106 protein-coding genes, 2 tRNA genes and 1 riboswitch (1 of these 109 only partly in view) are annotated in these 112,995 nt (G+C 72.4%); of the genes, 57 read left to right on the forward strand and 51 right to left on the reverse strand.

All coding sequences use genetic code 11. From position 1 onward, the window contains the following. On the reverse strand, positions 1–453 hold a 453-nt coding region (locus ABZU69_RS22805; protein WP_354966364.1), incomplete at its 3' end, for a transposase family protein. Positions 454–833: 380 nt separating this feature from the next. Here ABZU69_RS22805 and ABZU69_RS22810 point away from each other — a divergent pair. Further along, entirely contained in the window at positions 834–1,178 is a 345-nt protein-coding gene (locus ABZU69_RS22810) for a hypothetical protein (protein ID WP_354966365.1), read from the forward strand. A 258-nt stretch (positions 1,179–1,436) separates the two neighbouring features. Here the strand turns inward: ABZU69_RS22810 and ABZU69_RS22815 are convergent, their stop codons facing one another. The 3 genes from ABZU69_RS22815 to ABZU69_RS22825 all read right to left on the reverse strand — a co-directional run bounded on the left by ABZU69_RS22815 (position 1,437) and on the right by ABZU69_RS22825 (position 7,490). Continuing rightward, positions 1,437–2,225 carry an SDR family oxidoreductase gene (locus ABZU69_RS22815; RefSeq protein ID WP_354966366.1) on the reverse strand — a complete coding sequence of 263 codons (789 nt, stop codon included), beginning with the start codon at positions 2,223–2,225 and terminating at the stop codon, positions 1,437–1,439. Between the two features lie 50 nt (positions 2,226–2,275). Next, positions 2,276–2,851 (reverse strand): TetR/AcrR family transcriptional regulator, encoded by a 576-nt coding sequence (locus tag ABZU69_RS22820; RefSeq protein ID WP_354966367.1) that lies wholly within the window; start codon positions 2,849–2,851, stop codon positions 2,276–2,278. A 199-nt stretch (positions 2,852–3,050) separates the two neighbouring features. Continuing rightward, positions 3,051–7,490, reverse strand: a complete 4,440-nt coding sequence (locus ABZU69_RS22825) for a cation-translocating P-type ATPase (RefSeq protein ID WP_354966567.1) — start codon at positions 7,488–7,490, stop codon at positions 3,051–3,053. Positions 7,491–7,707: 217 nt separating this feature from the next. Here ABZU69_RS22825 and ABZU69_RS22830 point away from each other — a divergent pair, with 217 nt between their 5' ends. The 6 genes from ABZU69_RS22830 to ABZU69_RS22855 all read left to right on the forward strand — a co-directional run bounded on the left by ABZU69_RS22830 (position 7,708) and on the right by ABZU69_RS22855 (position 11,976). Then, positions 7,708–7,968 carry a hypothetical protein gene (locus ABZU69_RS22830; protein WP_354966368.1) on the forward strand — a complete coding sequence of 87 codons (261 nt, stop codon included), beginning with the start codon at positions 7,708–7,710 and terminating at the stop codon, positions 7,966–7,968. A gap of 113 nt (positions 7,969–8,081) precedes the next feature. Further along, positions 8,082–9,461 (forward strand): MFS transporter, encoded by a 1,380-nt coding sequence (locus tag ABZU69_RS22835; RefSeq protein ID WP_354966369.1) that lies wholly within the window; start codon positions 8,082–8,084, stop codon positions 9,459–9,461. Positions 9,462–9,512: 51 nt separating this feature from the next. Beyond that, positions 9,513–10,166 carry a GAP family protein gene (locus tag ABZU69_RS22840; RefSeq protein WP_354966370.1) on the forward strand — a complete coding sequence of 218 codons (654 nt, stop codon included), beginning with the start codon at positions 9,513–9,515 and terminating at the stop codon, positions 10,164–10,166. Positions 10,167–10,298: 132 nt separating this feature from the next. Then, complete coding sequence (locus ABZU69_RS22845) at positions 10,299–11,081, forward strand: NAD(P)H-binding protein (protein WP_354966371.1); 783 nt, start codon at positions 10,299–10,301, stop codon at positions 11,079–11,081. A gap of 37 nt (positions 11,082–11,118) precedes the next feature. Next, on the forward strand, positions 11,119–11,313 hold the full coding sequence (locus ABZU69_RS22850; protein WP_354966372.1) for a hypothetical protein: 195 nt from the start codon (positions 11,119–11,121) through the stop codon (positions 11,311–11,313). A gap of 114 nt (positions 11,314–11,427) precedes the next feature. After that, entirely contained in the window at positions 11,428–11,976 is a 549-nt protein-coding gene (locus ABZU69_RS22855; protein WP_354966373.1) for a YbaK/EbsC family protein, read from the forward strand. Between the two features lie 79 nt (positions 11,977–12,055). Here ABZU69_RS22855 and ABZU69_RS22860 read toward each other — a convergent pair whose 3' ends face one another. The 5 genes from ABZU69_RS22860 to ABZU69_RS22880 form a co-directional block, all read right to left on the reverse strand. Then, on the reverse strand, positions 12,056–12,697 hold the full coding sequence (locus ABZU69_RS22860; RefSeq protein ID WP_354966374.1) for a DsbA family oxidoreductase: 642 nt from the start codon (positions 12,695–12,697) through the stop codon (positions 12,056–12,058). Between the two features lie 20 nt (positions 12,698–12,717). Then, the gene (locus ABZU69_RS22865) at positions 12,718–13,146 is read right to left on the reverse strand and encodes a SufE family protein (RefSeq protein ID WP_089018370.1); all 429 of its coding nucleotides are present in this window, start codon (positions 13,144–13,146) and stop codon (positions 12,718–12,720) included. Between the two features lie 67 nt (positions 13,147–13,213). Further along, positions 13,214–13,639, reverse strand: a complete 426-nt coding sequence (locus ABZU69_RS22870) for a CBS domain-containing protein (protein ID WP_354966375.1) — start codon at positions 13,637–13,639, stop codon at positions 13,214–13,216. Positions 13,640–13,696: 57 nt separating this feature from the next. Next, positions 13,697–15,466 (reverse strand): proline--tRNA ligase, encoded by a 1,770-nt coding sequence (locus ABZU69_RS22875; RefSeq protein ID WP_354966376.1) that lies wholly within the window; start codon positions 15,464–15,466, stop codon positions 13,697–13,699. 155 nt (positions 15,467–15,621) lie between these two features. Next, on the reverse strand, positions 15,622–15,762 hold the full coding sequence (locus tag ABZU69_RS22880) for a DUF397 domain-containing protein (RefSeq protein WP_354966377.1): 141 nt from the start codon (positions 15,760–15,762) through the stop codon (positions 15,622–15,624). Between the two features lie 84 nt (positions 15,763–15,846). On the opposite strand from ABZU69_RS22880, the gene ABZU69_RS22885 reads away from it, so the two are divergent. From ABZU69_RS22885 to ABZU69_RS22895, 3 genes are all read left to right on the forward strand, one after another. Further along, positions 15,847–16,614: an SGNH/GDSL hydrolase family protein gene (locus ABZU69_RS22885; protein ID WP_354966378.1), complete on the forward strand. Its 768-nt coding sequence runs from the start codon at positions 15,847–15,849 to the stop codon at positions 16,612–16,614. A gap of 2 nt (positions 16,615–16,616) precedes the next feature. Next, complete coding sequence (locus tag ABZU69_RS22890) at positions 16,617–17,063, forward strand: hypothetical protein (RefSeq protein ID WP_354966379.1); 447 nt, start codon at positions 16,617–16,619, stop codon at positions 17,061–17,063. Positions 17,064–17,136: 73 nt separating this feature from the next. Next, positions 17,137–18,039 carry a sulfurtransferase gene (locus ABZU69_RS22895; protein WP_354966380.1) on the forward strand — a complete coding sequence of 301 codons (903 nt, stop codon included), beginning with the start codon at positions 17,137–17,139 and terminating at the stop codon, positions 18,037–18,039. 49 nt (positions 18,040–18,088) lie between these two features. Here the strand turns inward: ABZU69_RS22895 and ABZU69_RS22900 are convergent, their stop codons facing one another. From ABZU69_RS22900 to ABZU69_RS22910, 3 genes are all read right to left on the reverse strand, one after another. Next, entirely contained in the window at positions 18,089–19,270 is a 1,182-nt protein-coding gene (locus tag ABZU69_RS22900; RefSeq protein ID WP_354966381.1) for a hypothetical protein, read from the reverse strand. Next, positions 19,267–19,824, reverse strand: coding sequence for a SigE family RNA polymerase sigma factor (locus ABZU69_RS22905; RefSeq protein ID WP_354966382.1), 558 nt, complete (start codon positions 19,822–19,824; stop codon positions 19,267–19,269). The genes ABZU69_RS22900 and ABZU69_RS22905 overlap by 4 nt, the downstream gene beginning before the upstream one ends. A gap of 69 nt (positions 19,825–19,893) precedes the next feature. Next, positions 19,894–20,475, reverse strand: coding sequence for a TetR family transcriptional regulator (locus tag ABZU69_RS22910; RefSeq protein WP_354966383.1), 582 nt, complete (start codon positions 20,473–20,475; stop codon positions 19,894–19,896). Positions 20,476–20,582: 107 nt separating this feature from the next. On the opposite strand from ABZU69_RS22910, the gene ABZU69_RS22915 reads away from it, so the two are divergent. Then, positions 20,583–21,740 (forward strand): FAD-dependent oxidoreductase, encoded by a 1,158-nt coding sequence (locus ABZU69_RS22915; RefSeq protein ID WP_354966384.1) that lies wholly within the window; start codon positions 20,583–20,585, stop codon positions 21,738–21,740. On the opposite strand, the gene ABZU69_RS22920 is transcribed toward ABZU69_RS22915, so the two are convergent. After that, a complete protein-coding gene (locus ABZU69_RS22920) occupies positions 21,737–22,930 on the reverse strand; it encodes an MFS transporter (protein WP_354966385.1) in 1,194 nt (397 codons plus the stop codon). The genes ABZU69_RS22915 and ABZU69_RS22920 overlap by 4 nt on opposite strands. A gap of 119 nt (positions 22,931–23,049) precedes the next feature. On the opposite strand from ABZU69_RS22920, the gene ABZU69_RS22925 reads away from it, so the two are divergent. The 5 genes from ABZU69_RS22925 (at position 23,050) to ABZU69_RS22945 (ending at position 30,942) form a co-directional block, all read left to right on the forward strand. Further along, positions 23,050–24,837 carry an HSP90 family protein gene (locus tag ABZU69_RS22925; protein WP_354966386.1) on the forward strand — a complete coding sequence of 596 codons (1,788 nt, stop codon included), beginning with the start codon at positions 23,050–23,052 and terminating at the stop codon, positions 24,835–24,837. Positions 24,838–24,839: 2 nt separating this feature from the next. Then, a complete protein-coding gene (locus ABZU69_RS22930) occupies positions 24,840–27,731 on the forward strand; it encodes a hypothetical protein (RefSeq protein ID WP_354966387.1) in 2,892 nt (963 codons plus the stop codon). Positions 27,732–27,802: 71 nt separating this feature from the next. Then, entirely contained in the window at positions 27,803–28,402 is a 600-nt protein-coding gene (locus ABZU69_RS22935) for a TetR/AcrR family transcriptional regulator (RefSeq protein ID WP_074315637.1), read from the forward strand. A 72-nt stretch (positions 28,403–28,474) separates the two neighbouring features. After that, on the forward strand, positions 28,475–29,812 hold the full coding sequence (locus tag ABZU69_RS22940; RefSeq protein WP_354966388.1) for a biotin carboxylase N-terminal domain-containing protein: 1,338 nt from the start codon (positions 28,475–28,477) through the stop codon (positions 29,810–29,812). A 218-nt stretch (positions 29,813–30,030) separates the two neighbouring features. Then, positions 30,031–30,942, forward strand: a complete 912-nt coding sequence (locus tag ABZU69_RS22945; protein WP_354966568.1) for a hydroxymethylglutaryl-CoA lyase — start codon at positions 30,031–30,033, stop codon at positions 30,940–30,942. A 60-nt stretch (positions 30,943–31,002) separates the two neighbouring features. Here ABZU69_RS22945 and ABZU69_RS22950 read toward each other — a convergent pair whose 3' ends face one another. Continuing rightward, positions 31,003–31,578, reverse strand: coding sequence for a snapalysin family zinc-dependent metalloprotease (locus tag ABZU69_RS22950; RefSeq protein WP_354966389.1), 576 nt, complete (start codon positions 31,576–31,578; stop codon positions 31,003–31,005). A gap of 188 nt (positions 31,579–31,766) precedes the next feature. Here ABZU69_RS22950 and ABZU69_RS22955 point away from each other — a divergent pair, with 188 nt between their 5' ends. The 3 genes from ABZU69_RS22955 (at position 31,767) to ABZU69_RS22965 (ending at position 37,358) form a co-directional block, all read left to right on the forward strand. Further along, positions 31,767–33,299, forward strand: a complete 1,533-nt coding sequence (locus tag ABZU69_RS22955) for an acyl-CoA carboxylase subunit beta (RefSeq protein ID WP_354966390.1) — start codon at positions 31,767–31,769, stop codon at positions 33,297–33,299. A gap of 76 nt (positions 33,300–33,375) precedes the next feature. Then, the gene (locus tag ABZU69_RS22960) at positions 33,376–34,524 is read left to right on the forward strand and encodes an acyl-CoA dehydrogenase family protein (protein WP_354966391.1); all 1,149 of its coding nucleotides are present in this window, start codon (positions 33,376–33,378) and stop codon (positions 34,522–34,524) included. Positions 34,525–34,664: 140 nt separating this feature from the next. Next, positions 34,665–37,358 carry a helix-turn-helix domain-containing protein gene (locus ABZU69_RS22965; RefSeq protein ID WP_354966392.1) on the forward strand — a complete coding sequence of 898 codons (2,694 nt, stop codon included), beginning with the start codon at positions 34,665–34,667 and terminating at the stop codon, positions 37,356–37,358. A gap of 304 nt (positions 37,359–37,662) precedes the next feature. Here ABZU69_RS22965 and ABZU69_RS22970 read toward each other — a convergent pair whose 3' ends face one another. After that, on the reverse strand, positions 37,663–38,181 hold the full coding sequence (locus tag ABZU69_RS22970) for a MarR family transcriptional regulator (protein ID WP_354966393.1): 519 nt from the start codon (positions 38,179–38,181) through the stop codon (positions 37,663–37,665). A gap of 99 nt (positions 38,182–38,280) precedes the next feature. On the opposite strand from ABZU69_RS22970, the gene ABZU69_RS22975 reads away from it, so the two are divergent. Then, positions 38,281–38,862, forward strand: coding sequence for a YceI family protein (locus ABZU69_RS22975; RefSeq protein WP_354966394.1), 582 nt, complete (start codon positions 38,281–38,283; stop codon positions 38,860–38,862). A 295-nt stretch (positions 38,863–39,157) separates the two neighbouring features. After that, entirely contained in the window at positions 39,158–40,636 is a 1,479-nt protein-coding gene (locus tag ABZU69_RS22980; RefSeq protein ID WP_354966395.1) for a glutamate--cysteine ligase, read from the forward strand. Positions 40,637–40,688: 52 nt separating this feature from the next. Here ABZU69_RS22980 and ABZU69_RS22985 read toward each other — a convergent pair whose 3' ends face one another. Next, positions 40,689–42,098, reverse strand: coding sequence for a hypothetical protein (locus ABZU69_RS22985; RefSeq protein ID WP_354966396.1), 1,410 nt, complete (start codon positions 42,096–42,098; stop codon positions 40,689–40,691). Positions 42,099–42,220: 122 nt separating this feature from the next. On the opposite strand from ABZU69_RS22985, the gene ABZU69_RS22990 reads away from it, so the two are divergent. Next, positions 42,221–42,919, forward strand: a complete 699-nt coding sequence (locus ABZU69_RS22990; protein ID WP_354966397.1) for a PASTA domain-containing protein — start codon at positions 42,221–42,223, stop codon at positions 42,917–42,919. A gap of 106 nt (positions 42,920–43,025) precedes the next feature. Continuing rightward, on the forward strand, positions 43,026–43,829 hold the full coding sequence (locus ABZU69_RS22995) for a PASTA domain-containing protein (protein ID WP_354966398.1): 804 nt from the start codon (positions 43,026–43,028) through the stop codon (positions 43,827–43,829). A 7-nt stretch (positions 43,830–43,836) separates the two neighbouring features. Here the strand turns inward: ABZU69_RS22995 and ABZU69_RS23000 are convergent, their stop codons facing one another. Together ABZU69_RS23000 and ABZU69_RS23005 are read right to left on the reverse strand one after the other, a co-directional pair. Then, positions 43,837–44,280: a hypothetical protein gene (locus ABZU69_RS23000; RefSeq protein WP_354966399.1), complete on the reverse strand. Its 444-nt coding sequence runs from the start codon at positions 44,278–44,280 to the stop codon at positions 43,837–43,839. 98 nt (positions 44,281–44,378) lie between these two features. Next, a complete protein-coding gene (locus ABZU69_RS23005) occupies positions 44,379–44,663 on the reverse strand; it encodes a hypothetical protein (RefSeq protein ID WP_354966400.1) in 285 nt (94 codons plus the stop codon). 626 nt (positions 44,664–45,289) lie between these two features. Between ABZU69_RS23005 and ABZU69_RS23010 the strand changes: the two genes are divergently transcribed. The 3 genes from ABZU69_RS23010 (at position 45,290) to ABZU69_RS23020 (ending at position 46,980) form a co-directional block, all read left to right on the forward strand. Then, positions 45,290–46,171 carry a helix-turn-helix transcriptional regulator gene (locus ABZU69_RS23010; RefSeq protein ID WP_354966401.1) on the forward strand — a complete coding sequence of 294 codons (882 nt, stop codon included), beginning with the start codon at positions 45,290–45,292 and terminating at the stop codon, positions 46,169–46,171. Beyond that, complete coding sequence (locus ABZU69_RS23015) at positions 46,141–46,362, forward strand: DUF397 domain-containing protein (RefSeq protein ID WP_354966402.1); 222 nt, start codon at positions 46,141–46,143, stop codon at positions 46,360–46,362. Before ABZU69_RS23010 ends, ABZU69_RS23015 begins: the two co-directional genes overlap by 31 nt. A 216-nt stretch (positions 46,363–46,578) precedes the next feature. Continuing rightward, positions 46,579–46,980: a hypothetical protein gene (locus tag ABZU69_RS23020; RefSeq protein ID WP_354966403.1), complete on the forward strand. Its 402-nt coding sequence runs from the start codon at positions 46,579–46,581 to the stop codon at positions 46,978–46,980. Here ABZU69_RS23020 and ABZU69_RS23025 read toward each other — a convergent pair. After that, positions 46,948–47,547 (reverse strand): hypothetical protein, encoded by a 600-nt coding sequence (locus ABZU69_RS23025; protein ID WP_354966404.1) that lies wholly within the window; start codon positions 47,545–47,547, stop codon positions 46,948–46,950. The genes ABZU69_RS23020 and ABZU69_RS23025 overlap by 33 nt on opposite strands. A 213-nt stretch (positions 47,548–47,760) precedes the next feature. On the opposite strand from ABZU69_RS23025, the gene ABZU69_RS23030 reads away from it, so the two are divergent. Then, positions 47,761–49,632, forward strand: coding sequence for a S8 family serine peptidase (locus ABZU69_RS23030; protein WP_354966405.1), 1,872 nt, complete (start codon positions 47,761–47,763; stop codon positions 49,630–49,632). A 66-nt stretch (positions 49,633–49,698) separates the two neighbouring features. On the opposite strand, the gene ABZU69_RS23035 is transcribed toward ABZU69_RS23030, so the two are convergent. The 3 genes from ABZU69_RS23035 to ABZU69_RS23045 form a co-directional block, all read right to left on the reverse strand. After that, positions 49,699–50,505 (reverse strand): WecB/TagA/CpsF family glycosyltransferase, encoded by an 807-nt coding sequence (locus ABZU69_RS23035; RefSeq protein WP_354966406.1) that lies wholly within the window; start codon positions 50,503–50,505, stop codon positions 49,699–49,701. Further along, positions 50,502–51,617: an NAD-dependent epimerase/dehydratase family protein gene (locus ABZU69_RS23040; protein WP_354966407.1), complete on the reverse strand. Its 1,116-nt coding sequence runs from the start codon at positions 51,615–51,617 to the stop codon at positions 50,502–50,504. Before ABZU69_RS23040 ends, ABZU69_RS23035 begins: the two co-directional genes overlap by 4 nt. A 65-nt stretch (positions 51,618–51,682) precedes the next feature. Then, positions 51,683–51,768: transfer RNA gene (locus ABZU69_RS23045), tRNA-Leu, on the reverse strand. 207 nt (positions 51,769–51,975) lie between these two features. On the opposite strand from ABZU69_RS23045, the gene ABZU69_RS23050 reads away from it, so the two are divergent. From ABZU69_RS23050 to ABZU69_RS23085, 8 genes are read left to right on the forward strand one after another with little or no spacing between them, the layout of a single operon-like run. Continuing rightward, positions 51,976–52,764, forward strand: coding sequence for a DUF3662 and FHA domain-containing protein (locus ABZU69_RS23050; protein WP_074315673.1), 789 nt, complete (start codon positions 51,976–51,978; stop codon positions 52,762–52,764). Positions 52,765–52,770: 6 nt separating this feature from the next. Further along, positions 52,771–53,256, forward strand: a complete 486-nt coding sequence (locus ABZU69_RS23055; protein ID WP_088959602.1) for an FHA domain-containing protein — start codon at positions 52,771–52,773, stop codon at positions 53,254–53,256. Continuing rightward, positions 53,253–54,731: a PP2C family serine/threonine-protein phosphatase gene (locus ABZU69_RS23060; protein ID WP_354966408.1), complete on the forward strand. Its 1,479-nt coding sequence runs from the start codon at positions 53,253–53,255 to the stop codon at positions 54,729–54,731. Before ABZU69_RS23055 ends, ABZU69_RS23060 begins: the two co-directional genes overlap by 4 nt. Positions 54,732–54,761: 30 nt before the next feature. After that, positions 54,762–56,252 (forward strand): FtsW/RodA/SpoVE family cell cycle protein, encoded by a 1,491-nt coding sequence (locus tag ABZU69_RS23065; protein WP_354966409.1) that lies wholly within the window; start codon positions 54,762–54,764, stop codon positions 56,250–56,252. Continuing rightward, positions 56,249–57,754: a penicillin-binding protein 2 gene (locus ABZU69_RS23070; RefSeq protein ID WP_354966410.1), complete on the forward strand. Its 1,506-nt coding sequence runs from the start codon at positions 56,249–56,251 to the stop codon at positions 57,752–57,754. The genes ABZU69_RS23065 and ABZU69_RS23070 overlap by 4 nt, the downstream gene beginning before the upstream one ends. A gap of 1 nt (position 57,755) precedes the next feature. Beyond that, on the forward strand, positions 57,756–59,171 hold the full coding sequence (locus tag ABZU69_RS23075; protein ID WP_354966411.1) for a protein kinase: 1,416 nt from the start codon (positions 57,756–57,758) through the stop codon (positions 59,169–59,171). Then, on the forward strand, positions 59,168–60,997 hold the full coding sequence (gene pknB, locus ABZU69_RS23080) for a Stk1 family PASTA domain-containing Ser/Thr kinase (protein WP_354966412.1): 1,830 nt from the start codon (positions 59,168–59,170) through the stop codon (positions 60,995–60,997). Before ABZU69_RS23075 ends, pknB begins: the two co-directional genes overlap by 4 nt. A gap of 31 nt (positions 60,998–61,028) precedes the next feature. After that, positions 61,029–61,733: an ElyC/SanA/YdcF family protein gene (locus ABZU69_RS23085; RefSeq protein WP_354966413.1), complete on the forward strand. Its 705-nt coding sequence runs from the start codon at positions 61,029–61,031 to the stop codon at positions 61,731–61,733. Positions 61,734–61,763: 30 nt separating this feature from the next. On the opposite strand, the gene ABZU69_RS23090 is transcribed toward ABZU69_RS23085, so the two are convergent. The 4 genes from ABZU69_RS23090 to ABZU69_RS23105 are packed head-to-tail and all read right to left on the reverse strand — an operon-like array spanning position 61,764 to position 65,035. Further along, on the reverse strand, positions 61,764–62,414 hold the full coding sequence (locus ABZU69_RS23090; protein ID WP_354966414.1) for an aminodeoxychorismate/anthranilate synthase component II: 651 nt from the start codon (positions 62,412–62,414) through the stop codon (positions 61,764–61,766). A 2-nt stretch (positions 62,415–62,416) separates the two neighbouring features. Continuing rightward, entirely contained in the window at positions 62,417–62,701 is a 285-nt protein-coding gene (locus ABZU69_RS23095) for a hypothetical protein (RefSeq protein WP_354966415.1), read from the reverse strand. Positions 62,702–62,705: 4 nt separating this feature from the next. Continuing rightward, the gene (locus tag ABZU69_RS23100) at positions 62,706–64,235 is read right to left on the reverse strand and encodes a class E sortase (RefSeq protein ID WP_354966416.1); all 1,530 of its coding nucleotides are present in this window, start codon (positions 64,233–64,235) and stop codon (positions 62,706–62,708) included. Then, the gene (locus ABZU69_RS23105) at positions 64,232–65,035 is read right to left on the reverse strand and encodes a DUF881 domain-containing protein (protein ID WP_354966417.1); all 804 of its coding nucleotides are present in this window, start codon (positions 65,033–65,035) and stop codon (positions 64,232–64,234) included. Before ABZU69_RS23105 ends, ABZU69_RS23100 begins: the two co-directional genes overlap by 4 nt. 221 nt (positions 65,036–65,256) lie before the next feature. On the opposite strand from ABZU69_RS23105, the gene ABZU69_RS23110 reads away from it, so the two are divergent. The 5 genes from ABZU69_RS23110 (at position 65,257) to ABZU69_RS23130 (ending at position 71,593) form a co-directional block, all read left to right on the forward strand. Continuing rightward, on the forward strand, positions 65,257–65,520 hold the full coding sequence (locus ABZU69_RS23110) for a cell division protein CrgA (RefSeq protein ID WP_354966418.1): 264 nt from the start codon (positions 65,257–65,259) through the stop codon (positions 65,518–65,520). Positions 65,521–65,811: 291 nt separating this feature from the next. Continuing rightward, the gene (locus ABZU69_RS23115; protein WP_354966419.1) at positions 65,812–68,010 is read left to right on the forward strand and encodes a (Fe-S)-binding protein; all 2,199 of its coding nucleotides are present in this window, start codon (positions 65,812–65,814) and stop codon (positions 68,008–68,010) included. Between the two features lie 94 nt (positions 68,011–68,104). Beyond that, positions 68,105–69,418, forward strand: coding sequence for a hemolysin family protein (locus tag ABZU69_RS23120; protein ID WP_354966569.1), 1,314 nt, complete (start codon positions 68,105–68,107; stop codon positions 69,416–69,418). Further along, on the forward strand, positions 69,411–70,412 hold the full coding sequence (locus ABZU69_RS23125) for a hemolysin family protein (protein WP_354966420.1): 1,002 nt from the start codon (positions 69,411–69,413) through the stop codon (positions 70,410–70,412). The genes ABZU69_RS23120 and ABZU69_RS23125 overlap by 8 nt, the downstream gene beginning before the upstream one ends. 182 nt (positions 70,413–70,594) lie before the next feature. Beyond that, positions 70,595–71,593: an NlpC/P60 family protein gene (locus tag ABZU69_RS23130; protein ID WP_354966421.1), complete on the forward strand. Its 999-nt coding sequence runs from the start codon at positions 70,595–70,597 to the stop codon at positions 71,591–71,593. Between the two features lie 64 nt (positions 71,594–71,657). Here ABZU69_RS23130 and ABZU69_RS23135 read toward each other — a convergent pair whose 3' ends face one another. Both ABZU69_RS23135 and ABZU69_RS23140 read right to left on the reverse strand, forming a co-directional pair. Then, complete coding sequence (locus tag ABZU69_RS23135; RefSeq protein WP_354966422.1) at positions 71,658–73,112, reverse strand: peptidoglycan recognition family protein; 1,455 nt, start codon at positions 73,110–73,112, stop codon at positions 71,658–71,660. Between the two features lie 48 nt (positions 73,113–73,160). Next, positions 73,161–73,640: a hypothetical protein gene (locus ABZU69_RS23140; RefSeq protein ID WP_354966423.1), complete on the reverse strand. Its 480-nt coding sequence runs from the start codon at positions 73,638–73,640 to the stop codon at positions 73,161–73,163. Between the two features lie 230 nt (positions 73,641–73,870). Next, positions 73,871–74,006, forward strand: a riboswitch (cyclic di-AMP (ydaO/yuaA leader). Between the two features lie 12 nt (positions 74,007–74,018). On the opposite strand from ABZU69_RS23140, the gene ABZU69_RS23145 reads away from it, so the two are divergent. Continuing rightward, positions 74,019–75,059, forward strand: a complete 1,041-nt coding sequence (locus tag ABZU69_RS23145; RefSeq protein WP_354966424.1) for an NlpC/P60 family protein — start codon at positions 74,019–74,021, stop codon at positions 75,057–75,059. Positions 75,060–75,145: 86 nt separating this feature from the next. Here the strand turns inward: ABZU69_RS23145 and dcd are convergent, their stop codons facing one another. Next, positions 75,146–75,724, reverse strand: a complete 579-nt coding sequence (gene dcd, locus ABZU69_RS23150; protein ID WP_089018323.1) for a dCTP deaminase — start codon at positions 75,722–75,724, stop codon at positions 75,146–75,148. A gap of 99 nt (positions 75,725–75,823) precedes the next feature. Between dcd and ABZU69_RS23155 the strand changes: the two genes are divergently transcribed. Continuing rightward, entirely contained in the window at positions 75,824–76,381 is a 558-nt protein-coding gene (locus ABZU69_RS23155) for a pyridoxamine 5'-phosphate oxidase family protein (protein WP_354966425.1), read from the forward strand. A gap of 78 nt (positions 76,382–76,459) precedes the next feature. On the opposite strand, the gene ABZU69_RS23160 is transcribed toward ABZU69_RS23155, so the two are convergent. Further along, positions 76,460–77,443, reverse strand: coding sequence for a zinc metalloprotease (locus ABZU69_RS23160; RefSeq protein WP_354966426.1), 984 nt, complete (start codon positions 77,441–77,443; stop codon positions 76,460–76,462). 247 nt (positions 77,444–77,690) lie between these two features. Here ABZU69_RS23160 and ABZU69_RS23165 point away from each other — a divergent pair. Beyond that, positions 77,691–77,764: transfer RNA gene (locus ABZU69_RS23165), tRNA-Gly, on the forward strand. Positions 77,765–77,883: 119 nt separating this feature from the next. Here ABZU69_RS23165 and ABZU69_RS23170 read toward each other — a convergent pair. Both ABZU69_RS23170 and ABZU69_RS23175 read right to left on the reverse strand, forming a co-directional pair. Continuing rightward, positions 77,884–78,618 (reverse strand): alpha/beta hydrolase, encoded by a 735-nt coding sequence (locus ABZU69_RS23170; protein ID WP_354966427.1) that lies wholly within the window; start codon positions 78,616–78,618, stop codon positions 77,884–77,886. Between the two features lie 199 nt (positions 78,619–78,817). Continuing rightward, complete coding sequence (locus ABZU69_RS23175) at positions 78,818–79,522, reverse strand: VOC family protein (protein WP_354966428.1); 705 nt, start codon at positions 79,520–79,522, stop codon at positions 78,818–78,820. A gap of 182 nt (positions 79,523–79,704) precedes the next feature. On the opposite strand from ABZU69_RS23175, the gene ABZU69_RS23180 reads away from it, so the two are divergent. Further along, positions 79,705–80,094, forward strand: coding sequence for a hypothetical protein (locus ABZU69_RS23180; RefSeq protein ID WP_354966429.1), 390 nt, complete (start codon positions 79,705–79,707; stop codon positions 80,092–80,094). Positions 80,095–80,145: 51 nt separating this feature from the next. Next, entirely contained in the window at positions 80,146–80,703 is a 558-nt protein-coding gene (locus ABZU69_RS23185; protein ID WP_354966430.1) for a DUF3592 domain-containing protein, read from the forward strand. A gap of 139 nt (positions 80,704–80,842) precedes the next feature. On the opposite strand, the gene ABZU69_RS23190 is transcribed toward ABZU69_RS23185, so the two are convergent. From ABZU69_RS23190 to ABZU69_RS23205, 4 genes are all read right to left on the reverse strand, one after another. Next, on the reverse strand, positions 80,843–81,487 hold the full coding sequence (locus ABZU69_RS23190) for a dihydrofolate reductase family protein (RefSeq protein WP_354966431.1): 645 nt from the start codon (positions 81,485–81,487) through the stop codon (positions 80,843–80,845). 45 nt (positions 81,488–81,532) lie between these two features. Then, positions 81,533–82,237 carry a dihydrofolate reductase family protein gene (locus tag ABZU69_RS23195; RefSeq protein ID WP_354966432.1) on the reverse strand — a complete coding sequence of 235 codons (705 nt, stop codon included), beginning with the start codon at positions 82,235–82,237 and terminating at the stop codon, positions 81,533–81,535. A gap of 116 nt (positions 82,238–82,353) precedes the next feature. Further along, positions 82,354–82,785: a hypothetical protein gene (locus ABZU69_RS23200; protein WP_354966433.1), complete on the reverse strand. Its 432-nt coding sequence runs from the start codon at positions 82,783–82,785 to the stop codon at positions 82,354–82,356. A gap of 34 nt (positions 82,786–82,819) precedes the next feature. Further along, positions 82,820–83,014: a hypothetical protein gene (locus tag ABZU69_RS23205; RefSeq protein ID WP_354966434.1), complete on the reverse strand. Its 195-nt coding sequence runs from the start codon at positions 83,012–83,014 to the stop codon at positions 82,820–82,822. Between the two features lie 56 nt (positions 83,015–83,070). On the opposite strand from ABZU69_RS23205, the gene ABZU69_RS23210 reads away from it, so the two are divergent. Beyond that, the gene (locus ABZU69_RS23210) at positions 83,071–83,949 is read left to right on the forward strand and encodes an LLM class flavin-dependent oxidoreductase (RefSeq protein WP_354966435.1); all 879 of its coding nucleotides are present in this window, start codon (positions 83,071–83,073) and stop codon (positions 83,947–83,949) included. A gap of 25 nt (positions 83,950–83,974) precedes the next feature. Here ABZU69_RS23210 and ABZU69_RS23215 read toward each other — a convergent pair whose 3' ends face one another. From ABZU69_RS23215 to ABZU69_RS23225, 3 genes are read right to left on the reverse strand one after another with little or no spacing between them, the layout of a single operon-like run. Continuing rightward, on the reverse strand, positions 83,975–84,406 hold the full coding sequence (locus tag ABZU69_RS23215; protein WP_354966436.1) for an ASCH domain-containing protein: 432 nt from the start codon (positions 84,404–84,406) through the stop codon (positions 83,975–83,977). A 57-nt stretch (positions 84,407–84,463) separates the two neighbouring features. Further along, a complete protein-coding gene (locus ABZU69_RS23220) occupies positions 84,464–85,537 on the reverse strand; it encodes a questin oxidase family protein (protein ID WP_354966437.1) in 1,074 nt (357 codons plus the stop codon). Positions 85,538–85,570: 33 nt separating this feature from the next. Then, positions 85,571–86,122: a phosphoribosyltransferase family protein gene (locus tag ABZU69_RS23225; RefSeq protein WP_354966438.1), complete on the reverse strand. Its 552-nt coding sequence runs from the start codon at positions 86,120–86,122 to the stop codon at positions 85,571–85,573. Between the two features lie 187 nt (positions 86,123–86,309). On the opposite strand from ABZU69_RS23225, the gene ABZU69_RS23230 reads away from it, so the two are divergent. From ABZU69_RS23230 to ABZU69_RS23245, 4 genes are all read left to right on the forward strand, one after another. Next, complete coding sequence (locus ABZU69_RS23230; protein WP_354966439.1) at positions 86,310–86,933, forward strand: septal ring lytic transglycosylase RlpA family protein; 624 nt, start codon at positions 86,310–86,312, stop codon at positions 86,931–86,933. Positions 86,934–87,034: 101 nt separating this feature from the next. Then, positions 87,035–88,162 (forward strand): PP2C family protein-serine/threonine phosphatase, encoded by a 1,128-nt coding sequence (locus ABZU69_RS23235; RefSeq protein WP_354966440.1) that lies wholly within the window; start codon positions 87,035–87,037, stop codon positions 88,160–88,162. A 137-nt stretch (positions 88,163–88,299) separates the two neighbouring features. Further along, positions 88,300–90,156 carry an acyl-CoA dehydrogenase gene (locus tag ABZU69_RS23240; RefSeq protein ID WP_354966570.1) on the forward strand — a complete coding sequence of 619 codons (1,857 nt, stop codon included), beginning with the start codon at positions 88,300–88,302 and terminating at the stop codon, positions 90,154–90,156. Between the two features lie 191 nt (positions 90,157–90,347). Then, on the forward strand, positions 90,348–90,617 hold the full coding sequence (locus ABZU69_RS23245; protein ID WP_074315731.1) for a DUF6458 family protein: 270 nt from the start codon (positions 90,348–90,350) through the stop codon (positions 90,615–90,617). 42 nt (positions 90,618–90,659) lie between these two features. Here ABZU69_RS23245 and ABZU69_RS23250 read toward each other — a convergent pair whose 3' ends face one another. Further along, positions 90,660–91,199 carry a histidine phosphatase family protein gene (locus ABZU69_RS23250; RefSeq protein ID WP_354966441.1) on the reverse strand — a complete coding sequence of 180 codons (540 nt, stop codon included), beginning with the start codon at positions 91,197–91,199 and terminating at the stop codon, positions 90,660–90,662. A gap of 112 nt (positions 91,200–91,311) precedes the next feature. Between ABZU69_RS23250 and ABZU69_RS23255 the strand changes: the two genes are divergently transcribed. After that, entirely contained in the window at positions 91,312–91,599 is a 288-nt protein-coding gene (locus ABZU69_RS23255; RefSeq protein WP_354966442.1) for a DUF6458 family protein, read from the forward strand. A 70-nt stretch (positions 91,600–91,669) separates the two neighbouring features. Here ABZU69_RS23255 and ABZU69_RS23260 read toward each other — a convergent pair whose 3' ends face one another. Beyond that, positions 91,670–92,347, reverse strand: coding sequence for a hemolysin III family protein (locus ABZU69_RS23260; RefSeq protein ID WP_354966443.1), 678 nt, complete (start codon positions 92,345–92,347; stop codon positions 91,670–91,672). A 106-nt stretch (positions 92,348–92,453) separates the two neighbouring features. On the opposite strand from ABZU69_RS23260, the gene ABZU69_RS23265 reads away from it, so the two are divergent. Genes ABZU69_RS23265 through ABZU69_RS23275 form a run of 3 tightly spaced genes read left to right on the forward strand, consistent with a single transcriptional unit; the run spans position 92,454 to position 94,712 of the window. Next, on the forward strand, positions 92,454–93,119 hold the full coding sequence (locus tag ABZU69_RS23265) for an allophanate hydrolase subunit 1 (RefSeq protein ID WP_354966571.1): 666 nt from the start codon (positions 92,454–92,456) through the stop codon (positions 93,117–93,119). Beyond that, positions 93,116–93,979 carry a biotin-dependent carboxyltransferase family protein gene (locus ABZU69_RS23270; protein ID WP_354966444.1) on the forward strand — a complete coding sequence of 288 codons (864 nt, stop codon included), beginning with the start codon at positions 93,116–93,118 and terminating at the stop codon, positions 93,977–93,979. The genes ABZU69_RS23265 and ABZU69_RS23270 overlap by 4 nt, the downstream gene beginning before the upstream one ends. Further along, the gene (locus ABZU69_RS23275) at positions 93,963–94,712 is read left to right on the forward strand and encodes a 5-oxoprolinase subunit PxpA (protein WP_354966445.1); all 750 of its coding nucleotides are present in this window, start codon (positions 93,963–93,965) and stop codon (positions 94,710–94,712) included. The genes ABZU69_RS23270 and ABZU69_RS23275 overlap by 17 nt, the downstream gene beginning before the upstream one ends. A gap of 54 nt (positions 94,713–94,766) precedes the next feature. On the opposite strand, the gene ABZU69_RS23280 is transcribed toward ABZU69_RS23275, so the two are convergent. From ABZU69_RS23280 to ABZU69_RS23310, 7 genes are all read right to left on the reverse strand, one after another. Next, positions 94,767–96,599: an NHL domain-containing thioredoxin family protein gene (locus ABZU69_RS23280; protein WP_354966446.1), complete on the reverse strand. Its 1,833-nt coding sequence runs from the start codon at positions 96,597–96,599 to the stop codon at positions 94,767–94,769. A gap of 140 nt (positions 96,600–96,739) precedes the next feature. After that, positions 96,740–99,475 carry a hypothetical protein gene (locus ABZU69_RS23285; protein WP_354966447.1) on the reverse strand — a complete coding sequence of 912 codons (2,736 nt, stop codon included), beginning with the start codon at positions 99,473–99,475 and terminating at the stop codon, positions 96,740–96,742. A 337-nt stretch (positions 99,476–99,812) separates the two neighbouring features. Next, on the reverse strand, positions 99,813–99,950 hold the full coding sequence (locus tag ABZU69_RS23290; protein WP_199723474.1) for a hypothetical protein: 138 nt from the start codon (positions 99,948–99,950) through the stop codon (positions 99,813–99,815). A 218-nt stretch (positions 99,951–100,168) separates the two neighbouring features. Next, the gene (locus tag ABZU69_RS23295) at positions 100,169–101,623 is read right to left on the reverse strand and encodes a dihydrolipoamide acetyltransferase family protein (protein WP_354966572.1); all 1,455 of its coding nucleotides are present in this window, start codon (positions 101,621–101,623) and stop codon (positions 100,169–100,171) included. Between the two features lie 5 nt (positions 101,624–101,628). Continuing rightward, complete coding sequence (locus ABZU69_RS23300; protein ID WP_354966448.1) at positions 101,629–102,618, reverse strand: alpha-ketoacid dehydrogenase subunit beta; 990 nt, start codon at positions 102,616–102,618, stop codon at positions 101,629–101,631. After that, on the reverse strand, positions 102,618–103,793 hold the full coding sequence (pdhA, locus tag ABZU69_RS23305) for a pyruvate dehydrogenase (acetyl-transferring) E1 component subunit alpha (protein WP_354966449.1): 1,176 nt from the start codon (positions 103,791–103,793) through the stop codon (positions 102,618–102,620). Before pdhA ends, ABZU69_RS23300 begins: the two co-directional genes overlap by 1 nt. Before the next feature lie 644 nt (positions 103,794–104,437). Next, a complete protein-coding gene (locus tag ABZU69_RS23310) occupies positions 104,438–105,094 on the reverse strand; it encodes a hypothetical protein (protein WP_354966450.1) in 657 nt (218 codons plus the stop codon). 96 nt (positions 105,095–105,190) lie between these two features. Here ABZU69_RS23310 and ABZU69_RS23315 point away from each other — a divergent pair, with 96 nt between their 5' ends. Beyond that, complete coding sequence (locus tag ABZU69_RS23315; RefSeq protein ID WP_354966451.1) at positions 105,191–105,814, forward strand: phosphoesterase PA-phosphatase; 624 nt, start codon at positions 105,191–105,193, stop codon at positions 105,812–105,814. 80 nt (positions 105,815–105,894) lie between these two features. On the opposite strand, the gene ABZU69_RS23320 is transcribed toward ABZU69_RS23315, so the two are convergent. From ABZU69_RS23320 to ABZU69_RS23330, 3 genes are read right to left on the reverse strand one after another with little or no spacing between them, the layout of a single operon-like run. Beyond that, positions 105,895–107,118: a hypothetical protein gene (locus tag ABZU69_RS23320; RefSeq protein ID WP_354966452.1), complete on the reverse strand. Its 1,224-nt coding sequence runs from the start codon at positions 107,116–107,118 to the stop codon at positions 105,895–105,897. 57 nt (positions 107,119–107,175) lie between these two features. Continuing rightward, positions 107,176–108,861, reverse strand: coding sequence for a GTPase (locus ABZU69_RS23325; protein ID WP_354966453.1), 1,686 nt, complete (start codon positions 108,859–108,861; stop codon positions 107,176–107,178). After that, entirely contained in the window at positions 108,858–110,696 is a 1,839-nt protein-coding gene (locus ABZU69_RS23330; protein ID WP_354966454.1) for an ABC transporter, read from the reverse strand. The genes ABZU69_RS23325 and ABZU69_RS23330 overlap by 4 nt, the downstream gene beginning before the upstream one ends. A 220-nt stretch (positions 110,697–110,916) precedes the next feature. On the opposite strand from ABZU69_RS23330, the gene dnaK reads away from it, so the two are divergent. Both dnaK and grpE read left to right on the forward strand, forming a co-directional pair. After that, positions 110,917–112,785, forward strand: a complete 1,869-nt coding sequence (gene dnaK, locus ABZU69_RS23335) for a molecular chaperone DnaK (protein ID WP_354966455.1) — start codon at positions 110,917–110,919, stop codon at positions 112,783–112,785. A 48-nt stretch (positions 112,786–112,833) separates the two neighbouring features. After that, positions 112,834–112,995: the 5' portion of a nucleotide exchange factor GrpE gene (gene grpE, locus ABZU69_RS23340; protein WP_354966456.1), read on the forward strand. The gene runs 603 nt beyond the window's last position; only the first 162 of its 765 coding nucleotides appear in the window; the start codon lies at positions 112,834–112,836; its stop codon lies off the right edge, out of view.

The raw sequence follows: 112,995 nt of genomic DNA on the forward strand, positions 1-112,995 counted from the left end.
GTGGTGCCCGAGGTACGCCACCACGTCGGCGAGGGTGCGTAGCCGGACACCGTCATGCACCCTGCAACCACGCTCGGCCAGCAACGGCCGCACCTGCGCGACGCTGCGCGTGATCGTCGAGCGATGCACCCCGAACCACGCCGCCACCACATCGTGGGTCAACCCGTGCCGCAGATGCACCAGCGTGGCCACCAGCCGATCCGGGAACCCGAACCGGTACCTCGCGCCGGCGCCTATGCGGCGACGACGCGCTCGCGCAGCGAGCCGGTCACGATGCTGGGCTTGCCACCGCGGCGCCAGCTCCGCGACCAAGCCCTCAATCACCTGCCGGGACAGCCCTGTCATCCGACGATCCGTCATGATCGCAGCACCAACCATGGCACGATCATCGATGCTCAAGCATCTACAACCGTGCACGAGGTCGTTAAAGATCACCGGGCACAGATCCGGCACAACCGCGAGTGAAAGCGGGTACAAAACGTCGAGAGAAGGCGAGGATCGCGGCCCGGGTCAGAGCGACGACCTGTCCGATTCCGACTGAACTCGACAGCGCTAGCGGGTTAGGGGTTCGAGTCCCCTGGGCTCCACCAGCACTTTCCTTGGTTGATCTCGGGTCCCGATCACAGCCAAGCGGTCACGCCGTCCCTTCCTCGCCCAGCACCCGATCGATGCCGAGGCAGCGTGACGAGCCCGCGCGGGCAGGACGTGCCCGTAGGTGTCGGCCGTCATCCGGATCGTGGAGCGCCCGAGCAGTTCCATGACGCGCCGCACAAGGCGACGGCTGTCCATATGCCCGAGGCCGGCAGCTGTGTGCCGCCGCTACCGTGACGCCCGTGACGACCTACGAGGCGGGCGCAACGGCCGTGGACATCCTGCTCGCCAGCGCCGCTGTCGCCGTGGTCGGGCGTGCTGCCTGGGTGGTCATCAGCAGCCGACGTGCGTCAACGGTTCGGCTGTTCGGGCGGACAGTGCATCACCCCCTGCTGTGGGCCGCAGGGGCAGCGTGCATGGGGTTCTACGCTCTGCTGGGGCTGGGAAACCTCACGGAGGTCACGCCCAGCACCTGGCGCACTCCGAGCCGGTGGATCAGTGCTGTGCTGTTACTGGCCGCGTTGGCTCTAATGGTCACCTACGGGGTCCTTGAATCTCGCGCCAGGCGTCGGATTGGTCGTGAGTAGCAATTTGGGCCGTGACGAGCGCCAGCGTGGCCGTCCGTCGGCGATGTCAGGGCGCTCGGCTGCCGCGCCGCTCCGCGGCTTGCCGCCGGGTACACAAACGTCCAGGCGCGCGGAGAGCCCGCGGCACGGGGTTCGAGTCCCCTGGGCTCCACCAGCACTTTCCTCGGTTGATCTCAAACCCGGTCACGGCACCTTCCGCGGCGCCAGGCAGCGCGCGCTGCCTGACCGCGATGTCCACGTCCTGAGGGACAGCCGTGGTTACAGGGTCTTGACCTGGCCGCCATCGAGGATGAATTCGGAACCGGTGGTGTTGGCGGAGCGGGCGGAGGCAAGGAACAGCACCAGGTCGGCCACCTCGCCGGCCTCGGTGACCCTGCCGGTGCTGATCGCCATGCTCTGCGGCACGACCTCGTCGAGCGCCTGCTGGGCGGTGACACCCGCGCTGGCGGCGACGGCGTGGGCGAAACCGTCGGGCCCGGTCCAGAACGGGGTCCGCACCGGGCCGGGCGAGACGGCATTGACCCGGACACCGCGCGGTGCGAACTCCTCCGACAGGGTCTTGGTCAGGTTGGCGACAGCCGCCTTCGCCGCCGAATAATCGACCACCATCGGGAACGGCAGCCGGGCGTTGATGCTGCTGATGTTGACGATCGTTCCGCCGTTGTCCAGCAGGGCGGGCAGGGCCGCCCTGCTCGTGCGTACGGCGCTGAAGAACGTCACGTCGAACACGCGTGCCCACTCGGCGTCGTCGACGTCGAGGAATCCTGACCGGACGCTGCCGGCACCAACGTTGTTGACCAGCACATCCAGTCGCCCGTACGTCGACAGCGCGGCGTCGACGAGCCGCTGCGGGGTATCCGCGTCGGTGATGTCGGCCAGCACCACGGTGGCCCCGCGCGCAGCCTGGGCGTCGAGCTCCGGCGTGCTCGTGCGGCTGCTCGCCACCACGTGCGCACCCTCGTCGAGCAATGCCGCCACGGTGGTGAGACCGATGCCCCTGCTTGCGCCGGTGACGATGGCGACCTTGCCCTGCAGTTCGAGATTCATTACCACTCCTGATTGTTGACTGATCTGTTCCTAATTCGGGCAGCAAAAAGTCAGTCGAGGGCGCCCAAAGCGACCTCCACGGCGTTGTCGAGGAACGCTCGATCCGCGCGGGCCTTACCCATCACCCGGAGACCCTGCAGGAACGTGGTCAGGAACTGGGCCAGCTCCTGCGGTTTCTTGTCCGCCGCGATCTCACCGCGGACCCGCGCCCGCTCCAACGCCCCGGCCAGGGCCGACTCGATCTGACCCATCGTGCGCGAAACCTGCTGCACCGTTTCCGGATGCGCCGAGCGCTCCGTGGTCGCGTTGACCAGCAGGCAGCCCAGCTCCGGATCGGCCAGGTCGGTCTCCACCAGCTCCAGGAGCACCGCCCGGAGCGCAGGACGCACCTGCTCCGCCCGGTCCAACACCTCGATCAGCCCCGCCGCGTGGCGCTGGCAGTAACGGCGAAGCGCCAGCGCGTAGAGCTGCTCCTTGGATCCGAACGCCTTGTACAGGCTGCCGCGGGCGATTCCGAGGCCCTCCACGAGATCCTCCGTCGAGGTCGCCTCAAACCCCTGACGCCAGAACAACTCCATCGCACGGTTCACCGCCGTGTCGATGTCGAACGTCCTTGGCCTGCCCATGCGACAACCATAGAGGTAGGGAACTGATCAGTCCACAACTGTGGGGCAGTCACCCGTGGCGGCGTTCGGCGACATCGGTCAGACCATTGAGTGGATGCTGAATGCCGGTGCCTGCTGCGGTCGGTTGTCGCCGCCCGTCCACAAGGTGCGCCAGGTGTGAGCGGAAGACCCCCGTGGTCGGGCACGGTCAGCCCTCGGATCAGCTCGCCCCACCGTGGTCGGGTCGGGCCTGCGGCAGGTGCTCCACCAGCTTGGTGAGCGCGCCATTGGCGAAGGTGGCACCGAGCGCGGACCCGGCCCCGATGGTCCAGCCGACCGGTCCGAGCGGGGTGCAGCCGAAGAACTGGCTCACCCCCGGCGTTTGCACCACCACGACCAGCACCCCCAGCGACGCCGCCGTGGACGCCAGCACCGCCGGGCTGGTGCCGCCGGCCAGGATCGTCTGGCCGAGCTGGGTGCCGACCAGGGAGACCAGCGCGACGGTGCCGGCCCGCTGACGGCGGCCGGTGTACCGGGCCAACGTCCAGCCGGCGGTCGCGCCCAGCGTGGTGGCCGCCGCGCGCAGCCCGATCTCCCTGGTGAGCGTCTCTCCGAGCGAGGCGTCCGGGCCCTCCCGGAGCAGGCCGTCAGTGCGGTCCGCCGCGGGCGGGCGGATCGCGATGGCGAGCGCCGGCGCCAGGTCGGTGAGGAGGTTGACCAGCAGCAACTGCCGTCCGGTGAGCGCGGAGCGGCCGGTCGCCGCGGCGGTGAGCACGCTGAACGCGATCTCGCCGAGGTTGCCGCCGACCAGGATGCTGAGCGCGTGCCGCACCGACGACCACATCGCCCGCCCCTCGACCAGGGTGGCGATGATGGTCTCCAGTCGGTCGTCGGTGACCACCAGGTCGGCGGCGGCCCGGGCCGCCGGGGTGCCCCGCTGGCCGAGGGCGATCCCGACGTCGGCCAGCCGGATCGCCGGAGCGTCGTTGGCGCCGTCACCGGTCATCGCCACGGTCCGCCCGCACTTCTGCAACGCCTGGATGATCCGCACCTTGTGCGCCGGGGTGCAGCGGGCCACCACGTCGGTGTTGGCCAACCGCTCGGCGAGCGTCTCGTCGTCCAACTGGTCGAGTTCGCCCGCGGTGACCACCCGCTGCTCGTCGTGCTCACTGATGGTGGCGGCGATGGCCTCGGCGGTGGCCGGATGGTCCCCCGTGATCATGATGGTGTGTACGCCGGCCTGCCGGATCCGGCGTACCGCCGGGGCGGCGCTCTCCCGGACCCCGTCCGCGAGGGCGAGGAAACCCACGAAGGTCAGGGCCCGGACGTCCCCGTCGGTGACCTTCGGGTCGTCCACCTCGCACTCGGCGACGGCCAGGATCCGATGCCCGGCCCCGGCCTGGTCGGCCAGCATCCGTTGCAGCTCCGCCCGGCCGGCGTCGTCCAGCGGCTCCTGGTGGCCATCGCTGCGCCGGGCCGAGCAGCGCGGCAGCACCGTCTCCGGTGCCCCCTTGACGCTCAACAGCAGGTGACCGTCGGTCTCCCCGATGCTCGCGTGGTAGCCGCGCGACGGCTCGAACGGCAGCCCGCCCGCCGCCCGCCACCCTGCGGCGCCGGTCTGCTCCACCACCCCGGCCACCGTGGCGCCCCGCCGGACCGCACGGTCGGTCTGGAGCGCCAACTCCTCCGGATCGGCTGCGGCGGGAGTGGCCCGCAGCGCCGCAGCCAGCGTCAACCGGAGGCGATCGTCCAGCCGGTCCACCGCCGCGTACCGGTCACCGACGCCGTCGCCGACCCCGGCGAGCAGCAACTGACCCTCGGTGAGGGTGCCGGTCTTGTCGAAGCAGAGCACATCCACCCGACCCAACGCCTCGATGGTGCGCGGGTTGCGAACCAGCGCCCCGTGCTCGGCCAGCCGCCGGGCGGCGGCCAGCTGCGCCGCGCTGACCAGAAACGGCAGCCCCTCCGGCACCGACGCCACGGCGAGGTTCGCGGCGGTCGCCGCCGTTTCGGCCAGTGGTACGCCCCGGAGCAGGCCAGCGCCGGCCACCGCCACCGCCGAGCCGGCGGCCAACGGGATGGCGGCGCTGGTCAACGAGCTCAGGCGGGCCTCCACCCCGCTGGTCGGTGGCGCCTGCCGGACCAGCGCCAGGCTGCGCCCGGCCTCGGTGTCGGTGCCGATGGCCACCACCACGGCGGTGCCGTGTCCGGCGGCGACGGTGGTGCCTTCGTACAGCATCGAGTGCCGGTCGGCGACGGCGGCGGCGACCACCGGCCGGTCGGTCTTGGCGACCGGCAGCGACTCGCCGGTCAGCGACGACTCGTCCGCCTCCAGCCCCACCGATTCGAGCACCCGACAGTCGGCGGGCACCGAGTCACCCGGCTCGACGGTGATGACGTCCCCGAGGACCAGGTCCTCTGCGGCGACCACCCGCTCGGCGCCGTCGCGGAGGACCCGGGCGGTCACCGCCGAACGGGACAGCAGCTCGGCCAGCGACCGTTCGGTGTTTCGCTCATGCACCGCCCCGATCAGGGCGGACCCGCCGACCACGCCGCCCACCAGCGCGGCATCGACCAGCGAGCCGAACGACGCGGAGAGCACCGCGCCGGCCGCCAGCACCGGGGTGAGCGGGTTCGCGAGCTCGTCCACGAAGGCACGCAGCAGACCACCGCTTTCGGATGCGTGGTCGCCGCTCGGGCCCTGCCCGTCCTGTCGGCGCTGCGCCTCAGCGCTGTCCAGCCCGTCCGGTCCGGTGCCGAGCCGGCCGAACACGGCGCCGACCGGCATCAGGTGCCAGGCGGTCGCCACCGGCGCCGGAGTGTCCGACCGGTCCGGCAGCCGCCGGGCCCGCCAGACGCCGTGCGCGAAGGCCAGCCCGGCCGCGCCGTTCACGGCGCCTATCGACCGGCCGGGCAAATGGGTCGGGGCGGCGGTGAACGCGCCGAGCGCCCCGAGACCGGTGCCGGCCATGGCCAGTCGAACGTTCTGTTCGGTCATGCGCCGGGCCACCCCGGTCGCCTCCACCATCAGCGCCACCGTCCGGAGGTCCGCGCCGACCAGCAGGTGCGCGCCCCACGGCGGCAGCTCCTCCGGAGCCGACACCCCGAGGCCGCAGTCGGACGCGCCCAGCGCCGACCGGTCCCCGGACACCAGCATCACCACCGCCCCGTCGCGCTGCAACGCACGTACCGAGTCGGTCAACTGGTCCCCGCCGGGCAGCATCGTGTCGGCGAAGCCGTACCGCTGCTCGTCACCGCCGGCCACGACCAGCCGCAGGCCGGCCTGCCGGGCCGCGGCCGGCAGGCTGTCGACACCCGGCGCGGGCTCCGGTTCGACCCGGAGCAGTGCGGCGAGCCGGTCGCCATGGGCCAGGCCGAGCAGCTGACCACCGGCCGCCCGCAGCCGGTCGCCGTCGGGCGTGTCGTCAGGATCGCTGGGGGGCAGTTGGTCCAGTGGCCCGAGCCGCCAGCCGTCCGCCGCCCGTGAGCCGGCCGGATCAGCCGGGTCGAACAACGCGAACGCCCGCTCGGCCACCTGCTCGACGTCCACGTCCCGCGCCGGGGCCAGGTCGGCCAGCACACCCCGGTCCGAGCCGAGCACCGCGGCGTCCAACACCAGCGTGTCGATCCGGTCGAGCTCGCGCAGCACGCTGCGGTCCATCGCGATCACGCCGCGCCGGGCCAGGATCCGGCCGAGCTGAGCGGCGTACCCCTCGCGTCCACTGCCGGGGGCCTTGGGCAACGCGGACAGGCCCAGCGCGGCGGCCCGTTTGGGGCCGGCGAAGGGCATCGCGGCAGCGGCAGCCGCCGCGCCGGCGGCCAGCATCCGGCTGATGTACCGCTCGACCGGGCCGTCCGGCTTGGGCCGGGGGCGTTCGACCACCGGCCACCGGGCGGTGGCGCGTTCCGGGTCGCCGGTCAGCCGTGGCTCGGCCCGTTCCCACGCGGCGAGCTGCGCCCGCGCCTCGCCCCACTGCACGATGCGTTGAGCGCCGTCCAGGACTATCCCGGCCCAGCCTCCGGCCAGGCCCTGCACCACCGCTTCGGCGAGCGGAAAGAGGATGTCGGCGCGCGGATCGGCGCGTAGGCCCCGGGCGGCGAATGCATGCAGCTTGGGTTGCAGGTCCACCGCGGTGAGCAACCCGGCCACCTCGGCGGGCACCGGCGTGAACGGCAGGATCCGGGTGGCCGCCGAGATGGTCAGGCCCAACGCGTCCGAGGCGAGCGCACCGAGGGTGCGGGGAGTTCGGGGCCCCTCCTCCGGTGGGTGCGGCGGCGGGATCTCCGGGTCGGGCTCGTGGTCACAGGTCTTCTCGACCCGGGCGATCGTGGCGATCAGGTCCGGCAGCTTCGGCTCGGGTGCCCGCACGGCCACCACCACCCGGCCGGACGGCGCGTTGACCCGGGCCCAGGCGACCCCCGGCATTCGCTCCAGCGCGCCCTCCACCTGCCGGGCCAGCCGGTCACCGCCGTCCTGGCAGACACCGTGCACCTCGATGTGGTGCCGGCCGGGCCGGGACCAGACCCGACGCCGGGTCAGGCCGGCCGTCCGGGCCAGCCGGGTCGCGGCCGAGCCCACGGTCCGGGACGCCTCGCCGACCAGATTCGGCAGGCCGAAGGACGGCAGGAGGCGGCCGACGGCCCGGCCCGCCGCCGTCATCGAGGCGTACGACTGGACGGACGCCGGCCCGACTCCCCGTAGCTGCTGCTCCCACCCACGCCCATCGTCGCCCTCCCGCCGCCTCGCGTCCGGCGGCCTGGCTTCCCGGCCTGCCATCCGTTATGCCCCGCGAGCAGCGGAACTTTCCGCAGGCGGCGGCGCATGGACGGGGTGGGCGGTGGAATCCGGCGAACGTCAACGGATACGGGGAGGCCGAATGAGCACGCTGACGCGACACCTCAACGGCGCGCAGGAGAACGTCCGGACGTACGGCCGGCGGGTGGAGGTGCCGATGCTGGGTCAGGTGGCGGTGCCGCCGCCGGACCGGATCGCGTACTACGCCGGGCTCGGGGTGCTCGCCGCACTCCAGGTCATTGAATGGCCGCTGGCCCTGGTGATCACCGCCGGCCACCTCCTGTCGGACCAGCACTTCTCGGGACTGGTACGAGGCGTCGGGGAGGCGCTGGAGAACGCTTGACGAGAGCCGGGTCACACCGGTTGACCTGAATCCGGGTTGAGGTCGCAGGCTGGGCGCATGCCGCGCACACCTCTGGGGACCCGCCCGCCCGACGCCCGCTCGGCGGGTGCTCGGTGACCGCCACCGTCGTACCGGCCCCGCCGGGGCTGTTCGCGCCCCGGCTGCGCGCGATGACGGTGGGCAGTGTCGCGCTGATCTCGCTGCTCGCGTTCGAGGCGCTGGCGGTCGGTACGGCGATGCCGACCGTCGCCCGCAGCCTGGACGGGCTGGCGCTGTACGGCATCGCCTTCGGCGGCCCGTTCGCCGCGGGTGTGCTGGCCATGGTGGTCTCCGGTATCTGGTGCGACTCGCGTGGGCCTCGGGGGCCGATGTGGCACGGCGTCGCCTGGTTCGTGGTCGGACTGCTGATCGCCGGGACCGCCCCCGTGATGGGTGCGCTGGTCGTCGGCCGGGTGGTGCAGGGGTTCGGCTCCGGGCTGCTCTCGGTGGCGCTCTACGTGATCGTCGGGCACGCGTACCCGGAGGAGCTGCACCGGCGGATCTTCGCCGCGTTCGCGGCGGCGTGGGTCGTACCGTCGCTGGTCGGGCCGGCGCTGGCGGGCTTGATCGTCGAGTACCTGGGCTGGCGGTGGGTCTTCCTGGCGGTGCCGGCGGTGGCGGTGCCGGCCGTGCTGTTGATCCATCCCGGCCTGCGGTCGCTGGACCGGACTGTGCCGACCCGGCCGGCGGCGGGCGCGGCGGCCCGCGTCGGCTGGGCGTGCGGGGCGGCGGTGAGCGCCGCACTGCTGCACATCGGGGGACAGCAGCGCGGTGCCGCCGCCGTGGTCCTGATCGCGCTCGCGGTGACCGGCCTGCTGGTCTGCGCTCCGCGCCTGCTGCCGCCCGGCTTCCTGCGGGCGGCCCGGGGCCTGCCCACCGTGGTCGGGCTGCGGGGTCTGGCCTCGGCGGCGTTCGTCGGCGCCGAGGTGGTCATCCCGTTGATGCTGTCCCGGGAGCGGGGTCTGTCGCCCACCGCCGCCGGGCTGGTTCTCACGGTCGGGGCGGTGGCCTGGTCGGTGGGCTCCTGGGTGCAAGGCCGGATTCCGCTGCCGGCCTCCCGCGCGAGCCTGCCGCGGTCCGGGTTGAGCTGCATCACGATCGGCACCGCCACGGTGGCGCTGGCCGTCCGGCCCGAGCTGCCGGTGGCCGTCGCGGTGCTGGGCTGGGCGGTGGCCGGCCTCGGCATGGGGTTGCTCTATCCGTCGCTGTCGGTGCTCACCCTGGAGCTGTCCGCCCCCGGGGAGCAGGGCCGGAACAGTTCCTCGCTGCAGCTGGGCGACTCGCTCTTCGCGGCGACCGTGCTGGCGCTCACCGGCGCTGTGCTGGCCGCCGGGAGCGCGCCGGGCCCGGCCAGCTACACGGCGACCCTGGTGGTGGCCGCCGGGTTGGCGTTGCTCGGTGCGCTGCTGGCCGGCCGGGTGGTGGTTGGCGGGAGGGCGCGGCCGGGCGGGTGATCCGTGGATTCGGCGGCGTCCGGCGCCGGTGGGCCGGGAGGATGGCGGGCGATGAACTTCCTGACCGTCCTTCCGTTGGCCGTGGTGATGGTCGCCGGGACCCAGTTGGTCGTGGCGGTCTTCCTCGCGTCGTCGGACCGTCCCCGGGCAGCGTCGCTGGGCTTCCTCGCCGGCGCCGGGCTGGTGGTCGCCGCCGGGGTGACGGTGGCGTGGCTGCTCGTCCGGCTGGTGGGCCGCCCGGCCGCCGATGCGACGGCCGTCGCGGGCCGGCTCGATCGCGGGCCCGTCATCGACCTGGTGGTGCTCGTCCTGCTCGTCAGCCTGGCGGTGGTGGTCTGGCTGCGTCGGAACCGGGCCGGGCAGCCGAAGTGGCTGGGGAGCATCGGGCACGCCGACCCCGCCTGGGCGTTGCGACTGGGCGCGCTGCTCTTCGTGGTGACGCCCACCGATGACCTGACCATGGCCGCCGTCGGGGCGAGCGTGGCCCGGCACAACCTGCCGTGGTGGCACCTGCTGCCGTTCGTGCTGTTCACGGTGACGTTGCTCGCCCTGCCGCTGCTGGCGCTGCTCCTGCTCGGGCGGCGCGCGGCACGGGTGCTGGCCCGGATGCGGGAGTGGGCCCAGGGGCACGCCTGGGTGGTCAGCGAAGTGTTGATCGCGTTCTTCACGCTGCTGACCGTGCTGGACCTGATCCGTTCGAGGTGAGCCGCCGCACACCCGGTCACGGGCCGTGCCGGGTCGCCGTCAACAGCGGGTGGCCCACGGGCGGCGCGGCCGCGCCGGACGGGTCGATGGGCTGGCGGATGCCGTGGTTTCGCGGCGGGACGGGAGGACGGGATGAGGGTTCTGGTCACCGGAGCGAGCGGTCGCCTGGGCCACGCGGTGCTGGCCCGGCTGCGCGACGACGGAGTCACCATCCGGGCGACCAGCCGACGGCCGCGTGCCGGCGGCGAGGTCGAGTGGGTGGCGACCGACCTGGCCACCGGGGAGGGGCTGACCGAGGCGGTGGCCGGGATGGACGCGGTGCTGCACCTGGCGTCCGCACCCCAGGGTCGGCGGACCTACCAGGTGGACGTGCTGGGCACGCGTCGGCTGGTGGTCGCCGCCGGCGCCGCCGGTGTCCGGCACCTGGTGTACGTCTCGATCGTCGGCGTGGACCGGGTCCCCATCCCGTACTACCGGCACAAGCTCGCCGCCGAGCAGGTGGTCGCGGCCGGCCCGGTGCCGTGGTCGGTGCTGCGGGCGACCCAGTTCCCGCAGTTCCTGGACGACATGCTGACCGCCAGCGCGCGGCTGGGGCTGGTGATCGGCGACCGCGCGGTGCTCGCCCAGCCGATCGACCCGGGCGAGGTGGCGGCGCGGCTGGCGGCTCGCCTGGTCGCCGGCCCGCTGGGCGGCATCGAGGAGTACGGCGGGCCGCAGGTGCTCCGCTTCGACGAGGCGGTCCGCGCCTGGCGGGAGGCCCGGGGATCACGCCGGCCCCTGCTGCCGGTGCGGATCCCCGGCCGGCTGGGTCGTGAACTGCGCGCCGGCGGCCTGGTCACCGAGGTGCTGCCCCGAGGCGTTCGCACCTGGGCCGACCACCTCGCTGACACGTACGGGGGAACCGGGCGGAGATGAGACGTACACCGGTTCACGTTCGTCTTACGGTGACGCTATGTTCGCAGTCGTCACCACCGTGATCCTTTATGTCTTCGGCTTCGTCTTCCTCTACGGCGTGATCCGGCTGGGTGTCCGGCACGCGCTGGAGGACGTGGAGCTGTTCCGAGCCAAGGCCCAGCGCGCCGAGGAGTTGGCCGCCTCCCGCGACCGCACCTTCCTGCGCGAGAACGCCTTCCTCGCCGGCAGCTGAGCCGCCGGTCGGCTCGGCCCCGGACGGGCGGGGCCGCGTGGCGGCTCGGGATCGTGGGACGGTTCGGGAGTCGCCGGGCGGTTCGGCGTGGCGGGTGCGAGGATCGCATCCGTGATGGGAACGCTGAAGACCGAACCGGCCCGTGCCCGACTGGACCTGCTCGCACCGCCGGTGGCGGAGGCGATCGCGCAGTGGCCCGCCGACGCGCCGATGGACGTCGACGAGGTGCTGGTCGCCCCGATCGACGCCGATCTCGCCGACACGGCCGCGTTCTGCGCGGCGTACGAGGTGGGGCTGGACGTGTCGGCCAACTGCGTGGTGGTGGCCGGCAAGCGCGAGGGTGTGGTCCGCTACGCGGCCTGCATCATCCTGGCCACCACCCGTGCCGACGTGAACGGAGTGGCCCGCCGGGCGCTCGACGTGCGGAAGGCGAGCTTCGCTCCGATGGACGACGCGGTCGCGCTCACCGGCATGGAGTACGGCGGCATCACCCCGATCGGGTTGCCGGCGCAGTGGCCGATCCTGGTGGACTCGCGGGTGATCGCGACGCCGCACGTGATCATCGGGTCCGGCGTACGGCACAGCAAGATCGCGCTTCCCGGGCCGGCGCTCGGCGTGCTGCCCGGCGCGCAGGTGGTGGAGGGCCTGGCCCGACCGGCCTGACCAGGCACCCGCATCGATACCGTTGCACGTGAAACATCACGCCGGTCGATGCCGGGTGCCTGGCCGGCTGCGGCCTGACTCAGTGCGAGTGTGCTCCGGACTCGCGCTGCTCGACCTCCGCCAGCGCGGCGAGCAGCGTCTGGGTCTCCTGTGCGCCGGTGACCGCGTACTTTCCGGCCAGCACGAAGGTCGGCACGCTGGTGACGCCCAACTCCCGCGCGGCGGCCAACTCGGCGGCGATGTCGGTGGCCCGCTCGTCGGAGTCGAGGAACCTGCGCACGTCGGCGGCGTCCAGGCCGATGCCGCCGGCCACCGTGGCCAGGGCCTCGTGGGAGCCGACGTCGACGCCCTGGGTGAAGTACGCCTGATAGAGCGCCTCCACCATGTCGGCGGCCCGGCCGTGGTCGGTCGCGTATGAGACCAGCCGGTGCGCGTCGAAGGTGTTGGCGGCCACCGCCCGGTCGAAGTCGAGCCGGAGCCCGTCACCGGCCGCGATCCCGGTCACGTGGGCGAACATCTGCCGGGCCCGCTCCGGGCCGCCGAACTTGGCGGCCATCGCCTCCATCAGCGGACGGGGCTCGGCCACCGGCGACGGATCGAGTTGGAACGGCCGGTAGCGGACGGTCACCTCGCCGTCGTAGCTGGCGAGCGCCTTCTCCAGCCGGCGCTTGCCGATGTAACACCACGGGCACACGACGTCCGCGTAGATCTCGATCTCCATGATCGGTGCCAACTCCCTGGTCAGCCGATCTGTTCCCGTACCTGGCGCTTGAGCCGGCCCAGGATCGCGGTGCCGCCGCGCACCCGCAGCGGGCTGATCGCCTGCGCCAGGCCCATCCGCTGGTAGAGGTCGTCCGGCACGGCCAGCACCTCCTCGGCGCTCGCGCCGGCCAACCCTTCGGCGAGGATCCCGGCGAACGCCCGGGTGGTCGGCGCCTCCGGTGGGCAGTCGAAGAGCGTCTCGACGACCCCGTCCGGCGTCACCCGGGCGCGCAGGAAGAACGCCGTCTGGCACTCCGGCACCTGCTCCATGCCCTCGCGCTCGGCGGCCTCCACCGGGAGCGGCGGGATGACGTCGGCGTACTCGAGCAGCATCTCCAGCACCAGGTCGCGCGGCGCGGAGGCGAACTCGTCGACGATCTCGGCCAGTCGGGCCGGCATGTCAGCCATGCGTCGAGGCTACCGCTGTTAATAGGGGCCCCTTCCTCTACCTGAGGCGATAGGAAGGGGCCCTTCCTTACACCGTGGGGGACTGCTCGCTGATCTCGCTGAGGGCGCTCGTCGGGTCGAGCTGCATGGCCAGGTCGCCGAGCGAGACGATGCCGACCAGTTTGCGGTCGGTGTCGCAGACCAGCACCCGGCGGATGCCCCGGTCCCGCATCAACGCCGCCGCCTCGCCCGCCGTGCAGTGCTGCTCGATCATGACCACCTCGCGGGTGACGATCGAGCCGATGGTCGTGGCGGCCGGCGAGATGTTCTCGGCCACCGCCCGGACCACGATGTCGCGGTCGGTGAGCATGCCGGCGAGGCTGGCGCCGTCGGTGACCACCACGTCACCGATGTCCGCCTCCTTCATCACCCTGGCCGCCTCGTCCAGGGTGGTCTCCGCCGGCAGGTACACCACCTGCTTGGTCATCACGTCGCTGACCCGGTAACCGGTCATCAGAGCCTCCGAAGACGTATCCACCCGATCGAACTGCGGTACCCCGTGCCGCGGTGGCTACACCACGGTCCCACGTTCCCGGCGTACCTCGTCGACCAACCGTTCCACCAGACCGTCCAACGGCAGCTCGGTGCGCCCGTCGCCGGCCCGCTCGCGCAGCTCGACGTACCCGTCGGCCAGCCGTCGGCCGACCACGACGGCGCGCGGCACACCGATCAGCTCGGCGTCGGTGAACTTCACCCCGGCCGAGACGTGCGTCCGGTCGTCGACCAGCACCCGCAGGCCGGCGGCCGCGAGCCGCCCGCCGAGCTCCAGCGCCGCGTCGAGCTGCGGCCCCTTGCCCGCCACGACCAGGTGTACGTCACACGGCGCGACCGCCGCCGGCCACACCAGCCCCCGGTCGTCGTGGTGCTGCTCGGCGATCGCCGCCACCGCCCGCGACACCCCGATGCCGTAGCAGCCCATGGTCGGCCGGACCGGCTTGCCCGCCGGACCGAGCACGTCGACCGCGAACGCGTCGGTGAACCGGCGGCCGAGTTGGAAGATGTGCCCGATCTCGATGCCCCGCCGGATGGTCAGCTGGCCACCCTCGCAGGTCGGGCAGGGGTCGCCGGCCCGTACGTCGGCCGCCTCGATCGTGCCGTCGGGCGTGAAGTCCCGCCCGCAGACCACGTCCGTCGCGTGCCGGCCCGGCTCGTTCGCCCCGGTCAACCAGGCCGAGCCGGGCACCACCCGCGGGTCGACGAGGTAGCGGATGCCCAGCTTGTCGAGCAGTTGCGGCCCGATGTACCCGCGAACCAGCTCGGGATGGTCGGCCCACTCCTCGAAGACGGCCACCTGGGCCGGGTGCAGCGCGGCGTCCACCCGCTTCAGGTCGACCTCCCGGTCACCAGGAACGCCGACCACCAGCGGCTCGGCCCGGTCCGCGCCCGGCAGACGGACGGCCAGCACGACGTTCTTCAGGGTGTCGGCGGCCGTCCAGCCGTCCCGGCCACCCAGCCGGCGCGCGTTGGCCAGCTCGACCAGGCTGGCGATCGTCGGGGTCTCGGGAGTGTCGTGCACCTCGACGGCCGGCTGCGCGGTCGGGTCGCCGGCGGCCGGCACCCGGGTGGTGACCGCCTCGGTGTTCGCCGCGTAGTCGCAGGCGGTGCAGCCGACGAAGGTGTCCTCGCCGACCGGCGTCGCGGCCAGGAACTCCTCCGACGCCGAGCCGCCCATCGCCCCGGACATCGCGTGCACCACCGTGTAGTCCAGGCCCAGCCGGTCGAAGATCCGCTGGTACGCCGCCCGGTGCCGCCCGTACGCGTCCCGCAGCCCCGCCTCGTCCAGGTCGAAGGAGTACGCGTCCTTCATGAGGAACTCCCGGCCGCGCAGCAGACCGGCCCGCGGCCGTGCCTCGTCCCGGAACTTGGTCTGCACCTGGAACAGCGTCACCGGGAAGTCCCGGTACGAGGTGAACAGGTCCTTGACCAGCAGTGCTGCCAGCTCCTCGTGGGTGGGTGCCAACAGGTACTCGGCGCCGCGTCGGTCGGCGAGGGTGAAGATGTCGTCGCCGTACTCCGTCCACCGGCCGCTGGTCCGGTACGGCTCCGCCGGCAGCAGCGCCGGGAAGTGCACCTCCTGGTCGCCGATCGCGATCAGCTCGCCGCGTACCACCTCGGTGATCCGGTCCAGCACCAGCTTGCCCAGCGGCAGCCAGGTGTAGCCGCCCGGCGCGGCGCGGCGGATGTAGCCGGCGCGCAGCAGGAGCCGGTGGCTCGGCACCTCCGCGTCGGCCGGGTCCTCGCGCAGCGTTCGCAGCAGCAGGGTCGACATGCGTAGCAGCATCAGCGCAGCCTACGACCGGTGCGGCGGGATGAGCGATCCATTTCGACGCTGATGTTCCGCGTGATCGACTCGGTTTTCATGATGTCGGGGTATCCCGTTCGTGGGGATGCCCCGGTTTCCGGGATCCCGAGTGGATCAGCCCCGGTGCGGCGAGGTCAGCGCCGTTTGGCAGCGGTGACGAAGGCTCGCCAGGACTGCGGGTCGAAGGTGAGCACCGCACCGGCCGGGTCCTCGCTGTCCCGCACACCGACGACGCGGGCCGGGCCACCCCGAGCGCGACTGATGACCTCCGCCACGTCATCCCTGCGGGGGCACCAGCGGCCGGGTCTCCGGTGACAGACTGGTCGCCGCAGGCAACGAATGGCGTGAGGGGAGCGCGGGTGCGCTGGCGCAGTTTTGTCGCGGTCGGGGACAGCTTCACCGAGGGTATGGACGACGCGTACCCGGACGGCACCTACCGAGGCTGGGCCGACATGGTGGCGACCCGGCTCGCCGCCGAGGCGGGTCCCGACTTCCGGTACGCCAATCTGGCCATCCGCGGTCGGCTCTTCCCCAGCGTGGTCGCCGAGCAGGTGCCCGCCGCGGTGGCCATGAAGCCCGACCTGATCAGCTTCGCGGCTGGCGGCAACGACGTGCTGCGCCGCACCTTCGATCCGGACACGCTGGTCGCCCGCTTCGACGAGGTGGTGCGGCAGTTGCGTTCGGGCGGCGCGGACGTGCTGCTCTTCCGGTTCGCCGACGTGATGGCCCGGCTGCCCGGCCAGCGTCTCGTCGCTCCCCGGGTGGAGCTGCTCAACCAGGCGGTCGGCGAGACCGCGGAGCGGCACGGCGCCATCATGGTCGACCTGTACGCCGACGACACCTTCCTCAACCCGATGCTCTGGAGCACCGACCGGCTGCACCTGAGCGAGGCCGGGCACCGACGGGTCGCCGGACAGGTGCTCACCGCGCTCGGCGTCGGCTGCGACGAGGAGTGGCTGATGGTGCCCCCGCACCCCGCGCCCTCTCCGTGGCTCGCCGCCCGCGCGGCCGACCTGCGCTGGGCCGGGCAGCATCTGGCCCCGTGGATCAAGCGCCGGCTGACCGGCCGGTCGTCCGGCGACACGGTCACCGCGAAGCGTCCGCTGCTCGGGCCGATCGTCGACTGAGCGTGCGCACCCTGCACACCGCGCCGCTTCTGCGGCTCACTCCGGATGGCGAGCCGGCGGCGGATCACGCCGTGGTGGTGAGCGGCGACCGGATCGAGGCCGTCGGTCCGCTGGCCGAGCTGAGCGGGGCGTACGCCGGGGTGCGGGTCCGCCGCTGGCCCGGCACGTTGGGGCCGGGTCTGCTGCACGACGGCCCGCTGCCGGTGGCGCCCACCCCGCGCGAGCGGGTGCACGCGCTGCTGCGGAGCGGGGTGACGGCGGTGCTGGCGGAGCACCTTGCGGACCCGGCGCTGCGGGCCGCAGTCGACCGGGGTGACCTGCTGGTGCTGCTGGCGGCCGTACCACCGAGATTGCACAAGGGCGGGCGCGCCGACCTGGCGGTCCTCGACGCCGACGGTGCCTGCCTGGTGACCGTGGTCGCCGGTCGGATCGCCCACCGCCGCGCCTGACCCTTCAGTCACGTGCGCGGCGTCGCACCCGATGGCCGGTCGAGGGGCAGGGTTGCGGCGTACCTTGGGGATCATGTCTGTGCCGAACGATCCTGATCCCCGCCTCCAGTCGTACGCGGACCCGCAGCGGCTGGTCACCACCGACTGGCTGGCCGAGCACCTGGGCGACGAGGGCCTCGTCGTGGTCGAGTCCGACGAGGACGTGCTGCTCTACGAGTCCGGTCACATCCCCGGTGCCGTCAAGGTCGACTGGCACACGGAGCTGAACGACCAGGTGACCCGGGACTATCTCGACGCGAAGGGCTTCGCCGAGATGTGCGCCGCCAAGGGCATCGGCCGAGGCGACACGGTGGTCTTCTACGGCGACAACTTCAACTGGTGGGCCGCGTACGCCCTCTGGGTCTTCTCGCTCTTTGGGCACGCCGACGTGCGGCTGCTCGACGGCGGCCGGCAGAAGTGGATCGCCGAGGGGCGCGAGGTGACCCGCGACAAGCCGTCCCGTCCGCGCGCCGACTACCCGGTGCCGCTGCGGGACGACACGCCGCTCCGGGCGTTCCGCGAGCAGGTGATGGCGCACATCGCCGCGGGTCGGCCGCTGGTCGACGTCCGGTCCCCGGGCGAGTACACCGGCGAGATGCTGCACATGCCGGACTACCCGCAGGAGGGTGCGCTGCGTGGCGGGCACATCCCGGGTGCGGTGAACAAGCCGTGGAAGTCCGCCGCCAACGAGGACGGCACGTTCAAGTCGTCGGACGAACTGCGCGCGATCTACGCCGACCAGCTCGGCCTCAGCCCGGACGACGACGTGATCGCGTACTGCCGGATCGGTGAGCGGTCGAGCCACACCTGGTTCGTGCTGCGGCACCTGCTGGGATACCCGCAGGTGCGTAACTACGACGGCTCCTGGACCGAGTGGGGCAACCTGGTCCGGGCTCCCGTCGTGAAGGGCGACCAGCCGGGCGGCCTCGCCGCCTGAGCGGCCCAACCGTCCCCGCGCGGCCGTTGTCGTCTCGCGGGGACGGTGCTCAGCCAGCCAGTGCCACCACACCGGGCAGGTCGCGGACGATACCGCTGACCTCGCCGGTCTCCGGGTGCCACCGTGCCAGGCCGGCCGGTTCCAGACGGAGGAGCACCGCACCCTCCTTGTCCCAGCCCAGCACCTCGCAACAGCCCTTGGCGCGGTCCCGGCCCAGGTCGAGGACGTGGGAAACAGCGCCGGTGCGGGCGTCCAGCACGGCCACTCCCTCGGCGCCGTCGATCTCGCCGCTGGTGATCCACGCTGCCCGGGCCAGCCGCTCGCCGTGCAACCAACCCCGGCCATAGAACTCGTTGACCTGGTACGGCGCGGGCAGCGCGTCGCCGGTGATCCGCTCTTCGGAGCGGATGGTGCCCTCGCGGGCGGTCCGGCTGCGCAGCATCAGGCCGCCCCGCTCGCCACCCACCTCGACTAGCGCCGCCTCGCGGCCTGCCGCCGGGTCGGGTGCCACGACGTCCCAGGCCGACACATCGATGGTGCTCGCCGCGTCGGTCTCCCGGTCCACCGCGTACGTCCGGTTGTCGCCGCCGACCAGCACCCGGTCGTTCGCCCAGACCACCAGCTCCAGGTAACCGTCGAGCGGGACCCGGCGCACGCCCGCTCTGGTGAGGTCGACCATGACCAGCTCGCTGGTCTGTGCGAAAGCGGCCCATCGGCCGTCCGGCGACAGCACTCCCGGCTTCACGGCGGGCGCCTCGTTGCCGCCCTCGTCCCGGGTGGGCGCCAGCGAAACAACGTCGAGACTGCGCACGACGCCGTCGTCGCCGAGGATCCGGACGGGACCGTCCGCGTGATTCTCCTCGTCCAGAGGCTGGAACAGTGCCAGCGCCCGCTGGACCGGTCGCTCCGACAGCCGCACGGTCGCCGGGCCGCTGAGCCGGGCCAACGGGTCGGGCGGGAAGGGCAGCTCGGCGGGGGCCCGCACCACCGGCGGGGCATGGCTGGGCTCCACGGTCGGGGCCACCGAATGGTCCGGCGGCGGATCCGCGGGCGGTCGCAGGGCGGCCACCGTGCCGCCGCCGATCAGTGCCACGGCCAGGGCGACCGCGCCGACCGCCCATCGGGTACGCCGGGTACGTCGGGCCCGCTCCCAGCCGGCCGCCGCTGGGTGGCTGGGTCGGACGTCCTCGACGCTGACGGTCAGCAGCCGACGCAGGTCCTGCTCGTTCACGGGTTCACCTCCAGGCCGCTGGCCAGGTCGCCGCGAGTCGCCGGCTCCTGGGCCGGTCGGGAGTCCCGGGCGAGTTCCGGGGCCACCTCGCGGAGCCGCCGCAGCGCCGCGTGGCACTGGCTCTTCACGGTGCCGACGGTCACGCCGAGCGCCTCGGCCGTGGCGACCTCGGTCAGGTCCTCGTAGTAGCGCAGGACCAGCACGGCCCGCTGCCGGGGCGGCAGCAGGCCGAGCGCGTCGTGCAGGGTGAGCCGCAGCGCGCCGTCGCGGTCGGGGGCCACCTGCTCCGGCGGGTCGGCGCTGAGCCGTTCCCGCCGCCGGCGACGCCACCACGACACCGTGTCCCGGTAGAGGATGGCCCGCACGTACGCGGCGGGATCGCCGTCGCGGACCGTGGTCCAGCGCAGCGCCAGCTTGAGCAGCGCCTCCTGGAGGAGGTCCTCGGCCTGGTGCCGGTTGCCGCAGATCAGGTAGGCCGCGCGCAGCAGGCGGTGCTGGTGGCTCTCCACGAAGGCGAGGTAGCCGTCACGTCCGTCACTTGCCGCCGGTCCCATTCGCCCACCTCCCGGCCGTCGCGTTCGGCCGTCACCTGGCAGACGCACGGGGAGGGGGAAAAGGTTGGGTCAGCTCTCCGGCTGCCCGGTCAGATAGCGCTGGAGGGTTGGTGCGACCCAGGAAACCAGCTCCTCCGGATCCAGCTCCACCATCGGCGGCAGGCGGACGATGTAGCGGGTGAAGGCGAGGCCGAGGATCTGACTGGCCACCAGGCTGGCACGCCGCGCGGTGGTTGCCGGGTCGGTGCCGAAGGTCGCCACGGCCGCGGTGAGCTGATCGGCGAAGATGCCGCGGATTCGTTCCGCCGCGCCCGGATTGGTGCTGGCGGCCCGGAGCAGTGCCGCCAGCGTCTCGTCGCCCTCCCACCGGGCGAGGAAGTGCCGCACCAGCACCGCACCGAACTGCTCGGGCGGCACGTCGGTCAGGTCGGGCAGCCGTAGGTCGAACTCGGCCGCCGCCGCGAAGAGGCCCTCCTTGCTGCCGTAGTAGCGCATCACCATCGACGGGTCGATCCGGGCGTCGGCGGCGATGGCCCGGATCGTGGCGCGCTCGTACCCGTCCGCGGCGAATCGCTCGCGAGCGGCGCGCAGGATCGCGGCCCGGGTGACGTCCGAGCGGCGGGGCTGGGCGGAGTGGGCGGGCGCTGTCATGTCAACGACCGTATGCCAACGGCTGTTGACACACAATGAGCTGCGCTCTAGCGTTGCCAACAAGTGTTTGCCAACAGCTGTTGGCAACGGTCGTCCGGGAGGTGGCCATGCTGCCCACGCATACCGACGTTCTGGTGGTGGGAGCCGGGCCAACAGGCCTCGCCGCCGCACTGACACTGGCCCGCCGCGGATTCGAGGTGACCGTGGTGGACCAACTCGCCAGCCCGCCGGTGACCTCCCGCGCGGCCGTCGTGCACGCGTACACCCTGGAGGAGCTGGACCGGATCGGCGCCGCGGCGCCGCTGGTCGCCCAGGGGGTGCGGGCGCCGCGCTTCACCGTCCGCGACCGGGACCGGGTGCTGCTGTCGGTCCCGTTCCACCAGCTGCCGTCCCGCTTCCCCTACGCGCTGATGGTCTCCCAGGCGGTCACCGAGGCCGTGCTCACCGAGCGCCTGGCCGACCTCGGCGTCCAGGTCCGGCGGCCGTGCCAGATGTCCGGTCTGAGCCGGACCGCTGACGGGGCGCTCGCGCAGGTCGACGGGGCCGAGGTGCGCGCCCGGTTCGTGGTCGGCGCGGACGGCCTGCACAGCACGGTCCGGCGGCTGGCCGGCATCGGCTTCACCGGCCCCAGCGACGAGGAGTCCTTCGTGCTGGCCGACGTGCGGGTGGACAGCGCCCTGCCCCGCGACGAGGCGGCGCTCTTCCTCGCCCGGTCCGGGCCGCTGATCTGGGCGCCGCTCCCGGACGGGGTGGTGCGGCTGGTCGCCGCCGCGCCGACCGCGCCGGCCGAGCCCGACCCGGCGTACCTCCAGGCGCTGCTCGACGAGCGCGGCCCGACGCGGCAACCCGAACGGGTCACCGAAGTGCTCTGGGGATCCCGGTTCCGGGTGCACCACCGGATCGCCGACACGTTCCGGTCCGGACCGGTGCTGTTGGCCGGCGACGCGGGGCACGTGCACAGTCCCGCCGGCGGGCAGGGCATGAACCTCGGCATCTGCGATGCGGTGGCGCTCGGCACCGCGCTGGCCGATGTGCTCGGCGGCGGTCCGCAGACGCTGCTGGACGACTACACCGCCCGGCAGCGCCCGATGGCCGAGGACGTGCTCAGCTTCGCCGCCGGGCTGACCAGGCTGGCCACCCTCTCCCCGGCCCGCCGGCCGGTACGCGACGTGCTGCTCCGGCTGCTCGGTGCCCTACCGCCGGCCCGGCGCCAGATCGCGCTGCGCCTGTCCGGGCTGTCCCACCGGGAACGAACGCCGGGCTAGTCCCGCAGTGTCCGCCACGCCGCCAGAGTGACCAGTGCGAACGTCCCGGCCGCCGCACCCGCCACCGGCACGGTTCCGTACTCCGCGGCGACCAGCCCGGCCACCGCCGCGCCCACCGGTGCGGTGAGCAGCCCGACCATCCGCTGGGCGGCACCCACCCGACCGAGCAGTCCGCTCGGCACGTGCCGCTGCCCGTACGACGCGCACAGGCTGTTCCACACCACGGTGCCGGCGGCGAAGACGGCCAGCGCGATCCCGCCCGGCACCGGATGCCGGGCCAGCGCGAACCCGGCCAACGCGACGGTCTGCACGGCGAGCACCACGCGCAGCGCGGTCACCGTGCCGAGCCGGGCGGCGAGCCGACCCGACCCGAGCGCCCCGGCCACGCCGCCGACGACCGCCCCCGCGGCGAACAGGCCGTACCCGGCCGGCGGCACCCGCAACACGTCCAGCGCGTAGAGCACCAGCACCGCGAGCAGCCCGCTGATCGCCAGGTTGCTCGCGGCGGCCAGCAGGGTGACCCGCCACAGTGTCCGGTGCCCACGCAGCCACCGCATCCCCTCGACGATCTCGCCCCAGACCGACCCCCGCCGAACTCCGGCCACGGCGTGCGGAGCGGGTATCGGGGTGAGGGCCAGGACGAGCAGGGCGGCCACCGCGAAGGTGACGGCGTCGACGGTGAACGGGAGAGCGGGGGCGGCGGCGAAGAGAACGCCGGCGGCGGGTGCGCCGAGGAAGCCGCCGGCCACCGCCGTGCCCGCCTGGAGTCGGCCGTTCGCCCGGGGCAGCGCGGCCGGCGGCACCAGCGCGGGAAGCAGCGCGAACGAGGCGGCGTCGAACAGGGTGCCCAACGCGGCGAGGAGGAACGCGGCCACCAGCAGCGCCAGGACGCCGGCCCGGTCGAAGGCAACCGCCACGGCCAGCGCCGCTACCACGACGGCGCGGGCCCCGTCCACCAGGGCCATCGTCCGCCGGCGGTCCCAACGGTCCGCGTACACACCGCCGAGCAGGCCGAAGAGCAACGGCGGTAGCTGAGCGACCACGGTGACCGCCGCGATGACCCGGGGATCGTGGGTCATCGTCGCGGCCAGCAGCGCCAAGGCCGGCGTACGCAGCGCGTCCCCCAACCGCGAGGAGACGGCGGCGGACCAGAGCAGCCGGAAATCCCGGCCCAGAACGGAGGAGGTCATGGCGGTGACCGTGCGGGTTCGACTGGGTCGAGGGTCAAACCGCCGGGCGAAAGGGGGACGCACGTGTCGGTGATCATCGGTACGGTGGGCGCCGGCATCGGACCGGGGAGAACTCAGGCGTGGACCACACCTTCCAGGTCGACCTGCGTGGCGTGGTCGACCTGCTCAGTCATCACCTCTACGGCAGCCCGCGGGTCTACGTCCGTGAGCTGCTGCAGAACGCGGTGGACGCGATCACCGCCCGGCGTGCCAGCGAGCCGGACGCTTCCGCGCTGGTCCGCATCGAGCCGCCGGACAGCACCGGCGACGGCACGCTTCGGGTGCACGACACCGGCATCGGCCTCACCGAGGCGCAGGTGCACGAGCTGCTGGCCACCATCGGCCGCAGCTCCAAGCGCGACGAGCTCGGCTTCTCCCGGCACGAGTTCCTCGGCCAGTTCGGCATCGGCCTGCTCTCCTGCTTCCTGGTGGCCGACGAGATCCGGGTGCTCACCCGGCACGGGGACCACCCCACGGTCCGCTGGACCGGGTACGCCGACGGCCGCTACTCGGTGACCGTGGCGCCGCCGGAGGCCGCCCGCCCCGAGCCGGGCACGACGGTCACGCTGGTGCCCCGCCGCGACGCCGACCAGTGGTTCAGCACCCCGACCGTCACCGACCTGGCCCGGCTCTTCGGTTCCCTGCTGCCGGTCACCGTCCGCGTCGGCGACGTGGTCACCACCACCGGTGAGCCACCCTGGCCGACCACGGCGGGAGCGCCGGTCGACCGGGCGGCGCTCATTTCGTACGCCCGGGAGATGCTCGGCGTCGACCCGTTCGACGTGGTGCCACTGAGCGTGCCGGAGGCCGGGCTGACCGGTGTCGCCTTCATCCTGCCCACCCCGGTGAACCCGGCGGCCCGGGCCGGGCACCGGGTCTACCTCAAGCGGATGCTGCTCACCGAGCACGCCGACGGGCTCCTGCCCGACTGGGCGTTCTTCGCGCACTGCGTGGTGGACGCGACCGAGTTGCGCCCGACCGCCAGCCGGGAGGCCCTCTACGAGGACACCCTGCTGACCGCCACCCGGGAGGCGCTCGGCGACCAGGTACGCGGCTGGCTGGTCCGGCTGGCGCGGCACGACCCGCACCGGCTCGCCGAGTTCCTTCAGGTGCACCACCTCGGCGTGAAGGCGTTGGCGCTGCACGACGACGAGATGCTCCGACTGGTCGACCGGTGGTGGCCGATGGACACCAACGTCGGCACGCTCACCCTCGCCGAGTTCCGGGAGCGCTACGGAGTGCTCCGCTACGCGGCGAGCCTCGACGAGTTCCGCCAGCTCGCCGCGGTGGCCGCCGCACAGGACCTGGCGGTGGTCAACGCCGGCTACACCTACGACACCGAGCTGATCGAGCGGCTGCCGACGGTGGACCGCTCGGTGCTGATCGAGCGGCTGGAGCCGAGCGACCTCACCACCCGCTTCGACGGTCTCGACCCGCAGGTGGAGCTGGCCCTGCGGCCGTTCCTCACCGCGGCGCAGCGGGCCGTCGAGCGCTCCGGCTGCGAGGTGGTCATCCGGGCGTACGACCCGGTCTCGCTGCCCGCGCTCTACCTGGTCAGCCGGTCGGCGGCGTTCAACGACCAGCTCGCGGCCAGCCGGGACCGGGCCGACGAGCTGTGGGGCGGAGTGCTCGACGCGCTCGCCGCCACCGCTCCGCCGGACCGCCCGCAGCTGGTGCTCAACCACCGCAACCCGCTGGTCCGCCGGGTCACCATGCTGGCCGACCCGGAGCTGGTCGGGCTCGCCGTCGAGGCGCTGTACGGGCAGGCGCTGCTGCTCGGCCACCATCCGATCCGCGCGGCCGACGCCGCGCTGCTGAACGATTCCTTCCTCGGCCTGCTCGGCCGGGCCGTGCCAGGACGGGAGTGACCATGGCCGACGAGGACCTGTGGCGGGTGCTGCGCGGCATCGCCGACATGCCGTACGGGGCGGGGCAGATCGCCGCGCTGGAGCAGTTGCTGCGCCGGGTGGACGCCGCGGACGACCGGCATCTCGCCTTCGTGACCCGGATGCAGGCCACCACCGGGTACGTCTACGGCGGCGAGTCGGCGAAGTCCTTCGTGACGTTCTCCTGGTGCCTGTCCGAGTTCGACCGGGATCCGCAGCCCTACCACCAGCGCCACCTGCACCAACTGCTGTGGCACTTCAAGTACATGGTGTCCGGCCTGCTGAAGTTCCCGGACGTGCCGCTGGACCGCACGTACGGGGTGCTGGACGACATGGAACGGCGCTACCGGGCCGGCGGGCACAGCCTGCAGACCGTCCACAAGCACCGGTTCCGGGTCGCCGACCACGTCGGTGACGCGGAGGCGGCCGCGCACTGGTACCGGCTCTGGCAGACCACCCCGCGCGACGAACTCTCCGACTGCGCCGGCTGTGACCCGACGAGCCAGGTGGGCTACCTCGCCGACACCGGGCGGGACGCCGAGGCGGTGGCGCTGGCCGAGCCGGTGCTCGCCGGTCGGCTCACCTGCAACGAGCAGCCGCAGGCGATCCTCACCGCGCTGCTCCTGCCGTATCTGCGCACCGGGCGGGGTGAGTCGGCGCGGGACGCGCACCGGGAGGCGTACCGCCGGCTGCGCGGCAACCTCGCCGACCTGTGGGACATCGGCGACCACATCGAGTTCTGCACGCTGACCGGCAACGAGGCGCGGGCGGTGGAGCTGGTCGAACGGCACCTGGACTGGCTGGACCGGCCGCCGTCGCCGGCCGCCGCGATGCACTTCGCGGCGACCGCCGCCGCCGCGCTGCGCCAGGCCGGCCGGATCGGCGCACCCACCGTGTACCGCCGTGCCGCCGATGGTCGGCCGGCCGGCGAGGTGCCCGCGCTGACGCTCGCCGACGAGCTGGCGGAGACCGCGACCGCGCTGGCCGCCCGCTTCGACGCCCGCAACGGCACCGCACACCAGTCGGAGTGGATAGCCAGTCGGCTCGCCGTGCGAGCGAGCGGTGCGCACCTGCCGCTCTCCGCCAGCGTCCGCCGCCGCCCGGCCCGCCCGTCCGGGGACGAGCCGGGCATCCACCGGGACCGGGGTGCGTCACCGGCCACCTCCGACCGGGCGCGGGCCGGCGACGAGACCACCGTGGCCCTGCCCGCCGACGCCGGCCCGGACGAGCTCCTGACCCTCGCCGAGGAGAGCTGGGGCCGGCACGACCGGGCCACGTTCCGGGCGGCGCTGGCCGCCTGCGACGACCGGTTCGGCACCGACGACCTCGCACCGCGTACGGCCGCGCACCGGCTGGCGCTGCGGGCGGCCGAGCGCGGCGACGAGGACGACATCGCGGGCGCGATCGAGATGAACCGGGCGGCGCTGAGCCGGTACCGGGAGGCGGCCGAGGAGGTGCCCGCCCAGGTGGTCGCCGGGCGGCTCGGCGTGCTGCTGACCCGCTCCGACGACGACGCCGAGGAGGGGCTGGCGCTGGTCCGAGCCGCGGCCGAGGTGTTGGACCGGCTCGGCGACGCGCGACAGCGCGCCGCCGGGCACGATCGGGTGGCGCTGGCGCTGCTGCACCGGGAACGCTGGGCGGAGGCGGGCGCCGCGCTCGACCGGGTGCCCGCAGACGCGGGCGGCGACCGGCATCTGGCGGCCCGGATCGCGCTGCACCGGGCACACCTGCTGGAGCAGTCGGACCGCGTCGACGAGGCCCGCGCGGCCGCCGACGAGGCCCGCCGGATCGGCCGTGAGCTGGGCGTCGGCGAGCTGATCACGGCGGCCTGCCTGACGTACGTCAGGACGGTGGACGATCCGGCCGACGCCGTGGCCGCCTGCGACGAGGCGCTGGCCGTGGCGCCGGCGGCTGCGGAGCTGCCGGTCCGGGTCGCCCGGGCCCGGGCGCTGCTCTCCGCCGGGCGGGCCCCCGACGCGGTGGACGACTTCGTCGAGGCGGTGACGCTCTGCGTGGAGCGGGGCGCCGAGGGGGACGCCTTCCTGCGCTGGGAGCTGGCGAACGCGTACCGGATCGTGGGTCGGCTCGGTGAGGCGGCCGAGGTCGCCGAGGAGGCCGTCCTCGGTCTGGACCGGCTCGGCGCCCAGGCGGAGGCGGACCGCTGTCGGCACCTGCTGGCCGGTGTCTACGCCGGGCTCGGCGAGATCGACCCGGCGCTGGCACTGCTGGAGCGGTTGGCCGACAACCTGGACGGCCCGGACAACCTCCCGCACCGCGCGCAGGTGCTGGAGGAGGCCGGCGGGATCCTCTACGACGCCGACCGGGACGCGGTGGCCGCCGAGCGGTTCGCGGCTGCCGCCACGGCGTACCGGCTCGCCGACCTGCCGCTCGACGAGCTGCGGGCCCGCCGGCGGGAGGCGTACGCCTGGTTCTGGTCCGATGACCGGCCGTCGGCGGTACGCGCCATCGAGCTGGTGGACGGCTTGGCGGCGACGCTGGCCGGGCAGCCGGAGCAGTCGCCGCCGGTGACGTACGAGCTGGCGATAGCCGCCGAGGCCGGAGCGCGGGTGCTGACCGGGGAGGATCGGCCGGACGAGGCGCTGGGCCGACTGGTCGGGGTGCCTGACCGGTTGCGGTCGATCGAGGCGTTCGGCGAGGCCGCGCAGGTGGAGATCCTCATCGGTGAGCTGCTGCTGCGCCTGGACCGTCCGGCCGAGGCGGAGCCGCTGCTGCGCCGGGTGCTCGGTGGCCTTCCGGCGGACTCGCGGCCGGTGCACCAGACCGCCTGGCTGCTGGCCCGCGCGCTGGACCTGCTGGACCGGCCGGAGGAGGCCGCGGCGCTGCGGGAGGAGCACGACCTCGACCAGGACGACTGACCCGACCGACGGTGCGGCCTGCGCAACTGACCGGTAACCATCGCGCGCGGCCCGCGGTCTACGCTTGCCCCGTGACGGTGGAGCAGCAGGCACGGGGCGCGGCGGGTGCGGGCCGGCGCCGGTCCCGCAAGGACGAGATCCTGGAGATCGCGGTCGGTCTGTTCGCCGCCCGGGGCTACCACGGGGTGTCGATGGACGACATCGGCGCGGCCGCCGGGGTCACGGGTCCGGCGCTCTACCACCACTTCGCCGGCAAGGAGGCGATGCTCGCCGCCGCGCTGATCCCGGTCAGTGAGGGGCTGCTGGCCGGCGGGCGGGAACGCTCCGCCGGGCACCCGGACGACCCGCGCGGCGTACTGGAGTCGCTGATCGACTTCCACGTCGAGTTCGCGCTGGCCAACCCGGCGGTGATCGCGCTGCACCTGCACGAGCTGGACCGCCTGCCGGACGAGCCGCGGCGGCGGATCCGCCGGCTGCAACGGCTCTACGTCGAGGAGTGGGTGACGGTGCTCACCGCGCTGCACCCGGGCATGCCCGACGGCGAGGCGCGGGTGCTGGCGCACGCCGCGTTCGGCCTGATGAACTCGACTCCGTTCCTCGGTGGCGAGGTGGACCGCCGACGCCGCGCCGAGCTGCTGCGCGACGCCGCCCTGGCCGCGCTGCTCGCCTGAGCCGACTCGTCACCGGCGTACCGGGCATGGTTTCCTGACAACCGTCCCAACATCCGGACGCCGGGAGGAAACATGATCGAGTCACTGCTGGTCGCCAATCGGGGCGAGATCGCCCGCCGGATCATCCGTACCGCCAAGCGGCTCGGCATCCGCGCGATCGCGGTGTACTCGGAGGCCGACGCCCATCTGCCGTTCGTCGCCGAGGCGGACGAGGCGGTCCTCATCGGCCCGCCGAACCCGGCGCAGAGCTACCGCAACACCGAGGCGATCCTCGCCGCCGCGAAGTCGACCGGAGCGCAGGCCATCCACCCCGGGTACGGCTTCCTGTCGGAGAACGCCGAGTTCGCCCGTACCGTCGAGTCGAGCGGCCTGATCTGGGTCGGCCCCGGCGCGGACGCGATCACCGCGATGGGCGACAAGATCAACGCCCGGAACCTGATGGCGGCGGCCGGCGTTCCGGTCGCGCCCGGCACCACCGACCCGGCCGCCGACCTGGACAGGGCGGTGACGGCCGCCGCCGGGATCGGTTACCCGGTGATGGTCAAGGCCGCCGCCGGTGGCGGCGGCATGGGTATGGGCGTGGCCGTCGACGAGGCCGCGCTGCGCACCGAGTACGACAAGGTGCGCGCGTTCGCCGAGCGGATGTTCGGCGACGGCTCGGTGCTGATCGAGAGGTACTTCCCCCGGGTGCGCCATGTCGAGGTGCAGATCCTCGGCCTGGCCGACGGCCGGGTGGTGGCGCTGGGCGAGCGGGAGTGCTCGGTGCAGCGGCGTAACCAGAAGCTGGTCGAGGAGTCGCCGTCCCCGGCGGTCTCGCCGGAGCTGCGCGAGCGTTTCCTGGCCGCCGCGGTACGCGCCGGTGAGGCGGTGAACTATCGCAACGCGGGCACGGTGGAGTGCCTGCTCGATCCATCTACGAACGAGTTCTTCTTTCTGGAGATGAACACGCGGCTCCAGGTGGAGCACCCGGTGACCGAGTACGTCTACGGCGTCGACCTGGTCGAGGAGCAGCTGCGGGTGGCGTCTGGGCTGGCGCCGACCTTCGATCCGGACGCGCTGGCACCGAGCGGGCACGCCATCGAGATGCGGATCAACGCCGAGGACCCGAAGCGCTTCCTGCCCGGCCCGGGCGTGGTCAGGACCTGGGTGGAACCGACCGGCGACGGGGTCCGGGTGGATTCCGGCTACACCGAGGGCAACACCGTCACCCCGTTCTACGACAGCTTGATGGCCAAGCTGATCATCAGTGGCGCCACCCGCGGCGAGGTGATCGAGCGGGCCCGGACGGCGGTCGCCGCCTTCCAGATCGAGGGCCCGAAGAACAACCTGCCCTTCTTCGCCGAGCTCCTAGAGAACGAGGAGTTCCTCTCCGGCGCCTACGACACCGGCATCGTCTCCCGCATGCGCTGATCCGCCGGGCTGCCAGTGTGGCCGGGCCTGCCAGTGCCGCCGTCCCGGCGACCCGGCGGCACTGGCAGCCGAGCCCTTTGCTCTGCTTACCTGGAGGCGACAGCGGTCGTCCGGATACCGGACAGTCGCCGTTGCGTCCGTTGAAGCAGTGCAAAGGGCGCGGTGCAGCCGACAACCCGCCCCGATCCGACGTCACAGCGAGGTGACCGATGAGCCAGTTGCCAGATTCCGTGTCGATCCGCGAGGTCGGGCCGCGAGACGGGCTGCAGAACGAGGACCCGATCCCGACCGACGCCAAGGTGCGGCTGCTCGACGCGCTCTCCGGCAGCGGCGTACGCCGGATCGAGGCGGTGTCGTTCGTGCACCCGAAGGCGATCCCACAGATGGCCGACGCCGACGAGGTGTGGCGGCGGGCGGTCCGGGCCGACGGGGTGCGCTACTCGGCCCTGGTGCCGAACACGCGGGGCGCCCAGCGGGCCCTCGCCGCCGGGTTCACCGAGATCGAGGTGGTGGTCTCGGCCAGCGACACGCACAACCGGCGCAACGTCAACCGTTCAACGGACGAGTCGCTGGACGACATCGCCGAGCTGATCGACCTGCTGCACGGCGCCTCCGCGCGGGTCGAGGTGATCGTGGCGACCAGCTTCGGCTGCCCGTACGAGGGGGACATCGACCCGCAGCGGGTGGCCGGCATCGTGGATCGGGTGGTCCGGGACGGCGCGGACCGGGTCGCGTTCGGCGACACCACCGGCATGGGCACTCCGCGCCGGGTCCGCGAGCTGCTGACCGCGGTACGCGACCGCAACGCGCACGTGCCGGTGCTGCTGCACTTCCACAACACCCGGGGTACGGCGCTGGCCAACCTGTTGACCGCGCTGGAGTTGGGGGTGACCGAGTTCGACGCCAGCGTCGGCGGCCTGGGCGGCTGCCCGTACGCGCCGGGGGCCAGCGGCAACCTGGCCACCGAGGAGGCCGTGCACATGCTGCACGACATGGGCATCGACACCGGCATCGACCTGGCCGCCCTGATCGAGGCGGCCGAGCTGGCCGAGCACCTGCTCGGCAAGAAGCTGCCCTCCGGGGTGCTGCGCGCCGGCCCCCGCACCCGACTGACGCCGATGCCGAGCTGACCGCTCACAAACGCGGGGAGGGGCCGGCACGATGCCGGCCCCTCCGACGTACCCGGTCGATCAGCCCACCGAGGTGAGCATGCTCGGCCAGCTGTCGCGGAAGATGTCCGCTCCGGCGCGGTCCGCGCTGCGCTCGGTGGCGGCGAAGGTGCCGGCGAAGAGGTTGCTCACCCGGTTCGCCTCGGTCGTGCTCGGGTACGGGTTGGTGCAGCTGGTGCCGGCGCTGCCGCCGGACATCAGCAGCGAGCAGTTCCCGTTGTAGTTGTCCGGCAGGCCGAGGATGTGCCCGATCTCGTGGGTCATGATCCGCAGCACGCTGTACTGGGCGGCCTGCTGGGTGTCGATGTAGACCCGGCCATTGCCGAGGCTGGTCCGGACGGCGTACGAGCCGCCGCCGGTGATCCGGTAGATCCGCAGGTTGGAGCCGCAGTTCGCGGAGAGCGTCAGGTTCGACGTGGCGTTGTTCCAGATCGAGGCGGCCTGGTTGGCGGTGCCGGCGTAGCTTCCCGCCTGGCTGGTGTTGTAGCAGATGGTCATGGCGGCGGACGCGGGCGACGGGTTGGCGACCGTGACGCCGAGGGTGGCGAGCGCCGTCGCGACGAACGCGACCGCGAGCCGATTGAGTCGTGAGGTCATCGCTGACTCCAATCCGGGAGGAGGGGGTGTCAGGAGCCTAGCGACATAGATTAATAGATTTCAATGTTTGGTTTGAATCCGCAGCCTCCGGGCACCACCCGGCTGCCCGGTCCGCCCATGGGTCGCCGGGCGTCGCGCGAATGCGATAGCCTAACGATCGTTCAGGTCAGTACGGCGAGGGAGTCAGCGTGACGCTCGACGGTGAGGCGCTGGAGCAGCTGCGCAAGCGGGCCCGGTCCGGCGGCGCGGACAAGTACCACGCGGCGAACGCGGCCAAGGGCAAACTCTTCGCCCGGGAGCGGGTCGCGCTCCTGGTCGACGAGGGCTCGTTCGTCGAGGACGGCCTCTACGCCAATGCGCTGGCCGAAGGGCTGCCCGCCGACGGCGTGGTCACCGGCACCGCCACCATCGACGGCCGGCAGGTCTGCCTGATGGCCAACGACTCCACCGTCAAGGCCGGCAGTTGGGGCGCCCGCACCGTCGAGAAGATCATCCGGATCATCGAGCGGGCGTACGGCGCCGGCGTGCCGATGGTCTACCTGGTCGACTCGGCCGGCGCCCGGATCACCGACCAGGTCGACCTCTTCCCCGGCCGGCGCGGCGCCGGCAAGATCTTCTGGAACCAGGTGCGCGCCTCGGGCTCGATCCCGCAGGTGTGCGCGCTGTTCGGCCCCAGCGCCGCAGGTGGGGCGTACATTCCGGCGTTCTGCGACGTGGTCGCCATGGTCGACGGCAACGCCAGCATGTACCTCGGCTCCGACCGGATGGTCGAGATGGTCACCGGCGAGAAGACCACGCTGGAGGCCATGGGCGGTGCCAAGGTGCACACCGCCGAGTCCGGCGTCGGGCACTTCCTCTGCAAGACCGAGGCCGACGCGCTCGACGTGGTGAAGACCTACCTGTCGTACCTGCCGGCCAACTGGACCCAGGCGCCGCCGGCCGCCGAGGCCGTCGCCGCGCCCGCCAAGGCCGACCTGGCCGCGCTGGTGCCGGCCAGCGAGCGGCAGGCGTTCGACATGCGGCGGTACGTCAAGGGCCTGCTCGACGAGGGGTCCTTCTTCGAGATCCAGGCGCTCTGGGCCAAGGAGCTGACCATCGGCTTCGGTCGCCTCAACGGCGAGGTCGTCGGCGTGCTCGGCAACAACTCGATGTTCAAGGGCGGCGTGCTCTTCGTCGACTCGGCCGACAAGGCGACCCGGTTCGTACAGCTCTGCGACGCGTTCAACGTGCCGCTGCTCTTCCTCAGCGACGTGCCCGGCTTCATGGTTGGCAGCGCGGTGGAGAAGCAGGGCATCATCCGGCATGGCGCGAAGATGATCACCGCCATCTCCGAGGCGACCGTGCCGAAGATCTGCGTGGTGGTCCGCAAGGCGTACGGCGCCGGCCTCTACGCGATGGCCGGCCCCGGGTTCGAGCCGGACGCCACCATCGCGCTGCCCAGCGCGAAGATCGCGGTGATGGGGGCCGAGGCGGCGGTGAACGCGGTCTACGCCAACAAGATCGCCGCCATCCCGGACGAGGACGAGCGGGCCGCCTTCGTCGCCGCCAAGCGGGCCGAGTACGAGCAGGACATCGACGTCGTCCGGCTCGCCAGCGAGCTGGTGGTGGACGCCATCGTCGAGCCGCACGAGTTGCGTACCGAGCTGGTCCGCCGGTTCGCCGCGGCGCGTACCAAGGATCGGCACTTCTCCCGGCGCCGGCACGGCGTCACCCCGGTCTGACCCTCGACCGGACCAGCACCGCGAACCGTCCCGGCGTCACGAGCGCCCGGCGGCCCCGTCCACACAGGAGGATGAGATGGATTTCCGGCTCACCGACGAACAAACGGCGCTGCGGGAGAGCGTGCGGGACTTCGCGCGCGAGGTGGTCGCTCCGGTCATCGCCGAGCACTACGAGCAGCACACCTTCCCGTACGAGGTGATCCGGCAGATGGGCAAGATGGGCCTGTTCGGCCTGCCTTTCGGTGAGGAGCACGGCGGCATGGGTGGCGATTACTTCGCGCTCTGCCTGGCCCTAGAGGAGCTGGCCCGGGTCGACTCCAGCGTGGCGATCACGCTCGAGGCGGCGGTCTCGCTCGGCGCCATGCCGATCTACCGGTTCGGCACCGACGAGCAGCGCGCGACCTGGCTGCCGAAGCTGCTCAGCGGCGAGGCGCTGGCCGGTTTCGGGCTCACCGAGCCGGGCACCGGCTCGGACGCCGCCGGCACCCAGACGCGGGCGGTGCTGGACGGTGACGAGTGGGTGATCAACGGCTCGAAGGCGTTCATCACCAACTCGGGCACCGACATCACCGCCCTCGTCACCGTCACCGCGGTGACCGGTACGAACCCGGACGGCTCGAAGGAGTTGTCGACCATCATCGTGCCCAACGGCACGCCGGGGTTCACCGTGGCGCCGGGCTACTCCAAGGTGGGCTGGACCGCGTCGGACACGCACGAGCTGACCTTCGACGACTGCCGGGTGCCGGCGGCGAACCTGCTCGGCGAACGGGGGCGCGGCTTCGCCCAGTTCCTTCAGATCCTCGACGAGGGCCGGATCGCCATCGCCGCACTGGCCGTCGGTCTCGCACAGGGCTGCGTCGACGAGTCGATCAAGTATGCGAAGGAGCGCCACGCCTTCGGCCGGCCGATCGGTGCCAACCAGGCGATCCAGTTCAAGATCGCCGACATGGAACTGAAGGCGCACACCGCCCGGCTGGCCTACTACGACGCCGCCGCGCGGATGCTGGCCGGTGAGCCGTTCAAGCGCCAGGCCGCCATCGCCAAGTTGCACGCCAGCACCATCGCGGTGGACAACGCCCGGGAGGCCACCCAGATCCACGGTGGCTACGGCTTCATGAACGAGTCCCCGGTGGCCCGGTTCTGGCGGGACTCCAAGATCCTGGAGATCGGCGAGGGCACCAGCGAGGTGCAGCGCATGATCATCGCGCGCGATCTGGGCCTCTGAGCGGAGCTGGATTCGCCGGCGGCCGGTCGACCGCCGCCTCCGGCAGGGCCGTGCGGTCGCTGTCGGATATCGGCGAGTGGGCGTCGGCAGCCCGACGCTCGACTGCCGATGGTCGGAGTCGATCCGTACTCTTCGTGCCCATGACTCCGGATCATGACCGGTCGCGGAGCCCGGCCGGTCGTAGCGGGCTGGCGGAGCTGCTCCGCGGGCACCGGCGTGCCGCCGGCCTGACCCAGGCGGAGCTGGCCAACCGGGCCGGCGTGGGCGTGCGGACGGTGCGTGACCTGGAGCGCGGGCGATCGGTTCGGCCGCAGCGCACCACCGTCGAGCTGCTCGCCGGAGCTATGGAGCTGACCGGGGCCGCCCGGGCGGCGTTCCTGGCCGCGGCCCGCGGTCAGGCCGGCGGTGAGCCGCCCCGACCGGACGTCACCCTGGCGGCACTCGCGGTCACCGGCCCCGCCACGTCGGCAGCCGACCCGATCGGGTCCGCCCCGCCGGTCGCCCTCCCACCGCCGGTCGCGCTGATCGGCCGGGACCGCGACGTCACCGAGCTGGCGGCGATGCTGACCGCGGAGCACGGTCCCCGGCTGGTGAGCCTGGTCGGGCTGGCCGGAGTCGGCAAGACCGCACTGGCGTTGTCCGTCGCGCACGACGCTGCCGACGCCCACCCGGGCGGCGTCGCCGGGGTGCTGATCGGCGAGGGCTCGGACGGGCCGGACGTGCTCGCCGCCTCGATGGCCGTACTCGGTGCGGCCCGGCTGCCGGAGCTCACCGCCCGGCTCGCCGACCGTCCGGCGTTGCTGGTGATGGACGCGGTGGAGCGCGCACCCGGTCCGGTGGCCGAGACACTGCACCGGCTGACCGGCGTGCTGCCCTCGCTGCGGGTGCTGGTCACCGGGCGGCATCCGGTCGGGCTGCCCGGCGAGCGGGTCTGGCCGGTCGCGCCGCTCGACGTGCCGCCGCCGGACGCCGAGCGGTCCGGACCGGCCACGCTCGGGTCGTGGCCGGCGGTCGCACTGTTCACCGCCCGGCTCGCCCAGATCCGTCGGGAGCCGCCCACCGCCGACGAGCTGCCCGCGCTGGCCGCGCTGGTCCGCCGGCTGGGTGGGCTGCCGCTGGCCATCGAGCTGATGGCCGCCCGGGGCCGGCTCCTCGACCTCACCGAGCTGCTCGACCGGTACGGCGACCGGGTGCTCGACCTGGCGACGCCTGCCGACCCGGCGGTCCATCCCGGTTGGGACGGACCGGATGCGGCCGCCCGCCCGGCGAACAGCGCCGATGCCGCCCCGGCCGTGGCGGCGGTCACCCTGCGGGACGCGGTAGCGACCAGCTATCGGTTGCTCGCGCCGGATGAGCGGGACGCGCTGCGGCGGCTCGCCATGTTCGGCAACCGGTGGTCGGTGGAGCTGGCCGAGGAGATGCTCGCCGACGAGGCCGACCAGGACGGCACGGTGGCGATCGACCCGGTCCCGGTGCTGGACCGGCTCGTCGAACTGGGCCTGCTGAGCGTGCGCGGCACCGGGCCGTTCCGGTTCCGGCTGCTCGACGCGGTCCGCGACTTCGCTCTCGAACAGGCGGCCGGCGGTGGCGAGCTGACCTGCGTCCGGCGTCGGCACGCGGAGGTGATCGCCCGCCTGGTGGCGGGGGCCGCCACCGACCTCGCTGGCCCCCGGTTGCCCGATGCGGTGCACCGGCTGGACCAGGTGAGCAGCGACATCAGCTCCGCGCTGGCCCACGCGGCCACCGACGATCCGATGACCGCGCTTCGCCTGGCGGCCTGCCTGACGCGCTGGTGGCGGTTTCGGGGGCGCGACGTCGCCGGCCGGCAGTGGCTGCGCCGGTTGCTGGCCGACCCGCGAACCGCACAAGCTGATCCCGTCCTGCGTGGCTGGGCCAGCCTCGGGGTGGCCCGGCTCGCCGTCGAGCACGGTGCGGGTCCCGACGAACTGCCGACGGCGCGGGCCGCGCTGGACATGTTCCGGCAGGCCCGCGACGTTACCGGGGAACTGGAGGCGCGGACCGTGCTCGGCGCGCTGCTGATCACCGTCGGTGGGCACGACGAGGCCCGCGAGCAGGCCGAGGCGGTGCTCCGGCTGGCGGCCCGCGACGGTCGGACCCGGCACCTCGCGGTGGCCCAGAACAGCCTCGCCTGGCACGACATCCGGGTCGGTGACCTGGCTGCGGCGCGCCGGCGACTGGCCGCCGTCGACCGGCTCGCCGCCGAGGGCGGTGAGCAGCGGCTGCGGGTGCTGGCCTGGGCCAACCGCGCCGAGGTCGCCCGTCTGGAGGGCCGGTACGCCGACGCCGTCGACCAGGGCCGACGCGCCGTGGCGGCGTTGTCCGAGCTGGGTGATCCGGGGCATCGGCGCCGGGTGCTCGGCACGGTCGGGTTGGCGCTCGCCCAGGACGGTCGCGGTGCGGAGGCGAACGAGGTGCTCACCGAGCTGCGGGCGGGGATCGGCGAGGTCGCGGTGGCCGTACCGGTGCGATCGTGGGTGGAGCGGGCCGGGCTGCCACGACCGCGCGCGGACGACGCGGTGCTGTCCCGGAGTGGGCCGGAGGCGGGGACCTGCGCGTTGATCGAGGGGAACCTGGCGCTGCACGGGGGTGACCGGGAGCTGGCCGCCGAGTGGTTCGCCGCTGCCGCCGAGGCCGCTCAGGATCGGCGGGACGTGGTGGAGGCGCTGGTGGGGTTGGCTGCGAGCACCGCGGACCCGGCAGTCCTGGACCGGCTCGACCAGGTCTGTCAGGAGAGTGGCATCCGGCTGTTGCCGCAGGAGTCGGGACTGCTCTACGCGCTGATGGCCGCCCGGGGCGGGCGGGCCGTGGGGTAGTCGCGGCGGGCCGGCCACCGGGTCGTCGTGGGGCGGCATGATCGCGGACGGTCGGGCGGGAGTGGCGCGGACGAAAAGCCCCCTTGGTGCTACCCCTCGCTGTTCGCCCGCGCCGTCACCCCCCGGTGAATCCCCGGTGCACGAAGCCTGCCACCGAGATCGGGGCGGAAAGTCTGTTCCGAGCGGTAGGTCCGGTTGCCAAGGTCAGTTCTGCCGGTCTTTCTGCCGGTGGCGCGACACGTGCTCAGGCCGGTCCGTACGCCGACCGCTTGCCGTGCCCGCAGGGACGGGCGGTCGCCGCCGGTCAGGGTCGGGCAGCTCCGTCGGCGGCGGCGATCTCCTGCTCGGGGGCGGTGTCGGTGCTGCCGGCGGTGGCGCACGGGTGAACGGCGTCGCGCACCCGGCGCAGGCCGTCGAGCAGTGCGGCCAGGGCCTCGGGGTCCAGTTGGCCGGTGAACCACTGCTCGATGATGCGGAGATGCCCGGGCAGGGTCTCGTCCAGCCGCTGCATGCCGGCGGCGGTAACGACGGCGAACGAACTGCGGCGGTCGGACGGGCAGGCGCGGCGGGTGAGCAGCCCGTCGCGTTCCATCCGGTCCACCACACGGGTCACCCCGCTGGTGGACAGGGAGGTCTGGGCGGCGAGATCCGTCATCCGCAGCTGGTTGCCCGGCGAGCGGGCCAGTCGGGTGAGCACCTCGAACTCGACCACTGAGAGGCCCTGCTCGTCGAGTTGGGCGGCGAACCGGGCCGAGAGCCCGGCGTGCACCTCGTAGAGCAGGCCGACGGCGGTGATCCGGGGATCCTCGAACACGTTGGTCACTCGTTCATCGTACCAGTACTTGACACAGGGAATATTGCTGTGGCTATAGTTGCTCAAGCAGTCGTTGGGCTACTAAACATTCTTCTGGAGGACATCAGCATGACCAGCAGCATCGATGCGGTTACCCGCGACTGGGACGGCCTCACCATCCCGACGGCCGGCACCTACGCGCTGGACGCCGCACACAAGCGGGTCGGCTTCGTCGCCCGACACATGATGGTGAGCAAGGTCCGCGGCGAGTTCAACGAGGCGGCCGCCACCATCACCATCGCCGAGGACCCGCTGCAGTCGTCGGTCGTCGCGACCATTCAGGCCGCCAGCATCGACACCACCCAGGACGACCGGGACGCGCACCTGCGCAGCCCCGAGTTCCTGGAGGTTGAGAAGTACCCCACGCTGGAGTTCCGCAGCACCGGCGTCAAGTCCCACCGCCGCAACGAGTTCGTGCTCACCGGTGAGCTCACCATCAAGGACGTCACCCGTCCGGTCGAGCTGCAGGTGGAGTTCGAGGGCGTCGGCCGCAGCCCGTTCGGCCAGGACATCTTCGGCTTCTCCGCGAGCACCGAGATCGACCGCGAGGAGTTCGGCCTGACCTGGAACGTCGCGCTGGAGACCGGCGGCGTGCTGGTCGGCAAGAAGATCAAGATCGAGATCGAGGGCGAGGCCGTCCGCCAGGCCTGATCCTTCGGATCGCCGGTACGCCGGGCCCGCGCCGCAAGTCGGCGCGGGCCCGTCGTCGTCTCCGGCAGCCGTCGCCACCTGCGTGTGAAGTGTCACGGGTTGTTCGCATCTCCAGCGGGTCCGGCACGGCTCCGACGGGGTACAGATGGCGCCACGAGCGCTTCCGCGCGGGCCGGTTTCGCATCATCGGTACCGGCCCCTGGCTCCGGTCAGGTGGGCGCTCCTAACGTGGATGGTTCACAATGCGCTTTTCGGGACGGCAGGATCCCGACCGCGCCGGCCGCCGGGAGGACATATGGGCAGGGACGTCTCGCAGGGCGCCTTCACCCGGGAGGATCGCGTCCGCTACCGGCAGAAGGTCCGGCGATGCCTGGACGTCTTCGCCCTGATGCTGGACGACTTCGGCTTCGACGCCGACCGGCCGATGACGGGTCTGGAGATCGAACTCAACCTGGTCGACTCGGCGGCCGAGCCGGCGATGCGCAACGAGGAGATCCTCGCCGACATCGCCGACCCGCTCTTCCAGACCGAGCTGGGGCAGTTCAACCTGGAACTCAACGCCGAGCCCCGGCTGATCGAGGGCACCGGCTTCGCCGACTACGAACACGACCTGCGCAGCAGCCTCTCCCGTGCCGACGAGCGTGCGGCCAAGTCCGACGCGAAGATCGTCCTGGTCGGCATCCTGCCCACCCTCACCGAGGGGCACCTGGTCGAGGACAATCTCTCCACCAATGAGCGCTACCGGGTGCTCAACGACCAGATCGTCGGCGCCCGGGGCGAGGACATCGAGCTCGACATCCGCGGCGTCGAGCAGTTGCGGACGCACACCGACTCGATCGCCCCCGAGGCCGCCTGTACCAGTCTCCAGTTCCACCTCCAGGTAGCCCCGGACAGTTTCGCCGACTACTGGAACGCGTCCCAGGCCATCGCCGGGGTGCAGGTGGCGATCGGGGCGAACTCTCCCTTCCTGTACGGCCGTCAGCTCTGGGCCGAAACCCGGATCGCCCTGTTCGAGCAGGCGACCGACACCCGCCCGGACGAACTCAAGGCCCAGGGCGTACGACCCCGCGTGTGGTTCGGCGAGCGGTGGATCACCTCGATCTTCGACCTGTTCGAGGAGAACGTCCGCTACTTCCCGCCGCTGCTGCCGATCTGCGAGGACGAGGATCCGGTGGAGGTGCTGCACTCCGGCGGTGTGCCGCAGCTCGGCGAGCTGCGGCTGCACAACGGCACGGTCTACCGGTGGAACCGCCCGGTCTACGACATCATGAACGGCCGTCCGCACCTGCGGGTGGAGAACCGGGTGCTGCCAGCCGGTCCGACCGTGGTGGACATGCTGGCGAACGCGGCCTTCTACTTTGGGCTGGCCCGCGGCCTGGCCGAGGCGGACCGGCCGATCTGGAGCCAGCTCACCTTCAGCTCCGCCGAGGAGAACTTCCACGCCGCCGCCCGACGCGGCCTGGACGCCGTGCTGCACTGGCCGCGGCTCGGCGATGTGCCGGTCACCAAGCTGGTGCTGGAGCAGCTGCTGCCAACCGCGGCGGCCGGCCTGGACGGGTTCGGTGTCGCCCCGGCGCAGCGCGACCGGTTGCTCGGCATCATCGAGCAGCGCTGCCGGACCGGCCGCAACGGCGCCGTCTGGCAGACCGAGGCGGTCTGGGCGGCGGAGCGGCACCGGGGCATGGACCGGGCCGCCGCGCTGCACCACATGGTCCAGCGCTACGCGGAACTCCAGCGCGGCAACGAGCCGGTCCACACCTGGCCGGTCGACTGACCCCGCACCACCGGTCCGGCCGGCCGTCAGCGCATCGGCGGCTGTCCGGGACTCAGTCGGTGCCGGGTCGCCCGGGCCGCCGCGGTGACCGGCCCCGCCGGCTGCCCGACGCGGCGCCCTCCACCGGCTCGTCGTCCATGGACCCGGTCGACTCGGAGTCGTCCGGGGCCGAGCGGGGTGCCGGCACTCGGGGTGCGCGGGTCGCGTCCCGCTTTCGCGGAACGGTCCCGCTCGCCGACGCCGCGGCACGGGCCGCGTCCGTCCCACGTCCGGTGCTGGCCTCGGTCGTGGGGCTCAGCGGATCGGCGTCGGGCTCGCCGGCCCGGGTCGAGTCGCGCTCGGCGGCCCGCTTCGCGTCCACTCCGACCGGAACGGGCGCGTCCGGGTCGGTCGACCGAACCCGGTTGGCCCGCTCGGCGAGGACGGCGACCAGCACCGAGCCGCCGACGCCGGCGATCACCGCGTACGGGGCGATCAGCTGGGTGGACAGCTGCGCGGGGCCCAGCGCCGACCAGCGCGGCAGGGTGGTCAGGTAGGCGAGCGCGACGAGCAGCGGACCGGCCGCGCCGGAGGCTGCCGCGCCGACCCGGTGCCCGGTCGACCGGGCGGCTCGCCGGGCGGCCAGCGCGCCGACCAGCAGCGCGGGAACGAGCGCCAGCAGCGCACCGGGCCAGTAGAGCTGGTCCCCGATCCAGTACCGCGGGTGGTCCGGGTCGAGCTGCCAGGTGCCGAGCTGGGCGCCGGTCAGCCCGCGTCCGACGCGTACCCCGTCGATCACCGAGACCACCGCGAGCAGCCAGAGCCAGGCGGCCGTGGCGGTCACGTTCACCGCGGCGGCGCGCGAGCGCAGCGCCCAGAGCGCGACGAGCACCCCGATCAGGATGCCCAGTCCCGCGTGTACGGCCGCCACCCGTTGCGGCGCACCGGTGTCGGCGCCCACCGCGACCCGCGCGGGTACGGCGACCAGAAGTACGGTGACCAGCCCGCCGACCGCGGCGCCCAGCGTCAGGGACACCCGCCGCAGCAGGCTCCCACGCTGGCTGGGCAGCACCTCGGCCATCGGTGACGACGCGCCCTCCGTGGCGCCCGTCGGGCCGGTTCCCTCGACCGCAGCCGCACGCGCGGCTCCCGGCTCCGACCGCTCTGCCGGCTCGGACCCGTTCTCCGTGGCCGGTGCGGCGGGAGGCATCGACCCCGGGCCGCTCACCGTCGCCTCGGCCGCCGGCGGCACTGCCCTGGAGTGCAGGCGCTGCGCGCACACCGCTCCGAGCACAGTGGAGCTGGCGGCGAGCCACGTGGCCCAGGCGAGGCCGTCCGCCCAGGCCGTGTCGGTGGCCCCCGCATCGGTAGGCGTCCAGGTGATGACGCCGAGCCCGTAGCCGAAGCCAAGCTGCGCGGCGCCAGCGCCGGCAGCGACCCCGATCGCCGTCACGATCGATACTCCCCAGCCCCGTCTGGCCATGCCGGGCAGCGTAACGTCCCGTCGTCGGCGCGGCGAGTGGCAACTACCCGCCGGGGTGGACCGCGGACGCAGCGGGTTGGGCGACGACCGGTACGGTCGCCGGTGATGAGGCGGTGGGCGCAATGACGGACGCGAACACGGATCGGCAGGATTCCGTCGCCGGCCGGGACGGCGGCGGTGCGGGCCGGGCCAGTGTGCTGCTGGGTGGCGGGTTGGTCGCCGTGCTCCTCGCCGCGGTCGGCGCCACCGGTGGCTGGCTGTTGGCGGGCGAGGACGACGCACCTCCGGCGGATCCGTTGGCGGTGGCGACGACGACCGGTGCGCCGACCGGGCGGGCCACCGCACCGCGGCCGAGCACCGGCCGGACCACGCCCTCCGCTCCCCGGACCTCCGCCAGCGCGACCAGGGGGACCGGGCTGACCGTGCCACCGGTGGTCGGCACCGATTTCATGGAGGCCCGGGATGTCCTGCGCAAGCAGCGGCTCGGCTGGCGGCTGGTCTTCGGCAACGGCACCGGTCGTACGGTCGAGAGCACCTCGCCCGCCGTGGGTACGGAGGTGACCCGGGGCACCACCGTGCAGCTGCGGGTTGCCGGTCCGCCGCCCCCCGCGGAGGTGCCGGACGTGGTCGGCGACGGCTGCGCGAAGGCCGCCGACGAACTGGTCGACGAGGGTCTCTACCCGCGCTACCGCAGCGGGCGCAGTGGGAAGGTCAGCCGGCAGGAGCCGGCCGAGGACGGCCCGGCCCGCTGGAACGACGAGGTCAGCATCTGGTGCGGAGAGACGCCGCCGAGCCTGCCGGGCACGCAGCCCCCCTTCTGATCAGGGCCGGGCGGTTCGGGCCGCGGATCCGCGCCGATGACGGTGCGGGCGGTTAGGTTGGCGGTCGAGGGCCATGCCGCCCGCCCGGTTCGGGAGAGGACGTGCGATGAGCGACGACCGCCAGGAGCCCGCCACCCCCACCACCGGGTCCCCCGACGAGACCGCTCCGATCGACCGGGCCGCGTCGCCGGATGAGACCGCGCCGATCGACCGGGCCGCGTCGGGTCCCGCCGCGTCGCCCGATCAGACCATGCCGATCGACCGCTCCGCGCTGACGCAGCCGGGCACGCCTCCCGACCGGACCGCGCCCATGCCTGCCGAGCGGGCGACCCCGGCGCCGTGGTCCGGGCGGGCGGAGGTCCGGGCGCCCCGACCGGCCGAGCCCTCCGGGGAGTGGTACGCCGAGGAGCAGGGTGGCCGACGCTGGTGGCTGCCGATCCTCTGGGGGGTGCTCGCGCTCCTGCTCGCCGGCCTGCTCGGCGCCGCGCTCTGGGTCGTGCTCGCCGCGCAGAACGACGACGGGGATGGCGACCCGGGGTCCACCCCGTCGCTGCCGCCGCCCAGTGCCACGAGCGCCGCACCGACCAGCGCGGCCCCGACCTCGGCGGCGCCGACCAGTGAGACGCCGAGCAGCCCGGCGGCCACCACCGCGCCGGCCGAGAAGCCGGTGCCGCCGCTCGCCGGCCTGCCGCAGGCCACCGCGGAAGGGCTGCTGGACCGGCTCGGGCTGGCCTACCGGGTGGTGTACCGCCCGTCCGAGCTGCCACCGGGGACGGTGGTGGGCACCGAACCGGAGGCCGGCACCATGCTGCCCGCCGACGAGGAGGTGCTGCTGATCGTGTCCCAGGCCCAGCCCTCGACCGGGACCAGCCCGGCTACGCCTAGTCCCACGGCGACACGCACGCGGTGACCGGTGCTCACCACATCCGGCGGCGGGTGCCGACCAGGCCGAGGCCGGCCAGCGAGATGGTGAGGCCGAAGATCCCGGACCAGAACAGCGAGCGGCGGACGTCGGTCGCGGTGTTCCGCGCCGGACCGGCTTCGGTGATCTCCTGCCGCCCGCCGGACTGACCGCCGCCACCGGCCCCGGCGGCCGGGCCGGTCGGGTCGGCCGCGTCGGCACGGTCGTCCGGGGCATGGGTGTCGAACCAGCCGGGTTCGTCGTACGTCGGTGGGTCGGCGTCGACCACGGTGATCTCCGGTGCGGGCACCGGAGTGGTCAGTCGGGTGGACGACAGCGCCGGGTCGCGGGCCAGGACCACGAACGTGGTCACGGCCCCGAGCAGGGCGAGCAGTCCGAAAGCGTAGGCGATACGGGAGCGGTGGTGCCGCCGCACGGCGGGCTGATTGACCATGACCATCCCAGGCTCAGGGCCCTGGACGCGCGGGTGGAACGGTGCCGGGGTGGGCGTACCAATTCTATGGCGACGGCACGCCCACCGGCGGCGGATCGCGTCGGTCAGCCCACCCGGACCGGTGTACGGACGACCGGTCGCCGGCTCCGTACGGTGTGCGGGCGGGGCTCCGGTGCGGCCTGCACCTGTTGCAACCCGCCCCGCTGGACGAAGATCGACCGACGGTTGACCGCGTCGCCCGCGGTGTTCAACTCGTAGCCGTCGAGCCAGAGCCAACCGTCGTAGGTCGGCCAGTCGAGCACCCGGATCACCCGGAACTTGATGGGCCTGAGGAACTGGACACTCGCCGCGCGAGTCACGTGCAGTACGTCACCGGAGCGGGGAAGCACATGGGCTCCTGGGGAGGTCGGCCGGCATTCGTGCCGGCGGTGACTGGTCGGGGAAAACGTCTCGGCCCGGTGACGGGTTCGCGCCTCGTGGACCGGTGGTGCGGGTGGTGGCGGTCGGGCCGTACTCCGCTGGTGGCGTGCCGCCACCCGACCATCACCCGGTTGCTTCCGGGAACCGCGCCCGCCGCCGCAGCCGGCTGGCTTGCAGCGGCGGGGTCCTCACCCCGGAGCAGCTCTCGGTGTCGCCGGCCGGGCCCGCGTCGTGCCCGGGTTCCCCGGGTCGGTGGGATCACCACACCGGGGGACCGGACGGAGACGCTGAGTGATCCGTGCCATGCGGACAGAGTGCATCAGTGACGTGCTTCATGCAAGTTGCACGTCGACTTTTGCCGATACGTGAGTGCCTTCCACAAAGCGGCGCTTGAAGCCATCCGCGTCCGGACGGCACACTGAGGGCCGGTTTCGCCCGTCGCGGCCGGCCGATGACCGGCACCACCCCCTCGCCGCGAACGCTCGCCGGTCGACGGTCGCGCCCCCGGCGGGCGGCAGCCAGTGGCGCGTCGACCGGAGGTAGCCCGAAGTGGGGTCGAGCAGCCAGCGGCGGAAAGCAGTGACCGGGGAGCGCCATGAGTGAGCGGCGCAGCCCCACCATCCGACGGCGGCGGCTCGGTGCCGAGCTACGCCGCCAGCGGGAATCCGCCGGGATCACCATCGAAGTCGTCGCCGAGCAGTTGGAGTGCTCGGCGTCGAAGGTCTCCCGGATCGAGACCGGGCACACCACGGCCACCCCGCGCGACGTCCGGGACATGCTGCGGATCTACGGCGTGGTCGGTGCCGAGAGCGACGAACTCGTGCAGATCGCCCGGGAGGCCCGGCAGAAGGGCTGGTGGCACCCGTACAGCACGGTGCTGGTCGGCGCGTACGTCGGGCTGGAGGCCGCGGCGAGCTCGATTCGGGCGTACGAGCAGCAGGTGGTGCCGGGTCTGCTGGAGACCGAGGAGTACGCCGGCGCGATGATCCGCGCCGCCCGGCCGGACTTCACCGCCGATCAGGTCCACCAACGGGTGCGTGTCCGACTGGGCCGTCAGTCGTTGTTGACCCAGGACGATCCGGTCGATCTGTGGGTGGTGCTCGATGAGGCGGTGGTAAGCAGGCCGGTGGGTGGGGACGAGGTGATGCGTGGCCAGCTCAAGCGGTTGGTCGAAGTGGCCGAGTTGCCGAACGTGACGTTGCAGATCCTGCCTTTCGAGGTCGGTGCGCACGCCGGCATGGACGGCACTTTCACGATCCTCAGTTTCCCCGAGGCCGGTGATCCGGATGTCGTGTACGCGGAGAACGCCACGGGTGGGCTTTTCCTTGAGAAGAGCGACGAACTACAGAAGTACAGCTTCATCTTCGATCACATCCGCGCCGCGGCCATTCGTCCGGAGGAGTCCGTCGCACACATCGCAAAACTGGCAGAGGAGCCGTTGTGGAAATGGCGACCAAGGGGTTCCCCGTGGACCTGACGCAGGCAACGTGGTTCAAGAGCTCGAAGAGCGGGCCGAACTGTGACAACTGCGTGGAGGTGGCGTACGTGACCGGGGCGGTCGGAGTGCGGGACTCGAAGGACAAGGCCGGCCCGGCCCTGGTTTTCGCCCCAGGCGACTGGCACGCCTTCGTCGCCGGCACCAGAGTTGGTGTGTTCGGCTCGGCCTGACCGAGCGGTCACGTGAGGTCCCCGTCCGGTCTCGACCGGACGGGGGCCTTCGCGTGCCGCGCCGGCGGGCTCCCGCTCCGCGCGCGGAGGCGCGCTCGGCGAGGTTCCGCCGGGATTCCCGTCGCCACAGCGGGTCCGTCTCGTTGAACGAATCGGTACGGCGCTGGTCGACGACCCGCCGCACCGATCCGCAACCCAGCGAGGTAGGCGAGACGGATGACGACGATCGGGTCAGACAACCTCACCAACGGTCCGGGCAAGCCGGAGCGGTTCGGTGGCAAGTACCGCGGGGCGCGTCGGGACACCGTACTGACCGAGGTGGTCTCGACCGACCAGGAGATGAGCGGGCGGGAGGCGCCGGCGACCGAGGCGGGCGACCCGCCGCTCTCGCTGCCCTCGCTCGACCCGAACCCACTGGTCGAGCCGTCCTTCCCGCCGAGCGGCTGGCCGATGGAGCCCACCGGGTCGCTGGCTGACCACCCGTTGCTGCGCGGCCTGCTGATGGAGCTGCCACCGAAGGGCAGCGTTCCGCCGCCGGGCTGGCTGGACCGCTGGTTCGAGGCGACCCGGGCGATCCTGGAGCTGCTATACGTGCAGGGGCCCGGCCGCTCGCGCTGACTTCGCCGGATCCGGCTGGGCCCGCTCGGCGAGCCGGTTGTGCCGGAGCGCGTGCCGGACGCCGATGGCCAGAATCCCGAGCGCGCCGACGGTGATCGCCGGACCGGTGACGCCCGGTTCGGCGAAGAGGTCGGTGCCGCTCGCCGCGACCACCGCGGGCACCGTCAGTACCCCGGTGACCTGCAACGGCAACCCGATCAACGGGTGCGCGGCGGCGGCCCGAAGACCGTGCGGCGCGGGCGTCTCGGGCGCCGCGGCGAACGCTCCCGCGCCGGCCCAGAGCCGGCGTACCCGGCGTACGGTGCAGACCGCGACCACGAGGGTGGGGAGCCCGGCGATATCGAGGGCGGCGGCGGCCTGGTCGGCCGGGGTGTTCCCGGCACTGAGCAGCCCGGCCGCGAGGACGGTCACCGTGAGCGTCAGGCCCACCAGGGTCAGGATGAGCAGGTGTCCAGCGCGTCGGCGCAGCGCGCGGGCGCGGTCCAGCCGGGGCAGGCCGTCCGCGACCACGCCAGCGGCCAGCCACAGGACGGCGATCGGCAACAGGGCGGCGAGGGGGCTCTCCATGCTGGTCAGCCTGCCCGGTCGCGGCCGTCCGCGACTCCGGGCGCAGCCCTCGTTCGTCCCGGACGCCGTCCCGTAGGGGGCATCCTTTCCGTGTTATGAACGATGCGACATGTTTATCTTCGTCACTACGTTGACCTACTCTCGGAAAGATCGGCCGTCACGAATCTGAGCGGGACCCGCGTCGGGCGGCTGCCGGTCGGAGGGAGGTAAGAGATGCGTCTTGCCCACAGGTCCGTACTCGTCGGGGTGGCCACACTGACCCTGTTGGCCGCTGCCACACCCGCCCTGGCCGCCGAACCGACCGGTGCCATCCGGGCGGCGGGCGGAGACACGGCCGTCGCGGACAGCTACATCGTCGTCTTCAAGGACACCGCCGTCAGCCGGGGCACGGTCGGCGACAACGCGGACCGGCTGGTCGGCCGGCACGGCGGCACGGTGGCCCGCACCTACGGCGCGGCGCTGCGCGGCTTCGAGATCCGGGTCGGCGCGAAGGCCGCCGCGCGGATCGCCGCGGACCCGGCGGTGGCGTACGTCGAGCAGAACCACACCGTCTCGATCGCCGGCACCCAGACCAACCCGCCGTCCTGGGGCCTGGACCGGATCGACCAACGGAACCTGCCCCTGAACAGCTCGTACACCTACCCGAACACGGCGTCGAACGTCCGCGCCTACATCATCGACACCGGCGTGCTGTACGGGCACAACGACTTCGGCGGGCGGGCCGTCTCCGGCTTCGACGCGGTGGACGGCGGCTCCGCCGACGACTGCAACGGCCACGGCACGCACGTGGCGGGCACGGTCGGCGGCTCGTCGTACGGGGTGGCCAAGGGCGTCCAGATCGTCGGCGTCCGAGTGCTCAACTGCCAGGGCAGCGGCACCAACGCCCAGGTGGTGGCCGGTATCGACTGGGTGACCGCGAACGCGGTCAAGCCGGCGGTGGCGAACATGAGCCTCGGTGGTGGCGCCAACAGTTCGATCGACACGGCCGTCACCAACTCGATCAACTCCGGCGTCACGTACGCGGTCGCCGCCGGCAATGGCAACGCCCTCGGCGTCCGGCAGAACGCCTGCAACTACTCCCCGGCCCGGGTCGCCTCCGCGATCACCGTGGGCGCGACGCAGAACAACGACGCCGCGGCGAGCTTCTCCAACTTCGGCACCTGCGTCGACATCCTGGCCCCGGGCGTCAACATCACCTCGGCCTGGTACACGGGCAGCAGCGCGACGAACACCATCAGCGGCACCTCCATGGCGTCACCGCACGTCGCCGGGGCCGCCGCGCTCGTGCTCTCGGCGAACCCGTCGTGGAGCCCGCAGCAGGTCCGGGACAACCTGGTCAACAACTCCACCCCGAACTTGGTGACCAACGTCGGCACCGGCACCCCGAACCGGTTGCTCTACGTCGTGAACGGCACCCCGCCGGCCAACGACTTCTCGGTCTCGGTGTCGCCGACCTCCGGCTCCACCGCGCCGGGCGGTTCGGTGACGGCCACCGTCGGTACGGCCACCACCGCCGGCTCCGCCCAGTCGGTCAGCCTCTCCGCCAGTGGCCTGCCGGCCGGGGCGACCGCGTCGTTCAGCCCGTCGACGGTGACGTCGGGCGGCTCGTCCACCCTCACCATCGCCACCTCGGCGAGCACCCCCGCCGGCAGCTACCCGGTGACCATCACCGGCAGCGGTGCGGCGGGCACCCGGACGGCCACGTACACGTTGACCGTGACCGGCTCGGGTGGCGGTGGCTGCTCCGGCACCAACGGCACCGACGTCGCGATCCCGGACACCGGCGCCACGGTGTCCAGCTCGATCACGATCGCCGGCTGCAACCGCAACGCCTCGGCGTCCTCGACCGTCGCGGTGAACATCGTGCACACCTACCGGGGTGACCTGGTGGTCGACCTGGTCGCCCCGGACGGCTCGGCGTACCGGCTGAAGAACAGCAGCTACTTCGACGGTGCCGACAACGTGAACACGACCTACACCGCCAACGTCTCCAGTGAGGCGGCGAACGGCACCTGGCGACTGCAGGTGCGGGACGTCTACTCCGGGGACACCGGCTACATCAACACCTGGACCCTGACCCTCTGACCTGGTTCCCACGGCCGAGGCCCCACCCGGAACGCCGGGTGGGGCCTCGTGCCGTACGGATCGGGGTCAGACCGCGAAGGTGGCCGGCCGCTCGGTGGCGGGCGCTGGCGGGCGGGCCTTCCACAGGCCGGTCTTCTGCCCGGCGAGCCGGGCCAGGTAGGCCGGGTTGAGGATCACGTAGCGGCGCCAGAGCCGCTTCGGCTCCAGCCCGAGCCGCCAGAACCACTCCAGGCCAACGCGCTGCATCCACGACGGGGGCTGGCGCAGCAGCCCGGCGTGGTAGTCGAAGGCCGCCCCGACCGCCATCAGCGGCATGTCGAGCAGGGGGCGCATGGCGTACGTGAAGACCTCCTGGCGCGGGCAGCCAAGCCCGACCAGGACCAGGCGGGCACCGCTGGACCGGATTCGGTCGGCGATCTCGGCGTCCTCGCCCGGCTGGACCGCGCGGAACTTGGACGGCTCCACCCCGGCGATCTTCAGCGCCGGGAACATCCGCTCCAGCGCCGGGATCAGCTTGGCCAGCGTCTCCTCGGTGGAGCCGTACAGGTAGACCGGCAGCCCCTCGTCGGCGAAGCGCGACAGCACGTGCAGCGTCAGCGTCGGCCCGTAGACCCGGTCGGTGAGCCCGGCATGGTGCAGCAGGTTGAGCGCCCAGCGCACCGGCTGGCCGTCGGGGGTGACCACGTCGAAGGAGTTGAGCCGGGCGTTGTGCGCCGGGTCCAGCACCCCGGTCATCACACCGTGCACGGCCAGCGCGGTCAGCGCGAGCGGACGCCGCTCGTGCGCCGCGGTCACCACGGCGTCGGTCGCCGCGTCGTAGTCGGTGGCGTCGACCAGGACGCCGAGCACGTTGCGCTTGGTCTGGGCGGTCATGCCTGGGGCACCCACTTGTCCACGTTGGCCTCGTAGATCTCCCGCAGGATCATCGGGACGTCATACGTAATCTTCCACTCCGGGTACTGCTCCTCAAACCGGGCCATGCTGCTCACGTACCACTGGTGGTCGCCGGTGCGGTTCTGCTCGACGTAGTTGATCTGCGCCTCGCGGCCGGTGATCTCCTCGGCGATCCGGAACGCCTCGATGTGTGACGTGTTGGAGTGCCGGCCTCCGCCAAGGTTGTAGACCTCCGCCGAACGCGGCGCCCGGAAGAACGCCTCGAACGCGGTCAGCACGTCCCGCGAGTGGATCGCGTCGCGGACCATCTTGCCCTTGTAGCCGAACAGGTTGTACGTCCGGCCCTCCATCACGCAGCGCATCAGGTAGGCCAGGAACCCGTGCAGCTCGGCCGCCGAGTGCGCCGGCCCGGTCAGGGTGCCGCCCCGGAAGCAGGCGGTCTTCATGTCGAAGTAGCGCCCGTACTCCTGCACCATCACGTCCGCGGCGACCTTGGACGCGCCGAAGACCGAGTGCAGCGAGTTGTCGATCGACATGTCCTCGGTGATGCCCTGGTACCAGCGGTGGTCCTCGGGCAGCTCGTACCGGGTCTCCAGCTCGATCAGCGGCAGGCTGTTGGGCCGGTCACCGTAGACCTTGTTGGTGGAGCAGTGGATGAACGGCGCGTCGATCGCGTGTCGTCGGGTGTTCTCCAGAATGTTGAGCGTGCCGCCGGCGTTCACGTCGAAGTCCGTGTACGGCTCCTTGGCGGCCCAGTCGTGACTCGGCTGCGCCGCGCTGTGGATCACCACGGCGATGTCGGAGCCGTACTTCTTGAACACCTGTTCCAGGCCGTCCCGGTCCCGGATGTCCACCGCGAAGTGGGTGTAGGCGGTGCCCAGGTCACGGCTGAGTCGCTCCAGGCTCCACGAGGTGGAGCCGTCCTCGCCGAAGAAGTACCGGCGCATGTCGTTGTCGATGCCGACGACGTCCAGGCCGAGGCCGGCGAAGTGCCGGACCGCCTCGGAGCCGATCAGACCACCCGACCCGGTCACCAACGCGACACTCACACGCCACTCCTGGTCCATCGGAGGCAGAAACCATCGGAGCATAGCGTGACGACGGGCACGGCCCCGATATGACGGAAGGGCCCCGCATTCTGCGGAGCCCTCGTCGTTGGTGGGGATGGGGGGAGTTGAACCCCCACGCCCTTTCGGGCACACGGACCTGAACCGTGCGCGTCTGCCATTCCGCCACATCCCCGTGGCACAACCCGGAACACTCTAGCCGCCCCGAGCCCACTGTCTCCAGCAGGCCCCGGAGATACTACGCTGTCCCCGGCGCTCGCCACGAGCGGTTACCGTTCGTGGCGGACGAAAGATTAGCACGGGAGACCCGGCCCATCCGAACGGGCCGGTAGCAGGCGGCCGAGCGGCGTGTGAGCTGCGCGCGCGCCGGCCGGATACCATCATGTCCTCGGGACCCGAGGAGGAGCCGGTGAGCGTGCTGCAACGCTTCGAGAAGCGTCTGGAAGGCCTGGTCGAAGGGGCCTTCGCCAAGGTCTTCAAAGGGGTGGTCCACCCCGTGGAGATCCTCAACGCCATGCAGCGGGAGGCCGAGGCGCACAAGGCGATCCTGGCCGGTGGGCGCACGTTGGTGCCCAACCGCTACGTGATCGATCTCTCGCCGTTCGACCACAGTCGTCTGGCGCCGTATGCCGCCGCGCTGGCCCAGGAGCTGGCCCAGTCGCAGGCGGAGTTCATCGGCGAGCAGGCCTGGACGGTCTACGGCGACGTGATCGTCGAGATCGAACGGGGGGAGGGCCTGGACACGGGGATGTTCCGGGTCACCGCCGAGGTCTACACCGGCGGCGAGGTCGCCCCGGTCTCGGCACCCGGCTACGACGCCGGCCCGCCCGCCTACCCCGCGTACGACCAGGGTGGCGGCTACGGTCCGCCGCCCGGGCAGGGTGGCGGCCGCAACGTGCGGCTGGTCTCGGGCGACGGGCGCACCTATCCCCTGCAGATGGGGTCGACGGTGATCGGTCGCGGCGACCAGGCCAACCTGCGCCTGCCCGACGTCGGCATCTCCCGGCGACACGCCCGACTGGACTTCGACGGCGGCCAGGTCGTGCTGACCGATCTGGGGTCGACCAACGGCACCATGGTCAACGGCCAGCGGGTCTCCGCGGTCGCCCTCAACCCGGGTGACATGGTCCAGCTCGGCACCACGACGCTGACCTTCCGCGTGGACGGCTGACCCGCCTTGCCGGAACTGGTCATCACCGTCGCCCGGTTCGGGTTCCTGATCCTGTTGTGGATCTTCGTGTTCACGGTGGTCGGTGTGATCCGCCGGGACCTCTTCGCGGGGGCCCGGTCCGGTCGTCTGGTGGCGGCGCCGCGTGCGGTGGGCGCCTCGACGGGGCAAGCGGCCAAGCCAGCGAAGGTGAAGCGGGGCAGGGCGGCACACCAGCTGGTGGTGACCGCTGGCCAGCTGGCCGGCACTCGAATCACTCTCGGTGAAGCGCAGATCACCATCGGTCGGGCCGAGGACTCCACCCTGGTCATCACCGACGACTACGCCTCCGCGCGGCACGCCCGGCTCGTGCCGCGTGAAGGGCAGTGGTTCGTCGAGGACCTCGGCTCGACTAACGGCACGTACCTAGATCGCGCTAAGGTCACCGGACCAACCCCCGTCCCCCTCGGCGTGCCGATCCGGATCGGCCGCACTTCCCTCGAATTACGGCCATGACTCTGACCCTGCGCTATGCGGCCCACAGCGACCGCGGTCTGATCCGAGACGGCAATCAAGACTCCGTCTACGCCGGGCCGCGGCTACTCGCCGTTGCCGACGGCATGGGCGGCATGGCCGCCGGTGACGTCGCCAGCAACATCGTCATCGGTGCCATGGCGCCGCTCGACGAGGACGTCCCGGGGGACGCTCTCGTCGACGCGTTGCGTTCGGCCGTGGGCACCGCCAACCAACAACTCCGCGACACGGTGGACGCCAACCCGCAGTTGGAGGGGATGGGCACCACGCTGACGGCGACCCTCTTCTCCGGCAGCAAGCTGGGGATGGTCCACATCGGCGACTCGCGGGCCTATCTGCTGCGCAACGGTGAGTTCGCGCAGGTCACCAAGGACGACACCTACGTCCAGATGCTCGTCGACGAGGGTCGGATCAGCGCCGAGGAGGCGAGCAGCCACCCGCAGCGGTCACTGCTCACCCGGGCCCTGGACGGCCGGGACATCGACCCGGAGTACTCGGTGCGCCAGGTGCTGCCCGGCGACCGCTACCTGATCTGCAGCGACGGCCTCTCGGGCGTGGTCAGTGCCGAGACCATCGGCGAGACCCTGCGGGAGTACGCCGACCCGCAGCAGTGCGTCGAGCGGCTGGTGCAACTCGCGCTGCGCGGCGGTGGGCCGGACAACATCACGGTGATCATCGCGGACGCCACGGATCAGGACATCGTCGAGGCGACCCCGATCGTCGGCGGCGCCGCCGCCCGCGACCGGGGCATGGCCACCTCCGCCGACGACTCCACCCCGGCCGCCCGGGCCTCGGCGCTGTCCGCGCCGCGCCCGGCCGCGCCCGAGGAGCCGCCGGCGGCGGACGACGAGCAGGAGCCGAAGCGCCGTCCGGTGCGGGCCACCGCCATGGCGCTGGCCCTGCTGGTGATCCTCGGCGGCGGGCTCTTCGCCGGCTGGACCTACACCCAACAGCAGTACTACGTGGGCGCCACCGAGGAGGGCCAGGTCGCCGTCTTCCGTGGCATCCAGGGTCAGATCGCCGGGATGGACCTCTCCACCGTGCATCGCACCAGCGGCACCCGGCTGGACGACCTCACCGTGGCGGCGCAGGACACCGTCAAGGTGGGCATCCGGGCCAAGAGCGAGCCGGATGCCGAGCGCCAACTCGCCGAGCTGACCAGCGACATCCCGAGCAACCCCAACCTGAAGCCGATCTGCCCGGCCGACCCGACCGCCGTGGTTGGCGCGACGCCGACGCCCACGCCGACCCCGACGCCGGCCGGGACGACGCCGGCACCGAACGGCAGCCCCAGCGCGAAAGCGTCGGTGACCCCCACCGGGGTCGTCAGCGCAAGCCCGACCACCGGTGCGACCGCCGCTGTCGGCGTGACCGATCCGACCACCACACCCGACGCCACGCCCTCCGACTCGACCACGCCAGGGCTCGACCCGGCCGGTTGCCGGTCTCCCGAGTGAGCGTCAGCTGAGATCCCGAGGACTCCACCCGTGACCGTAGCGGCCACACCGGCACCCTCGCCCGCCACCACGGGCGGGGAGTCCGGCGTACGCCTGGCCCGGTCCCGACGCAACGCCGAACTGTCCCTGCTGCTGCTCGCCATGGTGCTGGTGGCCGCGTACGGGGCGACCGTCGAGGCGAACCTGCTGGACACGGTCACCCCGGACTTCTGGATGCCCGCCGCCGCCCTCGGCGCGGTCTTCCTCGGCCTGCATCTGGTCATCCGGTTCCTCGCCCCGTTCGCCGACCCGGCGCTGCTGCCGGCGGTGGCGCTGCTCAATGGCCTCGGGGTGGGCTTCCTGCGCCGGATCGACCTGGGCGAGGCCCCCGTGGCCGACCGGGAGAGCCTGGCCATCTTCGCGGGGCAGGGCGGGCGCCAGCTGGCCTGGACGCTCCTCTCGGTGATCCTCGCCGCCGGTCTGCTCGCCATCATGCGCGACCACCGTTCGGTCTCCCGGTACGCGTACACCCTGGGCCTGGCCGGCATCGTGCTGGTGATGCTCCCGGCGGTGCTGCCGCGCAGCATCTCCGAGAAGAACGGCGCCAGACTTTGGATCGATGTCGGCCTGTTCTCCATCCAGCCGGGTGAGTTCGCCAAGCTGGCACTGCTGGTGTTCTTCGCCTACTACCTGGTGCGCAAGCGCGAGGTGCTGTCGCTGGCGAGCCGGCGTTTCCTCGGCATCGACTTCCCGCGTGGGCGCGACCTGGGCCCGGTGGTCGTGGTCTGGCTGATCAGCCTCCTGGTGCTGGTCTTCGAGAAGGACCTGGGCACCTCGCTGCTCTACTTCGGCATGTTCGTGGTGACGCTCTACATCGCCACCGAACGGGTCAGCTGGCTGCTGATCGGTCTGATCCTCTTCTTCGGGGGCGCCTACCTCGCCTACGTCCTGGGCTCGACGATCGGCGGGCCGTTCGCCAACTTCTACGTGCGCGCCGAGATCTGGTTGGACCCGTTCGCCGACCCGACCGACAAGGGCTACCAGCTCGTCCAGGGCCTGCTCGCCCTGGGCACGGGCGGGCTCTTCGGCGCCGGGCCGGGCGGCGGTCAACCGGACATCCTGCCCGAGGTGCAGAACGACTTCATCTTCGCCGGCATCGGTGAGGAGATCGGCCTCTTCGGTCTCTCCGCGCTGCTGGTGGTCTACCTGCTGATCGTGGAGCGGGGCCTGCGTGCCGCGCTCGCGGTGCGGGACTCGTTCGGCAAACTGCTCGCCGGCGGTCTCGCGTTCACCCTCGGCCTGCAGGTCTTCGTGATCGTCGGCGGCATCAGCAAGCTCATCCCGCTCACCGGTCAGACCACCCCGTTCCTGTCCGCCGGTGGCTCGTCGCTGATGGCCAACTGGCTGCTCATCGCGGTGCTGCTGCGGGTCTCCGACGGAGCCCGCCGGCCGGTCAGCGGGAGCGGTGGCAAGGCTGCCCGGCCCACCGGCGGCCCGCCGGAGCAGCTGCACGGTGCTCCCACGGAGGTGATCAAGCCGTGAACGCACCCCTGCGCCGTGTCGGCGTCGTCGTCATCGTCCTGTTCGGTCTGCTCTTCGCGAACCTCAACTGGATCCAGGCGTACAAGGCCGACGAGTACCGCACCAGCGACTACAACGGTCGGGTCCAGGTCGCCGACTACAAGCGCAAGCGCGGCAACATCGAGGCCGGTGGCACGGCGGTGGCCACCAGCAAGGAGACCACCGGCAAGCTGAAGTTCCTGCGCTCCTACCCGGGCGGCGCCAAGTACGCCCACGTGCTCGGCTACAAGCCGGTCAACCTGGCGGACCAGGGCATCGAACGGGTGGAGAACGACTTCCTGGCCGGCACCAGCGACCAGTTGATCGGCGACCGGTTCAAGGACATGTTCACCGGCGACCAGACCGGTGGCGGCAACGTGCTGCTCACGCTCTCCAAGCGGGCCCAGGACGTGGCGTACGACCAGCTGCGCAACAACCAGGTGGGTGTGAAGAAGGGCGCGGCGATCGCCATCGACCCGCGCACCGGCGCGGTGCAGGCGCTGGTCTCCATGCCCAGCTTCGACCCGAACCCGCTGACCGTCCACGACAGCACTGAGGCGGCGGCGGCGTTCAACAAGCTGGATCAGGACCCGGACGGCCCGCTGAAGAACCGCGCGCTCTCCGAGACGCTGCCGCCGGGCTCCACCTTCAAGATCGTGGTGGCCGCGGCCGCGCTGGAGAACGGGATCAGCAAATCCACCTCGATCCCGGCCGGGTCGAGCTACACCCCGCCCACTTCGGGCAGCCCGATCCGTAACGCCCACCCGTCGATCTGCCCGAAGTCGCAGGTCACCCTGCTGGACGCGGTCACCGAATCGTGCAACACCGGCTTCGCCCAGCTCGGCGTGCGGCTCGGCGCCGACACCATCAAGGAGAAGGCCCAGCAGTTCGGCTTCGAGCAGGACGACCTCACCGTCGGCCAGCTCGGCGAGGACGGGCTGCGCACGGCGGCCAGCCGGACCGGAGACATGCAGAACCCGGACGGAAGCGCCGACCCGGCCGCACTGGCCCAGTCCTCGATCGGCCAGAACAACGTCCGGATGACCCCGCTGGAGGGGGCCATGATCGCCGGGGCGGTCGCCAACGGCGGCAGCCAGATGCGGCCGTACCTGGTCCGGCAGCTGCTCGCCCCGGACCGGACCACCAGCTACTACACCGCGAAGCCGCGGGAGCTGCGCCAGCCGGTCAACGGGCAGGTCGCCGGCGACCTCCGCGACATGATGGTCAGCGTGGTGCAGAAGGGCACCGGCCGGAACGCGGCGATCAGCGGCTACACGGTCGGCGGCAAGACGGGCACCGCGCAGTCCGCCCCGGACCGGCCCGACCACGGCTGGTTCATCGGGTTCGCGCTCGACAAGAACGGCACCCCGGTCTCCGCGGTCTGCGTCGTACTGGAGCAGGCCGGCAGCGGCGGCAGCTCCGAGGCGGCCCGGATCGGCGGTCAGATCATGCGGGCCGCCATCGCCGACCCGGGGGGTCGCTGACATGCTCAGCCCCGGCGTCCAGCTCGGCAACCGCTACCGTCTCGACGAGCGGATCGCCAGCGGCGGCATGGGCGACGTCTGGCGCGGCACCGACCAGGTGCTCGGCCGGACGGTCGCGGTGAAGAGCCTGCTCCCCGCGCTGCTCGACGATCCGGACTTCGCCGAGCGGTTCCGCGGCGAGGCGCGGACCATGGCCACCATCAACCACCCCGGCGTGGTGGACGTCTACGACTTCGGCAACGACCAGCAGATCGCCTTCCTGGTCATGGAGTACGTCGAGGGCGACGCCCTGTCGTCCACGCTGAGCCGGGTCGGCCGGCTCACTCCGGCCCGGACGATGGCCCTGGTCGCGCAGGCCGCGGACGCGTTGCACGCCGCGCACGAGAAGGGCATCGTGCACCGCGACGTGAAGCCGGGCAACCTGCTGGTCCGGCCGAACGGCACGCTGGTGCTGACCGACTTCGGTATCGCCCGCTCCGACATGGTCGGCCAGCTCACCGCCGCCGGCTCGGTGCTCGGCACCGCCTCGTACATCTCACCGGAGCAGGCCACCGGTGGCGTGGCCACCCCGGCCTCCGATGTGTACGCGCTCGGCGTGGTCGCCTACCAGTGCCTGGCCGGGCGGCGACCGTTCGAGGGCGACAACCCGCTCGACATCGCGATGCGACACGTCCGGGAGACGCCCCGACCGTTGCCGGCGGACATCCCGCCGCAGGTCCGGGCCGTGGTGGAGCGGGCGTTGGCCAAGGACCCGGCAGCCCGCTGGCCCAGCGCCGCCGCCCTCGCCGGGGTCGCCCGCCAGCTCAAGGCCGCGCTCTCCCAGCAGGCCAGGGCCGGTGGCAACTCCGGGCCGGTCTCCGCGGCGCCGGCGTCGCCCGCCGCACCCGGTCGGGCCCAGGTGCCGTCCGCGCAGCAGCTTCGCCCGCCGGGCGCCCCGCACCGACCGCCGGTCGCCGGGCAGCGGCCGACCGCCGTCGCGCCGGCCCAGCAGCCCCGACCCACCGCCGTCGCGCCGGCCGTCCCGCACGCACGCCCGCCCGTCAGCCCCGCCGGTTACCCGCGCGGCGCCGCCGCGGTGCCGCAGGCACCGGTCCGGCAGGAGTATCAGCAGGCGTACGCCCGGCAGGCCGGCCCAGCGCTGCCGGCACCCGATCCGCGCCGGTCCCGGCCCGGCATGGTGCTCCTCGCCATCCTGCTGGCCGTGCTGGTCCTGCTCTGCTCCGGCGTGATTTCCTACAACCTGCGGAAGCAGTCGCAAGCCGGTGAACCCGGTGCGCTGGCTCCGCACACCGTGACGTCCGGCGTGCTGCGGCTCGACGGACGCGACGATGCGACCCGGACGTCGTACCGTCTTGAGGTACGGCTCCAGCCGGACGACGGCGGGACGATGACGAGCGAAGGACGACAGACGCGATGACAGCGCAGGCCCGCCTGCTCGGTGGCAGGTACCAGGTCGGCGAGCTGCTCGGCTACGGCGGCATGGCCGAGGTGCACCGCGGTCGCGACCTCCGGCTCGGTCGGGACGTCGCGATCAAGATGCTCCGCACCGACCTCGCGCGGGACGCGACGTTCCAGATGCGGTTCCGTCGGGAGGCGCAGAACGCGGCTTCGCTCAACCACCCGGCGATCGTGGCGGTCTACGACACCGGCGAGGAGACCGCGCCGACCGGTGAGACGTTGCCGTTCATCGTCATGGAGTTCGTCAACGGACGGACTCTGAAGGAGGTGCTCGGCGCCGAGGGCCGGTTGCAGCCCCGCCGGGCGCTGGAGATCTGCGCCGACATGTGCGCGGCGCTGGAGTTCAGCCACCGGCACGGCATCATCCACCGGGACATCAAGCCGGGCAACGTCATGCTCACCCAGACCGGCCAGGTCAAGGTGATGGACTTCGGCATCGCCCGGGCGCTGGCCAGCGGTGCGACCACCATGACGCAGACCAGCGCGGTGATCGGCACGGCGCAGTACCTCTCCCCGGAGCAGGCGCGCGGTGAGGCCGTGGACGCCCGCTCCGACGTGTACGCGGCCGGCTGCGTGCTCTTCGAACTGGTCTGCGGGCACCCGCCGTTCGTCGGGGACAGCCCGGTCAGCGTCGCGTACCAGCACGTGCGGGAGACGCCGCCCACGCCGAGCGACATCAACCCGGACGTCAACCCCGCGGTCGACGCGATCGTGCTCAAGGCGCTGTCCAAGAATCCGCTCAACCGCTACCAGAGCGCCGGCGAGATGCGGGCCGACCTGCTCCGCGCCGCCGCTGGCCGTCCCGTGCTGGCCACCCCGGTGATGCGCGAGGCGGAGACCGTGGCGATGGCTCCGGCCGGCGGCGGCGGTGGCTACCCGCCCGCCGGCGGTGGGCCGCAGACCCGCCAGATTCCGGCCCGGGTCGGCGACCCGCGCCAGCGCAAGGCGTCCTCCTTGCTGATCGCGACCTTCAGCGCCGTTGGCGTGCTGGCGGTGATCGCCCTGGTCGCCGCCCTGCTCTGGAGTCAGCAGCCGGACAAGAATTTGAAGTCGGTCCCCACGCTCACCGGCAAGAGCCAGGAGGCCGCCTTCGCCGAGATCCGCAGCCTCGGCTTCCAGCCGCAGGCCGGAGACCAGGTGCTGAACGGCACCTGCGAAAAGAACACCGTCGTCACGCAGATTCCGGAGGCCGGGACGCAGCTGCGGGAGAACGGCACGGTGACCGTCCAGGTGTGTGGTGGCAAGCCCGAGGTGGTAATCCCGAAGGACCTCGTCGGCTCGAAGTACGACTCGGTCAAGGCTCGGCTTGAGGGCCTGGGCTTGAGGGTCAAGCCCAAGCCGCGCGACGACAAGGAGAGCGAGGGCATCGTCCTGGACGTGTCGCCGACCTCCGGGACTCGGGTGGCCGAGGCTACCGAGGTGACGGTCACCTACTCCAAGGGCAACATCCGTGGCGTTCCGGACGTTCGTGGTTCCTCCCAGGAGGCGGCCGAGGAGGAGTTGAAGCGGGCGGGCTACAAGGTCAACGTCGATCTCGGCGACCTTGTGCCCGCAGCGGAGGCCGGCAAGGTGACCGACCAGAACCCCAGGCCGGGCACGCAGTTGGCCCAGGGGAAGACGGTGACGATCATCGTCTCCCAGCCGGAGCCGGAGAACGAGACTCCGAGTCCGCCAGCAACGCCGACGCCGACGCCGACCGCCACGCCGACCAAGCCGGGCGACGGTAACGGTGGCGGTTCCGGGCTGCCGTTCCCTCCCCCACCCACTCGGCTCAACGAGCAGTAGACCCGGTGGCTCGGGCTCCGGGACCGTCCGCGTGACCGCCGCCGAAGCTTCGGTGACCGGCCCTCCGGGTCGCGAGCGTCGGTGGCGGCGAGGCCTGACCCGGGTGGTCGCCCTGGGGCTGGTCGCGCTGCTCCTCGCCAGCCTTCCGTGGCTCTGGACGACGATCTCCGCGCGCGGTCACGTGTACGACGAGGCCGACGCGCCGGCCGCCGACGTGGTGATCGTTCTCGGCACCGCCGTGGCGGCTGATCGAACTCGACCTGGGGACCGGCTGGCCGGCCGTCTGGAGACCGCCGCCGAGTTGGTGAACAGTGGGCGGGCCCGGGTGGTCCTCGTGTCAGGCGACGGGGGTGGCACGTCGGGTGACGAGCCGGCCGTGATGACGTCGTACCTGACCGAGCTCGGTGTCGACCCGCGTCGCGTGGTGTCCGACCCGTTCGGCCTGGACACCTACGACAGCTGTGCCCGGGCGCGCGAGGTGTACGGGGTCGAGCGGGCCCTGATCGTGACCCAGTCCTACCACGTGTCCCGGGCCGTGACGCTGTGCCGGCACCTCGGCCTCGACGTCGACGGAGTCACGGCCCGCTGCACCGGTTGCGGCCCCGCCCTGCTGGTCGAGAAGTCGGTCCGGGACTACTTCGCCAGTGGCAAGGCGGCCTGGGACGCAGCCCTGGGCCGGGCACCGGCAGTGCGCTCGCCCGCGAGTCCCGCGGTCCAGGACGCGCTGCGGGGCTGAGCGTCCGGTTTGAAGTCGGCCTGGCCGGCGTCAGGCGGTGGCGAAGGCGGCGCGGCGGCGGGCGTCGACCTCGGCGGCCAGCTCCGGGGCCCGCTCCAGCGCCTCTGGGTGACCGCAGCCGGCCAGCCAGTTGGCGAGCATCAGGTGGCCGCCCTCGGTGAGCACCGACTCCGGGTGGAACTGCACGCCCTCGATCGGCAGCGTCCGGTGCCGCATCGCCATCACCACGCCGGAGCCGGTCCAGCCGGTCACCTCCAGCTCGTCGGGGAGCGTCTCGGGCAGTACGGCCAGTGAGTGGTAGCGGGTGGCGGTGAACGGGTCGGGCAGACCGGTGAGCACGCCGACCGACTGGTGCCGTACCTCGGAGGTCTTGCCGTGCAGCAGTTCGGGCGCGCGGGTGACGGTCGCCCCGAACGCCTCGCCGATCGCCTGGTGGCCGAGGCAGACGCCGAAGATGGGCAACTCGCCCGCGTACTCCCGGATGACGTCCAGGCAGATGCCGGCGCGGTCGGGACTGCCCGGCCCGGGTGAGAGCAGGATGCCGGCGGCACCCACCCTGCCCACGTCGGAGACGTCGATCTCGTCGTTCCGGCGGACCTCGCAGTCCACCCCGAGCTGGCCCAGGTATTGCACCAGGTTGAAGACGAACGAGTCGTAGTTGTCGATCACCAGGACGCGCATGGTCACCTGCTCGGCGAGGGCGGCGCGGAGTTGTTCCGGTCGGTGTCGTACGGCAGCTCGTGCTCGTCGCCGGCCGGGGTCTCCCCGGTCACCGCGTCGCCGCCGCCCGGTTCACCGGGTACGCCGGAGTCCTGGGTGACCTGCACGTCGTCGAAGGGCAGCAGCGGCTCGGCCCACGGGAAGGCCACGTACCAGAGCAGGGCCACCGCGGCGGCGGCGAGCAGCACCGAACCGGTCAGCTTGCCGGCCAGGCCGAACGGCAGTTTGCGCCAGATGAACGCGTACATCGGGTCAGCCTCCCAGCTCCGCCGGGCGGCCCGCTGACTTGGGTTGGGTCCGGTCCAGCTCGGCGTGGATGATCAAGCGCTGGTAGTTGTCGAACTTCGGGTTGCAGGTGGTCAGGGTGAGCATCCGCCGGGTCGGCTTCTTGTCTGGATCACCGGGGACTGGTGCCACCACCTCAACCTGCGTCGGCCTGACGATCCGGGTCTGCGACACCCGATAGACGTACCAGTCGGTCTTGCCCTCGACCACGATCGCGTCGCCGTCGTCCAGCTCGTCCAGCCGCCAGAAGGTGGCCCGGTTGCGGTGGCCGGCGACGGAGAAGTTGCCGACCTGTCCGGGCAGCGCGCTGGCCGGGTAGTGGCCCGGGGCGTACCGGATGTCGGCCTGGGTGACGCCCTCGACCACCACCCAGTTCTTGTCGAGCTTGGGGATGTAGAGGCCGGCGATGGGCTTGCCGCGAACCGGCGGCGACGGTTTGACGCTCGGGGTGGCCGACGGGACGACCGTGGGGTCGTCGGTCGGGCCCCACGCCTGGGCGAGTTGCTGGCTGAGGTCGTTCTGGTGGGCGTCGACGATGGCCGACTTGCCCCAGACCTCGTAACCCGCGAAGAGCAGCACCACGAGGCCGAAGGTGATCAGAACCTCGCCGGTGAGCCGGACGCCGGTGCGGAGCCGGGACGCGAGCGAGGGGCGGGTGAGCTCCGAGTAGACGCTCTTGTAGCCCTCACCGGTCTGGTGGGGCCGGAGTTGGACCACCCGCTCGCCGCGTCGGGGCCGCGGTGGTTCGGCGGGACTGTCCGCGGCGCCGGCCGGCTCGTCGGTGGCCGCGGTGCGGGGGACGGCACCCATCAGCGCCGTGGAGTCCATGGCCGGCGGGCGGGACGAGGGCCTGGCGGGCACGGCCGGGATCAGCGCGGTGGCGGCCGGGTCGGCGGGGCGGTCCGGCCCGGCCGGGGAGCCGGTTGCGCGCGTGGGTCCGACCGTGGGGATGAACGCGGTGGGCGCGTCCACACCGGCGGCCGGCGGGCGGGCGGTCGGGGCGGTCGGCGGCGCCGGCGGCCGGATGGGGGCGTTGTCGGGTGCGGCCGGCCGGACCGGTCCCTGGTCGGGTGCGGTCGGTCGGCCGCCGGTGGCTGCGGGGGGACGGACGGGCCCGCCGTGCGGGCCCGACCCGGCCGGGGTGGCACCGGGCCACGGCGGAGGCGCTCCGGTGCCCGGGTGAGTCGGGGTCCGCTGCTGGTCGGGCCGGCCGGCGTTCGGCTGGGCCGGGCGGTCGGCGCGCGGGAGGTTGTCGGCGCGGCCGGCCGGCGGCGGCGCCCCGTCGCCCCGGGGAGGCCCGGGGGCGGCCGGCGGTTCGGGTACGGCCGCTGGGCGCGTCGCCCGGGGTCGGGCGGGCAGCATCGGATCGAGCCAGTTGCCGGCCAGGCCGGGCCGGTCAGCTCCGCGCTCGGGCCGGTCGACCTTGGGTAGGAACGCCGTCGGTTCGTCGGCCTGGTCCCGGTGTCGCCCGTCGCGCCGGTCGTCCGGGCCGCTCACCGGGGCACCGTCGCCGAGCGCAGGGCGGTCGAGTCCTCGAATGCCGGGACTGTCACCGCGGAGACGGTCTCCTTGTATCCGAGTTGGTAGTCGTCGACTGCGTCCTTGAACAACCGGACTCCCTCAGAGCTGGCGAGGGCCTGCTGGAGGGCAGCGGGATCGCCGATTGCTACGATCTTGAACGGTGGGGAGTACACCCGCCCGTGGAGCAGCAGGGTGTTACCGACGCAGCGTACCGCGCTGGTCGCCAGCACGCGGACGTTCATGATTGACATGGCCTCCGCCCCGCCGGCCCAGAGCGCGTTGACCACCGCCTGCACGTCACCCTGGTGCACCACCAGGTCGTCGTTGCTGGCGTCCGTGGGGGTCTGGTCGGTGCGTCGCGGCGCGTCGTTCAGCTCCACCGTCACCCCGGTGCCGGTCAGCTTGGTGAACCCGGCGGCCTGGAGGCTGCCCTGGGCGCGGTCCTGCTGAGCCTTGATCGGGCTGTCCGAGTCGGCCAGCGCGTCGGTCCGCTCCTCGACCTCGTCGCGCAGTGTGGCGGCCCGGCGCTCGCTCGCCGCCACCTGCTCGCGGCGGTCCTCGATGAGCTGGTTGAGCTGGGGCCGACGGTCCTCTCGTAGCGCGGTGCCGCCGGCCGTGGTCGCGGTGGTGGTGAAGAGCAGCCCCGCCGCGGCGGCGATCAGGGGCACCCCGATCGACCAGCCCGGTCGGCGTTGACGCGGTCGCCGGGGCAGCAGCCCGGCACCGGCCCGTCGAAGGACCTTCTGCCAGGAGGCGGCGCCGGATGTGTACTCCACCGAGCGTTCCTTCCGCGTTTCGGGGATTGGTCCGCCCCGGCCGGGCCGGTGATGCGAACAGTCCCGCCTTTTTCGGTCACTCCGTGCACCGGCCTGACCCCATTCGTGGTCCGGGCGGGCGTTCCGGACTACGCTAGCTTTCGAACATTATTGGCCATGGACCGTCGCCCCCGCGCCCGGTTGTCAGGCCGGACGAGGTCGTCACCCCTCTGGAGAGCGTCGTGCCCAAGTCTCAGGTCCGCAAGAAGAAGGTGTACACCCCGCCGACGGACGTCCGTCCGACGACGGCGGCATCGTCGCGCAAGCCTAGCCCGGTGTGGCTGCCGATCACCGCGGTCGCATTGATCGTCGCTGGCATCGGTTGGCTGGTGGTCTACTACCTCTCCGAGCAGCAGTACCCGATCATGGCGTGGGGTTACTGGAACCTCGCGGTGGGCTTCGGCGCGATGGTCGCCTCGTTGGCGCTGCTCTCCCGCTGGCGCTGAGCCGGCCCGGCGCGTCGCCACGCCGGAGGATTCACGTCACCCCACGGAGCCCCTGCCCGGCAGGACCGGGCGGGGCACCCTATGGTGTCCGCAGGGCGGCGTGGCCCGCTGCGAGATGACTCACGTTACTGCTGGGTAACCTTGCGCGTAGGCTGCACTGCATGACCGAGCGGAGCGAGGTCATCGACCGGTCCGGTCGCAGGTGCGGCAGCGGCGCGACGCCGGCTCCGTCCTGACCCGGTCCCGGTCGCCGAGCCGCTCGACAGGCAGCAGACCGGGGAGGCCAACTCGATGGGCAGCGTCCAGATCGTCACCACGATCCTCGCGGCCGCCATCACCGCCGTGGCGGTGTGGCTTGCGGCACGCGCGGTCCTCAAGATGGTGGCAGTCATCCGGCTCGGCCAGCCCGCGCCGGAGCGGTTCACCGACAAGGTCAGCCGTACGAAGACCATGCTGGTGGAGACCGCCGGCCACACCCGCATGCTCAAGTGGGGCGTGGTGGGTGCGGCGCACTGGTTCGTGATGGTCGGCTTCATCGTGCTGTCGCTGCTGGTGCTCGAGGCGTACTTCGAGGTGGTCACCCCGACCGGTGGGCTGCCGATCATCGGGCACTGGGTGGTCTTCGGGCTGGCCACCGAGATCATCGGCGTGCTGGGTCTGGTCGGCATCCTGGTGCTGATGGCGATCCGGCTGCGCAACCGGCCGAACCGGCCGGGTGGTCGCTCCCGGTTCACCGGCTCGACGATGTGGCAGGGCTACTTCGTCGAGTGGATCGTGCTGCTGGTCCTGATCTTCGGGTTCGTGATCCGGGGCTTCAAGGTCGCCACCGACCACTTCGAGTACCCGCTCTGGGCCACCCCGGTCAGCCACGCGGTCGGCGCGGTGCTGCCCGACTGGCAGGACGGGGCGAGCATCGCCGCCCTCATCAAGATCGTCATCTCGATGACCTGGCTGATCGTCATCTCGCTGAACGTCACCATGGGCGTCGCCTGGCACCGCTTCCTGGCGTTCCCCAACATCTTCTTCAAGCGTGAGCCGGCCTGGCCGGCCGGCTCCGGCCTCGGCGCGCTGCGCCCGATGACGAGCCAGGGCAAGCCGCTCGACTTCGAGGAGGCCGACCCGGAGAAGGACCAGTTCGGTGTCGCCCAGGTCGAGCAGTTCAGCTGGAAGGGTCTGCTGGACTTCAGCACCTGCACCGAGTGCGGTCGCTGCCAGTCGCAGTGCCCGGCCTGGAACACCGGCAAGCCGCTCTCGCCCAAGCTGCTCGTGCTGAGCCTGCGCGACCACGCGTACGCCAAGGCGCCCTACTTGCTGGCCGGTGGTGGCAAGGACCTGACCGGCGAGGAGAAGGCCACCGCGGCGCAACTCGCGCACGTCGACGTGCTGGCGCTGGCCGAGGCCGACCGTCCGTTGATCGGCACCGCCGAGGAGGGCGGCGTCATCGACCCGGACGTGCTCTGGTCCTGCACCACCTGCGGTGCCTGCGTCGAGCAGTGCCCGGTGGACATCGAGCACGTGGACCACATCGTCGACATGCGTCGCTACCAGGTGCTGATCGAGTCGAGCTTCCCCTCCGAGGCCGGCGTCATGCTGCGCAACCTGGAGAACAAGGGCAACCCGTGGGGCGCCCCGCAGAACACCCGCGAGGACTGGACCAAGGGTCTCGACTTCGAGGTGCCCCGGGTCGGCGAGGTGGACGACTTCGAGTACCTGTTCTGGGTCGGCTGCGCCGGCGCGTTCGAGGACCGGGCCAAGAAGACCACCCGCGCGGTGGCGACCCTGCTCAACGAGGCGGGCGTCAAGTTCGCCATCCTGGGTGAGGGCGAGACCTGCTCCGGCGACCCGGCGCGGCGGATCGGCAACGAGTTCGTGTTCCAGATGCTCGCCCAGCAGAACGTGGAGACGCTCAACGAGGCGTTCGAGGGCCGGGAGAAGGCCAAGCGCAAGATCGTCGCTACCTGCCCGCACTGCTTCAACACCCTCGGCAACGAGTACGGCCAGCTCGGCGGCGAGTTCGAGGTGGTTCACCACACCCAGCTGCTGGCCCACCTGGTGTCCACCGGCAAGCTCACCCCGGTGCAGCCCGTCGACGGCGGGGTCACCTACCACGACCCCTGCTACCTGGGCCGGCACAACCGGATCTTCGCGGCTCCCCGTGAGGTGCTCGGGGACGCCATCGAGGGCGAGATCACCGAGATGCCGCGCAACAGCGAGCGCTCCTTCTGCTGCGGCGCTGGCGGCGCCCGGATGTGGATGGAGGAGAAGATCGGCAAGCGGATCAACGTGGACCGGGTCGAGGAGGCCATGGCCACCGGGGCGAGGACGGTCGCCGTCGGCTGCCCGTTCTGCTCGACGATGCTCAACGACGGGGTGAACGGCAAGGGCGCCGGCGAGCAGGTCGAGGTGATCGACGTGGCCAGCGTGCTGCTCCGCTCGGTCAAGCCGGAGCAGCCGCAGCGCGGCAAGGAGGCCGCGCCGGTCGCCGGCTGAGCCGTCGGCCGGCCCGGCCGGTGGCTGGGCACCCGCCGTGGCACAATCGCGCCGAGGTGAGGCGAACATCGACGGGATTGTCCTGGCCACGCTGCTGCCCCTGGTCGGCTTCGCTGCGCTGACCGCCGGCAACGCGTTCTTCGTCGCGGCCGAGTTCGCCCTGGTCACGGTCGATCGCGCGGAGATCGACCGCCGGGCCGGCGCCGGCGACGAGGCCGCCCTGAGGGTACGCACGGCGCTGCGCGAGCTCTCCTTCCAGCTCTCCGGCGCGCAGCTCGGCATCACCATCACGGCGCTGCTCACGGGTTATCTGGCCGAGCCGGCCCTGGCCCGGGTCTTCACCCCGCTGCTGCGCCCGGTGGCCGGGGACAGCACGGAGCGGTTCACCCCGTTTCTGGCGCTGGCCCTGGCGACTCTGATCTCCATGCTCTTCGGTGAGCTGGTGCCCAAGAACGCGGCGCTGGCTCGACCGATGCCGACCGCGCTGGCCACCGCCGGCCCCATGCACTCCTTCTCCCGGACGTTCGGCTGGGTGATCCGGGGACTGAACGGTTCGGCGAACCGGCTCGTCCGGGCGCTCGGGGTGGAGCCGCAGGAGGAGCTCCGGAGTGCCCGCTCGCCGGAGGAACTGGGCCTGCTGGCGGCCATCTCCGCCCGGGCCGGGGCACTGCCCCCGGACACCGCGATGCTGCTGCGCCGCACCATCCGCTTCGGCGACAAGCGGGCGGCCGAGGCGATGACCCCCCGGGTGGACGTGGTCGCGCTGCGTGCCACGGCCACGGTGGCCGGGTTGCTCGAGCTGTCCCGGGAGACCGGGCGGACTCGGTTCCCGGTGTACGAGGAGACCCTCGACCTGGTCACCGGTGTGGCGGGGGTGCCGGACGCGCTGGGGGTTCCGCTGGCCGCCCGGGCGTCGACCACGGTCGGCTCGGTGGCCCGCGAGCCGGTGTACGTGCCGGAGAGCCTGGACCTGGACGGCGTGCTGGCCGCACTGAAGGCCGCCGGCGCCGACCTGGCCATCGTGGTCGACGAGTACGGCGGCACGGACGGCGTGGTCACCATCGAGGACCTGGTCGAGGAGCTGGTCGGGGAGATCGCCGACGAGTTCGATCCGGCCAGCGTGGACGACGTCGGCCCGGTCGAGCTCACCGTGCCGGGCGGGGAGCGCACCGTGCTGGTCGACGGGGTGTTGCGCTCCGACGAGTTGGCCGAGCAGACCGGCTTCCGGCTGCCCGAGGGGCCGTACGAGACGCTGGCCGGGTACCTGATGGCCCGGCTCGGGCACATCCCGCTGGCCGGCGAGACGGTCGAGGCCGGTGGCTGGGAGTTCACCGTGGTGGAGGTGGAACGGCACCGGATCGAGCAGGTCCGGGTGCTGCGCCCGGCGGAGCCGGACGACGATGCCTGAGCTGTTGGTGACCGTGCTGCTGCTGCTCGGCAACGGGTTCTTCGTGGGTAGCGAGTTCGCGCTCATCGCGTCCCGGCGGACGGTGATCGAGCCGCTGGCCGCCGGCTCGAAGCGGGCCCGCTGGGCGCTGTCGGCGATGAACCAGATCCCCCTGATGATCGCTGGGGCGCAGCTCGGCATCACGGTCTGTTCCCTGGGCCTCGGCGCGATCGCCGAGCCCGCGCTGGCCCACCTGCTGGAGTCGCCGTTCCACGCGGCCGGCCTGCCCGAGCGGGCGGTGCACCCGGTGGCGTTCGTGCTGGCGTTGGGCGTGGTGGTCTTCCTGCACACGGTGGTCGGCGAGATGGTGCCGAAGAACATCACGCTGGCCGGTCCGGAACTCTCCGCGCTCTGGCTCGGCCCGGCCATGCTGGCGTTCTGCGTGGCCACCAAGCCGCTGCTGCTGGCGATGAAGTGGGCGGCCCGGCGGGTCCTCGCGGTCTGGCGGATCGAGGCGTCCGAGGCGGTGAAGACGGTGTTCACCGCGGAGGAGTTGGCCGGGCTGGTCTCCCAGGCGCGCACCGAAGGGCTGCTCGACGCGGAGCAGCACGCCCGGATCACCGGCGCCCTGGCCCTGCACACCCGGACCGCGGCGGACGCGTGGCAGCCGTGGTCGACGGTGGTGACGGTGGCCGAGGACGTCTCGCCCGCGTCGCTGGAGGTGCTGGCGACCCGCACCGGCCGGTCCCGGTTCCCGGTGGTGCAGCGGTCCACCCGGCGGGTGCTCGGTTTCGTGCACGTCAAGGACGTGCTCGGGTACTCGGGGCAGGCTCGCCGGGCAGCGGTGCCGGCGGAGGTCTACCGGCCGCTGGTGGTGGTGCCGCCGGAGCGTACGCTCGCCGACCTGCTGCTGGCCATGCGCCGCGAGCGGAGGCACATGGTGCTGGTCAGCGACGGCCGGCGCCCGCTCGGTGTGGTCACGCTCGACGACGTATTGACTGCGATAGTTGGCTGATCGGCCGATACCCTTGGTGTGCAAGCGGTTGCGCGACAGTGACGGTGACGCCTCCCGCCTTGATTCCGCTGCTGCGCTTCCCTAATGTGAGGCACCGACCGCTGTGGGTCGTCTGCCTCGGCCCTTCCCTCACGCGAGGCGCCCGGCGGTCGGTTGCAAAGGAGTCGGTGCCGGTGGCAACCATGCCCCCTCATCGTCACGCCCCGGGACTGCCCGCTCGGTCGGGCGGTCTGCGCAGGGTCGCCCACCGTCTACTCGTCCTGGTCGCCGCCGCGGCGGTCGGCGCTGGCGTGCTCTCCGCGCCCGTGCAGGCCGCGCCCACGGTCGACGAGATCGAGGCGCAGATCGACAAGCAGTGGGAGCGGTTGGAGCCCACCATCGAGCAGTACAACAAGGTGCGGTCGCAGCTGAAGACCAACCGGAAGAAGTCGTCCGGGCTGCAGAAGAAGATCGAGCCGCTGGCGCTGCAGAGCGAGCTGGCGCTCAACCGGGTCGGTGACCTCGCCTCCCGGTACTACATGTCGGGTCCCTCCCACGACATCGGCGCGTTGCTGATCAGCGCCAAGCCGGACACGCTCACCGAGCAGCTCACCGTCCTCGACCGGCTGGCCGCGCGGGAGCGCAAGGAGGTCGAGGGCGTGCTGGCCGTCCGGGCCAAGTACGACGGCCAGAAGCAGAAGCTGGACGCGCTGATCGCCACCCAGACCAAGCAGCAGAACGAGCTGGCGGCGAAGAAGAAGCAGATCGACGGCGAGATCAAGCGGCTCGAGGCCTCGCTGCCGAAGACGACGATCAAGACCGAGGGCTGCCCGACCATCAACGGGGTGGCCAACGCGGCCGCCCAGAAGGCGATCAAGACCGCCTGCCAGCAGGTCGGTGACCCGTACGTCTGGGGCGCCACCGGCCCGAACTCGTTCGACTGCTCGGGCCTGACCCAGTACGCGTACAAGGCGGCCGGGATCTACCTGACCCACCACACGGGTGACCAGTGGCACGAGGGCAAGGCCATCTCGCGGGCCGACGCCCGCCCCGGTGACCTGGTCTTCTTCTTCAGCGACCTGCACCATGTCGGCCTGTATCTGGGCAACGACAAGATGGTGCACGCGCCACGCGCCGGCAAACCGGTGCAGGTGGCCAGCATCAACAACATGCCGGTCGCCGGGTTCCGCAGACCCGGCTGATCCAGCAGCCACGACGAGGGCCCCCGGTCGGACGACCGGGGGCCCTCGTGCCGTTCAACACGGTTCAGTGCGGTGCGTCCACCGGAGACGGCATGAGCTGCACGTCGGCGAGGTCGACGTACATGATCCGGTGACCGAACTGGATCTGCGCGTACCGGTTCTGGCCGCGGATGACCGTCCAGTCGCCCGGCGAGGAGCCGTCGAACGTAGTGGCCCGGTAGTACTCGCCCGGCAGCGCCGCGCCGACGGCGTACCGCTGGCCGGCCGCCAGGGTGTACTGCAGCGGCGAGATCGGCTGGTATGGCACCCCGGCCGGGTAGGCGGCCTCCTCGGGGTACGCCCGCCCGTACACGGGGATGGTGGCCCGTCCGGGCTTCGGGGTGGCCACCACGCCGACGGTCCAGGTGGCGGTCGGCGCCGACGCCGGGTTGTGGAACCACGCCTTCTGTCCGAGATACCAGATCGCCGTCCAGTCGCCCTGCCGACCGGCGAGGGCGTACGTCTGGCCGGCGGAGGCCCGGGTGCCGTGGTCCGACACCTCCATCGTGTTCGGGGTGCCGTCGGGGCGCAGTGCGATGTCGTTGACCAGCGGCGCGTCCGCGGACGGCGCACTGCGCAGCACCACCGACGATGAGCCGCGCGGCGCGCACGGCACACCGGCGGTGACGCAGCCGGTGAACGCCGGCTGGTTGGTGGCGTAGTCGGGGCCGATCCGGACCAGCCCGGAGGCCGGGATGCCGGTGTCCAGCCGCGGCGCGTGCAACAGCGTGAAGTAGTGCGTCCAGTCCCAGTACGGGCCCGGGTCCCAGTGCATCCCGCGCACGGTGGAGGCGACGGTGCCGGGCACGTTGTCGTGGCCGATGATGTGCTGGCGGTCCAGCGGGATCCCCAGCTGCAGGGCGAGGTGCCGGACCAGCTTGGCGGAGGTCCGGTACATCGCCTCGGTGTACCAGGTGCCCTGCGCGGCGAAGCCCTCGTGTTCCAGCCCGATCGACTTGGCGTTGACGTACCAGTTGCCGGCGTGCCAGCCGACGTCCTTGGTCTTCACGTGCTGGGCGATGTGCCCGTCCACCGAGCGCAGCGAGTAGTGCCAGCTCACGTAGGTGGGGTCCTGGACGAGTTGCAGCGTGGTCGCCCAGCTCGCCTCGGTGTCGTGGATGACGATGTACTCGATCTTCTGCCGGCCGGGTCGGTCGGAGAGGTCGTGGTTGCCGTAGTTCCCGGCGCCGAACGCCTCGTAGGGCGCCGGGATCCACTCGCAGGAGATGGTGCGGGGGCACTCCAGCCCGTCGGGGCGGGCGAGCCGGCGCAGTCCCAGCCGGTCCAGCCAGGAGCGCTGCGGTTGGATTGCCCGGGCCGGCAGCGTGATCCGCTGGCCGTCGTCGGTCACCCGGGACTCGCCGGCGCCGATGGTGGTGAACACCTCGTCGGCGAAGGCCGCCGCGGCGTCCGCGCTGTCCGCGCCGGCGTAGCGGGCCACCGCGCCGTACCAGGCTGCCGGGTCGGTGCCGGCCCCCACCGGTGCGCCCAGTTCCCGCTGGTACGCGGCCAGCAGTGCCGCGCCGCCTCAGATGTTGACGCTCGGGTCGGTGCGCAGCGACTCGGGGGCGGCGCCGGTCAGTGCGGCGGCGGCGTCCATGGTCTGCAACGCTGCGGCGGGCGGCGCGGGATCCTCGGCGGGTCGGGGCGCCATCTCCCGTGCGGGGCGGGAGTCGTCGCCGCGCGGGTCCTCGGTGCCGGCGTCGTGGTGGCTGCGCCCCGGTAGGGCGGCCACGTGCCGGGCGTCGGTCAGGTGCATCGGGCCGTAGCCGCCGCTGGTACTCGGCGTGCCGGCGTTGCTGTCCCAACGTGACTCCAGATAGGAGACGCCGAGCAGCACGTCGGCCGGTACGCCGTACTCGGTCGCCGCGGCGGCGTACTGCTGCTGGCGGTCGGCGGTGGGTGCGGCCACGGCTGGGCCGGCGGGTAGGGGAACCGCGGTCGCGGCGGCGACCACGGCGGCGGCGAGCAGCGCGCGCCGGCCGGTGGACAGGGTTGGACCGTGCATCGAACCCCCTAGATCTGAAGGGCGAAGTGAGGTCACCTTCGCCCCGCCCGGGGCTCCCGTCAATACCTTTCGACCTACCGAGGTTCGTGGAAGGAAACCTTCGTTCCCGGCCGTCGTCGCCGGCAATCGGTACGGAGTGTCACGGCCCCACCGGTTGCGGATCGGTAACGGTCGTCTCTACTCTGGTCATTCGTCGGGCCGACAGCAGCTCCGCCCACCCGGGCGGTAACGGACCGACACCGCCGAGTCGCTTCCGAGCGAGCCGGGGACCCAGGTTTCTGGGGTGAATCCGCAGCCACTGCGGTAGGGCGTCCACCTTCCCGCCCGAACCCGTCAGCTAACCCGGTAGGCGGTCGGGAAGAAGGAGTACGGAACCCGGTGGCTCACCATGCCCCGCGGCCGTCGTCCGAGCGGTCGGCGTCAGCCGGCCCGACGTCGATCGTGCCGCGCTCACGCTGGTCCCGCTTCACCACCGCCCTCGCCGCCCTGGTCGGCGTTGCCGTCGTCCTGACGGGCAGCGCCACGGCGGCCCACGCCGACCCCTCCGTCGCCGAGATCGAGCGCCAGATCGACGCCGACTGGAACAAGCTCGAACCGATCATCGAACGGCACAACGCCACCCGGGCCGACCTGGCCGCGAAGCGCAAGCAGGCCAACGCGCTGGCCGCCCGGATCGCCCCGCTGGAGCGCCAGGTCGACGCTGCGATGGACAAGGTCAGCTCCCTGGCTGTGCGCGCGTACAAGGGCGAGAACGTCTCCACCGTCAACGCCGTGCTGGGCAGCCGGTCACCGAGCGACGTGGTCGGGCAGCTCGAGATGCTCGACCGGTTTGCGCACAACCAGCAGCAGGACGTGCGGCAGGTGGCCGACCTGCGTGACCAACTGGCCGCGCAGAAGGCGCCACTGGACGAGATGGTGGCCCAGCTGACCCGGACCGAGGCCCAGCTGGCGGCCAAGAAGAAGCAGATCAACGACGAGATCGACCGCCTGCAGAAGCTGCGCCTGAAGGTTTACGGCAACGGTGGCGGCGGTCCGCTGCGTCCGGCGCCCTGCCCGGCCAGCTACCCCGGCGGCGGTGCCGGTGTGGCCGTCAAGTTCGCCTGCGCCCAGATCGGCAAGCCCTACGTGTGGGGTGCCGAGGGTCCGAACTCGTACGACTGCTCCGGGTTGATGCTGGCCGCCTGGGCCAAGGCCGGTGTGTCGCTGCCGCACAACGCCGCCCAGCAGAGCCGGGTGACCAAGGACGTCAGCCGGGCCAACCTACGCGCCGGTGATCTGGTCTTCTACTACAGCGACATCCACCACGTCGGGATGTACGTGGGTAATGGCTGGGTCGTGCACGCCTCGCAGGCCGGTCAGCCGATCAAGATGAAGAAGGTCGACGACGGCCCGATCCACAGCTACGGCCGCCCAGGCTGAGATGTAAGCAGGGGCCCCTTCTTAACGCCTCCGGTATAGGAGGGGCCCCTTACTAACACGGCGGGCGCATTGCCCGACGAGTGGCTTCAGCGGGTCGGCCAGGTGCGCCAGTGCTGCCAGGCGCGGCTCGGGGTCGGCCCGCGCTGCCCCTGGTAACGCGAGCCGTACACCACCGAGCCGTACGGGTGCTCGGCCGGCGAGGAGAGCCGGAAGATGCAGAGCTGCCCGATCTTCATGCCCGGCCAGAGGGTGATCGGCAGGTTCGCCACGTTGGACAGCTCCAGCGTCACGTGCCCCGAGAAGCCCGGGTCGATGAAGCCGGCGGTGGAGTGCGTGAGCAGACCGAGCCGGCCCAGGCTCGACTTGCCCTCCAGCCGGCCGGCGAGCTGGTCGCCCAGTGAGATGACCTCGAGCGTCGAGGCCAGCACGAACTCGCCCGGGTGCAGCACGAACGGCTCGCCGTCAGGCACCTCGACGACCGAGGTGAGGTCGTCCTGCTGCATTGCCGGGTCGATGTGGGTGTAGAGATGGTTGTTGAAGACCCGGAACAGCCGGTCGAGTCGTACGTCGATGCTGGACGGTTGGACCAGGGTGGGCTCGAACGGCTCCAGGCCCAGCGTGCCGGCCTTGATCTCGGAGACCAGGTCGCGGTCGGAGAGCAGCATCGGACCACCATAGCGGCGTTTGCCGCAGTGACAGGATTCGGTGCCGGTGACCAGCGCGTCGAGGTCGCTGATCGTACATTTGTTCGATAGAATGTCCACATGGCTTCCTGGTCCGAATTCGCCGCCGACGAGCCCCGACTCGCCGACGGGATCCGCGTTCTCCTTCAGCAGTACGGGCCGGGCTTCGGCTATCTGGCCACGGTCCGCGCCGACGGCGGGCCCCGGGTCCACCCGGTCTCCCCGGTCATCACCGACGAGGGTCTGTTCTGCTTCGTCATCGACTCTCCGAAGCGCCGTGACCTCGAACGGGACGGCCGTTACGCGCTGCACTCGTTCCCGCCGGAGGAGAGCGACGACGAGGCGTACGTGGCGGGGCACGCCTGGCCGGTGACCGATCCGGCTCGGGTGGCGCGGCTGGCGCAGAGCGCCCGGGCCGAGCCGCAGGTCGACTGGCGGCTGTTCGAGTTCACCGTCGACGTGGCGATGCTGACCCGCCGCGACCAGCACGGCATGGGCATCACGGGTGGCGCGCAGGGCCGGCCGGCGGTCCAGGTCTGGCTCGATCCGCACGCCCCGCCTGCGGCGGCCGGCCCGGCCCCCGTACCGCAGACCCGCCCGGTCCGCCGCAACCGTGACGTCCAACGCTCGGCCGCCTGACCGGGGCCGGGGTCCTGGGGAAAGACGCCGGTGCCGGCTCCGTCGTGACGGAGCCGGCACCGGTGGTACGCGGGAAAGCTACGCGGCGCGGTACGCGTTCCACGCGGTCAGCATGCGGCTGGCCTGGCCCGGCGTGAACTGGTACATGCACGAGTCGTAGGTGTAGTCCATGAAGTTGGTGATCGGGTCCAGCCCGGCCGCCGAGCAGGTGTTCCGCCCGGTCGGGCACTCGTACGCCGGCGACGCCTCGGCCGGGGTGTCGCTGACGCTGTCACCCGAGCCACCGCAGCCGCCCTGGAAGGTGTGGTAGAGGTTCAGCCAGTGGCCCACCTCGTGGGTGCCGGTGTCGCCCTGGTTGTAGTTGGTGGCCGTTCCGCCCGGCAGTGACTCGTTCAACGCGACCACGCCGTCCATGCTGCTCAGGTTCCGCTGCGGGAAGGTCGCCCAGCCCAGCAGGTCGTTGCTCAACTCGCCCAGGTAGATGTTGAGCGTGTTCTTGCCGCCCACCCGCAGCGAGGACTTCATCGACCGCTCCGCCGACGAGCCCTGCACGATCGGGTACCAGGACGGATTCGTCACCCGGTTGATCTTGTCGAGGCGGAAGGCGAAGGCGGTGACGGCACCGCCGGTCGCACCGGAGTACGCCTGGTTGAGCACGTTGATCTGGGCGGTGATCAGCGAGTCCGGGATGTTGCCACCCGCACGCGTGCTGTTCTCCTGGATCACGTGCACCACCACCGGGATGGTGACGGTGGCCAGTGCCGTGGCATCGGCACCGACCCGGAAGTTGGCGCGTTCGCGCAGCGCCGCCGCCAGGTCGGCGTCCCGCTCGCGTACCTGCTTCGCGGTCAGCTCGTTCGGGTCGTGCTTCGCCGCCGCGCCGGGCTTCATCCGGGCGTTGGCGTGGCTGTCGGTCGGCTCCACGCAGGCGCCACCGGGGGCTGCGGAGAACGCCGAAGCAGCCGGAACGACGCCCACCGCGGCGGTGCTGAGCAGCAGCGCGAGAGTCGTCGAAGCGACACCGGCGGCACGCCGGGTCAGCAGGTTGGGACGAAGTCCCATGGGCCACCTCTTTTTGGCGACGTGGCAGGGGGTGTGTCACGCCGTGGCTGGCAAGGTGTGGCAGACGTTACAACTCATCGATGCATTTGAGAATGGCCATATCTTGTCATAAGGAAACTACTTTCCGTGCACGGTGGCTCAGGGGGGCAATGGTGGTTCTCCGCGGTGGGGCGGGTGGTCGGCCGTCACGTGGGGGCGGGGTACCTGGGTGCACTGGCTGGGTGACTCAGGTACAGTGGTGCCGCTCGCGGGTGTAGTTCAATGGCAGAACATCAGCTTCCCAAGCTGACAGTGCGGGTTCGATTCCCGTCACCCGCTCCACGATCAAGGCCCTGGCCAGGACGCAAGTCCCAGCCAGGGCCTTCGATATTCCAAGGTCAGCGACCGTGCTACGACCGGCCGGTACGGCCCGATGGCCTGACGGCGGGCCGGGCCTGCGGCTAGCGCAGATGCCGGGCGAAGAACCCGGCCGCGTCCTCTCCTGCGAACTGCGGGACACCGGTGTGTCCGCCCATGTTGGCGTGCAGCGTTTTCTCCTTGGAGCCGAAGGCGTCGAACAGGTCCAGGGCCGCCTGCCGGTCGTTCCCTTCGTCATCCCACTGCAGTAGGACATGCAGCGGAATGGTGACCTGTCGGGCCTCCTCGAACATGGTGCGAGGCACGAAACTCCCGGCGAAGAAGCCGGCGGCCACGATGCGCGGCTCGACCACCGCGAGCCGGATGCCGACGGAGATCACTCCCCCCGAGTACCCGACCGGGCCGCCGATCTCGGGCAGCGACAGGAGGGCATCCAGGGCGGCCTGCGATTCCGGGACCGCCTTGTTGACGAGCGGGAGGATGAGGGCGTCGATGATCTCGTCGCTGACCGGCTCGCCGGCCTCCAGCGCCCGGCGCAGGTCGGCGCGGGCCTGCTCGACGGCGGCCCAACGGGGCCGGTCACCACTGCCGGGGAGCTCGATGGTGGCCGCGGCGAAGCCCTCCGCCGCAGAGTGCCGGGCCCGAGCCACCAGACGGGGGTACATCTTGCGCAGTCCGAGCGGGGGGTGGCCGAGCAGGATCAGCGGGACCGGTGCGGATGCGGATCCGGGCGTCCACAGGATGCCGGGGATCTCGCCGAGGGTGAATTCGCGTTCGAGGACGCCGTCGTCGAGGCGCTGCTCGGAAGTGAATCGCATGGTCGTGCCTTTCGGGAGTGCTCGTGAACGGCGCTCCCGGACGACCTATCGCCCGACCGTGACCCCGGAGGGGAGCACCCATGTCGATACGTTCACGGGTACCACCTCCTCGATCTCTCGCACGGCCTCCGGAAAAGTAGCAGTGTCGCCGCGGTCCGCCAACCGGTTTTGCGGGGGCTCGCGGGGCGCCGCGCTGCGGTCAGCGTCCTCTGACGCAGAACTCGTTGCCGTCGGGATCGGCCAGTAGGACGGCGCCGTCCGCACCGACCTCGAGCCGAGTGGCCCCGAGGGCGACCAGCCGATCGACCTCGGCTTGCTGATCGCCACCGGCCGGGGCGAGGTCGAAGCGCTGCCGGTTCCTCGCCGTTTTGGGGGCCACGGGTGGGCCACCCCACGCGACCTTCGTGCCGCCGTGCGGTGACTGGATCGCGGTCTCCTCGTCCTGGTCCCACACCAGCGGCCAGCCCAGCGCCTCGCTCCAGAAGAGGCCGACCTCCCGGTTGCCGTCGCAGGCGATTTCCCCGAGCAGGCCGCACCCGGCGAGGAAGCCGTTGCCGGACTCGATGACGCAGAACGCGTTGCCCTCGGGGTCGGCAAGGACGATGTGCCCCTCCTCGGGGCGCTGCCCGACGTCGAGGTGACCGCCGCCGAGCCCCAGTGCCCGCGCCACCGTGTGCTGCTGGGCGGCGTCGCTGGCGCTGGTCAGGTGAAGGTGCAGGCGTTTCGGCCCCACCTTCTTCGTGCGGCTCGGGACGAACTGGAGGCTGAGCTGAGTGTCGTCGCCGGGCAGGAGCGCACGATCGGCGTCCTCGACGACCTCCCGGCCGAGCATTCCGGCCCAGAACTGCGCCAGGCGAGCAGGGTCATGCGCATCGAAGGTCACCGTCAGCATTCGCGAGAGCATCACTGCACCGTAGACACGGGCCAGCAGAACAACAACGTGGTTTCGGTGAGGTCGGCTCGACAGGGCGGCGCCGGTCGTGCTGGTCCGGAGATGCACCCGGGCCGGCGGACCTGACAACTTGATCTCGTAATGCCGAACGGTCGGATGACGACGAGCGGCGTGCCGGCGACCATGATGTCGGAGTGACCACCGTAGATGGCCGTCCGGCAGGCCCTGAGCGGGTAACCATCCGTGCCCGCACTCGCGCCTTGCGCCTCGGGGTGGCGATCCCTCTCGCGATCGTCGGTTTTCCGCTCCTGCTGGTGTTCGCCTTCAACCTGAGCTTTTTCGTGCGTGCGCTCACCGGCCCGGGTCCCGAACCGTGCGATCCCGCCGTCGACGGGTTGGAAGCCTGCTGGCATCCGGAGCTGCGGACCTTCTGGATCGTGGCCGCCGCGACGGGGCTCGCGGGAGCGCTCTGCCTCGTGACTTCGCTGATCCGGCTTCCCCGACCCCGCCGCTGGTGGCCGTGGCCGATCGCGACAGCGGCGCTCCTGTTCTCCTGTCATCTGGCACTGACGCAGATCATCTGACTTCGAGCGACAGCGGGCGTGATCCTTGCGTCGGAGCGGCACGATGAGCCGGTGAGCCGCCTGATCATGTTGCTGAGGCGCCCGGTCTGGGTGACCGTCGGATGCGTGTTGCTGGTGGTGGCCGGTGGTGCCCTGCTCTGGTTGCCGCTGCACACCCAGTACGCACTCGACGACTGGAAGACCGAACTGCGGGCCGAAGGTGTGCCGGCGCGGGCCGTCGTCTACGACCGGGAGAGCAAGCGGGGTGGCAGCTCCACCACCATGTATCTCCGGTACGAGATGGCCGGCCGGACGTACGAGCAGGAGCTGGGCTGCTTCGAGGTGTGTCTGCCACCCGGCGATGTCGTGCCGATCTGGGTGAACCCCACCGATCCGAGCGACTTCGTCACCGACTTCGACGCGCTCAGTGGACACCGGGGCCGCATCCAAGGTGTCATCGGCGCGGCCGGGTTCGTGATCCTGGTCGTGGCGGTTCTGCTGACGATCTCCCGCATCCCGTTCCGGAGATGGTTCCCCCGGCGCACGGCGCCGCGGCGGCCCGGCGCTTCCAACAGTGGCGGCGCCGGGTTCACCAGCCGTTCCAAGCACAAGCGGGTCGGCCGGCACTGAGCGGCGCCGGGCCTGTCACCCCCTGACACGATCCTGACACGGCCACTGACATCCGACGGCTACTGGATGCTGGTGCTGTCCCGCCGGTAGGCGACCGTGCTCAGGGCAACGGGTCAGCATGCTGTGATCGTGTTGGCGGTCATCGTTTCCAGAACAGGAGATGGGTGACTCCGCTGGGGCTGGGCACCGACTCGAGGTGGAAGCGGTCGAGAAGATCGGTGTGGCTGTCCCACAGGCGCTCGCCCCGATTGAGGTCGACGGGCGCGACGGCGATGTGCATCGTGTCGACCAGGTCGGCCTCGATGAACTCGCGGATGGTCGCCACCCCACCGCCGAGGCGTACGTCCCGACCGGCGGCTGCCTGCTTCGCCCGGGCCAGCGCCTCGGCGGGGCTGGCATTGAGGAAGTGGAACGTGGTGTCAGCCAGGGTGAACGACGGCCGCACATGGTGGGTGAGTACGAAGACCGGCGTGTGGAACGGCGGGTTGTCACCCCACCATCCCTGCCACTCGTGGTCCTCCCAGGGGCCGCGCTGTGGGCCGAACTTGTTGCGACCCATGATCTCCGCGCCGATGTTGCACTCGGCGTCGCGGGTCAGGTAGTCGTCCAGCCCGCGAGTGCCGCCCGGTTCGGTGCGATACACGAAGCTGGCGGTGGCGGCACGCCAGGAGAACAGCGGGGTGGGGTCCGCGTGGCCGAAGGGTCGTTCCAGGCCCTGCCCCTCACCGGTGCCGAACCCGTCGCGCGAAACGTTGAAGCACTGCACCCGCAACAGTTGCGGCATGGGATCTCCTCTTGGGTTGATGGTCCCGTATCCGGTCGGCGCGGTTCAGTTCGTGGTCACCGTCGGGCCGCCGCCGCGGCCCCGGTCGTCGAGGACGAGCGGGGCGCGACCGCGCACCTCGTACCGGATGTGGGTGACCTGCGGCGTGTGGATGACCCGGGTGGGCGTCAGCTCGATCGCCTCCTTCTCGCCGAGGTCGAGGTCCGCGTCGAACAGCCGGAGGCCGGTGCCGAGCACGACCGGTACGACGTGCAGCTCCAACTGGTCGAGCACGCCGGCCTTGAGGACCTGGCGTACGAGGCTGCCGCCGCCGGCCACCGCCACGTCCTTGCCGCCGGCCACGGCACGCGCCTGCTCGACCGCACTGGCCACGCCATCGGTGACGTAGGTGAAGCTGGTGCCACCGCCGCGCAGCAGGGGCTCGCGGGGGCGGTGCGTGACGACGAAGACGGGCGCGCGGAACGGCGGCTCCTCGCCCCAGGGCACCTCACCGCCGTCGGCCATCCGCCGCCCCATCACGTACGCGCCGGCCGCTTCGAACGACTCGGCGACCACGTCCGAGTTCGTGTCCCGCTCACCACCGGCGAAGCCCTGTCGCTCGCGCCACGCCCCGGCGTCGGTCACCCAGCGGGTGACCCGGAAGAATCCGGCGCTCTCGGCCGAGTCCATCCAGTCGCCCTCGCCGGCGAACTGCGGGCCGGCGTAGAACCCGTCCATCGACACCGACACCTGTGCGGTCACCTTCGTCATCTCGCGTTGTCCTCTCCTCGGGCGACACCCGTTCGGGTGCCCGCTCACCGATGGGTCGGAGCCGCCGGAGAACTCCCTACAGGAAGGCAGTGTGACGTGGACCACAGCGCGACAGGTCAGTGCGCGGGATTGCTCTCCGATGACCGGTCCGGTTGGCGGTCATCCGTCGGCAGGTCCCACATCCCGGCGTACTCCGGGCCACTCAGCCAGCGCATGCGGGGCACCTCCTCGGGGCGGGGCTTCCAGTCGCGGTACGGCAGCAAGGCCAGCCGCCAGGCGATCACCGCGAAGATCCAGATGCCCGGGCCGACCAGCCACAGCAGGGCATCGCGGCGGCGGTAGGAGGCGTGCGGCGCCAGCCAGGCGGTCACCACGACGGGCACCGCGATCGCGCTGAGGTCGGCCAGCGGCCCGCGGCCGAACCGGGCCTCCATCAGCTCGCGAAAGACCATTGACGGCGCGATCACCGCGATCACGATCGCCGCCGTGAAGAGTGTGCGTGACCGGCGACCCAGAGGTGGGCGGGCAGCGGCTGGCTGGGCGATCATGACCGGAGGGTACGGGCCGCCAGCGACGGCGGGACTACGACTTACGGTCGATGATCGCCGCCTCGATCCGCAGACCGGTGCCCGTCAGGACGAGGAGGGCGGCGAGGATTTGCGGCCTGAGCCCGTCGTAGTCGGATGGCATGGTGAGCAGCGAAGTCAGGAAGCCAGCCACCAGCGACATGGTGCCGAATGCTCGTACCGTGTCGGCCCGACGCGACCGTAGGTCCATCGGAGAACGGTAGCGAAAGCCGGGCGCCCGTGGTGCCCCCGGCTAGGCTGGCGATCATGCGAATTGGCATCGTGATCCTGCCGGACCAGCGCTGGACGGAGTCGCAGCGTCGCTGGCGGCAGGCCGACGAGTGGGGCTTCGACCACGCCTGGACGTACGACCACCTGGGTTGGCGGGACCTTGTGGACGGCCCGTGGTTCGACTCGATGACCACGCTGACCGCGGCCGCCACGGTGACCTCCCGGATCCGGCTGGGCACCCTGGTTGCGTCGCCGAACTTCCGGCACCCGGCGGCGTTCGCCCGGCAGATCACCACGGTCGACGATGTCTCGGACGGTCGGCTGCTGCTCGGCCTGGGCGCGGGCGGTATCGGCTTCGACTCGGCGGTGCTGGGTGGCGAGACGCTGCCACCGCGTCAGCGGGTCGACCGGTTCGCCGAGTTCACCGAACTGCTGGATCTGATCCTGCGGGAGGACGGCACCACCTGGCGCGGTGACTGGTTCGCCGCGGTGGACGCCCGTAACAATCCTGGCTGCGTGCAGCAGCCCCGGGTGCCGTTCGTGGTGGCCGCCAACGGGCCGCGGTCGATGCGGCTGGTGGCCCGGTTCGGCCAGGGCTGGGTGACCACCGGCACCGACGCCGACGACGTGGAGGGCTGGTGGGGCACCGTGTCGGCGCTGTCCGCGCGGATGGACCGGACGCTGGATGAGGCCGGCCGTGATCCGGCCACCCTGGACCGGTATCTCTCGCTGGACGCGGCGCCGGTCTTCTCGCTCAGCAGCGCGCAGTTCTTCGCCGACCAGGTCGGCCGGGCCGCTGACCTCGGCTTCACCGACGTGGTGACGCACTGGCCGAGGGCCAGCAGCTGGTACGCCGGCGATGAGGCGGTCCTGGTGGACGTGGCGACCCGGCTGCTGCCGGAGTTGCGCGGCTGAGGATCGCGCCGCCAGCGACAACCGGTCAGGTGCCGAGGTCGCCGCCAGCCACCCCGCCCTCGCCGCCGGACACCAGCCGTAGGCGGAGGCAGACGATCGGGGTGTCGTCGTCGACCGGGGTGCCGAGTCGCGCCCAGTAGGCCGAGTGTCCGGCCCGCCACTCCTCGATCGAGCGGTCACCCTCACCCTCGGCGCGGGCGAAGTCCCAGGGCACGTCGGCGAAACGGACCACCTCGATGCCGGTGATCTCCACGACGCCGGCCAGCGCATCGTCGTCGTCAACGAGGGCCAGCCGTTCGCCGACCCGCTCCAGTTCCTCGCCCTCCTCCGCGTACTCGGCGAGCCGGCCGGCCGTGGCGGTCTTCACGCCGGCCAGCACCAGGGTGTTCAGGGTCGCCCGCAGCTCGCCGGGGGTGCCGAGGGCGAGGGTGCGCAGTTCACCGATCCGAGGCCACATCCTGCCGAGGCTAGGCCAGCTCGACCCGTACCGCCGCCGCAATATGCCGGCCCCTGGTCAGATCAGCTGGCCGGCGTAGCCCGCGGCGGTGAGCAGCCGCTCGTCGCCGGTGGCCGCGTGCGCGTCGAGCACCGCGTCGGCCAGCTTGACCACGTGCTCGTCACCGTGGCGGGCTGCCCGGGCGAAGACCTCCGCCGGGGTCGCCGCCGGCACGGTCGGCGGTGCCATCCCGTCCGTCGGGGCGTACACCGAGGTCACGGCCGCCGTCGCGGCCCAGGCCGCGGCGAGGCTCGGCGCCCAGAGCGCCCGATCGAGTGCCGGCAGGGTACGCAGCACCGCGGTCGGCGCGGTGACCGCGTGCACCAGCATGACCGGCGCGGCGTGCCCGAAGCGCAGGTAGTCCAGGCCGGCCCGGTGCACCAGCGCGGCGAGCCCCCGCTCCGCCTCGGCCGGGCTTCGCGCGGGGCGCAGCGCCGCGAGTGCCGGCTCCCATCCCGGTACGCCCGGAAGCCGGCCCAGCCGGGCCAGGATGCCCCCGGACTGGTCGTCGATCCGGGGCAGGCCGGCCAGCGCGGCATCCACGTCCATCGCGTCGGTGCCCGTCCCGCCCGCCTCGGCAGCGACGGAGCCGACCGACGCGGCCGGGTGGAGCAGTCGGTCTTCTCCGGGGACCGGCTGCCAGCGGGCGGCCCAGTAGCCGAGGGCCTGGCCCAGCTCGGCGAGCCGCTGCGGGTTGGCGCCGGCCGGGTCGAGCGCGCGCACGGCGTGCCCGACCCGGATCACGCCGTGGGTGGCGCCGGCGGCGATGCCGGGCAGCAGCCGCGGCCACCAGGTGCCGAGCACCTCCCGCCACGGGCGTTCGCGCAGCTCCCGGTCGAAGTACGCCAGCCAGTCACCGGCCCGCTTCGCGTCGCCCAGCGCCGCCCGCCAGTCGTCGATCGAGCGCAGCCCACGGGGCAGCTCGTTGAGGCGACCGAGGTAGTCGTCGAGCCAGCGGTGCACCCGCTGCTGGTGCCCGTGCCGGGCCAGCGCCTCGACGGCCATCGGCCCGTGGTTGGTCAGCCAGCCCTCGTATTCGGGGCCGGTGCGATGCAGCCGTTCGTACGCCTCGTCGAGGATCCCGTCGTCCATGCGTCGATCGTCGGAGATGAACCACGGTTCAGGTCAAGACGGCAGATCGGCGCCGCTGATCAGGCCGGTGATCCGGAGCGCTGTCGCGACGTCGGGCGGGCAGTCGATGGCCACCACGGCGCTGCCCAGCACCTCGGCTCCGCGCGCCGCGCAGATGTCGTAGAGGGCGCGGATCTGCGCTCCGGTGCGCACCCAGTCGTCCACCACCAGGACCCGGTCGCCGGGGCCGAGGTGCCGGTCCCGTACGGCCAGGTCGACCTGCCGGCCCCGGTAGTCCGGCGGGCTCTGCGCCCAGGTGAGCGGCCCGGCCGGCAGCCGCCCGTCGCCAGGCTTGTGCGCGGCCACGAAGCCGACTCCGAGGGCGGTGGCGGCCAAGGGCCCGAGCAGCAGCCCGGTGACCGCGGGGGCGAGCACCACGGTCGGCCGGGCGGACCGGTACGGCGCCACCAGGGCCGGTCCCAGCTCGGCCAGTACGGCCGGGTCGCGCCACCAACCGGAGATGTCGCTGACCAGGTGGCTGGTGCCCGGTCCGGGGTCGATCCACCGGAACAGGGCGGCGAGGCGTTCGGTCAGCTCGGCTGGCATCGGTCCATCCTGCGGCACCCGCGTCGGGGGTGCGGGCACCCGGGCCGGCCGGCCCATCCCGGCTCGGATGATCGGCTACACGTACCAGTGCAAATACGGGCATACCACAATGATCACGTTGACTTCGGAAGTACTTCTCTCGTTACGGTCCGACCCGGTTTGTTCAGTCGACGAAAGGACCGGGCCGGTGGCAGGCAGGCACTCCCGTACCCGCATCTTCTCCTCCCCGGCGGGCATCGCGGCCACTGCAGCGGCCGCCGTCGCCCTCGCCGTCGGGGGCACCGTCGGCGCCGTGCAGCTGACCTCGGGCTCCGCGCAGCCGGAGCAGGCCACCATCGAGTTCGCCCCGACCATCGCCGCCAGCAGCCCTGCCGCCAGCTCCCCGGCCGCCTCCCCGAGTGCCAGCGCCTCGCCGAGCGTGACGGCCAGCCGGTCGCCGCAGGCCGCCTCCCGGAACAAGACCCGTACCGCTGCACCACCGAAGCCGAGCCCGACCGCGAAGAAGAAGACCGTGGCCGCGAAGGTGCTGGAGAGCGGATCGTGCGGCGCCTCCTTCTACTCCGACGGGCAGCTCACCGCCAACGGCGAGTCGTTCAACCCGAACGAGTTGACCGCGGCGCACAAGACCCTGCCGTTCAACACCAAGGTCCGGGTGACGAACCCGGCCAGTGGCAAGTCGGTCGTGGTACGGATCAACGACCGTGGCCCGTTCATCGACGGCCGCTGCCTGGACCTCTCGCGGGCCGCGTTCGCGACCATCGCCTCGGTGGACGTGGGCGCGCTCACCGTCAGGTACGAGGTCCTCGGCTGAGCGGGGCGGGCGATGCCGTTCCGGCCGGACACCCCCGCCAGCCGGACAGAACCTCCTCGGACGACGGGTCAGGTTCATTCACCCGCTCACGTGGATCAGGCATGCTGTCCCTCGTACCCACGCGACTCCTCCAGTCGGGCCGTCGCCCGCTGAGCCCCGGATCCCGCGCCGGCCTCGGCGCGGCCCTCGTTCTGCTCGCGATCGTCTCGGCGGTGGAGCTGGCGGACGGCCGGCCCGCGCACTACGTCGCGCTGCTGGCGGCCGCCCCGGTCCTGGCCGCCGCGCTGGCCGCGTGGCAGGTGGTGCTGGGGGTGGGCGCCGCGGCGACCCTGATCGGGGCCGGCTTCGCCCTGATCGAGCCGGAGATGTCGCTGGTCACCTCGGTCAACGTGGTCGGGGTCGCGTTCGTCACCGGGCTGGCGATGGCGGTGGCCTGGGTACGGCAGCGGCAGGCGGTGAAGATCGGCGAGTTGACCAAGCTCGCCTCGGTGGCTCAGCAGGCGGTGCTGCGTTCGCTCGGCCCGCAGGTCGGCACGCTGTCGGTGGCCGGCCGCTACATCTCCTCCACCGCGACGGCCGAGATCGGTGGGGACCTGTACGAGGCGATCGACACGCCCTACGGGGTTCGCATGATCATCGGTGACGTGCGCGGCAAGGGCCTGGACGCGGTCCGGCTGGCCAGCATCGTCCTCGGCTCCTACCGGCACGTGGCGTACGAGCGGGCCGACCTGCGCGCCGTGGTGGCCGATCTGGATCGCGCGGTGGCCCGTAACGTCGGTGACGAGGACTTCGTGACGGCGGCACTGGTAGAGGAGCGTGGTGGCACGCTCACCATCGTCAACTGCGGGCACCCGCCGCCGCTGCTGCTGCGCCGGGGCGCGGTGATCCCGCTGGAGCCACCCGCGCCGGCGCCTCCGCTCGGGTTCATGCCGGTGGTGCGCCCGCGGGTGGAACGCCTCGAGCCCGGCGACCGGCTGCTGCTGTTCACCGACGGTCTCGGTGAGGCCCGGCGGGACGGCGAGTTCTTCCCGACGGCGGACCGGGCCTGGCGACTGCTCGGGCACGGCACGGTCGCCGACGGGCTGGCCTCGCTGGAGACGGCCCTGGTCGAGTGGGTGCACGGCCGGCTCGACGACGACATCGCCCTGGTCCTGATGGAGTACGCCGGCGAGCGGACCGGCGCGGCGGCGGCCGTGCCGAGCTGGGAGGTCGGCGCCGCCGAGGGCTGAACCCGGCCGGACGCGGGCGCGCCTCGGAAGTGTGTAATGCCTGTCACTTGGGTGATTGGGTTGTCGCTAGCTACCCGCGAGTAATAGAGTCGGGGTTACTGATCGGTAACACCTGTCCGGAAGCGGGGCCAGTGAGCATGACCCACTACAAGAGCAACCTCCGGGACCTCGAATTCAACCTGTTCGAGGTCTTCGGGGCTGACCGGGCGTTCGGCCAGGAGCCGTACTCGGAACTCGACACCGACACCGCCCGCAGCTTCCTCGCCGAGGTCGACCGACTCGCCCGCGAGGATCTGGCCGCCAGCTACACGGACAGTGACCGCAATCCGCCGGTCTTCGACCCGGCCACGCACACCGCCCCGCTCCCGGAGTCGTTCAAGAAGTCGTACCAGGCATTCATGGACTCCGAGTTCTGGCGGCTGGACCTGCCGCCCGAGCTGGGCGGCACCAACGCGCCGCGCGCTCTCTGGTGGGCCCTCGCCGAGCTGGTGCTCGGGTCGAACGCCCCGGTCTGGATGTACGCCTCCGGCCCGTCCTTCGCCCACGTGCTGCACGTCGAGGGCACCGAGCGGCAGAAGAAGTGGGCCAAGCTCTTCATCGACAAGCAGTGGGGCTCCACGATGGTGCTCACCGAGCCGGACGCCGGCTCGGACGTGGGCGCCGGCCGCACCAGGGCCATCCAGCAGCCGGACGGCACGTGGCACATCGAGGGCGTGAAGCGCTTCATCACCTCGGGCGAGCACGACCTGACCGACAACATCGTCCACTACGTGCTGGCCCGCCCGGTGGGCGTCGAGGGTGTCGGCGGCCCGGGCACCAAGGGGCTGTCGCTCTTCGTGGTGCCGAAGTACCACTTCGACGAGACCACCGGCGAGCTGGGCGAGCGCAATGGCGTCTACGCCACCAACGTCGAGCACAAGATGGGCCTGAAGGTCTCCAACACCTGCGAGGTGACCTTCGGCGAGCACGGTGTGCCGGCCAAGGGCTGGCTGCTGGGCGACAAGCACGACGGCATCCGGCAGATGTTCATGATCATCGAGTACGCCCGGATGATGGTCGGCACCAAGGCGATCGCCACCCTCTCCACCGGCTACCTCAACGCCCTGGAGTACGCGAAGAACCGGGTGCAGGGCGCCGACCTGATCCAGCAGGCCGACAAGACCGCGCCGCGCGTCACGATCACCCACCACCCGGACGTGCGCCGCTCGCTGCTGCTGCAGAAGTCGTACGCGGAGGGCCTGCGCGCCCTGGTCCTCTACACCGCCACCTGGCAGGACCGGATCGCCATCGCCGAGGCGGCCGGCGACGAGAAGGCCACCAAGCTGGCCAAGCGGGTCAACGACCTGCTGCTGCCGCTGGTCAAGGGTGTCGGTTCGGAGCGGGCGTACGAGCTGCTCGGGCATGAGGCGCTGCAGACCTTCGGCGGCTCCGGCTTCCTCCAGGACTACCCGCTGGAGCAGTACGTCCGGGACGCCAAGATCGACACCCTGTACGAGGGCACCACCGCCATCCAGAGCCTGGACCTGATCTTCCGCAAGATCGTCCGGGACAACGGCAGGGCGCTGATGGCGGTCGCCGGCGAGATCCAGGAGTTCATCTCCTCCGAGGCGGGCAACGGCCAGCTCAAGGAGGAGCGGCAGGCGCTCGGCAAGGCGCTCGCCGAGATCCAGAACATGCTCGGCGTACTGACCGGTTGGCTGGGCGAGGCGCAGGGCGGCGACACCCGCGCCCTCTACAAGGTCGGGCTCAGCAGCCGGCGGTTCCTGCTGGCCATCGGCGACCTGGTGGTCGGCTGGCTGCTCCAGAAGCAGGCCGACGTGGCGCTCACGGCGCTGGCCGGTGAGGTCTCCGCCACCGACAAGGCGTTCTACACCGGCAAGGTGGCGGCTGCCCGGTTCTTCGCCCGAGAGGTGCTGCCGCGCATCGGCGCGGACCGGCGCATCATCGAGGGTGCGGACCTCGACATCATGGACCTGCCGGAGGAGGCCTTCTGAGCGTGCCCGGCACGCCTGAAGGTTCCGAGCGTCATCCGACACCGACGGCCGGTGGGGCATCTGCCCCGCCGGCCGTCGCGCTGCCCGCTATTCGGTGGCCCGACCCCGGTAGGCCGGCAGCGGGGCGGGTAACCGTCGCGTGGTCACGACAGGGAACGCCCAGAGCCACCGCACGGGGGAGTGCAGCGCACATGGGTGTAGGAAGCGGGATCTTTCTCATCGCGATCGGCGCCATCCTGACGTTCGCGATACGAGCCAACGTCTGGTGGATAGACCTGCGCGCGGTCGGCTGGGTGTTCATCCTGGCGGGGCTGGCCGTACTGCTGACCACGCTCTGGTTCTGGCAGGACCGGCGTAAGCGGGCCCGAACCCTCATCGTCGAGGAGAATCGGCTCTCGCACCCGACGGCGATGATGCCGCCGCCGCCCGACCCGCCGCCGCCGACCGCGCCACCCTCCTGAGCCGCGTACGCCCGGGCCACCCGTCGACCATCGGCGGGTGGCTCAGCCGCGTGCGACGTGCCGTGCGATGACCGGTGCCCGAGCCGGGGCCAGCTCCGTCCAGCTCAGCGCGCCGCGGTGCACCGCCAGTTCGGTGGTCCGCAACCCCTCCGTGTCCGCCCCCTCCGTGTCGAGAAGCGCGGAGAGCAGCGAGATGCCCGGATTGTGGGCGATCAGCAACGCCGTCCGTGCCGCCGCGTCGATGGTGCGGACCAGCGCCAACAACTCCTCCGGATGGGCGTCGTACGCGCCGGGCTCGTAGCGGACGGTCGGGCGGGGACCGGCTGGGCCGCCCTCCGGTGGCGAACCGGTCATCCCCATCGCCACCCCGTGCCAGGTCTGCCGGGTCCGTAGCGCCGTCGAGCAGATCACCACGTCCGGCAGCAGCCCGTTGTGGGCCAGCCAGGCACCGGCCGCCGCCGCGTCGGCGTGCCCCCGCGCGGAGAGCGGCCGGTGGGCGTCGTCGGTCCCTTCGCCGCCCTGCTCGGCCTTCGCGTGCCGGAGCAGCACCAGAGTCCGTGTCTCGGGATGGGCGTCCGTCATACCCCCAGCTTGCCCGATTGGCGATCTCCGTGCCGGGGTAAGTCGATGGGTGCCGCACCCCTACCGACGGCCGCGGCGCGACGTACGCCAGGTTGGAGCCGAGGAGCGAGACATGGGCATTGGTGGCAGCATCTTCCTGATCGCGTTGGGCGCGATCTTCGCATTCGCCGTGGAGGCCGACCTGGGCTGGCTGAACCTGGCCGTGGTTGGCTGGGTGCTGATGCTGGCCGGCGTCGCCGGCCTGCTCGCCACCCTCTACTTCTGGAACAGCCGCCGCCGCACGGTGGTCGCCGCGCCGGTCCGGGAGGACCGCGTCGTGGCCGACCGCGTGGTGCCGGTCCAGGACGACCGGGTCATGCGGGAGTACCGCGAGGTGCGCCGGCCGGGTCGGCCGGTCTGACCCCACGATCACGCGTTCCGGGGTCCCGCAGCGTCGCGGGGCCCCGGCTCGCGTCCTGTGCCGGTCGGGGTCAGGCGAACAGCGCGAAGTAGATCGCGATGTGGTGGCACAGCGCGGCCAGCAGGGTGCAGGCGTGGAAGAACTCGTGGTGGCCGAAGACGGTCGGCCACGGGTTGGGCCGGCGCAACGCGTAGAAGACCGCGCCGACGCTGTAGATCGCGCCGCCGACGATCAGCAGCACCAGCGCCGCGACGCCGCCCCCGTGCAGGATCTCCGGCAGCATGGCCACCGACACCCAACCGAGCGCCAGGTAGAGCGGCGCGGAAACCCAGCGTGGGGCGTGCGGCCAGACCACCTTGAGCGCCACGCCGGCCAGCGCACCACCCCAGACCAGGGCCAGCATCACGGTGGCCGGTCGCGGCGCGAGCAGCAGAGCGCAGAACGGGGTGTACGTGCCGGCGATGAACAAGAAGATCATCGAGTGGTCCATCCGGCGCATCACCTGGTAGCCGCGCTCGGACCACACGCGACGGTGGTACAGCGCGCTGGTGCCGAAGAGCCCGCAGACGGTCAGGCTGTAGATGACGCAGCTCACCAGGGGTGCCCACCCCGGCCGGGTGGCGGCGATCGAGCACAGCACGATGCCGCAGACCAGGGCGACGAAGAAGGCGTACGTGTGCAGCCAGCCGCGCATCCGGGGCTTACCGATGTCGACCGGCTTCAGTCGAAGCGGGGCGGAGGTGGTCACGACATCAGGTTACGGCACCGTAGGTTACTTGCAAGTAGTCGCGCTGGTGACGCCCGGCACCGTCCCCGTGAACACCCGCCGGCACGACATCGGCGAGGATGAACGGATGCGGATCCGACCCGCCGGGGCGCACGCCCTGCTGCTCGACTTCTCCGCGCCCGCCGACGCGACTCAGACCGACCTCGTCGACGCGTGGCGGGCCGAGCTGTGGCGCCGCCGCGAGCGGGGCGAACTGGCCGCCGTCGAGATCGTGCCGGCCGCCAGCACCGTCCTGCTCGACGGCCTGCCCGACCCGGCCGCCACGGCCGACCTGCTGTCCCGGTGGGCACCAACGGTCGCCACGGCCGTCAACCACACCGCAGGCGCGGCGGAACGGATGCGCGAGCGGGGCTCTGACGAGGTCGTCGTCCCGGTCGACTTCGACGGGCCTGACCTGCCGGCGGTCGCCGAGCACTGGGGGGTCGACGTGCCGGCCGTACCGCGCCGGCTGACCGGCACCCCGTTCCGGGTCGCCTTCTGCGGCTTCGCCCCCGGGTTCCCCTACCTGACCGGGCTGCCCGCCGAGTTGGCGCTGCCCCGCCTGGCCACCCCGCGCCCCCGCGTGCCGGCCGGCTCGGTCGCCCTGGCCGGCCCGTACGCCGGCATCTACCCGAGCGCGTCCCCCGGCGGCTGGCTGCTGGTTGGCCGGACCGAGCTGGTCCTCTTCGACGTACACGCCGACCCGCCGGCCCGGCTCGGCCCGGGCACCCGGGTCCGGTTGGCGGCGGCGTGACCCGTCCTGCCGAGATCGAGGTGCTCCGCGCCGGCGCGCTCACCACCGTGCAGGACCTGGGCCGGCCCGGCTGGGCACACCTGGGCGTACCCCGGTCCGGGGCCCTCGACCCGGCGGCCCTGCGGCTGGCCAACCGGCTGGTCGGCAACCCGGAAGGGGCCGCCGGCCTGGAGATCACCCTGACCGGCTGCGTGCTGCGGCTGACCCGGGCCACCACCGTGGCGGTCACCGGAGCCGAAGTGCCGATCCGTGCCGGTGACCGACCCGGCGACACCGGACGCCCGCTCACCGTGCCGGCCGGAACGGTGCTGCGGATCGGCCCGGCGCGTCGGGGCGTACGGAGCTGGCTGGCCGTGGCGGGCGGGATCGAAGTGCCGGCGGTGCTCGGCAGCCGGGCCACCGACACCCTCTCCGGGCTGGGGCCGTCCCCGCTGCGGGATGGCGACCGGCTGCCGCTCGGCGAGCCGGTCGGCGAGCCCGCGCCGGTGGACGTGACCGTGGGCCCCGCACCTGCACCGGAGCTGCACCTGGCCCTGCACCGAGGTCCCCGCTACGACTGGTTCACCCCGACCGCGTTCGACCGGCTGCTCGGCACCCCGTACACCGTCAGCCCGGTGAGCAACCGGGTCGGCGCGCGGCTCACCGGCGCGCCGCTGCCCCGCGCGGTCGCCGGCGAACTGCCCAGTGAGGGCATCGTGCTCGGCGCGGTGCAGGTGCCGGCGGACGGACAACCCCTCATCTTCCTCGCCGACCACCCGACCACCGGCGGATACCCGGTCATCGGGGTGGTCAGCGACGCGACCCCGCTCGCGCACGCCCGGCCAGGTACTACCGTCAGATTCCATGGACCTCAACGCTGACCTGGGCGAGGGATTCGGCATCTGGCGACTCGGCGACGACGAGGCGCTGCTGGACCTGGTCACGTCCGCCAACGTCGCCTGCGGCTTCCACGGCGGCGACCCGTCCACCATGCGGCGGGTCTGCGAGGGCGCGGCGCGGCGCGGGGTGGCGGTGGGCGCGCAGGTCGGCTATCGCGACCTGGCCGGCTTCGGCCGGCGGCACATCGCGTACGACTTCGCCGAGCTACGCGACGAGGTGACCTACCAGCTCGGGGCGCTCAGCGCGTTCTGCCAGCTCTTCAACACCCGGGTCCGCTACCTCAAGCCGCACGGGGCGCTCTACCACGCGGCCGCCATCGACGAGTCCCAGGCGGCGGCGGTGGTCGCCGCGGTGACCGGCCACGACCCCGAGCTGCCCGTGCTCTGCATGCCCGGCACCACGCTCGCCCAGCTCGCCGTCGGCGCCGGCCTGCCGGTGGTCGCCGAGGCCTTCGCCGACCGCGGCTACCTGCCCAACGGGGTGCTGGTGCCCCGCGGCACCCCCGGCGCGCTCATCACCGACCCCGACGAGGTGGCCACCCGGGCGATACGGATCGCCACCGAACGGACCGTGGTGGCGGTGGACGGCACCGTCATTCCCTGCCCGGCGGACTCGATCTGCGTACACGGCGACACACCCGGCGCGGTCTCCGCCACCGAGCTGGTCCGCGCCACGCTGATCGACGCCGGTGTCCCACTAACCCCGTTCGCGTGAAAGGAAGGGCCCCTTCTTATCGGATTTTGTTGTACAAGGGGCCCTTCCTAACAGCTAGGAGTCGAGGCCGCGCAGCACCAGCGGAAGCCGGGCCGCGGCGCCGTCGACCACGCGGACCGGAACGCCCCAGTCCTGGCGGGTCAGGTGGCAGGCCGCGTGCTCGACGTCCGCGTCGCAGGTCGCCGCCTGCGCGGTCACCTGGAGCACCCCGCCGGTCACCTCGCCGTTGAGCACCAGCCGGCGGGACAGCTCGGTGCCCGTGCCGGCGCCCTCCACCAGCAGCTCGGGCGGGGACGCGGACACCACCAGCCGGGTCGACGGCCCGTACGTCTCGTCCAGCTTCTGCCCCGGCGCGGGGGTGAAGACGATGTCGAGGGTGACCTCACCGGCCGCGACGTCGGTGGGCTTCCGCTCGGTGCGGTGCCGTGGGCCGTCCACCGTGCTGGCACCGGCCGTCGACAGCGAACCCGGGGCCAGCCGGGTCAGCCGGTGCGCGGCGGACTCCACGACCAGCACCTCGCCGGCCGGGGTGAGGACCAGATCGCTCGGCTCGGCCAGCCCGTCGGCGACCGTGGACACCTGACCGGTCGACGGGTCGAAGCGGCGCACCGCGCCGTTGTAGGTGTCCGCGATCAGCACCGAGTCGTCCGGCAGCGCGCACACGCCCAGCGGGTGCTGGAGCAGCGCCGACTCCGCCGGCCCGTCCACGTGACCGAAGTCGAACAGGCCCTGCCCGACGGCGGTGCCCAGCACCCCGTTCTCGACGTACCGAACGGCGCTGGTCTCGCTGTCGGCGATCCAGAGCCGGGTGCCGTCGGCGGAGACGGAGAGCCCGGACGGCTGCGCCATCCACGCCTCGGCGAGCGGGCCGTCGCGCAGTGCCTCGACAGTCGTGCCGGCGTACATGCCGGCGGTCCGCTTGATCGGATCGAACCACCAGAGCTGGTGGATGCCGGCCATCGCGATGATCAGCTTGTCGTCGTACCAGGCCAGGTCCCACGGTGAGGAGAGATCCACGGCGAGCGCGTCGTGCGCGTGGTCGTCGACCGAGGCGCGCCACTGCTTGCCGCTGCCGGCCACCGTGACCACCTCGCCGGACGCCAGGCGTACGCCGCGCAGCAGGTGGTTGACCGTGTCGGCGACCACCAGGTCGTAGCCGGCCACCTCGGCGACCTGCCGTGGCAGCACGCAGAGCCCCTGCGGCTCGGAGAAGGTCGCCGCGCCGGCCGGCCCGTCGGCCCGGCCCCGCTCACCCGAGCCGATCCGGCGCACCGGCGTCTCGCCGTCCGGAGCCAACTCGACCAGGGAGTGCCGGGCCGAGTCGGAGACCAGCAGGTTGCCGTCCGCCAGCACCACCGCCTTGCCTGGGAAACGCAGCGTGGTCTCCGGTGCCGGCGGCGGGACGTACGGGCCGTCGCCCCGGTGCAGGGTGCCCTTGGCCTCATGGGTCGCGATCAGCTCGTCGATCAACCGGGCCAGCCCTTCGGCGTGCCCCTCGCCCGCCATGGTGGCCACCACGTACCCCTCCGGGTCGATCACCGACAGGGTCGGCCAGGCCCGGGCCGCGTACTGCTGCCACATGTCCAGATCGGGATCGTCGAGTACGGGATGGTGCACCCCGTACCGCTCCACGGCGGCGGCCAGCGCGTCGGCGTCCTTCTCATGCTCGAACTTCGGCGAGTGCACACCGATCACGACGAGCACGTCGCCGTACTTCTCCTCCAGCGGACGCAGCTCGTCGAGCGCGTGCAGGCAGTTGATGCAGCAGAAGGTCCAGAAATCGGCCAGGACGATCTTGCCGCGCAGGTCGGCGAGTTTGAGATCGCGTCCACCGGTGTTCAGCCAGCCCCGACCCCGCAGCTCGGGAGCCCGTACTCGTGCACTCATGCCCCCATCGTGCCTGATCACCGGCCCGTCACCGGCCGGAGGGGGCGAGCCGCCCAGATCCGGGCGCGTACGCCTCATCCCCGCTGGTGGGACGACGACGGCGGGGCCACGGTCACCCGTGGCCCCGCCGTCGGTTCGCGTTACTTGGTGGCCGGCTTGAGGCAGAGCACCCGGTTGGTGCCGTCGCCGGGCAGCACCACGTGCGGCTGGGCCGGATCGGCGCACTTGTCCTTCGCATCCACCTTGGAAACGATGGTGAACGCGCCCGCCTCGCCACAGTCCACCGCCGAGGCGCCCTGGCCGGACTGCTTCACGCAGGTGCCGACCGCCGGGTCGAAGGCCGGCGTGTCGTCCCCGCCGAACTTGCCCAGCAGCATCAGCAGGCCGAGCGGCACCGCCAGGATGAGCACCGCGGCGATCAGCACCGCCGCCAGCACGCGGCCGTTGCGCACCTTCGGCACCGGTGGCTCCGCCTGCGGCTGGTCGGCGTCCGGCTTGTACGCGTCGAACCGGCCCTGGTCCGACTCGCCGGCTGCCTGGCCCCACGATGGTGCAGGCTGCTGGGGCGCCGGCGGGAAGGCCGGCGGCGGGAAGCCGCCGCCCGGTGCCGGCTCGGTGGACTGCCCCCCGAAGCCGGGGCCGCCGAAGTTCGGGCCGCCGAAGCCCGGCGCGCTGTTCATTCCGGCGGTGCCGGCGACCGGTGACCCGGGGGCGCCGAACGGCTCGGCCGTGCGCTCGGCGCCGGCCTGCGGCCGGACCCCGTTCATCGGCCGGTTGCTGCCCGGGGTGTCGACGAACGACGGCACACCCGGCGGGAAGGCCGGAGGCGGGGACGCCGCCGCACCGAATCCGTTCGGAGCGGCCGGCACGTCCCGGTCGTCGAAGCGCGGCTCGGCCGGAGGTTCGCCGCCCCACGCGGGGGCGGCACCCTGTCGCTCCGGGCCGTTCTGCCAGTCTTGTGCGCCCGGGCGCTCGGCGCCGTTCTGCCAGTCGGGTGCGCTTGGGCGCTCGGCGCCGGTCTGCCAGTCGGGTGCGACCTGCCGGTCGGGGCCGTTCTGCCAGTCCGGTGCGCTCGGGCGCTCGGGACCCGGGGCGGCCTGGAACGCCTCCGGCGCCGCCTGCTCCGGCTCGTTCTCCGGCTCGGGGCGGGGCGGGCGACCGTACACCCGGGGCTGCGGCGCGGGCGCGCCGGCCGGTCGTACGGCCTGGTCGGTGGGGGGCATCACCCGGCTGGCCAACGGAACCGATGCACTCGCCGACGCCCGGCCGGCCGCCGACTCGGCATCCGGCGCCGGTACTACCGCGCGGCCTGCTCCGGCCTCCGGGGAGACCCGCGGGGCGGGCACCACGGCGCCGGCCGCCGGAGCCTCCTCGGCCCGGCCCCAGCCGGCCGGCTCCGCCTCGTACTGCGCGGCGGCGTCCGGGTTCTCCCGCTCGGCGTACGCCGGCTGCTCGGAGGCAGCGCCGTACTGGGCCGGCGGCCCGTAGTTGGCCGGCGGTGCGGCAGCCAGGCTGGCCCCCGGCACGCGCTGCTCCTGCGGGGGCAGTGGCACGGCGTTCGCGGGCGAGATGCCCGGTGCGGGAGCGGGCTGGTAGACCGGCGACTCGTCGCCCCGGCCCGCCTCCCACTCACCGCGGGACTGCGAGGCTTCCGCCTCGGCGCGACCCCATACCTCGCCGGGCGCCCACGGCTGGGCGTCCGGCACGCCGGCGCTGCCCTGGGCGGCGTTGTCGGGGGCGGCGGCCCAGGCGGGCGTCCCGTCGTTGCTGGGAACGCTGGCACTGGCCCGGGCCGGGGTGCCGGTGGCGTCCGCGGTCCATTCCGCCGATTCCGGCCGCTCGGCCGGCTGGTCCTGCGGCGAGAGCACCCAGTCCGGCTGCTGCGGACGACCCTCGGCGCCACCCCAGGCGGCGGGCTGCGCGGCCTCGTCCTGCTTCACGTCGGTGCCGTCGCCCCACCCGCCGGGCTGCGCCGGCTGCTGCTGTCCGGCCCAGCCGCCGGAGCGGGCCGGGTCGTCCTGGCCGGGCCAGTTCGGCGCCGGCGCCTGAGCCGGCACCTGAGCCGAGCCCCGGGAGGCGGCCGCCTCGGCCTGGCCCCACCCGGGGGCCGCCTGCTCGGTCGACTCGGCGGGCTGGCCCCAGGTCTGTGGTGACTGCTCAGCCGGCGTCCACATCGGCTGATCGCCCTGACCGGCGGCGCCGGTGGCCCAACCGGCGCCCTGCGCCGACTCTGCCTGCTGCGACTCGCCGCCGCGCCAGTCGCCGGCGGGCGGGTTGGCCTGCGCCGCTCCGCTCCAACCGCCGGAGCGGGCCGGGTCGTCCTGCTGGGCGTCGGCGTTCCAGCCGCCGGAGCGGGCCGGGTCGTCCTGAGCCGGCCAGGCTGCGGTGGCGGGCGGCACCTGCGCGGCACCCCGCGCGGCCGGCTGGGCCTGCGCCCACTCGGGCTGCTCGGCGCCCCCGGGGGTCCACCCGGGTGCGCTCTGCTCGGCTGGCGTCCAGCCCTGCTGCTGGGCGGCCCACGGGGCGGGCTGCGTGTGGTCGGGTGCGCCACCCGCGCCGGTCCAGGTGCCGGGCTGCTGCGGCGGCTCGTTCGCGCCACCGCCGGTTGCCCAGGCGGGCTGCGCCGGCTCGGTGGGCTGCGGCGCGGCGGCGGCACCCCAGGCGGGGTTCGGCTGCTGCTCAGACTGAGCGGCCCATGCCGGGGCCGGCGGGTTCGGCCGCGCCGGCGGCGGGGGTGCCCAGCCCAGGTCGGGGCCGGCGGCGTTGTAGCCGTTGTCCGGCTGCGCCGGGCGGTCGCCGTACGGCGCCGGTCCGCCGGCGCCCGGTGACACCTCGTCCGGCTCCTGGCCGGGGCGGTGCGGGCCCTCGGACGTCATCGGTGCGCCTCCTCCATCACATGTCGGCCGCCGGTGCCGATCGGTCTCCTCGGCATGGCTGCCGGCGTCACCGGCGTGCCGGGCTCCCCGCACCGTATCCGGTGACCACACGGGGCGTCCAAGGAGCACCGGTCGTCACTCCGCGTGGCCGGTCGGTGTCGAGCAGCTTCTATCGGCTCCGCCGGTGCCGGCCCGGCGGGCGGCGACCGAAGCCCACCGTACCGGGCGCTGCCGCACGGCGGAATCCCGGTGCCGGGAGGGGAGGAAACGCCGATGGCCCGCCCGGTCGGCCGGGCGGGCCATCGATCTGAAGGAGGTGAGGAATGTCGGTGGAGCGTCAGCCCATGTGACGCTGGGCGATGATGAGGAGTTCCTCGCGGACGGCCGGCGAGTTCGCCGAGCGCAGCGCGTGCTCGATGGCACGGGCGCGGCGGGTGGCGTCGCGGTGACTGCGGATTCGCTCGATCATGCTCATTGGGGGTGTCCTCCTGGCTATTCGGTTGTCGGCCCCTGATGCATCTATTGAACCGCAGAACCCGGCTAACTTCCATCGATTGTTAGGTGAGTTGGGACACCTGCCTAACAATCAAAGGTCTGAGGGGTGTTTCGCCGACGGTTTCGTCGCCCAACGGACACGGCCGGTGTGCCGGGCGTTAACCCGTGGCACACCGGCCGTGGCTGGCGTTCGGACGATCAGGTCCAGGCGAGCAGCGCCGCCTCCGGATCGGCGAGGAAGTCGCCGATGTCGCGCAGGAACTTCGAGCCCAGCTCACCGTCGATGATCCGGTGGTCGAAGCTCAACCCCAGCGTGGTGACCTGGCGCGCCTTGACCTTGCCCTTGTGCACCCAGGGCATCTCCCGCACCGCGCCGAAGGCCAGGATCGCCGACTCACCCGGCGGCAGGATCGGCGTCCCGGTGTCCACCCCGAACACCCCCACATTGGTGATGGTCAGGGTGCCGCCGGACATGTCCGCCGGCGAGGTCCGGCCGGACTTCGCCGTCTGCACCAGGTCGTTCAGGGAGTCCGCCAGCTCGCGTAGCGAGAGCCGGCCCGCGTCCTTGACGTTCGGCACGATGAGGCCACGCTCGGTGGCCGCGGCGATGCCGAGGTTGACGTACTCCTTGACCACGATCTCGTCGCCGGCCCAGGTCGAGTTGACCATCGGGTGCCGCTTGACCGCCAGGAGTACGGCCTTCGCCACCAGCAGCAGCGGCGAAACGCGGACGTCGCGCCACTCCCGCCGGCCGCGCAGCCGGTCGAGCGCCTTCATCGCCCGGGTCACGTCGACGGTCAGGAACTCCGTCACGTGCGGGGCGGTGAACGCCGAGCGGGACATGTTCTCGGCGGTGAGCTTGCGTACCCCCTTGACCGGGATGCGCTGCTCGCGGTCCGCGCCGAAGCTGGCCGCGCTCGTCGCCACCGCCGCCGCCCTGATCGGCTCGGCCACGGCGCCACTCGCCGCCTGCTGCACGTCCTCCCGGGTGATCGAGCCCAGCGGACCCGACCCGGTCAACGTGCTCAGGTCAACCCCGAGGTCCTTGGCGAGCTTGCGCACCGGCGGCTTGGCCAGCACCAGCCCGCCGGTCACCGCAGCGACCGGCGTCGGCGCGGCCACCGGCTGCGGAGCCGGCGCGACCGGCGCCGGAGCGGCCGTGGGCGCCACTGCGGCCTGCGCGGGGACGCCACCCTTGCGGGGGCGGCGCTTCGCGGCGGTGGTACGCGGGCCGTAGCCGACCAGGACCGCGGTCCGCCCACCCGGGGCGGGGCCGCCGATCAGACCGGGCTCGACCATGCCCTCGGCCGGTGCCACCTCGACGGCTGCCAGCGAGGCCGCCGACGGGGTGGGCAGGTCACCACCGGGCGTGGCCGTGGTCGACGGCGCGTCCAGCGGGCCGGCGCCCGGGTCGGTGTCGATCGCGATGATCGGCGTACCGACCTCGACCGTGGTGCCCTCCGGGTGGAAGATCGCCTGGACCTGGCCGGCCCACTTCGCCGGGATCTCCACGGCCGCCTTCGCCGTCTCCACCTCGACGATCGGCTGGTTCAGCTCGATGGTGTCGCCGACCTTGACCAGCCACGACAGGATCTCGCCCTCGGTCAACCCCTCGCCCAGGTCGGGCAGGTTGAACTCCTTGATCCGGGACATGCCGCTCACCAGCCGAAGGTGCGGTCGACGGCGTCGAGCACCCGGTCGAGGTCGGGCAGGTACTCCTCCTCCACCCGGGCGGCCGGGTAGGGGGTGTCGAAGCCGGTCACGCGCAGCACCGGCGACTCCAGGGAGTAGAAGCACTCCTCGGTGATCCGGGCGGCCAGCTCGGCGCCGAGGCCGATGTTGGACGGCGCCTCGTGCACCACCACCGCACGGCCGGTGCGCTTCACCGACTCGTAGGCCGCGGCAAGGTCCAGCGGGGAGAGCGAGCGCAGGTCGATGACCTCCAGCTCCCGGCCGTCCTCGGCGGCGGCGGTCGCCGCCTCCAGGCACGTCCGGACCATCGGCCCGTACGCCAGCACGGTCACGTCGGTGCCGGGCCGGACCACCCGGGCCGAGTGCAGCGGGTACGCGTCGGACAGCGGCGCGTCCAGGTCGACCTGCCCCTTCTCCCAGTAGCGCCGCTTGGGCTCCAGGAAGACGATCGGGTCGTCGGAGGCGATGGCCTGCTGGATCATCACGTACGCGTCCTGCGGGTTGGCGCAGGACACCACCTTCAGGCCGGCGGTGTGCGCGAAGTACGCCTCCGGCGACTCGGAGTGGTGCTCGACCGCGCCGATGCCGCCACCGAACGGGATGCGGATCACCATCGGGATGCTGAGCTTGCCGCGCGAGCGGTAGTGCATCTTCGCCACCTGCGACACGATCTGGTCGTACGCGGGATAGACGAAGCCGTCGAACTGGATCTCGCAGACCGGCCGGTAGCCACGGATGGCCAGACCGACCGCGGTGCCGATGATGCCGGACTCGGCCAGCGGGGTGTCGATCACCCGCTGGTCGCCGAAGTCCTTCTGGAGCCCGTCGGTGATCCGGAAGACGCCGCCGAGCTTGCCGACGTCCTCGCCCATGATGACGACCTTGGGGTCGTTCTCCAGGGCGCGGCGCAGGCCGGTGTTGAGGGCCTTGCCGAGGGTGAGCGTCTCCGTGGCCATCAGTGGGCGCTCCCCTCGAACGACTCCATGTACCGGCTGAACTGCGCGCGCTGCTCGTCGAGCAGCGGAGACCCGTTCGGGTAGACGTGGTCGAACATCGTCACCGGCTCGGGGTTGGGCATGGCGAGCACACGCTCGCGCAGGTGCACCGACTCGCGGCGGGCCTGCTCGTCGACCTCGGCGAAGAAGTCCGCGTCGGCGATCTGCTGCTTCTCCAGGAAGACCTTGACCCGGGCGATCGGGTCCTTGGCCTTCCACGCCTCGACCTCGCTGGCGATCCGGTAGCGGGTCGGGTCGTCGGAGGTGGTGTGTGCGCCCATCCGGTAGGTGTACGCCTCGATCAGGCTCGGGCCCTGCCCGTGCCGGGCGTTGTCCAGCGCGGTGCGGGTGACCGCGTACGTGGCCAGCACGTCGTTGCCGTCCACGCGGATGCCGGGGAAGCCGAAGCCGGCGGCCCGCTGATAGAGCGGGATCCGGGTCTGCCGCTCCAGCGGCTCGGAGATCGCGTACTGGTTGTTCTGGCAGAAGAAGACCATCGGCGCGTTGAACACGCCGGCCCAGACGAACGCCTCGTTGACGTCACCCTGGCTGGTGGCCCCGTCGCCGAAGTAGGCGATCACCGCTTCACCGTCGTTGGTGCCGGTCTTGCCGTCCATGGTGATGCCCATGGCGTAGCCCGTCGCGTGCAGGGTCTGCGCCCCGATCACGATCGTGTACATGTTGAACTTGAACTCGTTCGGGTCCCAGCCGCCCTGGTCGACGCCGCGGAACAGGCCGAGCGGCATGATCGGGTCGATGCCGCGGCAGTAGAGGACGCCGTGCTCCCGGTAGGTCGGGAAGGCCATGTCCTGGGTGCGCAGCGCCCGCCCGGAGCCGACCTGCGCCGCCTCCTGGCCGAGCAGGCTGGCCCAGATGCCCAGTTCGCCCTGGCGCTGGAGCGCGGTCGCCTCGGCGTCGAGCTTGCGGACCAGCACGAGGTCGCGGTAGAGCCCGCGGTACTCCTCGTCGGTGAAGTCGACGCGGTACTCGTTGCCGTCCGGCCCGGTGACGCTCTCGATCCGCTCGCCTTCGGGGGTGAGCAGCTGCACGAGCTCGGGGTCGCCGGCCGCGCTCTTCCTGGAGCGGGGTGCTGCCCGCCTGCTGCGGGTGGTGCCCCCGGGGTCGCCCTTTGCCATCCGTCTCTCCCTGTCGTGTCTGCGTCGGCACCGGGGGGTCACCCGGCCGCGCAACTCGTGCGCCTGTCCGGCTGCTGCCGGACCGGTTCCTGGCGGCCGCGCCTAGCCCCGGTGGGGGTTGCCGCGCGGCATGAGCCGGATTCTGGCCGAACCCGGTTCGGGAGCGCCGGCGCTCAACCGCGCCTGCCGCGAGGGTGCGCGGAGGTCACGGCTGCGTTGCCGTCGTGCTCCATATTCGCAGAGCAGGTGAGCGCGCCCACAGTACGCCCGCCCCACGTTCCGACCGCCCCCCGTTTGAGGTCGTTTGTCGCCATCGTGCCCGACGGTGCCAACCAGGCGTTACGGCGATGGTTCGTCACCGTTCGGCCCGTCTCCGCGTGTCGACACGCAGTGGAGGTTGGCTGACGGACGGTAACTGGGCGAGGCTGTTTCCCGCAGGATCGCGCCGATCGGGTGATTTGCCGGGGTTCTCCAGCCGGCGACGTCCATCCGCGCCCTCCGACGGCTGACGACAAGGGGTGTGTGGTGTACGAGCCAGGTGACGGTCCCGGCACGCCCGCACTCGGTCGGCAGCGGTCGGCCGACGGCTACCGCCGGGTGGTCGGCGCGCACCGCGCTCCCGGCGCCGGCGGCCCCTCCCGGGGCTACCTGCTCACCGTCGCGCTGCTGGCCGGCACCGCGTCGATGCCCATCCTCGCCGCCATCAGCGCGGGCTCGGCCACGCCGGGCAGCACCGCGCTGCCGGACAGCAGCACCCCGTTCATCCCGACCCCGTCGGTCGGGCCGGTGGTGATCCCGGTGCCGGCGACCAGCCAACCGGCGCTCCCGCCACCCGCCACGCCCGACGTCGGTCCGACCGCCACCGCCGGCTGGCTACCCACGGCTCCCCGACGTGACCAGGACCGGACGGACCCGGGCCCGACCGAGGCCGATCCGGGGCCGGTCCGCGTGGTGCCCCCGCCCTCGCCGAGGCCCACCCGGGGTACGCCCCCGGCCTCGCCCCCGACCAGCCCGTCCCCGGCACCCTCGCCGACCCGCCCGCCGGACCCGAGCCCGACACCGACCCCGACACCGACCCCGCCGTCGACCCCCACCGTGACCGACTCCCCGACCGCGACCGCCGTGCCGACCAGCACCCTGTCCGAGCCGGCCACCACGACCACGACACCCGCCACGACCACGCCACCCGCCACGCCCAGTTCATCGCCGAGCCGGCCCCACCCGACCGTCGCGACATCCCCGACGTTCCCGGCCGACCGACCCACCCCCACGGCCAGTCCAACGCCGCTGGCCGGACACACGTACTCCACGGTGTCCCCGGCGGTACGGTGACGGTCAGGCGCGACCGACCCGGTGCCGGCGGCGGTCGGCGATAGGGGCGTACCGGAGGGGGTGGCGTGGGCGGCGGTGCGGAACTCCGCCCGGTCACCGCCCGGCAGGGGCCGGGGCTGCGGATCGCCCGGCTGGTCACCGAGCTGACCGCGCCCGCCGTGCTGGTGTCGGTGCTGATGGTCACCGTGAGCTGGCACAGCTCCCGCAACCCTGGTCACGGCCTGGCGTGGGGTCTGCTCGCCACGCTCTTCGTCACCGGCATTCCGTTCGCCTACATCGTCGGCGGCGTACGCCGTGGCCGGCTCACGGACCACCACATCGGTCGCCGGGACCAGCGCCGGGTGCCGTTGCTGGTCGGCCTCGGCTCGGTCGCCGCAGGGCTGGCCCTGCTCGCGGTGCTCGGAGCACCCCGTCCGTTGCTGGCACTGGCGGTGGCCGGGCTGGCCGGACTGGTGGTCGCCGTGTCGGTGAGCCACTGGTGGAAGATGTCGATCCACTCGGCGGTGGCCGCCGGCACGCTGATCATCCTGGTGCTGACCTTCGGGACCGAGCTGCTCGTCGCCGTGCCACTGCTGGGCGTGGTCGGCTGGGCCCGGGTGCGGCTACGGGACCACACCGTGGCGCAGGTGCTGGCCGGCGGCGTGCTCGGCGCAATTATCTCCGGAGTGGTCTTCGGTCTGCTGCGCTGACCGGGCCGGCGCGGTGACCGGGTCCGCTGTGCCGGCGGGGTCCGGGCGGGCGGCGACGTGCCCGCCCGCCCGGAATGCCGTCAGGCGCCGTCGTCGGCGAGACGGTGCCGGTTCGCCTCGATCCAGGCGTCCAGCGCGGCCGGGTCGTCCGGGTCGACCCCGTCGGCCATCAGCTGGGCCACCGCCGCGGTGGCCGGGCTACGCCGCTCACCGGTCGAGTAGAGGCGGGCGAACTCCGCCACCATCTCCTCGATCGCCTCGTCGGTGCGCGTCGCGGCCGTTTCGGAAAGTCCACGCTGGCGCGACGCGTACCGGGCCCAGGCGCGCAGCACACGGGGCAGCATCGCCGCGTCGTCCATGTCCAGTACCGCCCGGCGGTGTACCCAGTCGAGCAGGAAGAGCCCGGACACCGCGGGGCTCCACCGCATCGGGTCGGCGTCCGGGAAGGTCGCCGAATGGTCCAGCAGCAGGCTCAGGCAGAAGTGCAGCGAGGCCAGCTCCGCGCCGTCGACGGCGTCGAGCCCGAACCGTGCGGCCTCCGGCGCGGCCAGGAACCGCCGGACCAGCTCGGTGCGCTCGGCGGCGGAGAGCGGCTCGACCTCGGCCGGGCTGGTTGGGGCGGCGGCGGTGGGCAGCAGCGCCAGCCGGGCGCCGACCAGCGCCCGATCGGTGGCGAGTGAGCCCTCGCCGGGCAGCTCGCTCAGCTCGTCGGTGACGGCGAGGTGGCGGGCCACCTCGCCACGCAGTTGGGCAGGATCCTCGGTACGGAACCAGGTCAGCTCGTCGTCCGCGCACATCTGGCGGACCTGGTCCAGGATCCGTTCCGCCGGCCCGCCGACGAAGATGTCCTTGGTGATCCCGATGTTGTGGTCGACCAGGGCCACCAGCGCGTGCTCGGGGCCGCCGGCCGCGTCGTCGTAGGCGAAGGTGGCGAGGTAGGAGGTCTGATCGCCGTACACGTCGCCGTACGCCCAGCTGCCGGTGAGGTGCACCCGGCCGAGCTGACCCGTCCAGGCTGGCGCCTGGCTGCCCGGGCGCACCCGTTCGGTGCCCTCGGCGTCGGGGATGAGCGTGGCGAAGACCTGCCGGATGGTGGTCGCCGCAGCGATCCGGCGGCGGGCGGTGGCGGCGAGGAACCCGGTGACGAACTCCCGTACGGCGGTGTCGCGGTCGGTCTCCGCGATCGCGTAGACGCTGCCCAGGAGGGCGCTGCCGAGCATCTCGGCGTCCAGCGCCGACTCCAGCTTGGTCACGTCGCGTGCGGCGTGCAGCACCGCGTCGTAGGGGGTCTGAGGCGTGGCCATGCTCCGACCCTACGCCGCTCGGGGGATGTGCAGAGGGGTAGCGAGCCGTGCTGAGCGTCAGCGGCGGGCGGCATCCCGCAGCGCGTCGCGTGCCTGCGCGTACGAGGCGAGCACGATCCGCACCGGGGCGAGCACGTACTCCTCGCCCACGCGGGCGACCTCGGCCGTCAGCCGCTGCTCGGCGCGGCTTCGGGCAAGCCGGGCCGCCCAGCGCACCACCGGTCGGGTCAGCGCGGCCACCAGCAGCCCGGCCAGCAGCCCGCCGAGCAGCAGCAGGGTGGGCAGTGGCACCTGCCCGACCATCGGGTTGTCCAGTGCGGGCAGGCCGAGCGCCCGCAGCGCGTAGCCGAGCATTAACCAGCCCAGCCCGACCACGGCGGCCAGGGTGACCAGCCACTGGACACCGCCGACCAGCCGCCACCAGACGGGTCGACGGCCCAGGCCCAGGTCGGTGCCGGCGATCGCGCGGTCCAGCGCGTCCGGCAGGTCGCCGAGGCGGGACCGGGCGGCGGCGGTGACCGCCGCCGGCCAGGCGGCAGGCAGGTCGGCGGCGGCCCGATCGGCCACCGCACGGATGGCCAGACCGAGCGCCGAGCGCTGGGCGGCCGTCGGGTCCGGTACCGAGGTTGCCGCGACCAGGCTCTCCGCCGGGTCGGCCTGATCGCCGGCCGGGCCGGGCAGGTGCAGGCGGCGCAGCGGGTCGGGTCGCAGCCGCCGCCAGCCCCGGACCACCGGCCAGCCGGTGACCGCGCCGGCCCGGTGCCGGTACGCCTGCTCCACCGCCTCCGTCACCGCCGGCACTCCGGCCGCGCCGGCCAGTGCCCGGTTCAACCCGTCGACGGCGGTGTCGTCCGGTCCGCCCGCCGGTCGGGCGGAGCCGACCAGCTCGTCCAGCGCGGCGACCACCGTGTCGACATCGCCGGCCAGCCGTCGCAGCGCCGCCTGCCGCTCGGCGACCGTCCGTTCCAGCGCGGTGCGCAGCCCCACCATCCCGGCCGGATCGATGGCGGTGGTGGCCAGCAGCGGCACGCCGGTCAGCCCGTCCGCATCGAGCAGCCGGCGCAGGTCGTCCAGGACCCGGGGCAGTTCGGCCGGGGGCAGCCGGTCGGCCTGGTTGAGCACGACCAGGGTGACGTCCCGGTGGCGGTGGAACTCGCGGAGGTAGCTGTCGTGGATGACCCGGTCGGCGTACTTCTGCGGGTCGACCACCCAGACCACCTGGTCGACCAGGCCGAGCAGCCGGTCCACCTCCAGTCGGTGGGCCCGCTGCACCGAGTCGAAGTCGGGCAGGTCGAGCAGGATCAGCCCGTGCAGCGCGGTCTCGTCGTCCGCGTCCAGCGCGCTCTCGCGGACGAAGCGGTGCCGGGGCAGCACACCGATCCAGTCGAGCAGTCGGTTGGCGCCCTCCAGCGCGCCCCACACGCAGGCGTGCGTGACGCCGGTCGTCGGGCGGCGGACCCCGACCGGCGAGAGCTCCAGCCGGGCCAGCGCGTTGAACAGGCTGGACTTGCCGCTGCCGGTGGCGCCGGCCAGGGCGACCACGGTGTGGTCGCGGGACAGGGTGAGCCGGGTGCCGGCCCGCTCGACCAGGGTGTGCGCGGGCACCAGCTCGGAGTCCGGCAGCAGGCCGTCCACCGCGGTCAGGAACCGGCGTACCGCGTCCAGGCGGGCGATCAGCGCATCGGGGTCGATCCGCTGGTCACCCCGGAACGCCTCGCGTACCCGGCCGGCGATGTTGCTCACCGGGAGCCATCCTCGTCGGCGGCCGGCGGTGTGTCGCCGGTTGCCAGGCCGCTGCGGTGCCGGGCCAGCTCGACCCGGCCGGCGGCCCTGCGCAACCCGTCGCCGGCGTCCGCGGCGGGGCGGGCTTCGGCGGTGCGGGTCAGGAAGCGGTCGGCCTCCGCGTCGAGCAGCGTCCGCACCCGGTCCAGCAGGTCCGCACGGGCCTTGGCGGCGAGGGTACGCACCGCCTGGTCGCCGAAGATCGCCTGGAGTACGGCCTGGGCCGCGACGGTGGTGCCGGCCCCGGTGGCCACCTCCAGCCCGGTCGGGATGAACGCGGTGGACGCGAACACGGCGATCATCACGGCGAGCCCGGTGGCGTTCACCGCGTACGCGGCGGTGCGGGCCACGATCCGCTTGTCGCCGCCCTCGACCCGCACCAGCTCCAGCACCCCGCGCTGCCAGTCCCGGACCATCCGCTCGGCGCGCTCGGGCAGGTCGCCGCCGGGGTGGGCGAGCCCCGGGTTGAGCAGCCCGGCTCCCGCCGGGTGCGCCTTCCACGCGGTGTACGCGGCCTCGGCGGCCTCCGAAGCGACCCCGCGCAGCAGCGTGACCAGCTGCGACTCGATGGCGTTGCGCAGCTCGGCGGCGGGTGCCGGCCGACCGGTGACGGCGGCCACCATCCGATCCCGCAGCCGCCCGATCCGCGCCTCCAGGGTGCGGAACAGCTCCCCGGTGCCGACGAACTCCTGCCAGCGGGCGAGCACCTCGCCACGGAGCAGGCGGCCGTCCCGCAGGCCCTGCTCGACGGTCCGTTCGGCGCCCCGGTAGGCGGCCCGGACCCGCTCGTCCAGACTGTCGGCGGCGGCGACCTGCTCGTCGGCGGCGTCGGCCAGCTCCTCGACGGCCGGGTGCAGCGCGGCCAGCGCCCCGTCCAGGGTCTGCCGGACCACCGCGGCCCGGGCGTCGGCGTCGCCGGCCAGCCGCGCGAACCAGTCGGCCAGCGGCGCGGTGACACCCTCGGGCAGCAGCCCCTGACCGTCGACCCACGTCTCCGGCAGCACGAACAGGGGCGCCCGGCCGAGGTCCTGTGCGGTGAGCATCTCGGCCAGGTGTGCGGAGATCTCGTCGGTGGCCTCCGCGGGCACCCGGTCCAGCACCATGGCGATCACCGCACCGCGGGCCCGGGCGCTGCGCAGCAGCTCCCACGGCACCGCGTCGGCGTACCGGGCGGCGGTGGTGACGAACAGCCAGAGGTCGGCAGCGGCGAGCAACTGGCCGGCGAGTGCCCGGTTGGCGTCGACCACCGAGTCGATGTCCGGCGCGTCGAGGAAGGCCAGCCCGGCGGGCAGCGCCGGGGCGGTGACCAGGTGCAGGGAGCGCGGGTCCTCACTTGGCTCGGTGGTGCGGGTGAGCCCGGGCAGCAGCTCACCCTGCCGGAACCAGGCCGCGTCGGCCGGGTTGCAGACCAGCACCGGTGAGCGGGTGGTCGGCCGGAGCACGCCGGCCGCGCTGACCCGGGCCTTGACCAGGCTGTTGACCAGGGTCGACTTGCCCGCGCCGGTGGAACCGCCGACCACCACGAGCAGTGGCGCGTCGAGCCGGGCGAGCCGGGGCAGCAGGTAGTCGTCGAGCTGGTCGGTGAGGGCGCTGGCGGTGTGCCGGGCCGGCCCGGCGGAAGGCAGGGCGAGCGGATACCGGGTCGCGCCGATCGCGGCCCGGAGACCCGGCAGCGCGCCGGGGAGGCTGTCGTCCCCGGTGGTGGCGGGCGGCTCCTCCGCGGCGTCCGGCGGGCCGGTGCGGGCTGCGACGGCGGGCGCTCCGGAATGGGTGGCGGAATCGCCGTGCGTCGTCACCGCTAAAGCGTGCCCGACCGATGCAAGAGAAGACAACCGGACGGTAATAACGGCTGGGTTGCGTCGGGTCGGCTCAACTCAACTTGACGATTGGCCGGGGCGTGGCACTATTGAGTCAAGTTCACTCAACTTGTGGTGGGCCCGCTGCGGGCGGTGCCCGCCAGGCAGTCCGCGGGCGGTGCCCGTCACCTGCACAACCTTACGAAGCGAGGAAGCGAAGATGGCACGTGCGGTCGGTATCGACCTCGGCACGACGAACTCCTGCGTCAGCGTTCTCGAGGGCGGTGAGCCCACCGTCATCGCCAACGCTGAGGGCTCGCGGACGACTCCGTCGATCGTCGCGTTCGCCCGTAACGGCGAGGTGCTCGTCGGTGAGGTCGCCAAGCGCCAGGCGGTGACCAACCCGGACCGGACGATCCGCTCGGTCAAGCGGGAGATCGGCACCAACTGGTCCGTCGACATCGACGGCAAGAAGTACACCCCGCAGGAGATCTCGGCCCGGACGCTGATGAAGCTCAAGCGGGACGCCGAGGCGTACCTGGGTGAGCAGATCACCGACGCGGTGATCACCGTTCCGGCCTACTTCAACGACGGCCAGCGCCAGTCGACCAAGGAGGCCGGAGAGATCGCCGGCTTCAATGTGCTGCGGATCGTCAACGAGCCGACCGCGGCCGCCCTGGCGTACGGGCTGGACAAGGGCTCCAAGGAGCAGACCGTCCTGGTCTTCGACCTCGGCGGCGGCACCTTCGACGTGTCGCTGCTGGAGCTGGCCGAGGGCGTCGTCGAGGTCAAGTCGACCAGCGGTGACAACCAGCTCGGTGGCGACGACTGGGACCAGCGGATCATCGACCACCTGGTCAAGACCTTCCGCGGTGAGCACGGCATCGACCTAAGCCAGGACAAGATGGCCCTGCAGCGGCTCCGTGAGGCCGCCGAGAAGGCCAAGATCGAGCTGTCGGCCGCCACCACCACCAACATCAACCTGCCGTACATCACGGCCGGCGCCGCCGGCCCGCTGCACCTCGACGTGACGCTCAGCCGCGCCGAGTTCCAGCGGATGACGCAGGACCTGCTGGACCGGTGCAAGGGCCCGTTCGAGCAGGCCGTGAAGGACGCCGGGATCAAGATCTCCGACGTCGAGCACGTGATCCTGGTCGGCGGCTCGACCCGGATGCCGGCCGTGACCGACCTGGTCAAGCAGCTCACCGGCCGTGACCCCAACAAGGGCGTCAACCCGGACGAGGTCGTCGCCGTCGGCGCCGCGCTCCAGGCCGGCGTGCTCAAGGGCGAGGTCAAGGACGTCCTGCTGCTCGACGTGACCCCGCTGAGCCTGGGCATCGAGACCAAGGGCGGCATCTTCACCAAGCTGATCGAGCGCAACACCACCATCCCGACCAAGCGCTCCGAGGTCTTCACCACGGCGGACGACAACCAGCCGTCGGTGCTGATCCAGGTGTTCCAGGGCGAGCGGGAGATCGCGTCCTACAACAAGAAGCTCGGCACCTTCGAGCTGACCGGCCTCCCGCCGGCGCCGCGCGGCGTGCCGCAGATCGAGGTCGCGTTCGACATCGACGCCAACGGCATCGTCAACGTGCACGCCAAGGACCTGGGCACCGGCAAGGAACAGAAGATGACGATCACCGGCGGCTCCTCGCTGCCGAAGGACGACATCGAGCGGATGCGCCGGGACGCCGAGGAGCACGCGGAGGAGGACAAGCGCCGCCGCGACGACGCCGAGACCCGCAACGTGGCCGAGGCGCTCCAGTGGCAGACCGAGAAGTTCCTCGCCGAGAGCGGCGACAAGCTGCCCAGCGAGACCCGGGAGCAGCTCAACGAGGCGCTCGGCGAGCTGCGTGGCGCCCTCGGCGGTCAGGACATCGAAAAGATCAAGTCGGCGCACGAGCGGCTCGCGCAGGTCTCCCAGCAGGCCGGTTCGCTGCTCTACTCGCAGCAGGCCGAGCAGGACCAGCAGCCGGGTGGCGAGGCCGGCCCGGGTGCGACCGGGGCGACCGGCCCGCAGGCCGGCGCTGCCGGTGGCGCCGACGACGTGGTCGACGCGGAGATCGTGGACGAGGACGGCAAGAAGTGACCGTCGGCCTCCGACACGTATCCACTGCGAAGGGGATGAGGTAGCCGCATGACGCAGAAGCCACGAGCCGCCGACCCGGGCGACACCGGGTCGGCGCCGGGTGGCTCCGCGCCCACCGAGCCGGCCACCGGCGACGGGGAGCGGGTCGTCATCCGCAACAACCGCAAGCTCAGCGACACCACGGAGCCCGAGGGGGCCGCCGCCGACGCG

The organism is Micromonospora sp. NPDC005206, from assembly GCF_040608175.1.
GTDB lineage: Bacteria > Actinomycetota > Actinomycetes > Mycobacteriales > Micromonosporaceae > Micromonospora.

Coding starts and splice junctions, on each gene's coding strand:
- ABZU69_RS23050 (WP_074315673.1), top strand. CDS start 51,976: ATGTCCTCGGGACCCGAGGAGGAGCCGGTGAGCGTGCTGCAACGCTTC.
- ABZU69_RS23265 (WP_354966571.1), top strand. CDS start 92,454: ATGCGGATCCGACCCGCCGGGGCGCACGCCCTGCTGCTCGACTTCTCC.
- ABZU69_RS23190 (WP_354966431.1), bottom strand. CDS start 81,487: ATGCCGCAACTGTTGCGGGTGCAGTGCTTCAACGTTTCGCGCGACGGG.
- dnaK (WP_354966455.1), top strand. CDS start 110,917: ATGGCACGTGCGGTCGGTATCGACCTCGGCACGACGAACTCCTGCGTC.
- ABZU69_RS22860 (WP_354966374.1), bottom strand. CDS start 12,697: ATGGAGATCGAGATCTACGCGGACGTCGTGTGCCCGTGGTGTTACATC.
- ABZU69_RS23320 (WP_354966452.1), bottom strand. CDS start 107,118: ATGGCCACGCCTCAGACCCCCTACGACGCGGTGCTGCACGCCGCACGC.
- ABZU69_RS23090 (WP_354966414.1), bottom strand. CDS start 62,414: ATGCGCGTCCTGGTGATCGACAACTACGACTCGTTCGTCTTCAACCTG.
- ABZU69_RS22965 (WP_354966392.1), top strand. CDS start 34,665: ATGACTCCGGATCATGACCGGTCGCGGAGCCCGGCCGGTCGTAGCGGG.
- ABZU69_RS23115 (WP_354966419.1), top strand. CDS start 65,812: ATGGGCAGCGTCCAGATCGTCACCACGATCCTCGCGGCCGCCATCACC.
- ABZU69_RS23010 (WP_354966401.1), top strand. CDS start 45,290: ATGAGTGAGCGGCGCAGCCCCACCATCCGACGGCGGCGGCTCGGTGCC.
- ABZU69_RS23225 (WP_354966438.1), bottom strand. CDS start 86,122: ATGCCAGCCGAGCTGACCGAACGCCTCGCCGCCCTGTTCCGGTGGATC.
- ABZU69_RS22940 (WP_354966388.1), top strand. CDS start 28,475: ATGATCGAGTCACTGCTGGTCGCCAATCGGGGCGAGATCGCCCGCCGG.
- ABZU69_RS22995 (WP_354966398.1), top strand. CDS start 43,026: ATGAGCGACGACCGCCAGGAGCCCGCCACCCCCACCACCGGGTCCCCC.
- ABZU69_RS23030 (WP_354966405.1), top strand. CDS start 47,761: ATGCGTCTTGCCCACAGGTCCGTACTCGTCGGGGTGGCCACACTGACC.
- ABZU69_RS22845 (WP_354966371.1), top strand. CDS start 10,299: ATGAGGGTTCTGGTCACCGGAGCGAGCGGTCGCCTGGGCCACGCGGTG.
- ABZU69_RS23125 (WP_354966420.1), top strand. CDS start 69,411: ATGCCTGAGCTGTTGGTGACCGTGCTGCTGCTGCTCGGCAACGGGTTC.
- ABZU69_RS22875 (WP_354966376.1), bottom strand. CDS start 15,466: ATGCTGCTACGCATGTCGACCCTGCTGCTGCGAACGCTGCGCGAGGAC.
- ABZU69_RS23140 (WP_354966423.1), bottom strand. CDS start 73,640: ATGCACGGTCCAACCCTGTCCACCGGCCGGCGCGCGCTGCTCGCCGCC.
- ABZU69_RS23275 (WP_354966445.1), top strand. CDS start 93,963: ATGGACCTCAACGCTGACCTGGGCGAGGGATTCGGCATCTGGCGACTC.
- ABZU69_RS22855 (WP_354966373.1), top strand. CDS start 11,428: ATGGGAACGCTGAAGACCGAACCGGCCCGTGCCCGACTGGACCTGCTC.
- ABZU69_RS23220 (WP_354966437.1), bottom strand. CDS start 85,537: ATGGACGACGGGATCCTCGACGAGGCGTACGAACGGCTGCATCGCACC.
- ABZU69_RS22830 (WP_354966368.1), top strand. CDS start 7,708: ATGAGCACGCTGACGCGACACCTCAACGGCGCGCAGGAGAACGTCCGG.
- ABZU69_RS23285 (WP_354966447.1), bottom strand. CDS start 99,475: ATGACGTCCGAGGGCCCGCACCGCCCCGGCCAGGAGCCGGACGAGGTG.
- ABZU69_RS23205 (WP_354966434.1), bottom strand. CDS start 83,014: ATGGACCTACGGTCGCGTCGGGCCGACACGGTACGAGCATTCGGCACC.
- ABZU69_RS22975 (WP_354966394.1), top strand. CDS start 38,281: ATGACCAGCAGCATCGATGCGGTTACCCGCGACTGGGACGGCCTCACC.
- ABZU69_RS22910 (WP_354966383.1), bottom strand. CDS start 20,475: ATGACAGCGCCCGCCCACTCCGCCCAGCCCCGCCGCTCGGACGTCACC.
- ABZU69_RS23210 (WP_354966435.1), top strand. CDS start 83,071: ATGCGAATTGGCATCGTGATCCTGCCGGACCAGCGCTGGACGGAGTCG.
- ABZU69_RS22825 (WP_354966567.1), bottom strand. CDS start 7,490: ATGACGGCGGCGGGCCGGGCCGTCGGCCGCCTCCTGCCGTCCTTCGGC.
- ABZU69_RS22920 (WP_354966385.1), bottom strand. CDS start 22,930: ATGACCTCCTCCGTTCTGGGCCGGGATTTCCGGCTGCTCTGGTCCGCC.
- ABZU69_RS23195 (WP_354966432.1), bottom strand. CDS start 82,237: ATGACGAAGGTGACCGCACAGGTGTCGGTGTCGATGGACGGGTTCTAC.
- ABZU69_RS22820 (WP_354966367.1), bottom strand. CDS start 2,851: ATGGGCAGGCCAAGGACGTTCGACATCGACACGGCGGTGAACCGTGCG.
- ABZU69_RS23250 (WP_354966441.1), bottom strand. CDS start 91,199: ATGACGGACGCCCATCCCGAGACACGGACTCTGGTGCTGCTCCGGCAC.
- pdhA (WP_354966449.1), bottom strand. CDS start 103,793: ATGGCAAAGGGCGACCCCGGGGGCACCACCCGCAGCAGGCGGGCAGCA.
- dcd (WP_089018323.1), bottom strand. CDS start 75,724: ATGCTGCTCTCCGACCGCGACCTGGTCTCCGAGATCAAGGCCGGCACG.
- ABZU69_RS23175 (WP_354966428.1), bottom strand. CDS start 79,522: ATGCTCTCGCGAATGCTGACGGTGACCTTCGATGCGCATGACCCTGCT.
- ABZU69_RS23000 (WP_354966399.1), bottom strand. CDS start 44,280: ATGGTCATGGTCAATCAGCCCGCCGTGCGGCGGCACCACCGCTCCCGT.
- ABZU69_RS23015 (WP_354966402.1), top strand. CDS start 46,141: ATGGCGACCAAGGGGTTCCCCGTGGACCTGACGCAGGCAACGTGGTTC.
- ABZU69_RS23060 (WP_354966408.1), top strand. CDS start 53,253: ATGACTCTGACCCTGCGCTATGCGGCCCACAGCGACCGCGGTCTGATC.
- ABZU69_RS23170 (WP_354966427.1), bottom strand. CDS start 78,618: ATGCGATTCACTTCCGAGCAGCGCCTCGACGACGGCGTCCTCGAACGC.
- ABZU69_RS23095 (WP_354966415.1), bottom strand. CDS start 62,701: ATGTACGCGTTCATCTGGCGCAAACTGCCGTTCGGCCTGGCCGGCAAG.
- ABZU69_RS23295 (WP_354966572.1), bottom strand. CDS start 101,623: ATGTCCCGGATCAAGGAGTTCAACCTGCCCGACCTGGGCGAGGGGTTG.
- ABZU69_RS23240 (WP_354966570.1), top strand. CDS start 88,300: ATGACCCACTACAAGAGCAACCTCCGGGACCTCGAATTCAACCTGTTC.
- ABZU69_RS23035 (WP_354966406.1), bottom strand. CDS start 50,505: ATGACCGCCCAGACCAAGCGCAACGTGCTCGGCGTCCTGGTCGACGCC.
- ABZU69_RS23130 (WP_354966421.1), top strand. CDS start 70,595: ATGCCCCCTCATCGTCACGCCCCGGGACTGCCCGCTCGGTCGGGCGGT.
- ABZU69_RS22990 (WP_354966397.1), top strand. CDS start 42,221: ATGACGGACGCGAACACGGATCGGCAGGATTCCGTCGCCGGCCGGGAC.
- ABZU69_RS22840 (WP_354966370.1), top strand. CDS start 9,513: ATGAACTTCCTGACCGTCCTTCCGTTGGCCGTGGTGATGGTCGCCGGG.
- ABZU69_RS22865 (WP_089018370.1), bottom strand. CDS start 13,146: ATGGCTGACATGCCGGCCCGACTGGCCGAGATCGTCGACGAGTTCGCC.
- ABZU69_RS22960 (WP_354966391.1), top strand. CDS start 33,376: ATGGATTTCCGGCTCACCGACGAACAAACGGCGCTGCGGGAGAGCGTG.
- ABZU69_RS22985 (WP_354966396.1), bottom strand. CDS start 42,098: ATGGCCAGACGGGGCTGGGGAGTATCGATCGTGACGGCGATCGGGGTC.
- ABZU69_RS23025 (WP_354966404.1), bottom strand. CDS start 47,547: ATGGAGAGCCCCCTCGCCGCCCTGTTGCCGATCGCCGTCCTGTGGCTG.
- ABZU69_RS22950 (WP_354966389.1), bottom strand. CDS start 31,578: ATGACCTCACGACTCAATCGGCTCGCGGTCGCGTTCGTCGCGACGGCG.
- ABZU69_RS22815 (WP_354966366.1), bottom strand. CDS start 2,225: ATGAATCTCGAACTGCAGGGCAAGGTCGCCATCGTCACCGGCGCAAGC.
- ABZU69_RS23290 (WP_199723474.1), bottom strand. CDS start 99,950: ATGAGCATGATCGAGCGAATCCGCAGTCACCGCGACGCCACCCGCCGC.
- ABZU69_RS22895 (WP_354966380.1), top strand. CDS start 17,137: ATGTCTGTGCCGAACGATCCTGATCCCCGCCTCCAGTCGTACGCGGAC.
- ABZU69_RS22905 (WP_354966382.1), bottom strand. CDS start 19,824: ATGGGACCGGCGGCAAGTGACGGACGTGACGGCTACCTCGCCTTCGTG.
- ABZU69_RS22980 (WP_354966395.1), top strand. CDS start 39,158: ATGGGCAGGGACGTCTCGCAGGGCGCCTTCACCCGGGAGGATCGCGTC.
- ABZU69_RS23245 (WP_074315731.1), top strand. CDS start 90,348: ATGGGTGTAGGAAGCGGGATCTTTCTCATCGCGATCGGCGCCATCCTG.
- pknB (WP_354966412.1), top strand. CDS start 59,168: ATGACAGCGCAGGCCCGCCTGCTCGGTGGCAGGTACCAGGTCGGCGAG.
- ABZU69_RS23235 (WP_354966440.1), top strand. CDS start 87,035: ATGCTGTCCCTCGTACCCACGCGACTCCTCCAGTCGGGCCGTCGCCCG.
- ABZU69_RS22930 (WP_354966387.1), top strand. CDS start 24,840: ATGGCCGACGAGGACCTGTGGCGGGTGCTGCGCGGCATCGCCGACATG.
- ABZU69_RS23300 (WP_354966448.1), bottom strand. CDS start 102,618: ATGGCCACGGAGACGCTCACCCTCGGCAAGGCCCTCAACACCGGCCTG.
- ABZU69_RS23280 (WP_354966446.1), bottom strand. CDS start 96,599: ATGAGTGCACGAGTACGGGCTCCCGAGCTGCGGGGTCGGGGCTGGCTG.
- ABZU69_RS23215 (WP_354966436.1), bottom strand. CDS start 84,406: ATGTGGCCTCGGATCGGTGAACTGCGCACCCTCGCCCTCGGCACCCCC.
- ABZU69_RS23075 (WP_354966411.1), top strand. CDS start 57,756: ATGCTCAGCCCCGGCGTCCAGCTCGGCAACCGCTACCGTCTCGACGAG.
- ABZU69_RS23200 (WP_354966433.1), bottom strand. CDS start 82,785: ATGATCGCCCAGCCAGCCGCTGCCCGCCCACCTCTGGGTCGCCGGTCA.
- ABZU69_RS23255 (WP_354966442.1), top strand. CDS start 91,312: ATGGGCATTGGTGGCAGCATCTTCCTGATCGCGTTGGGCGCGATCTTC.
- ABZU69_RS22870 (WP_354966375.1), bottom strand. CDS start 13,639: ATGACCGGTTACCGGGTCAGCGACGTGATGACCAAGCAGGTGGTGTAC.
- ABZU69_RS22850 (WP_354966372.1), top strand. CDS start 11,119: ATGTTCGCAGTCGTCACCACCGTGATCCTTTATGTCTTCGGCTTCGTC.
- ABZU69_RS23160 (WP_354966426.1), bottom strand. CDS start 77,443: ATGGGACTTCGTCCCAACCTGCTGACCCGGCGTGCCGCCGGTGTCGCT.
- ABZU69_RS22915 (WP_354966384.1), top strand. CDS start 20,583: ATGCTGCCCACGCATACCGACGTTCTGGTGGTGGGAGCCGGGCCAACA.
- ABZU69_RS23040 (WP_354966407.1), bottom strand. CDS start 51,617: ATGCTCCGATGGTTTCTGCCTCCGATGGACCAGGAGTGGCGTGTGAGT.
- ABZU69_RS23020 (WP_354966403.1), top strand. CDS start 46,579: ATGACGACGATCGGGTCAGACAACCTCACCAACGGTCCGGGCAAGCCG.
- ABZU69_RS23155 (WP_354966425.1), top strand. CDS start 75,824: ATGGCTTCCTGGTCCGAATTCGCCGCCGACGAGCCCCGACTCGCCGAC.